Origin of the sequence: Streptomyces sp. ERV7, from assembly GCF_001653515.1 — a bacterium.
Taxonomy (GTDB): Bacteria; Actinomycetota; Actinomycetes; order Streptomycetales; family Streptomycetaceae; genus Streptomyces.
This window is the reverse complement of sequence record NZ_LYOY01000051.1, coordinates 1,348,228-1,460,062: the sequence shown is the minus strand read 5'-3', so window position 1 is coordinate 1,460,062 and position 111,835 is coordinate 1,348,228. Positions and strand designations below refer to the sequence as shown.

Below are 111,835 nucleotides of genomic sequence, written 5' to 3'. Positions count from 1 at the left end.
GTCGAGACCGAGATGGGCGGTGAGGTGACGCAATGAGTCCATGGCTCCGCTCCCTGTGAGTTCGGGGGTGGGACACCCAGACTCTAGGAGTACGGAGAGTGAACGGCAGGCAACTTGTCGATGAACAACGCGGATTGTTGATGGGGGTGCAAGGTATTTGTCCGATACCGCGCGGCAGGTGTCGCGTTCGGCGCTCTTGCCGGACCGGTCCTAGCGGGGATCGAGGAGACCGGAGGTGACGGAGGCGGCTCCGCCGATGGGCGCGCGGTACTTCTCGGTGAGGGAGAGGGTGCGCAGCAGGTCGCCGGGGGTGACGAAGTTCGGCTCGGCCTCGGTGACGCGGATCCTCTCCAAGGCCTGGTGGGGCGTGAGGGGCTCGGCGCCGTCGCTGTCCGCGCCGGCGGCCTGGTGCAGCGCGGTGCCGAACGCCGTCATGGACGCCAGCAGCTCCTCGTCGCTGGGGTCGGTCGGGGCGCCGACGCCGGGAAGGCGCTGGGCGGCGGGGATGCCGTTCGCCTTGCCGACGGCCGCGTTGTACGAGGAGAGCACGGGCGCGAGCGCGGCCTCGGCGCCGACGGGGTCGTACGCCCCCAGTGCGGTGGGCGCCTTCAGCGGGACGCGGGGGAGCGCGGGATGGCCCTCGGCCCACCGCAGAAGCGTCTCCTCCCCGGCGGGTGCCGTGGCCGCGCGCATCCGGAGGTCCAGGGCGTACGGGGGCGCGGGCCGGGCCTCCGTGTGGCAGCGGTAGACGAACTCGGAGCAGATCATCGGTTGTTGGCCGCGCTCGGCCATCGTGTTGAGGACTCCGGCGGCCCGGTCCAGGACGGCGCGCACCATGTGCTTTCCGCCCGGTGGCAGCGGGATGCGCCGGGTGAGGGCCAGTACGGCGAGCAGCACGATCTGCTGGTGGGCGTAGGCGTGGCGGGAGCCCAGATAGCGCTGGGCCACGTCGAGGACGGGGGCCATGTCCGCCGGGTGGGTCAGCGTACGCCCGACGACGAGGTCGTGCTCGTCGAGGGCCTTGGCGTAGGTGAGGGTGTGCAGGCCCTCGCCGACGGCCTCGGCCAGGGTGTCCGGCCCGATCGCGAGCGCGGCGTGGCTGACCTCGGAGCCGTCCAGGAGGCAGATGGCACGGGAGATGTGTCCCGTGCCGCGTGTCAGGACGACGTCACCGGTTCTGAGCTCGGAGGGGAGGGGCATGGGGGGCGTTCCCGTCTGTCGTGTGCGGCTGTGGGCGCAGGTTCGCTGCTGCCATGCCCACCGCCGCCGCGCATCCGACACGTGGTTCGGAGGATCACTCCCCAGAGTGATGAAGTATCGGTCCTGCTCGCCGAATGGGGGCCGACCGACGGCCGGTGGGGCGAGGGTTACCGAGCCCGCGCCATGACCACGAGCCGTTCGACCACCCGTATCAGCTCGGCGGGGCTGCCCGCCGTCTTCAGATCGCTCCGGTACTTCCCGTTGACGAGGAAGGTGGGAACCCGCTGGACGCCGGCTCTGCGCACCTGCGCCTTGGCGGCGGCCAACTGACCCTTCACCCCGAAGGAGTTGAGGACGGACAGATAGCGTGCGCGGTCGACGCCGAGCCGGGCGACGAAGTCCGCCTGTTCGTCGGGATCGGCCAGCCGCCTCCCCTGGTGCTGGACGGCCTCGTACACGGCGTGCATGGTCGCGGTGTCGGCGTGCGCCAGGGCCTCCAGCGCGAAGTGCAGCTGCGCATGGGCGTCCCACGGCCCGCCGAAGGGCACCGGGACGCGGACGAAGGTCACCCCCGTCTGCCTCCCCGCCCAGCGGCGCACGGCCGGCTCCATGGCGTACGAGTGCGGGTCCCCGTACCAGAAGAACTCCCACACCTCGACTGTGCCGGAGGTGGTCCTCGGGGCGGGTGGTGACAGCTCCACATACCGCCCGCCCGTCGGAATCTCATCTGCCATGTGGTGCTCTTCCTCATCTGTGAGCTGCGCCGAGGGCGGTCCGCTTGCGTTGGAGTGCGCTCCAGGTTCTAGTTTCGGTCATATGAACAGCGCACAGAACTCCGGAACCGCATCCTCTGCCTCTTCCGCCGCCGCTGCCACCGGCACCGCCCCCGACACCGACGAGCGCTTCGAGCGCGGTCTCGCCCTGTTGCGGAAGGTCAGCGGCAGCGAGCGCCCCGCCGTGCTCGACAGCCTCGCCGACATCGCCCCCGACCTGGGCCGGATGACGGTCTCCTTCGGTTACGGGGAGCTCCTGGCGAACGACCGGCTCACCCTCCGCCAGCGCGAGGTGGCCACCGTCGCCGCGCTGGCCGCGATGGGGACGGCCGCTCCCCAGCTGCGCTTCCACATCGACGGGGCGCTGAACGTGGGTGTGACCCCGGCCGAGGTCGTGGAGGTGCTCATCCACGCCGCCGTCTACGCCGGGATACCCGCGGCGCTCAACGGCATCGCGGTCGCCCGCGAGGCGTTCCGCGACCGGCCCGGACTCGCCCATGAGCCGGCCGACACCGGCGAGCGCGACCAGCGGTACGAGCGGGGGCTCGCCAAGCTCGCCGAAGTGGACGGCCACGCGGGGGACGCCGTCGTAGCCTCCCTCCAGGACATGGCGCCCGACCTGGGGCGCTACATCATCGAGTTCGCGTTCGGCGACATCTACTCCCGTACCGCCCTCGACCTCAAGTCCCGCGAGCTGGCCACCGTCGCCATGTGCACGGCCCTCGGCACCGCCGCCCCGCAACTGCGCGTGCACATCCACGGCCTGCTCAACGTCGGCGGCACCCGCGAGGAGGTCGTCGAGGTCATCACGCAGATGGCCGGGTACGCCGGATTCCCCGCGGCCCTCAACGGGATCGCCGCCGCGCGCGAGGTCTTCGCGGAGCGGGACCGCTGACCTCGACCGGGGTGAAGCCACCCGCGCGGCGGCCCCGGCCTCGCAGCGGCGAGACCGGGGCGGACGGTGGGTGAGCCGGACCAGGAGCAGGAATCAGTGTCAGGCCTCCGAGAAGGCCACCCGCATACTGCGCTTCAGCGCCTTCCCCGTGACGCCCACGTGCTCCTCGGCGCCCTTGACGAGGACCTTCTCGATCGGCGGCCAGCCCCGCTCCGCCAGCAGAGTGTTGACACGTAACCGGAGCTCCTCCAACTCCGCCTCGGAGGAGGGCACGTCGATGGTCAGCACGGGCAGCTGGCTGTCGCCGTCGGCGCTCTCCACTCCGACGATCGAGCAGTCGACGAGGTCGGGGAAGTGGCGCAGTACCAGCTCCTCCGTCTGGGCGCTGTAGAGGACTCCGTTCGCGGTGGTGATCCGGTCCGTCGTCCGGTCGACGTGGAAGTAGAGGCCGTCCTCACCGCGATAGGCGAGATCGCCGGTGAGCCAGTAGCCCTGGATCCGGTTCTTCTCGCTGAGCAGGCTGTTGTTCCAGTAACCCCCCGTGATCGTGGGCGACTTGAGCGCGAGGCGGCCCACCGTGCCGTGTGCCACGGGCTCGTCGTCCGCGTCGAAGATCTCCACCTCCACCCAGCCGAAGGGCCGGCCGATGCACCGCTGGTAGCGGTCGCTGGTGGGGGTGTGCACCGTACGGAACATGGCGAAGCCGAACTCGGACGAGCCGAAGTTGTCGATGAACAGCGAACCGGGCTGCGGACTCCCGTCCCGGTCGACGTGGTTGCCGCGCGCCACCAGCTTGCGTATGTGCCGCTCGTGGTTGGCGTCGCCGGTGGACATCCAGCGCGCGACCGAGGACAGGTCGTACGCGTCCAGGTCGACGCGGCACAGGTCGACGAAGGTCTTGGGGAAACCCGCGACCAGGTGCGGCCGGAACTCCTGGATGGCCAGGGCGATGTCCTCGGGGCCGCGACGGGTCGCGAGCAGGGTGGTGGCACGCCGGGCGACCGCCGACATCAGTACGGAGATCGCGGACGCGTGGCTCTGCGGCAGGGCGGAGAGGATGCGCGAGCCGAGGTCGGCCCTGATCTGCTGCCTCACCCCGAAGAAGAACCCCTTGTGGTTGAACTGCACGGCCTTCGGGATGCCCGTGGTCCCGGAGGTGTGGGCGATCAGCACCGGGTCGTCGTCCTCGTGGGTGAAGAGCTTGAAGGCGCCCTGGCCGTACGGCTCCTCGGCGTAGTACGCGATCGGCAGCCGGTCCTCGGCGAGCCGCTCGGGGTCGGACACCACGGCGGCCGCGCCCACGTGCTCGATGAACCGCGCCGCGATCTCCGAGGGGAGCGAGCTGTTCACGAACACGGGGATCGCGCCGATCTTCGTCAGCGCGATGTAGTGCACGAGGTAGCGCACGCTCTCCGCCACGAAGACCGCCACCGGGTCCTTGGGGCGGATGCCGTCGGCGTAGTACCCGGCGGCCACCCGGTCGGTGAGCTCGTCGAGCGCCGACAGGGAGAGTCTCTCGTGGGTGACCCCGGTGGGAGCGTGATAGGGCTGGTCGAGTTCGATCACGGTCTCGGTCGTCTCGCTCGCGGCCGCGGCGGCGAGGCGGAAGAAGTTGCCGGCGCCGAGCCCGTCGGTCTCGATCAGGCCGATCGGACCGGTGGCGGAGTCCGTGCGGTTGCTCGTCATGAGTAACGCTCCATCGCTGTGCGGATGTCCTGGGGAATGGGGATCGGGCCGTGTCCGTCGAGCGAGGTGGTCACCAGCACCGCGCGGATCCGGGCGCGTACGTCCTGGCCCGGTGACCCGGCGCACTCGTACCGCAGCTCGAACGACGACTTTCCGATGCGTTCGACGGTGAGCGTGATCTCCAGCTCGTCGCCCAGCCGGCTCGGGGCGAGGAAGTCGCATTCGAGGCGGACGGTGGGAATGCCGATCCGGCGCTCGGCGAACAGCCCGGCGTAGCCGACGTCAAGACCTGTCTCGAACCAGTCCTGGAGCACCTCGTTGATCAGCAGCAGATACTGCGGGTAGAAGACGATGCCCGCCGGATCGCAGTGGTGGAAGAAGACGCGCTTGTGCTGGGTGAAGCCGGTCGGGCCGGGGTCAGGCGGAGGCAGCGTCACCGGCTGCTCCTTCCAGTTCGGCCGACGGGCCCGAGCCGTCGTCGGCCGCGGCGCCGCGCAGTCGGAAGCGCTGGACCTTCCCGGTGCCGGCCCGGGGGAGTGCGTCGCAGAAGGAGATGAGGCGCGGATACTTGTAGGGCGCCATCTCGGTCTTGGAGAACTGCTGGAGTTCCAGGACCAGTGCGCGGGAGGGGGTGTAGCCCTTCGCGAGCACGACATGGGCCTGCACCACCGTGCCGCGCTCGTCGTCGGGGGCGGCGACCGCCGCGCACTCCCGGACGGCCGGATGGGTCAGGAGCGTGGCCTCGACCTCGACCGGCGAGATGTTGTACCCGGCCGACACGATCATGTCGTCGAGGCGGGCGTGATAGTGGAGATAGCCGTCCTTGTCGGCCCAGCAGGCGTCACCGGTGAGGTTCCAGCCGTTGCGTACGTAGTCCACCTGGCGGTCGTCGTCGAGGTAGCGGCAGCCCGTGGGCCCCTTGACGGCCAGCGCGCCGACCTCGCCGTACGGCAGCGGGCGGCCCGCGTCGTCGACGATCGCGGCGAGGTAGCCGGGCACCGGGCGTCCGAGCGCGCCGGGCCGGGTCGCGGCCTCGTCCCCGCGCATCGCGATGAAGATGTGCAGCATCTCGGTGGAGCCGAGCCCGTCGATCAGATCGTGGCCGGTGCGCTGCTTCCACATCTTGCGGGTGACCGGCGGCAGCGGCTCACCCGCCGAGACGCACTCGCGCAGCGAGGACATTCCGTACGGGGCCGGGTCCATGCACATCGCCCGGTACGCGGTCGGGCCGCTGAAGCACACGGTGGCGCGGAACTCGTCGATCGCGCGGGCCAGTTGCTGCGGCGAGGCACGGTCGAGCAGCACGACGGAGGCGCCGATGTGCAGGGGGAAGAGCAGCAGCCCGCCGAGGCCGTAGGTGAACGCCAGCGAGGGGGTGCCGATGAACCGGTCGTCGCCGGTGGCCCGCAGCACGTGCTGGGGGAAGGAGCTGCACACGGCCATCACGTCGCGGTGCGAGTGCACGGTCGCCTTCGGCATCCCCGTGGTGCCCGAGGTGAAGGCGACCAGGCAGGGGTCGGTGGCGGCGGTGTCGACCGGCGCGAACCAGTCGGGGTGCCCGGCCATGGCCCGGTCGAGGTCGGCGTCCGGGTGCGGCTCCGGGGCCTCGTCAGCGGACGCCTCGGCGCGGAAGTACATCGTCCGCAGCCGGCTCCCCTCGGCCCGCGCCGACTCCAGTTCGGCGCCGAGAGCGGACTCGCACAGGGCGTGCGTGATGCGCGCCTTGTCGATCACATACGCGAGCTCCTTGGCGCGCAGCAGCGGCATCGTGGCCACGACCACCCCGCCGGCGCGCACCACCGCGAGCCAGATCGCCACCAGCATCGGGGTGTTGGAGCCCCGCAGCAGCACCCGGTTGCCCGGCACCAGGCCCATGTCCTCGGTGAGCACATGAGCGATGCGCGAGACGGTGGCGAGGAGTTCCGCGTACGTCCAGCGCACCCCGTGCGGTGAGAGCACCGCCAGCCGGCCCGCGCGGTCCGCCGGTCCCGAGGGTCCTTCGAGGAGCTCGGTCGCGCAGTTCAGCCGGGTCGGAAAGCGCAGTGTGGGCAGGTCGAGCAGGGTGTCCGGCTGGAGCGAGGCGGGCGGCAGACGGTCCTGGACGAAGGTGTCGAGGTGCGCGGTGCGGAGCTGCGGCGGTACGGGTGGTGGGGAGGAGGACGAGGAGGAGGACGGTAACGGGGAGGGAAAGGGAGATGGGTTGCTCAACTGCCTGCCCTTCAGGATGACTTCTGGTCGACTGACGCCTCATTCAACGGCCGGCGCCAGGGTGATTGCCTTGACGATGCGTGCACGATGGTGGCCTGATCGTGCACGGACCGCGCGTACCGTCCCCCGTGGCGTGGAGGTGCCGCTACGGGGGAGTGGGGGGCAGGTGGTCGGGAGAGGGGGGCAAGTGCCGTCCCCGCCACGCTAGGGCGCTTCTCCGCGGTAGGTAATCCCGCAGTTTAGGGATTGCAAAATGACGCGGAGGGTGAGGCCGTGGGGAGGGATCTCTGGCTGAAACGCGGCCAGGAACGACGAGTTGGCCGCGGCGAGGGGTTGGCCGGAACGGCACGGAGCCCGGACGGCGATGCCGACCGGGCTCCGTGTCCGTGACCGTGCTGCTCAGTTCGCCTGCCGGGCCGCCCGCCACTCCGGCGCGAGCACCGACCAGATCTCCTCGTCGTGCCGCTTGCCCCGGTAGAGGTAGCTCTCGCGCAGCACCCCGTCCTTCGCCATCCCGAGCCGGCGGGCCACGGCGATACTGGGCTCGTTCTCGACCGAGACCCACCACTCCACCCGGTGGACGCCCCGCTCCTCCACGGCCCAGTCGATGATCACGCGCACGGCCCGGGTCACGAGCCCCCTGCCCACCGCCGACGGCTCCAGCCAGCAACCCGCCTCGGCGGTGCCCTGGGCGGCGTCCAGCTTCCGCAGCAGCACCGCGCCGACCAGGGTGGCGCCGGTCCAGATGCCGAGGAGCCGCCCGGTGTCGGCCGCGGCCTTCTCCGCGTACGCCTGGAGGAACGCCCGGCTCGACGCCAGGTCGGCGACGACGTCGGGCAGACCGTTGTGCCGCCCGATGAACTCCCGCCCCCGGTCCACGTGGGCGAGGAACTCCTCGGCCTGCCACGGCTCGATCGGACGCAGCTCAGCGCCGTCGTCGCCCAGGGATATCGCGTACATCGTCACCCTCCACACGGTCGGAACCAGCGCCCGCGGCGCGGAGCCATGGCGCGAAAGCGATCTTCGCAGGTCCTTCGCAGCGGGTTCCAGCCCTTGGGTGCCGCGCACGGGAGCCATGTACGGACGCCACGCACGGGCGCCATGCACAGGGGCCGCCCGAAATGCGATCTTAGTACGCATATGCGAATCTGGTGTGATTCATCCCCTGTGATTCATCCTCCGAGACGCTTGAAGGAGGCATCGTCGTGGGCAAGAAGCAGACCCGACAGAACCGCGGCGCCCGCACCGGCGGCCACGAACGCAGTGCGACGGCGGAGACGAAGGAGCCGACGAGGTCACCCGCCGCACAGGACGTGGTGCGTCCGGCCCCGCAGGAGGTCTCCCACAAACAGCCCCGGAAGTTCGGGCACAACTGACCCTTTCCGCGCGGCAGGCTCACGAGCCGATGTCCGGGGCGGGCCAGGGCGGCTAGGACGTCCGTCGCAGGCGGGCCGAGAGGTGGTGCTGGAGCGGCTGCCCGACCGCCGCGAGATCGTGGACGAAGGTGAGCGTGTCCTCGTCGGCGAGGGTGTAGCGGCGCCGGGTCGCGGTCACCTCCTTGGCGGTGGGGGTGAGGGCCACCTGGCCGGTGGAGAGGTCGACCGTGTTCTCGCCCGCGTGGCCGACGGCGATCTCCGCGATGCCGGTGGGCTGGGTGATCAGCGCCTCCACCCGTCCGTCGGGCTGGATCCGCCACCAGCCGCTCTCCCGGGCGGAGGGACGCAACGGGGTGTCGTCGGCGCCGAGCAGCCAGGCCCGGGCCTCGTAACGGAGGAACGGGCGGCCGTCGTGGCTGAACGTCACCTCCTGCGCGTAGGCGAAGTCCCCGCTGATCGTCGGGTACTCACCCTGGCCCCGACCGTGCCAGGTGCCGAGGAAGCCGAGCACCGGCGCCAGCAACTCGTGCGGCGCGGGCACGTCGTCGGGCCGCAGGCTGTCGGGGTACGGGTTGTCCAGTACGGGGTCGAACACGGGGTGCGCTCCTGAGGTCGGGGTCGGTGGCCGGGCCGGTACCGGGTGGGTGAAGCCTAGAGCGTCGTCCCCTCGGCGACGGGCTCACCGCCCCGTCACCGACGGACGGCTGTCCCGTTTCGCGTCGCGGTGACCGCCACCGTCGCGTAGCCCATGGTGAAACCGCCGCCCACCGCGTCGATGGCGGCCCCGATGCCCTCCAGCACCTCCGCCAGTCGGTCGGGCGGGAGCCTGGTGAGGACGCCGTGGGTGGGCACCTGCTCCAGCCACGCCTCCCGGCTGTAGGACCACTCCCAGTCGAAGCGCCACTGCTCGGGCTCGCTGAACACACCGGCCCCGCGCATTCCGTCGGCCGCCTTGGTGAACAACGCCCGATACGCGTCCAGGGGTTGCCTGGTCACCGCTTCCAGGTCGAACGGCGAGTCCGGCAGCACCCGCCGGTAGACCGCGGCGAAGGCCTCCGCCACCTCGGGCGGCAGCTGGAACACGTTCCAGAACGCCGCCAGTCGACCCCCGTGCCGCAGCACTCGCGAGGCCTGGGCCGCACCCGCCGCCGGGTCCACCCAGTGCCAGGTCTGTCCGGCGACGACCGCGTCGAACTCCCGCCCGCCGGGATCCCACGCCTCGAACGTCGCCACGTCGACCTCGACCCCGAGCCGACGCGCCACCTCGGCCATACGCGCGTCCGGCTCGACCCCGAGCACCTCGCAGCCGACCGCCTGGAACTGCCGGGCGACGATGCCGGTCCCGCAGCCGACGTCGAGGATGCGGACGTCCGGCGTGCGGGCGGTGATCCGGTCCACGAGGGCGGCGGGGTAGCGCGGTCGCGCCCGGTCGTATCGCTCGGCTTCGGTGCCGAACGACCCGGCTGCTCCCCGCAGTTGATGTGTCTCGGCCTCGGAAGAGCGCCGCGGCTCCGGCGGTAAGGTGGGCATGCGCCCACTATCGCGGGCGTGTGCCCATGCGTCGACCCTGCGCGGGTCCGCCGCCGGAGGAAGTGCGCAAGGGTATGACCAGGGTCCTCGCCACCGTCGTACCGTGACGATACCCACCCCGAGGTCAGACCACCCACCACGAATTGGCCTTGGCGTGGCTCGATCGGCCCTTCTACGGTCCGAGTCATGCGTATGCACGTTGTCGACGCCTTCGCCGACCGTCCGTTCGCCGGGAACCCGGCGGGTGTGTGTCTCCTGCCCGCCGGGGAGTGGCCGGAAGGGTGGATGCGGCAGGTGGCGGCGGAACTGAACCTCTCCGAGACGGCGTTCGCGCGCCCGTCGCCGCCGGGTGCCGACGCCGACTGGGACATCCGCTGGTTCACTCCGCTCGTCGAGTCGCGGCTGTGCGGCCATGCCACATTGGCCACAGCACATGTGCTGCGCACCGAGCGGGGGCTCCTCGGTGCCGTGCGCTTCCGCAGCCGGTACCACGGCGTCCTGGTCACGCACGCCGCCGAACACGGCGGTATCACCTTGGACTTCCCGGCAGCCCGGGCCACGGAAGTGCCCGCCCCGGTGGGGTTGTCCGAGGCGCTGGGGGCCGAGCCCGAGGCGACCTTCCGGTCCGGCGCGCTCGGCGACCTGCTGACCGTGCTGCCGGACGAGTCGGTCGTCCGCACCCTGACTCCCGCCCTCGGCGCCCTGGCCACCCTGACGGACCGTGAGGACCTGCGCGCGGTCATCGTCACGGCCCCGGCGGACGCCATGGCGGGGGACGGTGTGGCACACGACTTCGTCTCCCGCTTCTTCGCCCCGGCCCGGGGCATCCCGGAGGACCCCGTCACGGGCAGTGCCCACACCGTGCTCGCCCCCTACTGGTCGGGCCGCCTGGGCCGCGACCGGCTCACCGGCATCCAAGTGTCCGCCCGCACGGGCCTGGTGCACACGGTGCTGCACGGTGACCGCGTCCACCTGACCGGGAACGCCGTCACCGTCATGCGCGGAGTCCTGGAGCCCGGCGGCCCCGGAGTCCTAGGACCCGCCCACCCCGACCCCGCGCGGATCCACGGGCGTCAGCACTCCGAGCCGGTCCTCGACCGCCTGGGCAGCCGCTAGGCACAGGTCCTCGCGGAAGGGCCGCCCGATGATCTGCACCCCGCAGGGGAGCCCGTCGGTCAGCCCGGTCGGTACGGCCACCGCCGGTACGCCGACGAAGCTGGTCGCCGTGCACAGGCGCATCGCCGAGGTGACGCGGTCCCGGCCCGCCCTGTCGCGCGACTCCAGACCGGGCTCGACCGGCGGCTCGGTGAACGACGGGCCGAGCACGAGCGGGTAGGTGTCCAGGAACTCGGCCCAGGAGCGGCGGAGGTTCATCCACGTACCCATCAGCTTCATGAGCTCGTCCACACCGGTGACCGGCGGGGTCCGCTCCATCGCCATCTCGATGTAACGGTCGCCGCCGTCGCCGAGGAGGGTGCGCACCACGGGCCAGTTCGGGGCGAACTCGGTCATGGTGATCCGGTCGTACGCTTCGAGGGTCTCGTCCAGCCTCGGTACGTCCGGCACTTCGCGCACGTCGTATCCGGCGTCGCGGAGCGCGTCCGCCGCGCTCCGGACGGCCGCCGCGACGGCGGGGTGGACGCCGCGGGCGCCCGGGTCCGCCACGACGGCCACCTTCGCGGCTCCGGGCAGGGGTTCGCCGTACGCGGGTACCGGAACAGCCCGGGGGTCGCGGGGGTCGGTCCCGGCGAGCACCTCGTAGGCCAGGCGCAGGTCGGCCACGTTCCGGGCCAGCGGGCCGTCGGTGACCAGCATCTGGGAGGCCGGGCCCGGGTCCTGCGGACCGAGGATGCGGTGGTCGGCGGGGAAGCGCCCGGGGGTCGGTTTGAGCCCCGCCACTCCGCAGAACTGGGCCGGGACGCGGATCGACCCGCCGGAGTCGTTGCCGAGACCGAGCGCCGCCATCCCCGTGGCGACGGCCACCGCGTCACCCCCGCTGGTGCCACCGGGCGTCCGGCCGGGGTCCCACGGGTTGACCGTGTCGCCGAACAGTTCGCTGCGGGTGTGCATCCCGGCCAGGATCAGGGTGGGCATGTTGCTGTGCCCGATCGGCACGGCGCCGGCGGCACGCAGCCGGGCCACCGGGGGTGCGTCGGCCGGGGCGACCAGTTCACGGAAGCGCGCCACACCGAAGGTGGTCGGCACACCCTCGATCGCGGTGGACTCCTTCACCGTGAACGGTACGCCCGCGAGCGGCCCCAGTACGTCCCCCGCCGCCCGCCTGCGGTCGGTCTCCGCGGCGGCCTCGCGGGCGCGTTCGGCCAGGAGCTGGGTGACCGCGTTCACCCGCGGGTTGACCGCGGCGATGCGCTCCAGATGACTCTCGACCAGCTCGACGGCCGACACCTTCCCGCTCCGTACGGCTGCCGCCTGTGCCGCCGCGGGCCTCCGCCACAACGCGTCCTGCATGGTTCGCACGCTCCCCTACTCGTTCCGATGCGCTCGCATCGGAACCATAACCCGGGTTCCGATGCGAGCGCATCGAATAGAGTGGGCGGAGCGCGACAGCCGCGGTGAGCACGGCAGAGGGAGGCGGACCGGGATGCCCAGGCAGGTGGACCACGAGGGCCGGCGTCGTGTGATCGCCGAGGCGGTGTGCCGACTGGCCGACGAACGCGGCCTGGAGGGCGTGACCCTGCGCGATGTCGCCGCCCGTGCGCAGGTGTCGATGGGCGCGGTGCAGCGCTGCTTCCGCACCAAGGAGGAGATGCTGGTGTTCGCCCTCGGGGCCGTCGGCGAGCGGATCAACGAGCGCGTACGGGCCCGCCTCGTCGCGAGCCCGGCACAGTCGGCCGCGTCCGCGCTGGGCCACGCGGCCACCGAGATCTCCCTGCTGCGGGAAGAACACCGTGCCGAGGCCAGGGTGTGGCTCGCCTTCGTCGCCCAGGCGGCGGTCAGCGAAGCGCTCGCGGGCACACTGAAGGCGAACTACGCGGCCCTGCACGAGGCGTTCGCCCGCCTCATCGCGGAGGCCGACGAGAGCACCACGTATGTGGAGCCCCTCGACGCACAGCACGAAGCCCGCGCGCTGCTGGCCCTGGCCGACGGCCTGACCGCACACGTCCTGATCGGCCACCTCACCGCGCGCCAGGCCCAGGACGTGCTCGACACCCATGTGAGCCGGCTGTGGCAGCGGCCGACCGGCGCCCCCGCCGCGGGCAGCCGAACCGATCCGTGAGGTCCCCCGCGCCGGACAGGGTGGGAAACGCGGTGCCATGGGTCCAAGGCGCCTCTCTGTACGGTGTCTTGGGCAGGGTGCGCCGCACCACGGCCAGAGAGAGGGAGTTGCATGGTGGAAGCGTCACCGCCCCCGGCTGCCGACCGCAGGGTCGGCAGCATGGTCGGACTCTTCTGGATCAGCGGGGACGAGGTATACCTCGGCACACCGCCGACGCCCGAGGGGGCGGGCGTGCTCCTCTCCCCGGCGGGGGTGCGGATCACCGGGGACGCCCCGCGGGAATGGCGCTGGTCGGACGTGATGGACCTCCAGGTCACCGACGCACCGGTCCGCTCCGCACTCACCCGGTGGGCGGCCCGCGCGCTGAGCGTGGCGGCCGCGGCCCTCGACGCGTGGGTTCCTGACGGCCCGCCGGAGATGACGGTCGTCATCACCACGGCGGAGGGGGACCGTGTCGAGACGCCCGTGTTCTCGGGCGCCGCGACCGCCTATACCGAGCGAGAGGTCGATATCTCGCTCGGGTTGCTCGCCCGTTTCACCCGAGGCGAGTCCTCGCCTGCCGTACTGACGCACTGGTGGAACGAAGTCCGGCCCGGCGAAGTCCTGCGGTCCCGCGACCGCGAGGCCGTACTGGAGGGTTGGCTGGCCACGTCACACTGACGGTCCCGAATCGCCCGGTGTGTTGCGGGGGGCGCAGGTCATGTCGAGCGGGCCCGGACCCAGTGTGCCGCGCACCCGTACGTGCAAAGTGGCCTCCGGGTCGGGGACCAGATCCCAGCGGGTGCACACCGTGGCGAGGGCCAGGGTCATCTCGGTGAGGGCGAACTGGTCGCCGATGCACTTGCGGTTGCCGCCCCCGAAGGGCACGTGCGCACCCCGGGGCAGCGCGTCCGCCTCGCCGGTGGCCCAGCGGTCCGGGTCGAAACGCTCGGGATCGGGGAACAGCTCGGCCTGGTGGTGCAGGAGGTACGCGCTGTAGAGGAGGGCGGTGCCCTTGGGCAGGGGGTGTCCGGCGAGGGTGGTGTCGGCGGTGGTGACGCGGGTGAAGAACCAGCCCGCGGGGTACATACGCATCACCTCGTGGATGATGCGCTGGGTATAGGCGAGCCCGTCGAGGTCGGCGGGTGTGGCGGTGCGCCCCGCCAGCGTCGCGTCCACCTCGGCGTGCAGCTGTTCCCGTACCTTCGTGTCCTGGCTGATCAACCACAGGGCGAAGGCGAGAGTGTTGGCGGTGGTCTCGAAACCGGCGCCGATCATCACCATCAGCTGGTCGCGGATGTCCTCGTCGGACATGGGCTCGCCCGTGTCGTCGTCGTGGGCGGCCAGCAGCACCGACACCAGGTCGTGCTCGCCGGGCGCGGCCCGGCGGGCGGCGATGATGTCGTCGATGGCGCGGTGCAGCCGCGTACAGGCGCGGCGGTAGCGCAGGTTGCCCCGGGTGGGCAGGCGGTAGAGCGGTCCCAGCGGCAGCATCACGCGCTGGTAGATGCCGTCGATGACGGTGTGCAGGCTCTCCAGCACCTCGGCCACCGCCGAGTCCTCCGCCTCCGCGGCCAGCACGCTGCGGGTGACGATCCGCAGGGTCAGGGTGGTGAGCGCGGCGGTGACGTCCAGCCGCTGACCGGGCTGCCAGGCGGTGGTCATACGGTCCACCTCCTCGCCCATCACCACCGCGTACCCGTCGATCCGGCCGGGCTGGAAGGCGGGCTGCATCTGACGGCGCTGCCACCGGTGTTCGCGCCAGCCGGCCATGGGCAGACTGCTGCCGAACAGCACGCGCGCCTTGTCGAAGAACGGGCCGCCCTTGTCGAAGGTCCGCGAGTCGGTGAGCATCTGGTGCGCCGCGTCCGGACGGCAGACGACATAGGCCGGCCAGGGGCCCATCCCGATCCGTACCAGGTCCCCGTGGGCCGGCAGCGAGGACAGGAACTCCAGCGGGCGGGCGTGGAGTTGCCAGGCGTGGCCGAGCAGCGGCAGGCCGCCGGGAGCCACACCGGCGCGCGCCGGTGAGGGGGTGGTGGTCACAGCGGGACACCTCCATGAAGGACATGCCGGGCCCTGTGCGCGGCAGGCCGTCGGCTTCCGACTATCCTCCCCAGGCACCCGTACGGGAACCCGGCGCGAAGCAGCCCGGGAGGGCGCGGCAGGGGACCGGCAGCGACCCCTGGCCTGCGGGTGCCGGGCCGCCGTGGAGGTGCGGGAGCAGGAGCACGCATCCACCTGGCAGGTCGACATCAGCGGTTCTCTATCCTCCCGGTATGAAAAATCGTCTGCGCCTACCGCGGCTGCTGGCCGCCGCGCTGATCGGGGCGGTCCTGCCGGCTCTGCTCGGCGCGCCCGCCACGGCGGCCGCGCCGCCGCCCCCCAACACCTCGAAGTCGGCCGGACAGCAGTGGGAGCTGCTCTCGCTCGCCACCGGAAAGTACGTCTCGGTGGAGGCGTCCAGCGGCGATGAACTGCACGCGCGGGCGGGTACGCCGGGTATCACCGAGCAGTTCACCCTGCACACCGACAACGTGGCCAAGGGGGCGACGGTCGCTCTCCGCTCGCAGGCCAACGGTGCCTATGTGGCGGCGGAGTTCGGCGCCGGGGCCGACGGCCGGTACGGGAAGCTGCGCGCCCGTACCGAGGGGCCGCCCGCCGGCTGGGAGAAGCTGGAGCTCGTGCCGCAGCCGCAGGCGGGCGCCGACGTCTACGCCCTGCGCTACCACGACGGCACGCGGGAGCGCTATGTGACGGCCGACGCGGGAGCGACCGGCGACGGGCTGCTCCAGGCCCGTGCCACGGCGGTGGCCTCGTGGGAGCTCTTCCGGCTGCTTGCCGTGCCCGCACCCGCCGACCCGCCACCGCCGCCGGCCGCTTCCCCGCGCGCCATCAAGGCGCTGACCTGGAACGTGTGCGCCGACAACAACAAGAACTGCGGCTTCTACCACACGGCGGCGGGCCCGCTGGCGGAAGAGATCACGGCCCGCGCCAAGGCAGCCGGAAACCCCGATGTGATCCTGCTGGAGGAGTTCTGCGAGAAGCTCGCCAAACCCGTGGAGCTGGCGCTGGAGACAGAGCTCGGCGGCGGCTGGGACGTACGGTTCGCGCCGGTTCAGTACGAGGTGCCCGGGACGAAGGTCAAGGCGCGGAAGAACTGTCAGCCGGACGCGTCGGGAGCGGACCGGGGAGCGTACGGTGTGGCGCTGGCGGTGCCGGAGGAGAACACCTGGTACCGGGCGGTCGAGCTGCCCTCCCCGCCCGGCGTCGAGCAGCGCACCGCGCTGTGCGCCACGGTGGCGTCCTGGGCGGCGCAGGTGTGCGCCGCGCACTTCAGCACCGGCGGCCCCGGCTATGACGACCCCGAGCGCGTATTCCAGCCGCAGCAGGCTCAGGCGCTGCGGCAGGCGGCGTCGCTGCCCGGCTACCGCCCGCTGCTCGGCGGTGATCTGAATGCCGCGCCCTCGACCGGTGTGCCGGCCACGCTGTACTCGGCGTACGAGGAGTGCGACGCCCACTCGGCGACGCCGAACCGGCCGACAGCGGGCAGCAGCAAGATCGACTACCTGTTCGGCGGGGGCACCTGGAGCGGCTGCGGGGTCGCGACGGACACCGGCTCCTCCGACCACCGGGCGGTGTGGGGCACACTCACTCTGTCCTGAGGCGGGGGCGCCCGAGCGGACACCGCCACTACGTAGAAGCCGATCTGCTGCGGCTCCAACAGATCCTGCTGATGCGGGAGTTGGGTCTGGGGCTGCGCGAGATCCGGGCGGTTCTGGACAGCCAGGTCGACCAGGTGGCGGTCCTCCGTGAGCACCACCGGCGGCTGCCGCTTCGCGGAGTTGATGGTGGCCGGCACCCCGGTCGACGATGGTGCGGTGCAGGCCGAAGTCGACGTCCACTACCAGGGCGTCTGCCGCTTCTGGCCCCCGAACGCGGCCGCGTACAAGGGCCTCGGCCGGACGTATGTCGACGACCCGCAGTTCCGGGTGAACTTCGACAGGATCGCCGAGGGGCTCGCGGTCTACCAGCGCGACGCGATGGTCGTCTACGCCGACGCCCGGCTGGACTGACCGGCGGTCGGCGCGCTCGGGGTGCTCCGCGTGGCGGGCCGGGGCACACACCCGGCCCGCCCGCCGTGACGTGTGGCGGAGGAGGCGGGCCGGTCGGGCGTATGGCGTGTCCGCCGTACGGGTGTTGACTGCGGGTGACGGCCCGGAAGGGGTGCGGCGTGGGTGCGTGCGCCCGGACTACTCCCCGTGTGCGCGCAGGAAGCTCTCCAGGCCCGCGAGGTCGTCGGTGTTGATGTGGTCGACGTCGGCGGCGAGCAGTTCGCGCCACAGGGCGTCCCGCTCGGGCCCGGCCAGGTCCGGGGTGGCCCAGAACCGTACGCGCTGGCGGTGGGCGTGGGCCTGGGCCACGATCGCGCGCAGCTTCTGGCGCTCGGCGGCCGGGAACGGCCCGGCGCCGAGCCAGCTGAAGCTCTGCGTCCAGTTGCTGCTGATCAGCGGGATGAAAGCGGCGGTGGCGGCCGTGCCGAGGTCCTCCAGGCGGCCGTCGTAGAAGGCGTGCCGCACCTTCTGCGCCTCCATGGGCACCCGGGCGGCGCGGTCGCCGGAGATGACGGGGGTGACGGCGCCGGTCGTGACGCGGCCGTGCGCGTAGCTGCTCAGCATCCGGCGGTACGGCCGCAGCCGCCGGTCGAGTTCGAGGTAGGCGGCGGCGCCGTCGGTCTTGATGTCGACGAGGAGCTGTACGGGGCGGTGGTAACCCCGGTACACCGAGCCGTGGTTGGCGCGGACGCGGGCCATCAGCGGGTCGAGGTAGAGCTTTTCGAGCGTGCAGGCCGGGTCGAGGTCGGACGGGTCGTGGGCCACCAGGAGCTGCCCGTCGACCAGGAAGATGTCGGCCTCGACACTGGTGAACCCGTGCCCGAGGGCGTCGAAGAGCGGGTGCGGGTGCGCGAAGTCGTTGTGCGCGTGGGTCCGGCGCAGCGGTCTGGGCCCGGCGGGGCGGGCGCAGGGGCGCTCGGCCGCGCCGGCGGCGGGCGCGATGGCGGCGGAGGCGGCGGCCGCGGCGAGGGCGGCGACGGCGCTGCGGCGGGTCGGTCGAGCCATGGGGTGCTCCCGGGGCGGTGGGACGGGCGGACGCGACCGAGTATGCGGGCCCGCCCACGCCGACCGGCAGGCTGCTTCGCAGAGTTGGCCGGTACTTCGCCGCCCGGTCACCCGGTGGCCGGGCGGCGGGGCCGCGCGAGAGGCCTCGTGGCCGGGCGGCGCACGGGAACGGTTGTCGCAGGGACGTTACTGCGACAGCTCGCCCCACTCCGCCGCCCGGTCGCACCACCGCGACAGCAGGGTGCGGTCGTGGCCCACCGCGAGGAGGGACGCGGACGTCTGGGTGCGGTAGCGCTCGACCACCGCCACGAGGGCCGCCGTCGTCGAGGCGTCCAGCATCGCCGTCATCTCGTCGCAGACCAGCAGCCGGGGCCGCAGCACCAGGGCGCGGGCCAGACAGGCGCGCTGGAGCTGGCCGTCGCTGACCTCGTGGGGGCGGCGGTTGAGCAGATCACCGCCGAGGCCGACCAGGTCGGCCAGTTCGTCGACGCGCTCGCGGACCTCGATCTGGCGGCCGGTCGCGCGCAGCGGCTCGGCGACGATCTCCCGCAGCCGCAGCCGGGGGTCGGCGGCGAGCCGGGGCGACTGGAAGACGACTCCCACGGTGGTGCGCAGCGCGCGCGGCGCGCGGTGGCGCCAGTCGGTGACGAGGGCGCCGTCCAGGGTGACCGTGCCGTCGTCGGGGCGATGCAGCAGCGCCGCGACCCGGGCCAGGGTGGACTTGCCGCAGCCGCTGGGGCCGAGCAGACCGACCGCCTCGCCGGGGGCGACGGCCAGGCTCACCCGGCGGACGACCGGGCTGCCGCGCTCGTAACCGGCGGTGATGTTCTTCAGGTCAAGCACGGCCGGGCTCCTCCAGATGGTGACAGGCGACCTGGCCGTCGAACGGCGGCAGGGTGCCGCACTGGCCGGTGGCCCGTTCGCAGCGGGGCGCGAACGCGCAGCCCTCCGGCAGATCGCCCAGCTCGGGCGGCATCCCGGGGATGGGCGCGAACGCCCGCTCCGGGAGCGCGTCGAGCAGGCCTCGAGCATACGGGTGACGGGGTCCGGTCCCGCCGAAATACGAGGTTGCGTCGGCGAGTTCGACGACCCTCCCGGCGTACATCACGGCCACCCGGTCGGCGATCCGCTCGGCCGCCGCCAGATCGTGGGTGATCATCAGCAGCGCCCGGCCGTCGTCGGCGGTGCGGCGCAGTTCGTCGGCCGTGCGGTCCACCAGGTCGCGGTCGAGCCCGGTCGTCGGCTCGTCCGCGAGCAGCAGCGGCGCGTCCCCGACGAGGGCGAGCGCGGTCGCGGCGCGCTGGGCGAGGCCGCCGGACAGCTCGTGCGGATGGCGGTCGAGGTGCCCGGGCGGGAACGCGGCGCGCGCGGCGGCCGCCTCCGTCGCCGCGCGCAGCTCGCGCCGGGGGGTGCGGGTGAGCTCGCGCAGGGTCTCGGCGAGCTGCGCCCGTACGGTGCGCACCGGTGTGAGGTGGGCGGCCGGGCTCTGCGGTACGAGACCGATGCGGCGCCCCCGTACCGTACGGGCGAGTGTGCGTTCGTCGGCGGCGAGCAGGTCGACGGGGTCGCCGCCGCCGTGCAGCACCGCGCTGCCCGCCGTCTCGGCGTTGCCGGGCAGCAGGCCGAGGAGCGCGGAGGCGAGGACGGACTTGCCGCAGCCGCTCTCGCCGACCAGGGCCAGACACTCCCCCGCCGCGAGGTCGAAGGAGACGTCGGTGACGGCGGCGACATGGCGGCCGCCGCGCATCCGGAAGCGTACGGACAGGCCGCGTACCGAGAGGACCGTGGTCACAGCAGCCTTGGTCACAGCATCAGCTCCGATCGGCGGCGCGGGTCCAGGCGTTCGCGCCAGGCGCCGGCCAGGCCCGCGACGGCGAGGGTCGGGACGATGAGCAGCAGGCCGGGGAAGAGGGTCGGCCACCAGTGACCGGCGAGCAGCGAGCCGCGCGCGGACTGCACGAGGTTGCCGAGGCTGGCCTGGTGGCTGGGCAGGCCGAGGCCGAGGAAGGAGAGCGCCGACTCGTGCCACATGGCGTGCGGCACCATGAGGACGGCCGCGAGCCCGGCCTGCGGCAGGACGCCCGGCAGCAGATGACGGGTCGTCACCCGCAGTCGGGAGGCACCGCCGGAGATCGCCGCGTCGATGTAGGGGCGCGAGCGCAGGGAGAGCACCTCGGCGCGCACGATGCGGGCGGTGGACAGCCAGTGCGTCACGGCGACCGAGGCGATCACCGGCCACACGCCGGGGCGGAACATCGCGACCACGAAGATGCCGAGAAGCAGGTGCGGCACCGACGAGAAGACGTCCACGAGCCGCATCACCAGCCGGTCGGTCCAGCCGCCGAGGGCGGCGGCCGCCGCGCCCACGACCGTGCCGACGACGGTGGCCACCAGCGCGGCCACCACACCGACGAGGAGCGAGATCCGCAGCCCGTAGACGCAGCGCAGCAGCAGGTCGCGGCCGACGTCGTCGGTGCCGAACGGGTGCTCCCAGGACGGCGGGAGGAGCTTGTGCGAGAGGTCGACGGCCTGCTGGTCGAGGTGGGCCAGCGGCGGTACGAGGAGGACGGCGAGGACGGCCGCCGCGAGGATCACGGCGGAGGCGCGCACCCTCAGGGTGCGGGTGGAGCGGCGGGTGCGCCCGCGCGGGCGCCACACAGTGGTCGCGGTGTCAGCCATCGAATCCCACCCTCGGGTCGGCGAGGCCGTAGAGCAGGTCGGAGAGCAGGTTGCCAACGAGCACGGCGGCGGTGGCGAGCACGGTCAGCGCGGCGAGCAGCGGGAAGTCCACCGAGGTGGCGGCCTGCACGGTGGCCGCGGCGATGCCGGGCCAGCTGAAGACGGTCTCGACGAGCAGGGCGCCGGTGATGAGTTCGGGCACGCGCGAGCCCACGAGGGTGAGCATCGGCAGCATGCCCGAGCGCAGGGCGTGGCCGAGCAGGACGGTCCGCTCGCTCAGGCCGCGCGCGCGTGCCCCGCGCACCGGGTCCTCCTCCAGGGCGTCGGCGACGCCCTGGCGTACGTACAGGTAGAACCAGGGAAGTTGGGAGATGCCGAGGACGGCGGCGGGCAGCACGAGGTGGCTGGCCACCTGGCCGAAGGAGACCGTGTCGCTCGCCGTGTCGGTCAGCCCGCCGGCGGGCAGCACATCGAGCCTGAGCGCGAAGAACCAGATGGCGAGCAGCCCGAGCCAGAAGGCGGGCGCGGCTTCCAGGGTGTACGCGAGGGAGCTGACGCAGCGGTCGAGCCGGCCGCCCGGGCGGCGCGCGGCGAGCACGCCGAGCGCGGTGCCGAGGAGGATCGCGACCAGGAAGGCGGTGGCGGCGAGCAGCACCGACCAGCCGAGCCGTTCGCCTACGACGTCGGCGACGGGCTGGCGCAGGGTGCTGGAGTCGCCGAGGTCGCCGGTGAGGGCGGCGGTCAGCCACTGCCACCAGCGGGTGACGAGCGGCTGGTCGACGCCGAGATTGGCGCGCAGCTGGTCGAGGTTCTCCTGTGAGGCCGTGAGCCCGGCGGTGCCCGCGTACGCCTTGACCGGGTCGAAGGGGGAGGCCGCGGCCACGGCGAACACGCCGAAGGTCACCACCAGCAGGACGGGGGCGGCGAACAGGGTCCGCCGCCCCGCCATCCGTGCCATCGGCCCCCAGGGGAGGCGGCGGCTCACTTCTTCGGCGTCCAGGTCTCGACGTTCCACCACGGACCGGAGGCGAGGCCGTGGTCGTGCGGCTCGGTCTGGGTGGAGAGGCCGTCCCAGCGGTCGGCCACGACGTAGAGGTGGTCGATGTGGGTGAGGAAGGTGTAGCCGGGGTTCTTCACCAGCTCGCGCTGGATGGTGTCGTACGCGGCCTTGCGCACGGCCGCGTCACCGCTCTTGCGTCCGTCGTCGAGCGCCTTGTCGACGGCCGGGTCGGCGTACCACGCCATGTTGTTGAAGCCGTCGCCGCCGAGGGAGGACTTGAGCAGCGCGTACTGGTCGAAGTCGGGGTCGCCGGGCGAGCCGCCGCCCGCGAGGACCGCCTCGTCCTTCATCTTCGGCTCGATGACCTCCCAGGTGCCGGACCGGGTGGTGATGGCGATGCCCGCCTTCTTGGCGTCGGAGGCGTAGGCGAGGGCGTGGTCCTGGCGGAGCTTGTCGCCGGAGAGGTACCAGAGCGGGAAGGCGGCGCGGACGCCGTCCTTCTCGCGGATGCCGTCGGCGCCGGGCTTCCAGCCGGCCTCGTCGAGGATCTTCTTCGCCCCGGCCAGGTCGTGCCGCCGCTCGGTGCCCTTGGCGAACCAGGGGCTGCCGGTGGGGACCGGCCCGTAGGCGGGCTTGCCGGCGCCGTCGAGGATCTTGTCGACCATCGCCTGGCGGTCCACGGCGAGGTCGAGCGCGCGGCGCACGGCGGTGTCGCCGGTGACCTTGTTGCCGGTGGGCAGGGTCACGTTGCGGTAGTCGTAGGTCTTCGCCGTGTGGATCTTCTTGTGCTTGTCCTTCTCGAAGCCCTGGGCGAGGTTGGGCGGCAGGATCGCGCCGTCGAGGTCGCCGGAGCGCAGCCGGGTGGCGCGCACGTCGTCGTCCTTGATGATCGCCATGGTGAACTTCTTCACCTTGGGCGCGCCGCCCCAGTACGACGGGTTGGCCTCGAACGCGATCTTCTCGCTCCTGGACCACTTGACGAGCTTGTACGGCCCGGTGCCCACGGGAGCGGTGGCGAAGTCGCCGGTGTTGACGTCCTGCTTGCCCGCGATGTGCTCGGGCACGATCGGCAGCACCGTGCGCTGCGCGAAGGGCGCGTAGGGGTACTTGAGCGTGAAGACCACCGTGTCGTCGCCGTCGGCGCGGACCTCCTTGACGGCGTCGAGCTCGCCCTTGGCGGGGTTGTTGGTCTTCGGGTCGAGGATCGTCGAGTACGTGAAGACGACGTCCTTGGCGGTGAACGGCTTCCCGTCGCTGAACGTCACGCCCTTGCGGAGCTTGTACGTGTAGGTCAGCCGGTCGGCGCTCACCTCGGGCAGGGCGACAGCGAGCGCGGGCTTGAGCGCCATCTTCGCGTCGAAGGTCAGCAGCCCGTCGAAGATCTTGGAGTTGCCGTCCTTGCCGTAGCCGAGGAGCGGGCTGAGCGTCTCGGGCTCGTACGCGATGCCGACGACCGCCGAGTCCTTGGCGCCGGTCTCCCGGCCGCCGCCGGGACTCGAACAGGCGGCCGCGGTGAGGGCCAGTGCTCCGGCCAGCGCCGCGGCGCCCGCTCCTCGCATCGCCCTGTGGATCGATCGGGCGACCATGCCCCACACCCCTTATTGAAGATCGACTGTTATTGCGAACTGATCGCAACAGTTCGCAATTTAAACAGCACGCAAAGGGGCGGTCAAAAACGGGACACTCGGCGCAGACTATGCAGGTCCGGGCAGCCCCACGATCTCCGCGACCGACGCGCGGTGCTCACCGGCCGAACCCAGCGCGCCCTGCGCCGACTTGGCCCGCTTGAGGTAGAGGTGCGCGGGGTGCTCCCACGTCATCCCGATGCCGCCGTGCAACTGGACGCACTCCTCGGCCGCGTGCACCGCGACCCGTGAGCAGTACGCCTGCGCGACCGCCACCGCGAGCGGCACGTCCGGGCTCCCGCTCGCCAGCGCGTCGGCCGCGTTGCGCGCGGCGGCCCGAGCCGACACCACCTCCAGCCACAGCTGCGCCATCCGGTGCTTGAGCGCCTGGAAGGAACCGACGGGCCGGTTGAACTGCTTGCGGTCCCGGGTGTACGCGACGGTCTCGGTCAGACACCACTCCGCGACGCCCAGTTGCTCGGAGGCGAGCAGCCCGGCACCGGCGAGCAGACCCCGGCGCACGGCGGCCCGGCCGGTGCCCGCGTCCGCCAGCGGCGTGCCGCGCACCCCGTCGAGGACGACGTCGGCCAGGGGGCGGGTGAGGTCGAGCGGGGTGAGCGGGGTGATCGTCGCCTCGCCGGCCCCGACCGCATAGAGCCCCTGCCCGGTGGGCACGAGCAGCACGTCGGCGGTGTCGGCGTCCGCCACGGTCCGCACGACCCCGTCGAGCCCGCCGCGCAGCCGCAGCGAGTCGGGCCCGTACGAGAACGGCACGGCCAGCGCCGCGGTCCTGCGGCCCGACGCCAACTCGCCGAGGAGCGCGGCGACTTCCGGGACAGTGGTGTCCAGGCCGAGCAGTGTCTCGGTGGCGACGACGGAGCTGGTGAGGTACGGGACCGGGGCGACGCTCCGGCCGACCTCCTCCAGCACCACGGCGGCCTCGCGATGTCCCGCGCCCTGGCCGCCCAGCTTCTCCGGCACAAGGAGACCCGCGAGCCCCATCCCGGCGCCGAGCGCCTGCCACAGCCGGGGGTCGTAGGGGGTGCCGGACTCGGCGCGGGCGAGCGCGGACGGGGTGTCGGTGCGGTCGGCGAGGAGGGAGCGCACGGCGGCCCGGAGGTCTTCCTCGGCCTCCGAGTACAGCAGGTCGGGGGCGGTCTCGGTCATCGGGCCAGGTCCTTCCAGGCGACGTCCTTGTCGTTGCGCGGCTCGGCGGGCAGCCCGAGGACGCGCTCGGCGACGATGTTCAGGAGTACCTCGCTGGTGCCGCCCTCGATGGAGTTGCCCTTCGAGCGCAGATAGCGGTATCCGGCGTCGCGGCCGGTGAAGTCGACGAGTTCGGGCCGGCGCATGGTCCAGTCGGAGTACAACAGCCCCTCCTGCCCGAGGAGTTCGACCTCCAGACCGCTGATCTCCTGGTTGAGCCGGGCGAAGGCGAGCTTCATGCCCGAGCCCTCGGGGCCGGGCTGGCCCGCGACGAGCTGCTGACGCAGCCGCTCCCCGGTGAGGCGGGCGACCTCGGCCTCCACCCAGAGGGTGAGGAGGCGCTGGTGCAGGTCGTGGGTGCGCAGCTCGGGGCGCTCGCGCCAGGTCCTGGCGACCGGCCCGATCATGCCGCCCTCACGGGGCAGGCGCATCCCGCCGATGGAGACCCGCTCGTTCATCAGGGTGGTCTGGGCGACCTTCCAGCCCTCGCCGACCGCGCCGAGGCGGTGGGCGTCGGGGATGCGGACGTCGGTGAGGAAGACCTCGTTGAACTCGGCCTCACCGGTGATCTGGCGCAGCGGGCGCACCTCGACACCGGGGTCGGCCATGTCGCACACGAAGTAGCTGATGCCCTGGTGCTTGGGCAGGTCGGGGTCGGTGCGGGCGATCAGGATGGCCCAGCGGGCGAGATGCGCGCTGGAGGTCCACACCTTCTGCCCGTTGACGACCCAGCTGTCACCCTCGCGCACGGCCCGGGTGCCCAGCGCGGCGAGGTCGGACCCGGCGCCCGGCTCACTGAACAGCTGGCACCACACCTCCTCGCCGACCCACAGCGGCCGCAGGAACCGCCGCTTCTGCTCCTCGGTGCCGTACTTGAGCACGGTCGGCGCGGCCATCCCGAGCCCGATCCCGATCCGGCGCGGGTCGTTGTCGGGCGCGCCCGCCGCCGTCAGCTCGGCGTCGACGACCGGCTGGAGCGAGCGCGGCACCCCGAGCCCGCCGAGGCCCACCGGGTAGTGCACCCAGGCGAGCCCGGCGTCGAAGCGGGCCTTGAGGAAGTCGAGCGCCTCGGTCGTGGCAGGCGGGTGCGCGGCGAGCAACTCCCGGGTACGGGAGCGCAGTTCAGCCGCGTCGGACTGCTGCTCGCTCATCGGCCGGCTCCGTCCGGGAGCACGACCACACGGCCGGTGGTGGTGCCGTCGGCGACCCGCTGGACGGCGGCGGCAGCGTCCTTCATCGCCACCCGCTCGCTGATCAGCGGCTTGACGGCGCCCTTGGCGGCGAGCTCGGTCAGCTGCTCGTGGCAGCGCAGGATCGACGCGGGGTCCTTCTGCGCGTACAGGCCCCAGTGCAGGCCCACGATCGAGTAGTTCTTCACCAGGGCGTGGTTCAGGGCGGGGGCGGGGATGCTGCCGCTGGCGAAGCCGACGACGAGGATGCGGCCCTCGAAGGCGACGCACTTGGCGGACTTGGCGTACGCGTCGCCGCCGACCGGGTCGTAGATCACATCCGCGCCGCGCCCGCCCCCCCATCACCACGTCGTTCCCCGCGAGCACCAGCCGGAGCCGCCCCGCCAGGACGTACAGCCACTCGTACCCCTCGTGGACGCGCGGCTCGGGCGGGCCGCCCGTCCCCCGGTCCACCACCTTGTACGCCTGGAGCCCGCCGGGCTGTCGGGTGAGCGGCACCATGGTCTTGCCGCCGCGCACGATCGGCTTGGCCCGCACCCGGGGGTCCCCGACCGGCGGGGCGCCCACCAGGTCGTCGAGCGGCACCTGATGGGCCCGGGCGATCGGCAGCAGCAGTTCCAGGCTGGGGCGCCGGTTCCCGGACTCCAGGCGGGAGAGCGTGGAGACGGAGATCCCGGTCGCCGCCGACAGATCCCCGAGGGTGGCCCCGCGCTCCTTCCGGATCCGCCGGAGCCGGGGGCCGACCTCGGTCAGTACGTCGTCGAGTGCGCGTTCCTCGTCCATCCGCCCATTGCAGGATCGGCAAGGCGGTTTGTCAATCCGGCCAAGCGGTCCCCGCCGTCGCTACTCCCCCGCGGCGGCCAGCTTCCGGAACTCCCAGTGCGTGATCACCATGTCCTGCTCCTGTCCCGGGGTCAGCCCCGCCAGCCGTACGGATCCCTTCCGCTGCCGCGCGGTGGCCGCCTGCTGATGGGCGAAGACGAACAGCAGACGGGGGAAGGCGGCGAGCAGCCGGTCGAGCAGATCGGTGTCCGGCGGCTGGTACAGCACGATCGTGAACGGCCCCGACTCCGCCTCGTGGCGCGCGAGCAGCCGCCGCAAGGTGTCGTCGTCGTGATCCATACCGAAGCCGATCGCGTCGAGCACACAGGCGCGCACCTCGGCGATCACGCCCTCGACGAAGTCCACCGCGTCGTGCCGGGGAGCGGGTTTCCCGACGAGCCAGGAGTCCGGGTTCTCGCTCGCCCTGCGCACATACATGTCCGCGGTCTCCTTGCGCGTCGACCCCAGCAGCGCCACCCGGTCGCCGGCCCCCTCCCCGACCAGCCGGAGCTGGTCGGCCGCCTTCTTGGGGACGCGGGCGAACGGCACCACCAGGTCCACGATCTCCTGCCGGTGGTCCCGGCTCCTCACCTTGGGCAGCAGGTGCTTGACCGCCTTGCGCATCACACAGCTGTCGCCGACGTTCTCGACCGGCCGCTCCACCAGCAGCCCCTGGGCCACCGCGTAGCGCGAGTGGCCGCGCGCGTAGGCGAAGGTGGCGACGCCCAGGATCTCCGCCGTGTCTTCGAGCGCCGAGTCCGAGAGGTCGGAGATACGCCCCACGAGGAAGTCGGTGACCTCCGGATACGGCAGGGAGCCCTGGCGCTCGATCAGCGGCCGCAGCGTTCTGGCGATCTTCGCCGGGGGCCGGCCTGGCCCGTACTGCTTCCGCCAGTCCACCATGTCCAGACGGCCGAGGTTGAGCTTCCCCAGACCGCTGTCGGGAAGCTGGCGCCGACGCACTCCGGGCAGGGTGACGGGCAGGACCACGAAGGCGTCGTCGGTCGCGGCCCGCTCGGCGTCGGCGACGATCGCCTCCACCATCACGTAGTACGAGTCGAGCGCGTGCGGTGACAGCAGGATGATCATGCCGTGGCAGTTCTTGAGCTCGGTCAGCACCTTGCCGTACCAGGGGTCGCCGCCGTTCAGGATGCCGCTGTCGACGACCGGTTGACAGCCCAGGTCTTCGAGGTGCGCGTGCAGCGCCTGCAGATAGGCGCGACAGTCGCACCCGGACTCGGGGGTGCACTGCGAACTGTGGCTGAGGAAGATGCGGGGGCGTGCCATGGCGCTACTCCCCCAGGCCGCGGGTGCGCGGTATCGGCAGGAGCCGGAACCAGCGGACGGCGCCGGCTTCGACGGTCACGGTGGCGGGGACGTCGTTCGAGCAGGGGGCCACGGTCCCGTCGAACAGGTCGAGCAGCCGTGCGTCGCCCGCACCGTCCAGGTCGTCCGGGGTGACGTCGAACGTCTCCCGGTCCGCCCCGGCGTTGGCGACGCACAGGACGATCTCGTCACCGTGCCACCGCACCAGGGCGAACACCTGTGGCCGCGACAGCTGGAGTTCACGACTTCCGCCCCGGGACAGGGCCAGGTGGTCCCTGCGCAGCTCCAGCATGGCCGCCACCTCCGGGTCATGGCTCTGAAGGAGCGACAGGGGAAGGATGGGGCAGCCCGGGAGGCAGAGCAGCGTGCGTAGCTCCAGCGCCTTCTGCGCGGGCGCCGTGAGGTCGTCGGGCAGGACATAACCCCACTGCGGTCCGGACCTGGCCGTGCTCATGAGCGACTGCGGCCCGATCAGCGCCATACTCGCGCCGGCGAACCCCCCGTACAGGCGCGGCACCACGACATGGCAGGCCGCATCGAGGGATCCGGTACCGCCGAAGTCCCTCACCGCCGTGTCGGATCCCTCGGTGGTGCGCATTCCGATGAGTACGCGATCCTCGTAGCCCTCCAGCAGGTGACGGACCTCGGCGAGTACGTCCACGGTGAGGCCGTGGTCCCCGACCAGACGCAGCCCGTCGACGTCATGGTCCAGCCACTGACGCATGGAGTTGAGGATCCAGCCGACCGGCACAGCGGTGTCCCCCTCCCGTAGGGCCGTCAGATCCATGTCGACAATGACCCGCACCCCGTGGTGGTGGGCGGACATGAGCAGCGACACAAAGCCTCCGAAGTCGCCCAAGGAGTGGGGTATTTCCTCGTCACGCGGAATACTCTCCACGTCACGCCTGACAGCCGGGGTGATCGGTCCGACGGCCAGGCAGGTGACGCCACCCGCCCGGATCGACGCCATCGTCTCCGCCAGGGCGACGAAGGTGACCGGGTCGCGGCCCGCGCGCACCTCGGCGATCACTTCGCCCCGCAGCCACGCGGGCACATCCGCCGGTTCGAACAAGGCCAGGGGGTCGGGTGTGATGACGTACTCGCGACCGTCGTCCGTGGTGAGTTCCACCGGTCCGCCCGTGCCCGAGAGGGCCCACCCGCCGTCGGACAGGGCGAAGACGCGGTCGGCGCAGAACTCCAGGCGCCGTTCGTGGCGTACGGCAGCTCCACTCGTGAGCTCCCACAGCACGAGCCGGGAGTCACCGCCCACGGCCGCGATCCAACGGCCGTCCGCGCTCATGGCCAGGGAGGTGACCTGCCAGGGCGCCGTGTCGTACACCTTCAGTACGTCGCCGCTGTCGCCGACCCACGCTTCGATCCTTCCGGTCGTGCACGCCCAGACCACGTGCGTCCCGTCCGGCGCTCCGGTGACGGCGGTGGCCTCACGGTCCAGGAAATCCCGCGCCGCCCCGTGGTCGAGCATCCTCACCACCCCCCATCCATCGACGACGGCAGCGCACTCCCCGTCGGCCGACAGCCACAGCGCCCGCACCGGGCCGGCCGCACGAACGCGGACATGGCCCATCCCCGGACGCCCGGACAGGAAGAACCGGTCGTCCTGGACGCCCAACTGCCCGAGGCCCGCCGCGTGATCCCCCGGAAAACGCACACGGTCCACGTAGCCGGGCCAGCCGTGGGCGGCGGCCTGTCTCGCCGTGGCCGTCTCGTACTCGATCGCCCTTCCCCCCTCGGTCCAGGCCACGCCCGCTCCGTCCGCGGACAGGCTGAGGGAGCCGCGCCGCGACCCCTCGAAGGTGGCGGGGATCCTGCCGGTCTCGGTGCCGTCCTCGGCATGCAGCACAACCGTGCCGTCCGCCAGCAGTACGGCGTACCGCACGCCCTCCTCCACCGCACCCGAGGCCACCGCCACCTCATCCGCGCTCCCGGCGTGCGCGATCCCCTGGCCCGGCTCACCGCTCACCGACACCCGCTGCACCACGGTGAAAGGCAGATGGACGCTCTGATCCTCCTCCAACTCCAGCCGCACCGGCGGCGATTGCGGCGCGAGCAGGCTCGCCGCCTCGATCCGTGCCGTACGCACCCCCGCCGCCAGCACCGTACGTGCCCCCTCGACCGGCGGGCGGCTGAGCACCAGACCGTCGGAGCGGGCCACCACCCCCACGGGGAGGTCCCGCTGCACCAGCGCACGCGCCGCGGCCGTGGTGCCGGGCGGGCGCGGGAAGTGGTCCACCGGCGGTGCGAGGCCCAGGCGTTCGGAGGACGCCACCTGGATCCGCCAGGCGTCGTCGTACCGGCGCACCCCGCTGGGCAGGCGCGGCACATAGTGCAGCGCCCAGCGCCCGATTTCGTCGCCCGCGTGACCGGCCGCCGTGACCGCGCGCAGCACGCGCCGCAGCTGCTCGCCGATGTGCTCGGGCGTCGACGTGGCCGGGAAGAGATCGGCCCACAGCAGGTCCTCGAACCAGCGGGCGACGGGCTGCGCCCCCAGATGCGCCTCGACCATCAAGTCCCGTACGTCCTGGACGAACGGGAGGGGCCGACGGGCCAGGCGGCGCCGCAGGACGGCCGCCGCGGCCGGGTCGAGCAGCAGGGAGTGCTCGCTCGCCGACTCCACCAGCGGGGAGAACCACAGCTCGGCCTCCAGGCCCGCCGCCGAGCGCGGCAGAAAGCGCAGCCGGACGCGCCGCAGCAGCGGTCGCTCCACTCCGGCGGCGAGCGAGAGGCACTCGGCGAGCCGGACGAGCTGGGGCCGGCTGCGCGCGAGCTGCGGGATGTACTCCTCCATGGCGCGGTCGGCCTGGGACACCAGCCGCGCCCCCGGTGCCTCGACGGGGCTCGTCATGGGCACTCCAGCCATCCGCGCACCCGCGCCGCCGCCTCCCGTGCGTGCCGCAGCGAGACCCGCCGGTCGAGGGGGACGAACGCCACCTTCTTGCGCAGCAGGGCCGGATAGTCGGCGCTGTCGTACGGAGTGAGGCACACGACCGGGCAGCCGGAGTGGGCCACGGTGTGGACGAAGTCGCGCCACTCCTGCGGACCGGCGACGGCCCGACCCGCGAACGGCGGGCGCATCCGGCCGAGGTCGGAGAAGAGGATCACCGGGGTGCCGGGCGGCGGCGGCCTGTACGGGTCGATGGTGAGGGGGTCGTGGCGCACCACCCCGCGTCCCGGCGCGCCCCGGAACCTCAGTACGTCGACCCGGTCGCGTCCCGCGATGCTCCCCACCAGTTCGCGCAGCCATACTGCGTCGTCGCGGAAGGGCGCCATGCCCGGGCCGTGGTCGAGCAGCAGTTGCGCACCGCGCCGGGTGCTGAGGCGCCGCCGTCTCGGCACGGCGCGCAGCGCCTGGCGGCCCACGACGCCGCGCAGCAGCGCCCGCTGGTCGACCTCCCTGCTCTCCACGGGGGTGGCCGCCACCGCGAACATGATTCCCCGGGCCCAGTCCGCCTTCCAGGGCGGTTCGTGGGAGAGCCGGGCGGCGGTGGCGGTGCGCGCCGGCAGCTCCGCGCCGGTGCCCGCACCGTTGGCGCCGTCCGCCTCGGCGGCCTGCCGCGCGGGTCCGCCGATCGCGGTGAGTGAGAAGTCGACCGGTCTAGCGGTCAGCAGGACCGCCCGTTCCGCACCGCCGGGCGCGGGGTCTGCCCGCTCCGGCTCGAAGGGGTGCGACGACTCCGCTCGTGCCGCCCGCTCCACGGTGACGGCCCGGGGAGGCGAGGCGGGTGTGCTGAGCGGGGGCCTCCCCCGCCCGGCACCCGCGCGCTGCCGCCGGGGACCTACGACGACACCGTGGTCCTGGTCACCGGCGGCGGCTCCGGTCTCGGGAAGGCGATGGCCGCCGAATTCGCCCGTCTGGGGGCGGATCTGGTGCTCGTGGGGCGCGGTGAGGAGCGGCTGAAGGCGGCCCGGGAGGAGCTGGCGGAGCTGGGTGGCCGCGTGGTCGTGGCCATGTGCGACGTCCGCGAGCCGGAGGAGGTCGGCGCGGCCTTCGACCTGGCCGAACGGGAGGTCGGCCTGCCCGGCGTGCTCGTCAACAGCGCAGCCGCCAACTTCCCTTCCCCCGCCGAGGACTTGTCGCCCAACGCCTGGCGCGCGGTCGTGGACATCACGCTGACCGGCACCTGGTTCACGACGCGTGAGTTCGGCCGCCGCCACCTCGCGGGCGGGACGACCGGGTCCGTGATCAACGTGGGGGCGTCGTACGCCTGGACGGGCGGCCCCGGATATGCCCATTCGGCGGCGGCCAAGGCCGGGGTGCGCAATCTGGTGGAGACGCTCGCGGTGGAGTGGGGTCCCTACGGCATCCAGGTCAACGGGCTTGTGCCGGGACTCTTCCCGCACCCGGACATGCCCGAGGCCATCCGGTCGGGGCTTGAGGAGGCGGCGGCCCGCGGCGAACTCGGCGCCCGGCAGCCCGCGTTACGGGTGGGAGAGCCTCGGGAGCTCGGCTGGGCGGCGACCTTCCTCGCCTCCCCGTACGCCCGTTTCATCAGCGGCCACACCTTGGTGGTCGACGGCGCGAACTGGCAGCGCCGTACGGTGGTGGCCGCGCCGGTGACGCCCGTACGCGAGCAGCTGGGGCGGGAGCGGTTCGAGGGGTGAGCCCCCACGCGTGTCACTTCCCGTCGAACGTCGGCGGGCGGCGGGCCGCCTTCGCCGCGTACCCCTCGCGGGCGTCCTCCGAGGTGAGGGTGAGGGCGGCGGACATGGCCGTACGGTCGAGGGCCTCGGCGAGCCCCGCGTCGGCGAACGCGTCGATGTTCCGCTTCACCGCCCGCACGGCGAGCGGGGCGTTGGCCGCGATCTCGTCGGCCAGCGCTCGGGCTTCCGCCTCCAGCTCCGCTGCGGGAACCACCTGTTGGACCAGGCCGAGCCGCGCCGCGGTGGGTGCGTCGATACGGCGGCCGGTGAGGGCCAGGAGCTTGGCCCAGCCCGCGCCCGCGTCCCGGGCGATCCGCAGGTCGCCGCCCGCGTCCACGGCGACGCCGATCCCCGTCTCGGGCAGCGCGAACACCGCGTCCCGCGCGGCGACCCTGATGTCGGCCATCAGCGCGAGCTCGAAGCCGAAGCCCAGGCAGTAGCCCTGGACGGCGGCGACCACGGGCTGCGGCAGCCGGGCGAACGCGGCGAAGCGCTCGTGGACCCAGCGGATGCCCTCGTAGTAGCGGTGGGTGCGCTCGGCCGGGGAGCGGCCGGCGAGAGCGCCGCCGGGTGCGGTGACGTCGATCCCGGCGCAGAAGGCCCGGCCCTCGGCGCGCAGCAGTACGGCGCGGATCTCGTCGTCGAAGCGGATCCGGTCGGCGAGGAGGCCGAGCTGACGGCTGGACTCCCAGCTCCAGCCGTTCAGCTTCTCGGGACGGCAGAGGGTGAGGACGCCGAGCCCCCGCCCGGTGACCTCCAGGCGTATCCGCTCCTCACCGTCCCGGACTTCCCGATCGAGGGTGTCGATCACCGCTGCCCCCATTTCCCGTACCGTGAAAGGTAACTGACGGTACGTCAGAATAGTGGGAGCCGGGTGTGAGCGGGAGGATCCCGCTCGGCCCTGCGGTTCCTCCCCTACCGGGGGAACAGCTCGAACGTCACCGCCGGGCGGCCCCCGAACCGGGCGGCCGCGCGCTCGGCGTTGGCGGTCAGGAAGGTGCGGCAGTACGTCTCGGGCTCCTCCTCGGTGAGGCCCTCGATGTAACTGCGGTGCTCCATCAGTGAGTCCACCGACCGTTCGAGACCGGCGCTCGCGTCGACGGCGTGGGTCGGGGAGTCGGAGCCCGCCACGGCCACCCACCGCACCCCGTTCCAGGGCTGGAGGCCCTGCTCGGTGAGCTCGGGGAAGATCCAGCGGTTGCCCGCGTCCCCGGCGGCGTCGAGCGTGGCCCGGCCGACGGCCCGGTGGTCGGGCGTGTTCCAGATGACGCCGCCCCAGGTGTCCCGGTGGTTGAGCGTGATGACCAGTTCGGGGCGGTGGCGGCGGATGGCGGCCGCGATGTCCCGGCGCAGGCCGGTCCCGTACTCGATCACCCCGTCCATGTGGTCCAGGAACTCCACCGCCGAGACGCCGACGACGGCCGCGCTCGCGCGCTGCTCCTGCTCGCGCAGCGGGCCGCACTTGGCGGGCTCGATGCCGTCGATGCCCGCCTCGCCACGGCTGGCGAGCAGATAGGTGACCTCACGGCCCGCGTCGGTCCATCCGGCGATCGCGGCGGCGCAGCCGTACTCCAGGTCGTCGGGGTGGGCGACGACCGCGAGGGCGCGCTGCCAGTCGTCGGGCATCTCTTCCAACTGTTCCAACTGCTGTGTCATGGCCGCAGCTTACGAGGCCGGACGGACACCGCGGCGCCGCGTCCCCATCCGCCGGCGGCTACGCCTCACCCCGTACGAGGGCGAGCAGGCGGTCCAGTACGCGCTCGCCGCCCGCCCGTACGCCGTCGTGCTCGTACTCGTCGGTGACCCAGGTGCGCAGTCCCCGGACGGCGCGTGCGGTGGCCAGCGAGTGCGCGGTGTCGACGTACATGTCGTCGTGGTAGACGGCGGCCGCCACCGGCACCTCGTTGGCGGCTAGCGCGGCCGGGTCGTACAGCGGCGTCCAGTCGGTGCGGGCGGCCAGCAGATCGGCGGTCTCGCGCAGTCGGCGCAGCGCGGGGTCGGTCTCGAAGTGCCAGGGGTGCACGGATTCACCGGTGAAGAGGACGGGGCCGTCGCCGGCCAGGGCCTTCTCGGCCGAGAACCGGGGGAACTCGGTGCGGACCCGGTCGGCCGACCAGTCGGTGGGGCGGGTGTCCTGGGCGTAGATCGCCTCGTGGAGGACGGCGTAGAGGGGGTGCCCGGCGAAGGAGAGGGCCGTGTGCACGGACTCCTGGAATGCGTCGGAGAGCGCGGGGCCGGCGGCTGTGCGTACGAAGGCGTCTTCGAGGAGGTAGTGCAGCTGGTGGGCGCCGTCACCGGCGCCGAGGAGGATGCCGAGCGACTGGAAGGCCGCCGGGGTCAGTACGTATCCGCTGGTCAGGACGGTGCGTTCGGTGGCGAGGAAGTCGGTGACGCGGCGCACCCGCTCGATGTCCTGCGGATAGCGGGCGTAGTACGCGGCGTTCTTGCGCTCGATGCGGGGGAAGGCGGCCCGGTACACGTCGTCCGCGTGGGCGTCCAGGGAGGGCAGTCCGCCGGTGATCAGGACGGCGGCGAGGCCCTCGGGCGCGGTGGAGAGGTAGTGGGTGGCGCAGAAGCCGCCGAAGCTCTGGCCGAGGACGGTCCAGGGCGCACCGCCGGTGAGCCGGCGGCGGATCAGCTCGCAGTCCTTGACGATGGAGTCCGCGCGGAAGTGGGCGAGGTAGTCGGCCTGTTCGTGGGGGCCGCCGCGCAGCGGGAGCGTCTGGCGGTTGGCCGGGGTGGACAGGCCGGTGCCGCGCTGGTCGAGCAGGAGCACCCGGAAGTCGCGCAGGGCGCGCCCGAGCCAGGCTTGGCGCCCGATGAACCGCCGGGCGCCGAAGCCGGGCCCGCCCTCCAGATAGAGCAGCCAGGGCAGCCGCTCCCGCTCGGCCGCACGACCCGCGGCGACGACCTCGCGCGCGTAGAGCTCGATCTGCTCACCGTCGGGGCGGGCATGGTCGAGCGGCACGGCGAACCGGTGGTCGACGAGGACGGTTCCGGGCTGGCGGTAGGCGGGCGCGGTGGTCAAGGGTGCGGGCTCCTGATCTCGGTCTTACGTCCGGCTCGGCCCAGTGGATCACACCGGCCGGGCCGCGCACGTCCCCGCCCGCCGCCATCCGGACGGCCGGGAGCGCACTCCCCCGGCGGCGGTCCGTGTGCGTACGGGCAGCGGGGCTCCTAGCGTGGATCCATGATCAGGTTCGAGCGGGTCAGCAAGGTGTATCCGGACGGCACGAGCGCCGTCGACGGCCTGTCCTTCGAGGTCCACGAGGGGGAACTGGTCACCTTGGTGGGTCCTTCGGGCTGCGGCAAGACCACGACCATGATGATGGTGAACCGCCTGATCGAGCCGACGTCCGGCCGGATCCTGGTGGACGGCGAGGACATCGCCTCGCTCGACCCCGTGAAACTGCGCCGCCGGATCGGCTATGTCATCCAGCAGGTGGGCCTGTTCCCGCACCGCACGGTCCTGGACAACACGGCGACCGTCCCGGCGCTGGTCGGCTGGAAGAGGGCCAAGGCGCGGGCGCGGGCGGCGGAGCTCCTGGATCTGGTGGGCCTCGACCCGAAGGTCTTCGGCTCCCGCTACCCGGCCCAGCTCTCCGGCGGCCAGCGCCAGCGCGTCGGGGTCGCGCGGGCGCTGGCGGCGGATCCGCCGGTGCTGCTGATGGACGAGCCGTTCGGCGCGGTGGACCCGGTGGTGCGCGAGCGGCTCCAGAACGAGTTCCTGAGCCTCCAGGCGACCGTGCGCAAGACCGTTCTGCTGGTCACGCACGACATCGAGGAGGCGGTGCGGATGGGTGACCGGATGGCGGTGTACGGAGAGGGCCGCATCGAGCAGTTCGACACTCCGGCGGCGGTTCTGGGCGCCCCGGCGACCCCGTATGTGGCCCAGTTCGTGGGCGCGGACCGGGGTCTGAAGCGTCTGTCGGTCACCACGGTCGAGGAGGCCGACCTGGAGCAGCCGCCGCTCGCCCGGCTCGACGAGGTGGCCGAGGTGGCCGCCGCGCGGCTGCGCGAGGCCGGGGCGCGCTGGGCGGTGGTCCTCAACACCTCGGGCGAGCTGCACGGCTGGGTCTCCACCGAAGAGCTCTCGCTGTCGGGCACCCCGGCCACGGTGGCGGATCTGGCCCGCCGTATGGAGGCCTGGGTTCCGGTGGGGGCGCCGCTGAAGCAGGCGTTCAGCGAGATGCTCCAGTACGACGCGGGCTGGGTGGCGGTCCTGGACGGCTCCCACTTCGCGGGCGTCCTGACCCCGGCGAAGCTCCACGAGGCACTGCGCAGGTCGGTGGACGCGGATGCGCAGGGGGTGGGGCGGGACGAGGTGGAGTTCGATTCGGTGGCGGACGCGTAGGGAGGGGCGTCACCGTGGCTACCCGGCGCGCAGCGCCTCGACCGCGATGCGGGCCGTCGTGCCGATGACCGCGTCGGCCGGGGGCAGGGTGGCGGCGGTGGCGGCGGCGCGGGTGAAGACCGCGACGGCGTAGCGACCGCCGTCGGGGTACTCGATGACGCCGACCTCGTTGCGCAGGGTCGGCAGGCTGCCCGTCTTGCCCGCGACGTGGACGTCGTCGAAGGGGAAGCCGGAGGCCATCCGGTGGGGCCACACCTGGAGCCCCAGCAGCCGGCGGATCGCGGCGCCGTGCTCGGGCGCGCAGGCCTCGTCCCGCCACACGGCGGCGAGCAGCCGGGTCATGTCGCGGGGCGTGCTGCGGTTGGTGCGGGCGGGGTCGAGTGCGCGGAGCCGGGCGATGACGTACGGGTCGGCGAGCGCCTGGGCGCCGCCGGGACCCGCGTCCTCCTTGATGGTGGCGAGGAGTTCGCGGAAGGTGTGGACGGCGTAGGTGTGGGTGAGGCCGAGCCGGGCCGTGGTGGCGTTGACGGCGTCGAGGCCGACGCGGGCGAGGAGCAGTTCGGCGGCCGTGTTGTCGCTGACGGCCATCATCAGATAGGCCGCGTCACGCAGCGACATCCGTACGGGATCGAGCATCGCGGCGACGCCGGTTGGCCCCAACTCCCGTTCCTCCAGGGGCACTTCGATCTGCTCGGTGAGGTCCACCCGCCCCGCCGCCGCCTCTTCGTGGAGCGCGACGAGCACACAGAGCTTGTGCACGCTCGCGGTGACCACGGCGTGGTCACCGCCCACGCCGGTCTCGGCGCCGGAGTCGATGTCGAGGGCGTGCAGCCAACCGGTGACACCGGCCTCGTCGAAGGCCTCGCGGATGCGGGCGAGGGCGGTGGTCACAGCCAGTACTCCGCGGCCGGGCGCAGATGGAGCGGGCGCGGGGGCAGTTCGGTGCTCACGGCCGAAGTCTGGCGCAACGCGCGCGTGGCCGCCTCGGCGAACGTGCTCACCGCCGTGTCGCCACGCCCGCGCGGCCACGCCACCGACAGCCGCCACGACAGCGGCGCACCGGCGAGCGGCCGCCAGACGAGCTCCGGGTCCCGGCCGGCGGTGTGGGCCGGGTGGGCGTCCCTGGGGCTGAAGGCGACGGCGTTGGCCGAGAGGATCAGCCCGCGGATGAAGCTGGCGCCCTGGCCGTGCCGTACCGCCGGGGGCGTGTAGCCGTTGCGCGCACAGGTGGTCAGGACGTCGTCGTGGAGCGCGGGCGCGGCGGCGCGGTGGAAGAGGATCAGGCCGTACGGGGAGAGCGCGGCCAGCGGGACCGCCTCCAGCGCGGCCTCCGGGGCGTCGCGCGGCAGCAGGACGCCCACTTCCCGGCGGAGCACCGGGCCCAGTTCGAGGCCGGAGACGTCGCAGGGGTGGTGGATGAGCCCGGCGTCCAGGTCGTGCGAGGCGAACTGGGCCAGCTGCTGGCTGGTGGTCAGCTCGCGCAGTTCCAGCTCCACGCCCGCGTGCCGCTCCTGGAAGTGCGCCAGGATCGCGGCGACGGCCTCACCCGAGATGTCCGGCGGCAGCGCGGCGCGCAGCAGCCCGCTCTCGCCGTCGCGGATACGGCGCGCGGTGGCCATCAGCGCCTCGGAGCGGGCGAGCAGCTCCCGGGCCTCCTCCAGGAGCAGGGTCCCGGCCTTGGTGATGGTCACCTGGCGGCTGGTGCGCTCGAAGAGCCGCACGCCGAGCTCGCGCTCCAGGCGCTGGATGCGCTGCGACAGCGGCGGCTGAGCCATGCCGAGCCGCTCCGCGGCCCGACCGAAATGTGACTCTTCTGCAACAGCCGCAAAGCATTCCAGATGCCGGATCAAGTCCACGACCAGCGACGATATCGCAATTTTATCGATCAAGGACTGATAGTGAACTTGGACATACAGCACAGACTGCTGCTCTCCTCGTGCCATGTCAGCCGCCGGCCCACGGCCGGCACCCGCCCACGGCCTCAACCGGAGTGTGATGAACCGGCCCCTGCGACGTACCGCCGTCTTCTGCGGGGTGCTCACGCTCGCCCTGCTCATACGGGCGACCTGGGTGCAGTTCGCGCAGAGCGACACGCTCGCCCACCACCCCAACAACCGCCGGGTGCAGATCGAGACGTTCTCCCAGCCGCGCGGCAACATCATCGTGGGCGGCTCACCGATCACCGCCTCGGTGGCAACCTCCGGCTCGGACCTCAAGTACAAGCGCGTCTACAAGGACGGCCCGATGTACGCGCCCGTCACGGGCTATCTCTCCCAGGCGCAGGGCGCCACGTTCCTGGAGGGCGTCCACGGCGACGTGCTCAGCGGCAAGGACAGCAGACTGCTCGCGGGCCCCCTCGACACGCTGACCGGCGTGAAGGCGCGCGGCGGCGACGTCATCACCACCATCGACCCCAAGGCGCAGAAGGCCGCGTACAAGGGGCTGACGGACCTGAACGCGAAGGGCGCGGTGGTCGCGCTCGACCCGCGTACGGGCCGGATCCTCGCGATGGCGAGCACGCCCTCGTACGACCCCTCGGTCTTCGCGGGCATCTCGCGCAAGGAGGGCGAGGTGTTCAAGAAGCTCGACCAGGACAAGAGCAAGCCGCTGAGCAACCGGGCGATACGCGAGACCTATCCGCCCGGCTCCACCTTCAAGATCCTCACGGCGGCGGCCGCCCTTGAGCACGGCACGGTCACCGACATCAACGCGCCCTCCGGCGCCCGTGCCCCGTACCGGCTGCCGCTCAGCACGACGGTGATCGGCAACGTCGTCCCCGACTCCCAGTGCGACAAGGTCTCGATGAAGACCGGCCTCCAGTGGTCCTGCAACAACGTGTTCCTCGACGCCGCGCTGAAGACCGGCAAGGACCACATGCGCGAGACGGCCGAGAAGTTCGGCTTCAACAAGGAGCAGTTCACGCCCGTACGCGCGGTGGCGAGCGGCTACCCCGAGAAGCTGGACAAGCCGCAGACCGCGCTGACCGGTATGGGCCAGGGCAGCGTCACCAGCACCCCGTTGCAGATGGCCATGGTCACGGCCGGGCTCGCCAACGACGGCAAGGTGATGAAGCCGTACCTGGTCGAGGAGCTGCGCGGCCCCGATCTGGCACCGCTCGCGAAGTCCCGGCCCGAGGTGCTGAGCCAGGCCGTCTCCGGGGCCACCGCGAAGAAGGTCCAGGAAATGATGGAGTTCACGGTCACCGACGGCTCGGGCAGCAAGGTGCGGATCGACGGCGTCACGGTCGGCGGCAAGCCCGGCACCGCGCAGCACGGCGCCAACGTGCGCGACGAGCGCCCGTACGCCTGGTTCGTGGCGTACGCCAAGCAGAGCGACGGCACCTCGCCGGTCGCGGTGGCGGTGCTCGTCGACCCCGAGGACATGGACATCTCGCGTGACGCCATCGCGGGCGGACGGCTGGGGGCACCGATAGCGAAGGCGGTCATGCGGGCAGTGCTGAAGAAGTAGCGCCACCCCTGGGTGGCGGTGGTGCGACGGCGGTTCAGACGGTTCATCGGATCGGACGAGGAGAGAGCGGTGGCGGGCGAGTCCCCCGACGAGGGCAACAAGCCGAAGACGGACGCGGAGGTCGTGGAGGTCGCGGAGGAGGCGAGCGGGGCCGGGACGAGCGGTATCGAGGCGGGCGCCGCCGAGCCAGGCGGTTCGGGCGGCCCGGGCGGCCCGGGCACCTCCGAGGTGGCCCACGAGTCGGCCTCCGAGCGCACGAGCGAGTTCGTGGCGCTCAAGCCGGTCGACGTGCCGGCCCTCAAGCCACCGCGCCCGGTGACGCCCGGCCCCGCGTCCGGCGCCCCGCGCACGCCCGAGGAGCCCGAACCGGTCCCGTCGACCCCCGACGCCGAACCGCCCGCCGCCGTGCCCGCACCGGCTCCCCTCCCGCCCCTGGAACTGCTCGCGGAGCTGACCAACACCCCGAAACCGCCGGAGACCCGGACCCGTACCCTCACGCGCCGCTTCAAGATCTGGGTGCCGGTCCTCCTGCTCCTGGCCCTCGTCTTCGTGATCGTGCAGGCGGTCCGCCCCCTGCCGGCCCCGTCCCTGAAGCTGGGCGCGGACACGTCCTCGTACACCTTCGACGGGCGCTTCACCCTTCCGTGGCCGGCGAAGGGCCAGGGAGCCGTCCAGGTCCAGGGCTCGGGGAGCCTCGGCACGTTCGGGGAGCAGCGGCCGGTGCCGACGGCGAGTGTCGCCAAGGTGATGACGGCGTACGTGATCCTCAAGGGGCATCCGCTCAAGAAGGACGAGGCGGGGCCGACGATCGGGGTCGACGAGAAGGCCGTACGGGAAGGACAGTCCAAGGACGAGTCGCGGATCGAGGGGCTGACGGCCGGGGCGAGCTTCAGCCAGCAGGACATGCTGAAGATGCTGATGATCCCCTCGGGCAACAACATCGCCCGCCTGCTGGCGCGTTGGGACACGGGAACAGCTGACGAGTCCGCGTTCGTGGCGAAGATGAACGAGGCCGCCAGGGCGCTCGGCATGAAGGACACCACGTACACCGACCCGAGCGGTCTGGACGCGGGGACCGTGAGCACCGCCGTCGACCAGCTCAGGCTGGCCGAGGCGGTCATGCGCTTCGACGCCTTCCGCCCGATCGTGGCGCTGCCCAACGCCACGATCAAGGGTCTGCCCCAGCCGATCAACAACAACAACGACGACCTGCTGCTGGCCGGGCTGAGCATCAAGGGCATCAAGACGGGGTCCAACACGGCGGCGGGCGGTGCGCTGATGTGGGCCGCGTACAAGACGGTCGACGACCGGACGCCGCTGCTCCTCGGCACGCTGCTGGACCAGCGCGTGGACGGCCCGGACCCCAATGGCGGCAACAGCCTCACGCTGGTGAAGGAGAACAGCAAGAAGGTCGTCGCGGCGGTCCGTGACGCTCTGACCTCGGCCGTCGCCGTGAAGAAGGGCCAGGTGGCCGGGTACGTGGACGACGGCCTCGGCGGCCGTACGCCGCTGGTGGCCACCCAGGACCTGAAGCCGATCGGCGTACCGGGCCAGCGCCTGCCCCTGCGGGTCACCGAGGCGGGCAAGCCCGTACCCCACTCGGCCGGAGCCGGGGCGGTGGTGGCCGTGCTGACGGTCGGCACCGGCCCCGACGCCCCGAAGGTCCCGCTCGCCCTTCAGAGGCCTCTCCACAAGCCGTCCTTCTGGGCGAAGCTGACGCGGCTGGGGTGATCTCGGGGGCCGGTGGGCGTGGCGGCCGTGGCGGGCGTACGCGATCGGGGGCAGGCTGGAGGGCGGAGAGCGCCGACACGGGTCCCGACCGGAGGGAACGACCATGATCACCCCAGCCGATGTCCGTGAGTGGCGCAACCAGGCCGTGATCGACCCGAAAGGGAGCAGGATCGGGGTGCTCGAAGCGGTGTACGTGGACACGCGCACCGACGAGCCCGCCATGGCCACGGTCCTGACCGGCCTGCCGACCCGTCGCCGCCTGGTCTTCGTCCCGCTCGACGAGGCGGTCCTGGGCCCGAACTACGTCCAGGTGCCCTATCCCCGAGGACTGGTGCGGCAGGCCCCGTCCATCGGGACGGACGACGTGCTGCCCGCCGAGCAGGAAGAGGCGATCTTCCTGCACTACGACATGGAGTACCGACAGGGCGCGACCGGCGAGCGCCGGCTGGCACGCCGGTGATCCCGCTGGCCGCCCGGCCTCCACAGAAGCCCGATCTCCACGGAAGAAGGAGTTGGCCACCCCATGGCGCTGTTCCTGTTCCTCATCCTCGTGGCCGTCGTCCTGGGACTGATCGGCGCGGTCGCGGACGGCCTGGGCTATCTGCTGGCCATCGGCGTCATCGTCCTGGTCGCCGACGTCGTCTTCTTCGGCATGCGCTGGTCGCGGCGCGGTCGGCGGCGACCGCTGAGGTGAGGCCCGGCGGCCGAGCCGCCCGGCCGGGACGGCCGTGCTACGACCGGTTGACCCGCCCCGCCACCGCGTGGCCGATCATCAGGTAGACCACGGCGGGCAGGCCGTAGTTGAGGATCGTGCGCCAGTCGTCCGACTCGACGTTGAACATGTCGCGCGACCAGCCCGAGAGCCAGTTCGCCGCGTGGTGGACCCACGACACCAGGTCGTTCGCGGTATTGGCGTCCAAGAGGAAGAAGGCGATCCACAGGATCAGGATCACCGCGGTGATGTCCGCGACGATAAGGATGATCGTCGCGGCCGGGTTTCCGCCATAGCGTCTGGACATGCCCACCGGGTTGCCGGGACAGTCAAGTTGAAACCAGCCGCGCGTACGCCTGATGTAATGGGCTGTACTGTCCGTGCGGGACCACAGAGATGTGTGGGCTGCGGGTTGGGAGCGGGGACGCGTGAGGGAAGTACTGCTGTCACTGACACCTGACGAGGAGTCGGACGCGGAGGACACCGACCGGCTGATGCGCCGACTGCGCGCGGAATTGCGCGAGTTGGACGTCGACGTACTGCGTCCGGTGCCCGCCTCGGAGCTCCCGGCGGGTGCCAAGGGCGGCGACCCGGTCACGGTCGGGGCCATCGTGGTGGCCCTGAGCGCGTCCGGCGGGGTGTTCACCGTGCTCATCGACACCCTGCGGGACTGGCTCGGCCGGCAGTCGGCCCGGCACCGCATCTCGGTGACGATCGACGGCGACACGATCGAGCTGGAGCACGCGACCGCCGAAGAGCGGCGGGAGTTGATCGACGGCTTCGTACGCCGCCACAAGGCGGGCGAGTAGCGGTGGGCCGACGGCTGGCCCTTCTGGTCGCGACGTACGAGTACCAGGACGCGGGTCTGCGCGGACTCACCGCGCCCGCCCACGACGCCGAGGCCCTCGCGGGCGTGCTGCGGGACCCGGACATCGCGGGGTTCGAGGTCACCACGCTGATCAACGAGCCCCACTACCGGGCCGGTGAGGCCATCGGCGACCTGTTCCGCGACCGGCGGCGCGACGATCTGACGCTGCTGTACTTCACCGGGCACGGCCTCAAGGACGACGAGGGCCGGCTGCATCTGGCGATGAGCAACACCCGCCGCGACAACCTGGCGTTCACCTCGCTGCCCGCCGAGCAGATCGACCGGGCCATGACCGGCTGCGTATCCCGGCAGCAGGTGCTGATCCTCGACTGCTGCTACAGCGGCGCCTTCCCGGCCGGCCGCCTCGCCAAGGGCGACGCCGACATGCACACCCTGGAACGCTTCCGGGGCCGGGGCCGCAGTGTCCTGACCGCCTCCGACGCCACCCAGTACTCCTTCGAGGGCGACCAGGTGCACGGTCTGGCCCCGCAGTCGGTGTTCACCCGCCATCTCGTGACCGGTCTGCGCGACGGCAGCGCGGATCTCGACGGCGACGGGGACATCACCCTGGACGAGCTGTACGCGTACGTCCACGACAAGGTCGTCGAGGAGATGCCGCAGCAGCGCCCGAAGAAGCAGGAGGACGTCGAGGGCCGTATCGTCATCGCCCGCAACGTCAACTGGCGGCTGCCCGAACACCTTCGGCACGCGCTCGCCAGTCCGGTCGCCGCGGACCGGCTGGGCGCGATCGAAGGCCTCGCCCACCGCCACCAGGTCGGCAACGCGTCCGTACGGGAGCAGATCGCGGCGGAGATGCGGCGCTTGCTGGACGATGACAGCCGCGCTGTGTCGACTGCGGCGGCCGCGCGATTCGGCCCCCTGCTCGGCACGGGCGGTTCGGGGCCCACGGCCTCCGAAGCGGGCTCCTCGGCACCCGTGGCGCTGCGGTCACCGAACCGCCCGACGGCCACGATCAAGTGGACCTTCCCCACCGAGGCAGCCGTGCACGCCGCCCTCGCGGTCATCAACCGGCTCGTCTACGTCGGCAACAGCTACGGGCGGGTGCACGCGGTGGAGACGGCCACCGGGCGGAGTCGCTGGCGGTTCGAGGCCGGGAGCCCCGTGCGCACGGTGCTGGCCGTGACCGAGGGAGCCGTGGCCGTCGTCGCGAGCCCGTGCCTCCACATGCTCGATGCCCACACCGGCGGCGAACGCTGGCAGTTCAGGGCGCGTTCGAGGGCGAGCCTGGTCCTTGCGACGGACGGAGGGGCGGTCTACCTCGCCTATGCGAACAGCGTGGTCGCCCTGAACCTCGCTACGGGCGACAAGATATGGACGTTCTGCCCCCGGATAGCGCACTTCCGCTGGCTGGCGGCGGCGGGCGGGCTGGTGTGGACCGCCACCGACCGTGCGGTGTACGGCGTCAACGCGACGACCGGGAAGCGGAAATGGCGCACCGCGGTCACGACCCCGGTCTCGTCCCGGTCCGCCCTGTCCGGCTGGGTCCTGTACGTCGGCAGCGGCGATGGGCACCTGTACGCGATCGACGCCCTGACCGGACAGCTCAGATGGCGCACCCCCACGGGCGGAGGCATCACCACCTCGCCGGCCGTGGCCGACGGCTTGGTCTGCGTCAGCACCGACGCGGGCGTGCTGTGCGGCATCGACGCGGCGACGGGCGAGATCCGCTGGAAGTCCGCCAGGCACATGCTGACGCAGTCACCACCCATCGTGGCCAACGGCACGGTGTACGTCGGCAGCGCGGACGGCCACCTGTACGCCCTGTCCGCCGACACCGGGGCCGAGCGGTGGGGGGTCTCCACCACTCTCGGGATCCAGCCGCCCCCGCTCACGTACGGCGGCGTCGTGTACGTCGCCGATGCGAGCGGCCGACTGTACGCGGTCGAGACTCGCGGCGAGCCGTAGGGCCCGCTACACCCCCTTCACCCCGTCGACGCGCTCGCGGAGCAGATCCGCGTGCCCGTTGTGCCGGGCGTACTCCTCGATCATGTGGATCAGGATCCACCGCAGGGAGACGCCCGGGTCGCCCAGGACCGCCGCGTTCTCCTCGGAGAGCGTGCCGGAGTCGTCGAGGGACGCGTCGGCCATCAGCTCGCGGCCCCTGGCGATCTCCGCGCGCCACAGGGCCAGCGCCTCGTCGATCCCCCGGTCCGGGTCGAGCGTGAACCCGGCGTCGCCCTCCTTGCCGAACAGGAACGGTATGTCCTGGGCGGCGAACACCCGCTGGAACCAGTTCCGTTCGATCTCCGCCATGTGCTGGACGAGGCCGAGCAGCGTCATGGCGGACGGCTCGACCGAGGCCACCCGCACCTGGCGGTCGTCCAGACCCGCGCACTTCAGCGCGAGCGTGGCCCGCTGGAAGTCCAGCCAGCCCTCCAGCATGGCCCGTTCGTCCGCGTGCGGCGGCGGAATGGGCCGCCCGTCAGGTGCCGTACGTCTCTGTGTCGTTCCCATGTGGACCACCTTCGCACGGGCCACTGACAACGGGGAGGGCGTGCTGGATCGGGCGGCACTCATCCCGCCTCGGGCGGCCCTACTCCCCCACCACACCCTCCAGTTCCCCCAGCAGTTCGCTCACTGGGGGCCGCTGCTTCCGCTCGGGTGCCAGCAGCATGCGCAGCAGGGCGTCCCGCAGGCCCGGCAGCTCGTCCAGGCCGCCACCACTCTGGAACTCGGCCACGACGTGGTCGAACTTGCGTCGGCCGGTGAGGCAGCGGGCGGTCAGCAGGGCCAGGCGGTACCGGTCGACATAGGTGTCGGCGTCCGACGTGCTGGGCGTGAGCGGATCCTCCCAGCCCGGCTGCTGTACGTTCGGGCCGACGCGGAGAGTGCATCCGTCGACGTCGATGACGTACGCGGTGTGGTCAGCCACGCACCAGAACGCGTTCGAGTACGACCAGTCCGAGTACACCAGGTCGTGCTTTTCGAGGACGGCGGCGACCCTGGTGACGCTCAGGCATACGGCGGCACGGTCGCGCAGGCTCTGGGGCGGGATGCCACGGCGTTCCAGCACCTCGTTCGCGTTGGCCAGCCAGTCGATCTCCAGATAGCCGTGCTGGGGCCGGCCCGAGGGCGCGGTACGGGCGAAGACGAACTTCTCGGGCGCCCTGGGCAGCAGGCATCCCACCACCGCGTCGCCCTCGGTCGCCGCCGCCAACGGCCAGCAGCTGCCGTCTCTCAGCACGGCGCGGTCGGCCGCGTCCATCGTGTCCGGGAGCGCCACCAGGGTGCGCAGCCGCTCCGCGCGCTCGTGTGGCGCGGGCGTACGGAAGATCTTCAGCACCACGTCGGCGCGCCCGGGCACCTCGAAGACCCCGCCACGGCCGGAGGCTCCCTGCGGCGAGTGTGCGGCGGACGCCGTCCCGCGGACGGGCTGGGGGACCACGCCGGGGTCGTTCAATCCAGGTCCTCCGTAGAGATGGACTTCGCGGGGGCGTCCGGGATGGACAGCGTCATCCGCCGGGCCACGGCCGAGGAGACCATGGAATTCAGCATCGACCCCACCGCCCTGACCAGTTCCTCGCCCGGCACCGGCACCGGTTCGTTCAGATCGGCCCGGAACGCCGCGAACGTGGCGGTCCGCTTCACGAACTCGTACGCCTCAGGAGTGAACCCGTAGCCCATGATGTGCGGACGCGCCCGATGCGCGGGGTCGATGAGCCGTCTGAACTCCGCGTGCCAGCCGTTGTCCCCCTGTGCGGGGCCGCCGTTGCTCAGGAGCAGCACCAGCGGTCTGCGGACGGCCCATCCCTGTTCGCCGAGGACGGCGATGTCCGCGGTCATCCGCTCGCGCAGCAGCGCGAAGGAGGCCGCGTAGTCGACGGCGCCGAGGCAGGTCACCTTCGGCATCCGGATCAGGTCGTTGAGATCGGTCAGTTCGACCACGACATAGGGCTCGCGGGAGAACGCCACGACACAGACGTGGGCCAGCTCCGAGATGCGCGGTGCGAAGGCCAGTTGGTCCAGGAGCGCGCCCAGCACATGGTCGAACTGCGCCTCCCGCCTTCCGGACGGTCCCGGCGCGTCCACCACGATATAGACGGGCATACAGAGCTGCCGGGCCACTGGCTGGTACGTGTGCTCCGAAGGGGGCGCGGGCGCGAGTTCCGGCGCGCGCATGAACTCGGGAGCCTCGGTCGGCGCCGCCGCGCCGAGCCACAGCGAGTGGAACCGCTCGATCTGCGCGTCGGAATCCGCCGACGGGACGGCGTGGGCCGCCAGTACGCGGACGACGCCGGCCCACTTGATCCAGCCCACCAGCGTGGCGCCACGGAGCATCGTGCGGAACGTGGTGTGGCTGACGGTCTCGGTGCACTTGGGGTCGCCCCGCACCCAGGCCTCCACCAGTCGGGCCGGCGGCAGCCCGGCGGCCTGGTGCAGCCCGTGCAGCTCTACGGTCAGCGTCCGCTGCGGGCCGTGCGGCAGCACGTCCGGTCCGGGTAACTCGCTTCCGGGCAAGGGCGCCTCCCCAGGACGGAATCGCTGCAGGGCGTCGATCGGACCGGAATTATGTCAGGCTTCGCGCCGTCTTGGCAGGCAGAGCAAAGTTCCGTCACTTTCCGTCACTTTCCGATTCCTCCCACCGCTTTCCTTCGACACTGAGGCGCACGCCGTCCACCGGACGGCGTCGCTCGGCTCAGGACACATCACGGGAGGGGCCTCGGATGCCCGGCATGGAGACGTACAGCAGAGAGATGTGGCGCACGGTCCGGCTGGCCATCACCAGCACCGGAATGACCGTACGGCTGTGCGCCATCATCCTGGTCGCCACCGCGGTCCCGTGGCTGATCACACACTGGTGAACGGGGCCGGGGCAGGTGCCCGCGCGGGCGCGCGGGACCGCTCACGCCCGCTCCTTCGCCGACCTCGCCCCCAACTCCCGCAGCCACCCGACCACTTCGCCGTGGCCCGCGCGGACGGCCGCGTCCAGCGGGGTCAGCTCGTCGTAGCCGACCCAGTCGATGTCGCCGCCCCGGTCGCGCAGATACGCGGCCGTCGGCTGCCGGCCTCCGTGGCAGGCGCACCACAGCGCCTCGGTGGTCTCGATGGCGGGAGGCGGCGGGGCGCCGGGGGCGAAGTAGGCGGCGACCCGGTCGAGTTCGCCGAGGCCGGCCGCCTGCCACAGTGTCGTACGGGCACCGCGTTCGAGCAGTCGGCGGGCGGCCCGCCACTGGCCGAAGGCGACCGCGTCCGCGATCGCGGTGCCGCCCGCGATGACCGAGCCGTCGACCTCGATGTCGGCGCCCAGGTCGAGCAGCACGTCCAGGACGGCGACGTCGTCGCAGCTGGCGGCCCAGTGGAGCGGGGTCTCGGCGTGCGGGCCGGTGAACCGCGCCCCCACGTCCGCACCCGCCGCGACGAGCGCGGCCACGACCGCGGGACCGTTCGGGAAGTGGCCGGGCCAGTCCGTGGCCACGTGCAGCAGGGTGCGGTTCACCAGCTCGTCGCCGAGGCGCGCCGCCGCGAGTCCGGGGTGTGCGGCGAGGAGCCTCTGGAGGCCCGGGAGGTCCCCGGCACGGATCGCCGCCGCCACGTCGACGGCCAGCGGTTCGTGCGCGCCGATCAGCAGCGTGGTCATGGTGGCACCGGCCCCTTCCGCCGAGGAGTCACAGGTTCTGGAGGTGTGCGGCGAGGCGTGCCGTACACATGCGCGTACAGCGCCATCCTATTCCTCGATGGCCCCACCCACAGCGCGCAGATGCTCACGGAACGTGAGCGCGGGGTTGCCGCGGCGCCCGTCGAGGTAGCGGGCGAACTGCACCTGCTCGCGCAGGGAGTTGCCCTCGCGGATGCGGTCCGCCTGGCGGCGCTCGGTGTCCCGGATCGTCTCCGCGACGGTGAGGAGTTCGGCCACCCGGTCGGCGGGGACGAAGAGCACCCCGTCGTCGTCCCCGAGCACCACGTCCTCGCGGCTCACGGTCCACTCCCCCACCGCGGCCGTCTCCAGGGCGTCCTTGGGGCGGCCGTCCAGCCGCTGCGGCCCGGCCGGGGTCGCGCCCATGCTGAAGACGGGCAGCCCGATCGCCCGGATGTCGGCCGTGTCGCGGTGCAGGCCCCAGATGACCACGCCGGAGAGACCGGCGTCCTTCGCCTCCAGGACGGCGAGGTCCCCGACGCAGGCCTCGTCGAGCCGTCCGCCGTTGTCGACGACCAGGACGTCGCCGGGCGCGGCCTCCTCGTACGCCTCCAGGAAGATGTCGACACTGCCGACGTGTCGCGCCGGCGCCACCCGTCCGGCCACGCGTCCGCCGTCGACCACGGGGCGCAGTACGGACGGCGCGCACCGCACGGGCACGCGCGCGCGGAGGCAGGCGTCCGCCAGGTGCGCGGTGGTCAGTGTGGCGAACCGGCTGTGGAGCTCGTCGTGATCCATACCCTCGTGTCCCTCTCGCCCGTTCATGCGCTTGCTTCCTCGACCCCATTGTCGGGGTAGGACCGGGACCGCCCCGGGGTCGACCCGGGGGTGAATTCCTCAAGTCCCTTACTGGCGTGAATGTGGACGTGAAAAATCGGCGGGGCGGTCCGGCTGGAGCGGCCCCCTCCGGCGGCGCTCCGCTGCCATGATGGGCCCATGCCCCAGCTGGTCCCTGCCGTTGTCCCGGCAGGCCGCCTCGGCCGGTCCGACCAACCGTCCCTCGCGGTATCCGCCGGTCTGTTCCTGCGGCCCTGGGAACTCGACGACGCCCCGTTCGTTTACCAGGCGTACCAGGATCCGGCGATCCAGCACTGGACGCGGCGGCGCGCGGACTGCGAGATCGAGACCCGGGGGTGGATCGCGCGCTGGCGCCAGGGCTGGCGTGCGGAAACGGACGCGCACTGGGCGGTGGCGCGCGCCTCGGACGGCGCGCTGGTCGGGTGGGTCGCGCTGTGCTGCCTGGACCTGGCGGTGGGCCGCTCCGAGTGTCGGTACTGGATCCTGCCCTCGGTCCGCGGTCAGGGAGTGGCGCCCGCGGCGGTCGCCGCGCTGGCCTCGTGGGCGCTGGACACGGTGGGGCTGCACCGGATCGAGATCGCCCACCCGATGGCGAACCACGCGGCCTGCCAGGTCGCCCTGAAGTCGGGTTTCACTCCGGAGAGCACACGCCGCAGCGCCCAGTTGCACGCGGACGGCTGGCACGACATGCACGTCCACGTGTGTGTACAGGAAGGCGCCGACGACCTGGAGGACACGGCGCCACCGGACCGCGCGACCGGGCGTGTCCAGCGGCGGCTGCACCGGCGCGGCAAGGACCGGCTGCGCGACCGCATTCAGGGCCGCAACAGGCCCTTCGACACCAAGTAGTCTTTGGCCACGTCCTTCGGCAGCCGCCGCCAGCTGTCCACCTGCTGGTTGAGACTCGCCAGGTCCGCGGTCGTCAGTACGGTGTTGAGCGCGCCCAGCGCGCGCGTGACGCCCTCGCTCCCCGCCCGCGACCGGTTGACGACGGGCACGATGTAGTCGGCGTTCTGGAGATGGCGGTCGTCGGCGAGGAGCACCAGCCCGAAGGCGTCCAGGGTCGCGTCCGTCGTCGTGGTGAGGACCATCTGGTCCTGCCCGTTCTGCACGGCCTGTTTGGACTGGGTGGTGCCTACGCCCTTGGGGTCGACGGCCGTGATGTCGATGCCGTACGTCTTCTTCAACCCCGGTTCACAGTAGGGCCGCTGCACGCACTCGTCCCCCGCGGCGAGCCGTACGGGCAGCTTCGCCGCACCCAGATCGCTGAGCGTCTTGAGTTTGTGCTCCCGGGCGTACGCGGCGGTCACGGCGAAGGCGTTCTGGTCGACTGCCTTGCCGGGGTCGAGGACGGTGAGGCCGCGTGGGGCGGCGAGGGTGCGCAGGGCACTCATGGTGGTGGCGAGGTCGGGCGAGCCGACGGCCGGTGCGTCGGGCCCGTTGGCCTTGGCGTTGAGCCAGTCGGCGAAGGTGGCGGCGTACTCGGGCACGACGTCGATCTGCCCGGCTTCCAGGGCGGGTTCGTACAGCTCGCGGTTGGTGACCGAGAGGATCTTGGTGCGGTAGCCGGCGTGGTTGAGGAGCAGGGCGTACATCTGGGCGAGGAGATCGCTCTCGGTGAATCCGGCGGTGCCGATGGTGAGGTGTTTGCTGTCGCCGGGGGGTGCGGTGACGGTGCCTTGGTTTTCGAGGGTGGGGCCGGTGGTGCAGGCGGTGACGGCGAGTAGTGCGCCCACCAGGGTGAGCCGGGCTTTCATGCGGTCCCGCCCCTCGACCAGGCGGGGGCGGGCCGCTGGGCGGCCCGCGAGTCCGAAGACCTGCCACTGCCCGTGCGCCACCCGTGCGTACGGTGATCTCGGCGGCCTTCGAGGGGAGGGCCGGCGGAGCGGGCGGACACGCACTCGGACACGCGTGCCACCGGCGCTGCCGATCCTCCGCACCCTTCGCCTTCGCTTCTCGGCGAATTCCGGTTCCTCGCGACCAACCGCCCGGGATCCCCACCGCGACTCGCGAAGGAGAGTCCCGTGCACCCCATGGGCATCCGCACGACCACCGGCCGCGCCCACAAGGCACCCGCCGACTCCCGGGTCACCCTCGCGCACATCATGAGCGAGCACGACACCAATCTGTACGGCACGATCCACGGCGGCGTCGTCATGAAGCTGATCGACGACGCGGCCGCGGCCGCCGCGGGCCGCCACGCGGACGGCCCCGCCGTCACCGTCTCGGTGAACCGCATGGCGTTCCTGTCCCCCGTCCGCGCGGGCGACCTGCTCACGGTGCACGCCGAGTTGGAACGCGCCGGCCGCACCTCGATGGACGTCGCCGTCCACGTCACGGCCGAACGCTGGAACGCCTCCGGCCCCACGACGGAGGTCGCCACGGCCCAGCTGACGTTCGTGGCGATCGACGCGGACGGGAGCCCGAGGGGCGTGCCGGAGCTGACTTCCACGGCCTGATACCAGCCGACGAGACGGTGCGAGGGTGGCGGGGCAGCGTTCCGCCCGCCGCCCCCGCACCGCAGGAAGCCGTTACGAACCGGCGATGTCCAGCGTTCCGGACACGCGCAGGGACGGGCCCTGGCCGTCCGCGGGGGCGGCCGTCAGGGACCAGGTGTAGCCGCCGGTGGGCGCGGTGCCGTTCGTGGTCGTGCCGTCCCAGGAGACGGGCACGGTGCCGCGTGTGGCGGTGCCGGTCCAGGTGCGGACGACGGTGCCGGTGTCCCGGCCGCGCAGGGTCAGCTTCCAGGAGGCGGCGGGCTTGGAGAGCCACCACCGGGGCTGCCAGACAGCGCCGTCGCCGGTCCGGAAGGCCGCCGGGACCGAGCTGTCGGCCACGGTCAGCGGCGAGACGGTCCGCTGCACCGCGGTGACGTGGACGGTGTCGTCCTTGTCGACGAAGGCGATCTTGCCCGCGTGCCGGTCGGCCGTCCAGGTCACGCCGCGGCTGTCGGTCGCGGAGGTGTCCTTGACGCCGCTGACCAGGCCGAGGTCCGTGGTGGTGCCGTCCTCGTTCAGGCCGGTGAGGCGCACGGTGTCGCCCGCCGCACGCTGGGCGAGGAAGCCGTCGCCCAGCAGCACGTCATGGGCCAGTGCCGGGTACGCGACGTCGGCCGTCGCATCGTACACCCCCGCCCGGTCCTGGCTGGTGCAACTCCAGTAGATGAGCTTGCCGTTGGTCTGCAGGTCGTCGGGAACGCAGCCCGCCTGGAGGGCGATGGCACCGCGCTGCTCGCCGGTACGCAGATCGGTGGCGATCAGCGTGCCGGAGCTGTTCGGCTGCGCGGTCCAGAGCGTGGAGTGGTCCAGGGTGGCGGCCGGTGCGGCCTGCTCTTGGACGATCTTGTCGTGGGCGGTGTCGACGACGTAGTTCCTGCCGTCGGCGCCGGGCGCCCGGTAGAGCAGGTACTGCGGGGAGACGTCCACGATGCGGCCGCCCGCGGCGGGCAGCGGCAGACGGTGGCCGGGCTTGGCGGGGTCGTCCCCGGTGACCAGGACGTCGTTGCCGGTGTCGGGGTCCGCGACCAGCCGGGCCAGGCCCTCGTCGCCGCCGTCCGCGAACCGCCCCGGCGCGGCGGCGTCGAAGACCGGCAGATCCGCTCCGGCGGCCGGGTCGAGGCCGGTGCCGACGTCCTTTCCGTACAGGCGCACCGCGTCGGGCAGCGCGTCGGCGAACCGGACGGTTCCCCGGTCCAGACCGAGCGCCCGCACCGAGCCGTCCGCCTTCTTGGCCGGCTTCAGCACACGCAGCGGCAGGTCGAAGACGAGTCCGCTGCCGTCCACGGTGAACAGGTGGATGGCGCGGGTGCCGTCGGCGGTCCTGCCGAGCGCGGTGAGCATGCTGTCGGAGCGCTCCAGTCCCTGTTCGAACTCGGTGAGGAGCACCCGGGGAGACTCCGCGCCGTCGATCGGCGTCAGGTTCAGAGCGCCCTTGGCCCCCTCGCTCCACAGCACGTTCCGGCCCACGACATACGAGGTGACCTCGCTGTCGGCGGACTTCAGCGGCAGTTCGAGGACCTTCGGCGGGCCGCCGGGCGTGGTGCGCGAGAGCACCCGCACGCCCTGCCCGCCCTGGCGGGTGAACCAGGTGATCACATCGCGGGTGATACGGAAGCTGCTCGCCTCGCCCGTGACCGGCAGCGCGCTGACGGCGCCGGAGATGCCGTTGAGGACGCCGTAGCCGTAGGTCGAGCCGACGCGGTAGCGGATGACCAGGGAGGTGGACTCGCCGCCGTACAGCACCGGTTCGGCCTCGGCGGTGGCGCCCGCCGGCAGCCGTACCGCGACGTCGTACGGTGTGCTCGCGCCGCTGGGCCGCAGCACGCGCAGATCGTGTCCGCCGTCTTCCGTCGCCCGGGTGGCGAGGACGAAGCCTCCGGACATCCGAGGGTGGGAGTATCCCTGCGGCAGGGTCAGGTCCGTCCTGGTGTTCTTCTCGACGTTGACCAGAGTGATGGTGGTGGTGCCGTCCACCGTGGTGGCGTACGCCGCCCGGTCGTACTCGTCGTGCTGCGTGAAGATCGCTGCACGGGGTACGCCGTCCAGGGCGGTCACCGGGACGGTCTGGCGGTTGTAGGTGTTGGTCCACAGATAGCTCGCCGATCCCTCCTCCTGGTGCAGCACCCCGTTGTTGCTGGTCGAGAGGAGTGTGTCGGCGAGGTCGGCGTAGGCGTCCGGCGCCGGTATGAGGACCCCGGAGGGGTCGGCGGCCTGAGCGGTCGCGGGTGCCGTCAGGACGGCGCTCGATGCGAGTGCGAGAACACCTAAGGCGAGAGCCGCTCCGCGTCTGCCGCGTCTCGGGTGTTTTCTCGGGTGCTTCCTCGGGACGAACATGGTCTACCCCCTCGTTGACGGACGGCGGCGGCAGGGATGGTGCCGGACACCGTCGCGTACAAGCCAGATGATCTTGCGATCTCCGGCAAGAATAGGATCAAGTCGTCGCTTGTCGGCAAGTTTTCAACAACTTGCAAGTGTGGGTGGGGCGGTGGTGGACGGTACGTGCGGATCCTGTTCGGCCGGGGATGTGTGCCGGCCGGCCGAACAGGCCCTGGCTTCCCCTCAGAGCGGTCGGGTCTGCGCCCAGTCGTAGAGGTGGCGTGCGCTGTCACCCAGGCGGGTGGCGTAGAGCGTGGGTGTGGGACCGCCCGCGAGTTCGTCGGTGGTACTGGTGACGCCGACGACGGTTCCGGTTCCGGTTCGGGGGTCGAACCGGGCGAAGTGGGGGCCGCCGCTCGCCCCGCTCGACATGTCGCACGACTCACCCCACAGAAGGGGCGCCTCGGGGCCGGGCCTGGCCGGCCCCGCGCAGTGGATCATGCGTGATCCGGCGTGTTTGGCCGTGGGGTCGTTGAGGCGGGCCTTCGGATACCCGAAGGCATGAATGAACTCGCCCTGGACGGGCTTGGTGAAGGCGATCTTCTGGCTGCCCGTGACATCCGCGATCCTCCGCCCCTCGGCCGAGGGGTTGGCGACGAGGATTCCCGTGTCGTAGCCGGCGACGGCGATGTCCGCCGATGTCGTCCCGCCCGGATCGGTGTTCCAGCGGGAGGAAGTGGCCGCGCTCTTCACGGTGAAGCCGCCCAGCGGCTTCGTTCCGTTGCGATAGCCGGGCACGAAATAGAGGTTGTGGTTCCAGGTGCCGTCGGCGGCGGGAGCCCCGACACTCCTCAGACAGTGCGCCGCTGTGATGACGGTGCTGCGGTTCGCGCTGCGGACGACCGTCGCGGTGCAACTGCCGTCGTAGCCGTCGGCGAAGGTGAAGAAGAGCCGCCCGACACTCGTGCCCACCGCGCCCCCGTACCTCCAAGTGGCCCCGGAATCAGGGGTGTCGGCGGGCAGCGGAAGCGGATCGTCGGGCGTGTTGTCGTCCTCGGGTACGGGGGTGATCTCGGGGACCAGGGCACCCGCCAGCTTCATACGTGCCGGGGTCCAGTAGGCGTCGACCTGGCGGCGCTCCTGTTGCGTGGTGGCACCGGAATGCGTGCTGATGGACTCCGGTTCCGCGGCGAGGGCGGCGCTGCCCGGCGACAGCAGGGCGGCCATGGTGGCAGCCAGCAGAAGGGCTGACGTGGTGGCGATCTTGTGCGGGAACGACCGATACAGCGACCGGTATTTGGCTGACATTGCCGCCTTTCCTGATGCTTCGCGTACGGAGACTGACGGGACTGCGGGGAACGTCCCTTGCCCTGTACGACGTGCGACCAGGCGCGAGGTTGCGGCTCCGGAGAAGACGCCACCCCCGACATCACACCGCGTCGGATTCCGAAGCCAGCGGGACCTCGCCCGCGGTCTTGCTGAAGCCGAGGGCCTCGACGATGCGGCCGTCCACCACACGCATGACGTTGACGCCGCTCACCCAGTCGTGGGGGCCGTCCCCGAAGCGGTAGTTCCACAGGATCGTGGCGCGCTCGCCCGCCACGATCACCTCCTGCGGCAGGAACTGCGAGCCTCGGTCCTCGACAAGCACGGTCCACCACTGCGTACAGGCTTCACGCCCGACGACCCGCTCCCCGCGCGGCGCGGGCTGGACGCTCTCCATGACGCACTCCTCGGCGATGAGGTCGAGCAGGAGATCGGCCTCGTGGTCGGTGAACGCACGGTTGAAGAGCTCGATGACGTCGGCGGTGCCGCGTACGGACATGAATCCTCCCCGGAAGCAGTAGACCAATCGGTCTACATATATAGATAGACCGGTTGTTCTACCGAGTCAAGGGCTGGCACAATCACGGCATGACCACCTCCGCCAAGCCCGGCCCCCGTGAGCGACTGCTGCTCGCCGCCCAGGAGTTGACCTACACCCAGGGCGTCGGCGTCGGCGTGGACGCACTGCTCAAGGCGGCGGGCGTCGCCCGGCGTTCGCTGTACGAGCACTTCGGCGGCAAGGACGGCCTCATCGCGGAGATGCTGCGGCGCAGCACCGCCGAGGACGAGGAGCGGTACCGCGCGACGATGGCCGACGCGGGTGACGAGCCCCGGGTCCGGCTCCTCGCGGTGGTCGACCGGCTCGGCCGCATCGCGTCCGAGCCCGACTTCCACGGCTGCCGCTACCTCGCCGCCGACCTCGCGCTCTCCGACCCGGAGCACCCCGGACACGAGGTCACCCGGGCCTACCGGCGCGTCCTCCACGGCCTCTTCACCGACGAGTTCGCCGCCCTCGGGCACGCGCGGCCGGAGTTCGCCGCCGACCAGCTGCTCCTCCTCGTCGACGGACTGCTCGCCGCCGGTGCGACCCGCCCCGGGAGTCGGCCCGCCGCCGCGTCCCGCGAGCTCGCCGAGCACATCATCGACTCCGGGCTCCGCGACTGAGCCACCACCGCGTACGGCGCTGCCCGGCAGGCCCTACTCCTCGCGCTCCTGCGGCACAGGGGCTACCGGGCACCGCTCACCCTCGACGGACCCCGCCCACCTCCGGCAGCAGCGCGACCAACTGACGTGTGTGGCCGGGCAGTTCGCCGTCCGCGAGGCCGACGACGATGCCCCTGAGCGACAGGGGCTGATCGACCAGGAGTTTGTCGTTCGACAGGAGCAGGGCGGGTACCGGTGTGTCGAGTTCGGCTTCGCTCAGCACCGGCCCGCCGAGCGCGCACAGGGCGTCCGCCTGGAGGCCGATACGGTGGCGCAGCCCGGTGTTGCCACCGGCGCGCTCGATGGTGCGCTCGATGGTCCAGAGGTCGAGCGCGACACGGTTGTCATACGTCGTGTGCACCCCCGCCGTGACGGACGAGACGGCGGCGATGGTGGCGGCGCCGACCAGGGAGACATGGGCCAGGATCTGGTCGGCGTTCCACTCTCCGGCAGGTGGAACGGCCACCGCTCCCTCCGCCTCGGCCACCGCGGCAGCGGCCTCCAGCAACGTGCGGTAGGCGTCCCGCAGGGTCGTGGTGTCCATGGTTGCGCACCTTCTCTTTCTGCGTACGTGTACGGAGTGCGTACGGGAGAGGTCGTGGCCACCGCCGCCCTCACACCTGCGGACGGGACATCTCCCAGGGCGCCTGCGGCAGGACCTCACCGGTTTCGAGGAGGGACTTGAGGTTCGCCAGGACGGCGGGCCAGCCGTGCGAAATACCGTTGAGCATCTCCACGTTGGGGAGGTTCTCGTGGGTGACGGTGAGCCGGACGATGTCCTTGTGCGGTTCAACGAGGAAGGTGACGACCGACGGGTCCCGCGTCGCCGCGGCGTCGGGAGTGTCCTCGAAGGTGACGACCAACCGCGTGGGCGGCTCGGCCGCGATGACCCGGCCGACGACGTCGACCACGTCCGACCCGTCGACGCGCCGGTGCTCCCAGGCGGAGCCCGGCCGCCAGTCCGAAACGTTGGCGTGCGCCCAGTAGCGCGCCGTCAGATCCGCGTCCGTCAGGGCCTCCCACACCTGCTCCGCACCGGCGCGGATGTAGGTGACGTATACGTAGCTCGGCACGGACATGGTTTCGCCAGTCATGGCGTACTCCTCTGCCTTGTTCCGGATGACGCTGATCGCTTGCGGACGGGGTTCATCGAACGCCGACGTGCCGGGCCGCCGACTGGCACACACACCTGCCCAGCGGCTCGCACGCTCATTATGCAGGCATTTACTTGCCTATTGTCAATGGTGGCCGGTGACGCCACGCAACCTGATCAACCGGCCGCCCCTGGAGGGGCGTTACGGCGAAGCCGCTCCCCCTCTATGAAATTTGCCATTCAAGATCTTGATGTTTGTTCATCCCCATGCCAGATTCGGCGCAGCACCACCTGGATCAACGCTGGATCAACGGCGGAGTTCGTCCCGACACGCCGGAACAGCTGCGGGGAGAGGTCACCGACATGCCCGTACAACACGCCCCCGGGGACCGCCTCGCGATGGAGAGGCGGACCATCGAGGCCGTCCCGGACGGCGAGCGGCACGGCACACCGCGCAGCCAGTTCACGCTGTGGTTCGGCGCCAACATGCAGATCACCGCGATCGTCGACGGCGCCCTGTCGGTCGTCTTCGGTGCCGACGCGCTCTGGGCGATACCCGCGCTGCTGATCGGCAACGTACTCGGCGGCGTCGTCATGGCGCTGCACTCCGCGCAGGGGCCGCGGCTCGGCGTACCGCAGATGATCTCCAGTCGCGCGCAGTTCGGCGTCTACGGCGCGGTCCTGCCACTGCTGTTGGTGATCCTGATGTATCTCGGTTTCGCCGCGACCGGCAGTGTGCTGGCCGGACAGGCGGTGTCGGAGATGCTGCACATCGGCACCGACGCCGGGATCCTCGTCTTCGGAGCACTGACCGCCGTGGTCGCCGTCACCGGCTACCGCCTCATCCACCTCGCGGGCCGCATCGCGACCGTCGTCGGCTCACTCGGCCTCGGCTATCTGCTGGTGCGGCTGTTCACGCAGTACGACGTCGGCGCGCACGTCGGCAACAAGGGGTTCGAGGCGGCGACCTTCCTGCTCGCCGTGGGCCTCGGGGCCGGTTGGCAGCTGACCTTCGGCCCGTATGTCGCCGACTACTCGCGCTATCTGCCCCGCGACACCAGCACGCGCGCGACGTTCTGGTCCACCTTCGCCGGCTCCGTCGTCGGATCCCAGTGGGCCATGACGCTGGGCGCGCTCACCGCGGCCGTCGCGGGCAAGGCGTTCCTGCCCGACCAGGTCGGCTTCCTCGGCGATCTGGCGGGCCCGGCGTTCCTCGCGTTCCTCATCTACCTGGTGATCGTGGTCGGCAAGCTGACCGTCAACTGCCTGAACGCGTATGGCGGTTTCATGTCGATCCTGACCACCGTCACCGCCTTCGACCGCCGCTCAGGCATCTCGGCCGCCGTACGCGCCGCCTACATCGTCGGCTTCATCACGGTGTCCATGGTCATCGCGCTCGCCGCCAGCGACGACTTCCTGACCAACTTCAAGAACTTCGTCCTCCTGCTCCTGACCGTGTTCACCCCGTGGAGCGCGATCAACCTGGTCGACTACTACCTGATCTCCCGCGAACGCGTCGACATACCGGCCCTGTACGACCCGGACGGCCGCTACGGGCGCTGGAACGTCACCGCGCTGACCTGCTACGTCGTGGGCGTCGCCGTACAGATCCCGTTCCTGGCCACCAAGCTGTACACCGGCGCGATCACCAAGAAGCTCGACGGCGCCGACATCTCGTGGATCGTCGCGCTGGTGGTCACCTCGGGCGTGTACTGGCTCTGGGCGCGGCGCACCGCCAACCCGCCCGCCGAGACCATCCACCCGACCGTGACCGAGGACGGCGAACGGTCGGCGACGGAGCCGGTCGGCTGACGCGGCGTCACCCCGTCGGCACGACATCCGCCCACAGGGCGGCGGCGTCGGCCGAGAGCGGTGCGACCGCTCCGGCCGAGGCCTCGTCGTCTCCGTCCCACCACACGCCCTGACCGGGCATCAGAACACGTCCTCGTACGCCGTCCTGCCAGCGGCCGCTCAGCACATAGAGCACCCCTGCGTGCCCCGCGCGCGGCACGACCGGGCCCGCGACCCGGTCCACCCCGACCGTCCAACGGCCGCGCCGCACCATGAGGTTGAGCACCCGGCAGGCCCCTCCCGGCAGTTCGGCGGCCAGCGCGAGGTCACCGGAAAACCCGAACGGCTCCCCCGCACGCACCAACAGTTGGTCGAACACACCGGGGCACATCAGCCGCACCCCGTCTCCGGTCAGCAGGGTGAGCGTCCGCTCCACACCCGGAAACGCCGAGAACGCCCCGTCCCGTTCAATATCGGCGACACTCGCCCGCCACCCGAACGCCTCGGCACCCTCGGGCCGCGAGACGATCTCCCTGGTCGCCCCACCACCGTTGCGCCAGCGGCCCGCCGGCAGTGTTTCTATGTCGAAGTGGTGCATGGGTGGGCTCCTGGGGTGCATGACGTTCGGGCACGGGCACCTCGTGCCCGACCTGGTGGCCATGCTACGCGTCGATCGTCTGCTGTACGGGGGCCTGGAAGGGCATCTCAGGGTGCGGTAACGGTCAGCGTCGCCTTCTGCTCGCCGTCGTCGCTCAGAACAATCCTGTAGGACGCGTACGTACGGTCGGTGTCGACGGAGGCTTTGATCTTGGCCGTGCCGTCGGCGTCCGTCGTGCTGCTGCTGCGGATCAGCACCGTCTCGGCGCCGGACGCGTCCCTGCCGGTGACGCTCACCACCAGGACCGCGCCCCGACCGGCGTCGGTCGCGGACGCGGACGCTGTGAGGCTGTGCTTCCCGCCGGATCCGGCACTCTGCAGGGCGACCTGGTACGCCGGAGTCGCCACCAGGGCCGCGACCACGGCGGCCACACCGGCCGCCAGGACCCCGCCGCACAGGAGCCATCCCGCCACGGCGACCCGCCTCGCCTTGCCGAGCTCCTCCTCGTACCAGGCCTCGACGTCCTTCAAGTTTTCCAGATTGACCTCGCGGCTGCGCAGTACGAGCGTCCACAGGGCCAGCAGGACCGCGCCCAGCGACAGGGCGAACGCGAACACCGCGAGACCGAGGAGCTCCGGGCGGTGCGTGAGCCGGGTGATGGACACCAGACCGGCCGCGGAGAGCGCGGTGCCCAGTACCGTGATGGACGTCAGGACGAATTTCGCGTTGTCCGCGATCCTGCCCAGTGTGTGCTCGGGTTCGAGTGCGTCGGCGGCGCGCTGCCAACGCCGCGTCTCGGGCGACACCACGTCGTGCGGCGGTGTCCTCGTGTCGTTCATGACGCGACGACCCCTTTGAACTCGTGGTCGTGCGCGTCCTCGCCCGAACCGGTGCCGGGACACCGCACCACAACGGTGAACGGCTGGTTCTTCCGCTTGCCGCCGCGCCGCCGGAGGGAGAAGCCGAAGTTCACTACCCGCACGGGGTCGTTGGACAGCTGCTCGATGACCTGGTCCGTCAGATCAATTCTGTGCAGGGTGCACGGGTAGGTCTCCGGCGTGAGGTTGCCTTCCACGTCTTCCCTCCATTCCGGTGTGGCCGGCCCGTCGCGCGCCAGCATCCAACGGACCACGTCCAGGTGCTCGGAATCGACCCTCCGGAAGCTGCGCTGGGTCTGTACTACGTCCAGGTCGTGCTCGGCCACGTGCAGCAGGAACCTCCTCCGCCCGGCGTGCCCGACGCCGCGCACGGCCACGACGACCTCGGCGTAGGCGTCCATGGCACGCTCGACCGGCTCCATGCCGAGCAGCGCGAGCGCCAGGTCGAACTGGACGGGACTGAAGGGCTCTTCGAGGAGCAGGGCCTGGCCGAATTCGCGGGCGGCCTGCTCGCACGAGTCGACGCGGAGATGGCACCAGCCCTTCTGGGCCAGCTCGGTCGCGTTCTCTCCGGGGAGCTCCAGCAGGACCTTGTCGAAGAGTCGCCGGGCTTCCTCGGGATCTCCTTCCTGGAGCCGGAGGTCGGCCAGTCCGATCAGCGCCCAGGCGTCCGCCTCGCTCTCGGCCGCCTGCTGGAAACTCCGGGCCGCGTCCTCCCGCCGTCCCACCATTTCCAGGATCCAGCCGCGCAGTATCCACGGCCAGCCGTTGGACGGTTCCAGCTCCAGAGCGGCGTCGAAGGCCCCTACCGCCCGGTCGAGTTCGTCGGTGTCCATGAGCACGGCTCCCTTGAGTACCCATGCCCAGGCGTACGCACCGTTCCGGAACAGTGCCTCGTCGAAGCACGCGAGCGCCGCGTCGTAGTCCTTCAGCAGGTACTCGGTGGCACCGAGGTTTCCCCGGAGCCACGCATCGGCGGGCCACCGGTCGATGCCCCGGGTGAGCACCTCCCGCGACTCGGTGAGCCGGCCCTCCTCCCGGAGCAGTTCCCCCAGTTCGGCATGGGCGAAGCTGGGGCTGTCAGCGGTCGCCGTGGCATCGCGCAGGGTCTTCTCGGCATCCCTGTCGCCGGTGGCACGCAGCACCTGTCCCATCGTTCCCAGGAGCCAGCCGCTGTCCGGGCGCAGCACGAGAACGCGTTCCAGATGGCGGCGGGCCTCGTCGTTGCGGCCTGCTCCCCGCAGTGCTTCGCCCAGCCAGAGATGTACTTCCACCACCGTGTCGTCGTCCTGGGCCTCCCCTTCGGCGGCCTCGTCGAGTCGCCGTGCGGCCGTCTCCAGAGGGGTCAGCGCCTTTTCATGGTCTCCACGGAGAACGGCGATGTGCCCCTGTGTCATCAGGAGCCGGGGGTCCTCCCCGTGGATCCGCAGTCCCTCAAGGACGAGGCGGTCCGCCTCGTCGAGCTGGTCCTGGTCGACGAGCAGTTCCGTAAGCCGCCGTCTGACGTCGAGCGAGTCCGGGACCAGGTTCAGGCATTGCCGGAGCGGCCGCGCGGCCTCCTCGGCCCGCCCGAGCCGGATCAGCGCCTCACCCTGTGCATGCAGGGACATGGAGTTGGTGGGATCCAGTACGGACGCGTCCAGCGCCGCATCGAGAGCCTCCTGGAACCGTTGAAGGTGTACCAGGATCAGCGCGCGGCGCCCCAGCAGGGCCGCGTTGCCCGGCAGGAGGAGCAGAGCGTGCTCCGCCTCGGTCAGGGCCCGTTCGAACTCGCCCATGCCGACAACCATGTCGATCACGTCGAGCCGGTCGTCGGGAGTGGCCGCGTTTTCGGCGAGGAGTTCGCTCAGGATCTCCACCGCGTCCTCCCGGCGGTCCAGGGAGCGCAGGATCAGCGCCTTCAGTCTGCGCAGTTCGACCGTGGGCAGCTCGGCGAGCAATTCCTCCACGGCTGTGAGAGCCTCCTGCGCCTGCCCCGCGGAAAGCAGTGTGCGGGCCCGAGCGGTGCGCAGCTCCGGGAGCGCGCCGGAGCGCGCCAAACAGTCCTCCAACAGGTGGAGCGCCTCGTCGGTCCGGCCCAGCGAGCCGAGGAGCTGCGCCGTGTACGTGCACGCCTCGACGGATTCCGGATGGCGATCCAGCGCACGCTCGACGGACGCGAGTGCCTCCTCGAACCGTCCGAGGTCGGACAGGGCATAGCTGCGGCCGAGCATCGCGCCGATGTGGCCGGGGTCCAGGCCGAGGGCCAGGTCGAAGCATCTGCGCGCCTCGCCGGGCGCTCCCCCGGCTCCGTACCACATGCCGGCCTGGGCAAACGCGTCGGCCGCCTTGTCCGTCGGGCCGGCCTCGGCCAGGCTGCGGGCGAGCCGCTCGGCGATCGCGGGGTCTTCCGCCCCGGCGTCGAGCGCGAGGTTCAGCAGTCTGTCCGCCTCGGCCGGTTGGGACCGTCCGCTCAGCAGGTCGGCGATCGCCAGGACCACCTTCGCGGGTACGAAGGCGTCCAGTTCGAGGGCCAGGGCGACGAACGGCTCCGCCTCCTCCAGCATGCCCAGTTCCCCGAGCGCCGTGCCGTAGTCGGCGAGTTCGTCACGCCGCAGCTCCGCTCCGGCAGCCACCGCGCTGTTGAAGATTTCCACCGCGTCCTCGAACCGGGCGAGGCCCTCCGACAGGGACGCCATCAGCTCGGCACGCCCCAGGGTGGTCAGTGCGGACGCGTGGATCAGTTCGAGGCGCTGCCGGTCCTCGGTGTCCTCGGCCGCCGCTCGCCCAGCGACGATCTCGGCCACCAGCCGCGCGGCGATCGCCGCGCAGTCCTCCGCCCTGTCGAATCTGAGTGCCTCCCGAACTGTCGCCAGTTCCGAGGACAGCTGACCCACCAGAGTCCCCTTGAAGCCCCACGGGCTGGCCGTAGTCACTTCAACCACTCCTCGGCGGGCGGGACTCGCCGCCTACGGGTCCCGGCTCTCCCCGGCCCGGGGTATGCAGATCGATGATTTCCTGGCAGAGATCACGGGTCGCACGGGCTCCTTCCCGCGCCCAGCCGGGCTGCTGGAGCCGTACGTACCAGGCTGCGTTGAGCGCGTCCCGAAGACGATGCGTCGGCCGTACATCGCCGGGGCGGGGAACCTCCACGCCCTCCGTCAGCTGATCGATCCATTTGCCGCCCCATCCCGTCGCGGTGGTCCAGTCCTGCGCGGTGTAGTCGGAGCCCGGATGGAAGACCTTCTTGAGTTTGTCGAAGACCGCCATGGGATCCAGGGTCAGCGATCCAAGCGGGTCGGCTGCCTCGGCTGGGGCGTGCGGCAGCGACGCGATCGCCTGCTCCCAGCACCTCGCCAGTTCCTGGCCGAGGTGCGCGTGGATCAGACGATGGGTGTCGAGGGCTTCGATGATTCCCATGACCATGTCGGCACGCTGGCGCACCAACGCGCGCGACTCCAGAGTCGGCGCGACCACATCGAGCCTCAGCAGCATGAGCGCACAGGCATAGGCGGGCCCGTGCGTGAACGTGGCGAAAGCGTCCGCGAGGAGCATACGGACTCGCTGCTCGACGGCTTCCAGTGCGACATCCGGGCCGGCCGCGAGGTGCGCGTGCAGATCACTCGCGGTCTTCCGGGCGAAATCGTTGGCCTGAACGGATTCGGCGATCGCCACCCGACCGAATTCGTGAACGACGAGTGGCAGGGCCCAGACATCCCATTCGGGGTAGCGGATATGGGCGATGCGGCGCGAATCCAGCGGCGGCACGCGATCCGGGGAAGGGATGACGAGCGTCGGGATCATTCCCACGCTGATGGCGCACTCCTTGAGCAACGCATCCGCGAACACACAGATCCGCTCGTCCAACTCCTTCTCACGGAAGACCAGACCGCCCAGCAGCTCCAGGCATTCGCGGAAGACCTCCCCGCTCAGCCCCTCGATCTCGGAGTACTCCTGCCAGGCCTCGCTCGGATCAAGGCTGCCCTCGGCGACCTTCTCGATGAGGACCTCCAGCCGCTCCAGGCCGTTCGCCGAGTTGCTGCGGATGTCGTCGAACGCCTTGATCCAAGGCTCGGTCTTCAGTTCGAGTTGCACGAACCTCGCTTCCATGGCGGAGGCGGCGTTCGCCCGCCTCAGATCGCGGCGGAGCGAGGCGATACGTTCATCCAGAACCGAGAGGACCATCAGGGGACCTCCTGCGAAACGCTGAACTCCGCCAGGCTCCTCGCCTGTCGCGCGATCCGGAGCCGGGCCCCGGCATCGGCGCTACGGATACGGGCCAGCCAGCCGGCGTTGACGATGTCGCACATCCGGTACGCCACGTCCGGAGTGCTCCTGCGGCCCACCAGCTCTTCCCGGTCCTCGTCAACGAGGCGCGGTGCCAGCTCCAGTACCGTCCACCAACCGTCGTAACGAGCCTGCATGAGGTGTCCCGACATGAATGTCAGGCAGGCGTCTATCCAACTGCCGAAGGGTTCCGTCAGCCCCTCCTCGTCCTCGGTTCCCGCCTCGGCTGTGCCCGAACTCCACACTGCACGCATGGCGTTGATGGCATGGTCGTAGCGGTGGTCCTGGTTCAGCCGGTCCAACACCGTCCCGATGGCCGCGATCCGGAGGTTGGGGGCGGGATGCGTCTCGGTGCCGTGCCGGGCCACCGCCGGGTCGAACCGGTCGAACGCACAGGCCAGGCCGTAGGCCGGACCCAGGACATAGCTCGCGAAGGTGTCGGCGAACAGCTCGTGCAGCCAGGGCCAATGCGCGTCGGGTGACTCCTTCCGCGCATCGTCGAGCAGGTCCTCCAGCGGGTGGACGGTTCGCACGCCTCCGTCGACCGTCACGGCGGGACCGGCGAAGTGTCCGTACTCGTGCGCGACCACCGGGAGGTCCCAGAACGACCGGCCCGGGAAACGGACCCGGATCACCCGTGTGGAGCGCGCATAGATCTCCTCGGTGCCCAGCACGGTGAACGAGTCCCACGCGACCGGGGTCCTGCCGCCGATCTCGTCCAGCAGAACATCGGCCAGTACGCAGTACCCCTCGTCGAGGCGCGCGGCGCGCAGGGCCGCACCTTCCACCAAGGAGAGGGTCTCCTCGAAGAGTTCGTCGAGTTCGAGCTGGAGTCGATAGAGCTTCGCCCACAGCGCCGCCGGCGCCACGCCGTCGTCGATCTCGGTGAGCAGCTCACGGGCTTCGGCGCCCCGCAGGTGGAACGCCGTCGTCAAACGCGTCGCGACGCGCCCGCGCAGCTCCGGCCCGATCTCCTGGCCACTCGTCCTGGCCGCGCCGATCTGGCCGATCAGCGTTTCGACGCGGGTCCGCAGGAGCTCTCCCGACAAGTCCGATGAGACTCCTCCGAGCATGTCGCCGTCACCTCGCAGGTTGGCCTATGCCCTACCTCCATTGTGGGCAGCATTGGACGATTTGTCCCGGCCGACGGATTCTTGAAAGGGGTATTACCGCAGCCACGCCCTGGTCGGGCAGGCCCGTACGCGCCCACTCGCCTTCGCGCCCCCAGCACTCGGACGCCGGCTCAGCGCACCCTCCCCCGAGCCTTCAACCCCACCGCCGGCAACTCCGGCGCCGCCAGCCGCCCCCCGTCGTACCCCTTCACCTCACCGAACCGCGCCCCCGACATCCACTCCTCCCGCGCCTCCTCGATGTCCGCCTGCGAGCGCCCGATGAAGTTCCACCACATCACGATCTCCTCCTCGAACGGCTCGCCGCCCAGGAGCATCAGGCCCGCGTCGGAGGGGGCGTGCAGGGGGAGTTCGGTGCGGCCGCAGCCGAGGTAGAGCATGGAGCCGGGGAGGACCGGGACGCCGTCCACCCGGGCCTCGCCGGACATTCCCAGGACCGCGTACTCGAAGTCGGGGTCCAGGGGGAGGGACAGGTCCGCGCCCGCCGTGAGGGACAAGTCGGCGCCGACCAGCGGGGTGTAGATCGTTCCCGGCGACGCCGCGCCGTCGAGCTCGCCCAGGATCACCGTGGACTTCAGGCCCGGCGCGGTGACGGTCGGCAGGTCCGCGTGGTGCTGGAAGTGCGGCTCGGTGTGGCGGTGGGCGTCGGGCAGGGCGACCCAGAGCTGGGCGCCGTGCAGCAGGCGGGCGTGCGGGCGGGGGCTCTCCTCGGAGTGGCTGATCGCCCGCCCCGAGGTCATCAGGCCCAGTTCGCGCGGGCGGACGGTCTGCAGACTGCCGAGGCTGTCGCGGTGCAGCACCTCGCCCTCGTGCAGCCAGCTCACCGTCTGCAGCCCCATGTGCGGGTGCGGCGGCACCTGCATACCGGGCTCGTCGGCGATGTCGTCCGGGCCGTAGTGGTCGACGAAGGCCCAGGCGCCGACCATACGGCGGCCGAGGTTCGGCAGCAGCCGGCGGACCTCGGTGGACTCGCCGAGCTTGACGGTGCGCGGGGAAAGGAGCTCCCGCACCGGCTCGGCGACGACGAAGCCGCGGCCGCCGCACACGGAGAGTGTGGCTTGACGATCGAGATTGCTCATGGCGGTCAACCTATTCCTGTCGGGGCACCCGGTGGCAGCCTCCCACGCGCGCCCACCCCGCAAGGTAATGGAATTTTCAACGAGGGCCTCGCGTTGCCGCACTCGTATCGGAGTCGCAAGTGCCGGGCATTCCCCCGCGCCGCACAGGAAGGACGTCTCGTGGTCGACAGCTACTACGAGTTCGGGACCACCGCCGAGCGCTGGGACCGCGCCCAGCAGTTCTTCGAGGCGAAGGAGTACGTCACGGCCGTACGCATCCTGGGCGGCATCGTCGACGAGGTGCCCGAGCAGGTCGCCCCGAGGCTGCTGCTCGCCCGCGCCTACTACCACTCCGCCCAGCTCAAGAAGGCCGAGGCCGAGCTGCGGGCCGTCCTGGAGCGCGACCCCGTCGAGCAGTACGCCACGCTCATGCTCGGCCGCACCCTGGAGCGCCAGGGACGGCCCGAGGACGCGGCTCGCTATCTGCGGCTCGCCGCCGCGTTCGACGGGGATGTCGCGGCACGGCCGTGACCTGCGGCCTTGGCACTTTGACCGGCCTTTGAACGGCGCGTGGCACACTGGCCGCCGATCCGCCGAAGGAGTTCCGCGCCGTGCCCATGATCCGCAACCTCCGCAGGGCGGTCCGCCGTGCCTACCGCCGCACGGTGGACCTCAGCCACCCGGCCCGCTCGCCGCTCGGCAGCGCCGTGGTGAACTGCGTGGTCTACCGGGACGGGGTGCGCCAGCCCGGCGACTGCCCGGTGGAGGAGGCCGTACGGCGGGTGCGCAAGTCCGGGGAGGGGTTCGTGTGGGTCGGTCTGCACGAGCCCAGCGCCGAGGAGTTCGCCGGGATCGCCGAGCTGTTCGAGCTGCATCCGCTGGCCGTCGAGGACGCGGTACGCGCCCGTCAGCGCCCGCAGATCCAGCCGTACGACGACGTGCTCTTCGCCGTCTTCAAGACCGTCTGCTATGTCGAGCACGAGGAGCTGACCGCGACCAGCGAGGTCGTCGAGACCGGTGAGCTGATGATCTTCACCGGGCCCGACTTCGTGGTCACCGTGCGGCACGGCAAGCACGGCTCGCTCGGTCCGCTGCGCGAGGCGCTGGAGGACACTCCCGACCAGCTCGCCAAGGGCCCGGCGGCGGTGCTGCACGCCATAGCGGACCACGTCGTCGACGACTACCTCGTCGTCATCGACGCCATGCAGGTCGACGTGGACGCCGTCGAGACCGCCGTGTTCAGCGACACCGCGGGGCGCGGCGACGCGGGCCGCATCTATCAGCTCAAGCGCGAAGTCCTGGAGTTCAAGCGGGCGGTGACCCCGTTGTTCCGGCCGCTCCAGGCCCTCGCCTCCGCGCCGATGCCGCTCATCGGCCCGGACACCCAGCCGTACTTCCGTGACGTCTTCGACCATCTGGCCCGGGTCAACGAGCAGATCGGCTCGTTCGACGCGCTGCTCGACTCGATCCTCCAGGCCCATCTGGCGCAGGTGACGGTGGCCCAGAACGAGGACATGCGCAAGATCACGGCCTGGGCGGCGATCGTCGCGGTGCCGACGATGGTGTGCGGGGTCTACGGCATGAACTTCGACCACATGCCGGAGCTGCACTGGAAGTACGGATATCCGTTGGCGCTCGCCCTCATGACGGTCGCCTGCTTCGCCATCCACCGGGGGTTCCGCCGCAACGGCTGGCTCTGACCGGAGGGTTGGCGGGCCGCGGTTACCCTCCGTAGAAGCGGGCGTTCCGACTCCGCCACCGATTTTCGGCCAACTCGACTACAGGCATCACCGAAGCGGTCACGCTGTGCCACATTGCTCGGCATGAAGACCAACAGCGTGTTCTGCACCATCATCCCGCCCCATGTCCTCGACAAGCTCGCGCAGTCCGAGGACCCCCGCGCGTACGAGCCGGCGCGCCGCACCCTGGAGCACGACGCGCTCCTGCGCACCCGCCGCCGGATCACCACCGTGCGTGGCATGGTCCCCCCGACGGGCACGCCGTCCGACAAGCCCACCCGCACGATCTACGACGCCCGGAGGCAGGAGACGCTGCCCGGGTCGAAGGTGCACTCCGAGAGCGACACGCCGTCCAAGGACGCGACCGTCAACCGGGCGCACGCCGGGCTGGGTGCCACTTTCGAGCTGTATCTCAAGGCGTACGGCCGGCACTCCATCGACGACTCGGGGCTGCCGCTGGACGCGACCGTGCACTACGGCGAGCAGTACGGCAACGCCTTCTGGAACGGCGAGCAGATGGTGTTCGGCGACGGGGACGGCGAGCTCTTCCTCGACTTCACCATCCCGGTCGACGTCATCGGCCACGAACTCACCCACGGCGTCACGCAGTACACCGCCAACCTGGAGTACTTCGGGCAGTCGGGCGCGCTCAACGAGTCGTTCTCGGACGTCTTCGGCTCGCTCATCAAGCAGTACGCGCTCGGGCAGTCCGCCGACCAGGCCGACTGGCTGATCGGCGCCGGGCTGCTCGGCCCGGGCATCGACGGCGAGGCGCTGCGGTCGATGAAGGCGCCGGGCACGGCGTACGACGACCCGCAGCTCGGCAAGGACCCGCAGCCCGCCACGATGGACGACTTCGTGCGCACCAGCCGGGACAACGGCGGGGTGCACATCAACTCGGGCATCCCCAACCACGCGTTCTACCTGGCGGCCACGGCGCTGGGCGGCAACGCCTGGGAGCGGGCCGGGAAGATCTGGTACTCCACGCTGACCGGCGGGGAGCTGACGAGCGACGCCGACTTCGCCGACTTCGGCCGGCTCACGGTCGCCACCGCCCGCACCCTGTTCGGCGACGGCGACGAGCTCGAGGCCGTCATCAAGGCGTGGAGCCAGGTCGGGGTGCCGATCGCCTGAGACGGTCCGGGACCGGTCAGGGAATCGGGATCTCCAGCTCCGGCCGGTCCCACATCACCGCGGGCGGGTTCGCGCGGGCCGTGCCGGTCCGCAGCGCGCCCACGCTGCGGTAGAAGCCCTCGGCGGGCGGGTGCGAGACCACCCGGACGCGGTCGAGGCCCGCGTCCCTGGCCCGGCCGGTCATGTGCGCGATGAGCAGGCGCCCGATGCCGAGGCCCTGGGCGTCGTCGGCGACGAACATCAGGTCCAGCTCGGGCGGGGCCAGCAGCAGGGCGTAGAAGCCGAGCAGCCGTTCGTCGGCGCCCACCGCCGCGTACACCTCGTGGGTCTCGATGTAGTCGGGACCCACCCGGTAGCCCTCGACCATGGGGGCGTACGGGCCCTCGTACGCGCGCGAGGACCGTACGAGCCGGGTGAGGCGCTTGGCGTCGCGCGCGGCCGCGCGCCGGATCCGCACGCCCTCGCCACCCTTGCCCGTAATGTGTGAGGTCATGTGGTGAGTATTACCGATGGGCGGCGGTGCGGGCGAACCGGGGCGGTCGCTCCGGCTCCTTGGCCAGCCTGCGCAGCACCGCCCCGCAGCCGCGGGCGTACAGCCGCTGGGCGACCGGGACCAGCGGACCGGCGAGGCGGGTGTACCAGCTCGCGGGGTGACTGAAGGCGGTGACGGTGAACCAGACCTGCCCGCTGCCGTCGAGCTCCACGACGAAGGACTCCTCGCCGCACTCCGGGTGCCCCGGGAGCGTTCCGTAGGCGAAGCCGATCCGGTGCGGCTCGTCATCGGCCCACACCACCCGGCACGGCGCCGAGACGCTCACCGGGCCGACGCCGACCGCGAGGCTCCCGGGGACGCCGGGCTCGGCGCGCTCGGCCGGCGAGCGCACCCCGACCCCGAGGGCGCGGTGCATGCGCCACTCGACGACAGCGGCTCCGGCGCGGCGCAGGGTGTCCGGTCCGTGGCCGATCCGCGTGCTGTGGTGGAGATGGTGGTAGCCGGCGGGCAGACGGTGCAGCCTGGTGCCGCCGACCTCCGGATAGGTGAAGACGGGGACGCTCATGCGCTCACCCACCCCTCGTTCTGAACGCGTTCAGATGCAGGGCGAGCCTATCCCGTATTGAACGCGTTCAACAAGGCGGGGGCCGGAGCGGACGACAGGTACGCGCAACGGCGTACGGCGCTGTGCGCGCCGGGGACCGGCGTACCGTAAGTATCGAGCCGTGCGGGGGCGCACGGCGCCCGTGCGGCGGATGCTGGCTGTGCCCGGTGTGCACCCTGAGGAGGCCGTCGTGGGAATGCTCGTGATCGAAGGTACGTACCGGGTCACCGGTGCCCGCCCGGACGGCGACTCCGTCCGCTTCTACCCGTCCGACCCCGCCCAGTGGGACCTCGTGCCGGGGCCGCACCGCGTCCAGCGCAACCGGAGCGGCGGCGCCCAGCTGCGGCTCGACGGCATCGACACCCTGGAGACGCACTACATCCCGGCGCACGGCCGCGAGACGCACCAGCCGCCGCCGTTCGCGGACGAGGCGGCCGACGCCCTCACCACCTGGCTCGGCTTCACCGGCGTCGAGCGCGACGCCCACGGCACGGTCACCGCCTCCACACCCGACCGGGCCCCCGGCTTCGTCCTCACCCGGGGCGCCGACCTGCACGGGCGCTGTGTGGCGCTGGCCGGGCGGGGCGCGGCACCCGGGCCCAGCGGGCAGCAGCACTTCGTGGACGCGGCGCTGCTCCAGCAGACCGCCAACTTCGCCCAGTTGGCTGACGGCCTCGCCTATCCGACGTACTACACCAAGCTGTTCGTCGAGCTGCGCGCGGCGATGACGGCCGCGGTGCAGGAGGCGCGGACGGCCGCCAACGGGCTGTGGCCCGTGGACCTGACCGCGAGCGGCGCGAAGATCGACGGTCTGGTCTCGCTCACCGACAGCGCGGTCGTGCTGCCGAAGCTGTTCCGACGGCTGGCGGACTATCTGGTCCTGGGCGCCGGAGACCCCTCGCTCGCCGGGTTCAAGGCGTTCCTCGACCAGCGCCCCGATCGCGTACTGATCGCGTCGAAGGGGCAGTTCACCACGCTGTCGACGGTGGTGGAGGTCGCCGACCAGACCGTCCGGATGACCGAGCCCCCGGAGAACCTGGTCTTCGAGGAGCGCTGACGGCGGCCTCCACGCACCCGCCTACTGGTCGCGGTACGTCTCCAGGAGGCGCAGCCACACCTCGCTGATCGTCGGGTACGCCGGGACGGCGTGCCACAGCCGTGCGATCGGGACCTCGGCGGCGATCGCGACCGTGGCGGAGTGGATGAGCTCGCCCACGCCGGGGCCGACGAAGGTGACGCCGAGCAGGACCTCGCGGTCCAGGTCGACGACCATCCGGGCGCGGCCCCGGTAGCCGTCCGCGAACAGACCGGCGCCCGCGACCCCGCCCAGGTCGTAGTCGACGGCCCGGACGCGGTGTCCGGCCGCCTCCGCCTCGGCCAGGGTCAGTCCCGCCGAAGCCGCCTCGGGGTCGGTGAAGACGACCTGCGGGACGGCGGCGCGGTCGGCGGTGGCCGCGTGGGCGCCCCAGGGGTCGGTCTCCAGGAGCGGGACCTTCGCCGCGCGCGCGGCGATCGCGGCGCCCGCGATCCTCGCCTGGTACTTGCCCTGGTGGGTCAGCAGCGCCCGGTGGTTGACGTCCCCCACCGCGTACAGCCAGTCGCTCCCGGCCACCCGGCAGGAGTCGTCGACCGGCAGCCAGGAGCCGGGCTCCATGCCGACGGTGTCCAGGCCGATGTCATCGGTGCGCGGGGCCCGGCCGGTGGCGAAGAGGATCTCGTCGGCCTCGATGCGGCCGCCGTCGTCCAGGACGACGGTGACGGGGCCGGTGCTGCCCTCCCGTACGACCTCGGCCACGGACACCCGGGTACGGACGGAGGCGCCCGCCTCCTTCAGGGCCTCGGCGACCAGCTCGCCCGCGAACGGCTCCATCTTCGGCAACAGCCCGTCGCCGCGCACCAGGACCGTCACCTGTGCGCCGAACGCCTGCCAGGCCGTCGCCATCTCGACGCCGACCACTCCCCCGCCGACGACCACCAGCCGGCCCGGCACCTGCTGGGCGCTGGTGGCCTCGCGGCTGGTCCAGGGCCGGGCGTCGGCGATGCCGGGCAGGTCGGGCAGGACGGCGCGGCTGCCGGTGCAGACGGCCACCGCGTGCCGGGCCGTCAGCACGTGGTGCTCGCCCTCGGGGCTGGTGACGCTGACCTTGCGGGTGCCGTAGAGACGTCCGTGGCCCCGGTAGAGGTGGGCGCCGATGCTCTCCAGCCAGCGCACCTGGCCGTCGTCCTGCCAGTGCGAGACGTACTCGTCGCGGTGCGCGAGCACGGCCGGCACGTCCAGCGGGCCCGTCACGCTGTCGCGCAGGCCGGGCACCTTGCGCGCGTCCGAGCGTGCGATCACCGGCCGCAGCAGCGCCTTGCTGGGCATGCACGCCCAGTACGAGCACTCACCCCCGACGAGTTCGCTCTCCACCACGGCGGCGCTCAGCCCCGCCGCCCGCACCCGGTCGGCGACGTTCTCGCCCACCGGTCCCGCTCCCAGCACCACTACGTCGTATTCCAGGGCTTCCGTCATGGGCACAGTCTGGTGCGAGGAGTACCTCGGAGCCACAGGGGCAGCCGTGAGTCAGCGGAAAACACACGGAATACGACGACGGCGGCCGCCGTTGTGCGAAACGGCTTCACGGTGAGGCCAGGAAGAGGGAGTGCGTGATGGCGACTGTGGAGCTGACCAAGGAGAACTTCGACGACGTCGTGTCGGACAACGACTTCGTCCTGATCGACTTCTGGGCTTCCTGGTGCGGTCCCTGCCGGCAGTTCGGCCCGGTCTACGAGGCGTCTTCCGAGCGCCATGACGACCTGGTCTTCGCCAAGGTCGACACCGAGGCCCAGCAGGAGCTGGCGGCGGCGTTCGAGATCCGTTCGATCCCCACCCTGATGATCGTGCGCGACAACGTGGCCATCTTCTCGCAGCCCGGCGCGCTGCCGGAGGCCGCTCTGGAGGACGTGATCAAGCAGGCGCGCGCCCTCGACATGGACGAGGTCCGCAAGTCGGTCGCGGAAGCCGACAACAAGGCGAAGTGAGGCGGGCGGGGCGGGCCTCCGCGCCGCCCCGGTCTCACCCCAGCTGCCAGGCGATCAGCGACAGGGACACCATCGACAGGAGTGTCGAGAGCAGCACGGTGTCCCTGGGCAGCTCCGTGTCCAGGGAGTACTCGGACGCGAAGATGAAGGCGTTCTGCGCGGTCGGCAGCCCGGCGCACAGCACCACAGCGAACAGCGCGTGCCCGTCGAGCCCGAAGAGCCAGCGTCCCAGCGCGTAGGCGAGCAGGGGCTGCGCGGCGACCTTCAGCCCCACCAGGATCATCCGCTCGGCCCGGCCGTCGGCGTCGGTCCGGGCGCGCGCGTTCAGCGACATGCCGAGCGCGAAGAGCGCCGACGGGACGGCGCCGCCGCCCAGGATCTGGAGCGGCGAGACCACCTCCGCGGGCAGCCGCAGCCCGCTACCCGCGACCACGAGCCCCAGGGCGGACGCACCGATCACCGGGTTGCGGAAGGGGAGTTGGAGGATCCGCGTCCATCGCTCGCGCCCGGCCCGCCGTACGTCGAGCTCGATGAGGACCAGGATCAGCGGCGTGATGAAGAGCATCTGGAAGAGCGCCGCGGCGACGATGAACGAGGTGTCGTGCAGGACGTGCACGGCGACCGGGATGCCCAGGTTCGCGGAGTTCACATAGGACGCGGCCATCGCGCCTATCGCCTGCTCGCCACGCTTGCGCCGGAACATCCAGCGGCTGACGAGCAGCCCGGCCGCGAACACCGTGACCAGGCTGGCGGCGAACACCGCCACGCCCGGCCGGGCCAGATCGCCCGGGTGCGAGCGCGACATCGTCAGGAACAGCAGCGACGGCATCGCGAAGGTGAACGCGAACCGCCCCAGCACGTGCTGCGCCTGGTCGCCGAGCACATGGAAGCGCCCGGCGCCCCAGCCGCAGGCGGTGAGTGCCCAGATGGGCAGGAAGCCACTGATCACGGAGTGCACCGCGTCAGGGTATGCCGTGTGTCGCACACGGGAACGGGCAGTCGCCCCCGGGGCGGTACCGCTAGAAGCCGTGGCCCGTCGGCTCCCGCCGTACCGTCGTCCAGCGCATCTCCGTGAACGCCTCCAGGTTCGCCGCGCCGCCGAAGCGCGCGCCGGTTCCGGATGCCGCCACTCCGCCGAAGGGCGCGACCGCCTCGTCGTTGACCGTCTGGTCGTTGATGTGGGCGATGCCGGTCGGGATGCGGTCCGCGAGCTCCAGGCCGAGTGCGGTGTCACGGGTGACGATGCCGAGGGAGAGCCCGTACGGGCCGTCGGCGGCCAGCGCGGCCGCCTCGTCGAGGGTGCGGAACGGCCGTACGGGCGCGACCGGCCCGAAGACCTCCTCCGCGTACGCCGGGGTGTGGTCGTCGACGTCCGCGAGGACGGTCGGCCGGTAGAACAGCTCCCGGTGGGTGCCGCCCGCCGCGAGCCGGGCGCCGCTCGCGGTACTGGCCTCCACCAGAGCGTGGATCTTGGCGAGTTGGGTGCGGTCGACGAGCGGGCCGAGATGGACCCGCTCGCGGTACGGGTCGCCCACGGCCAGCGCGTCGGCCCTGGCGGCGAGCCGCTCCACGTACTCCTCGTACAGCGAGGCGTGGACCAGGTGACGGCCGGTGGTCATACAGATCTGGCCCTGGTGGAAGAAGGAGCCCCAGGAGGCCTGGGCCACCGCGCCCTCGATGTCGGCGTCCTCCAGGACGACCAGCGCGGAGTTCCCGCCGAGCTCCAGGTGGGCGCGCTTGAGCAGACGTCCGGCGGCCTCGCCGACCCGGCGTCCGGCGGCGGTCGAGCCGGTGAAGGAGATCACCGGGACGCCGGGGTCCGCGACCAGGGCCTGACCCGCCTCGGCGCCGCCCGGCAGGACGTGCAGCAGTCCCTCGGGCAGCCCGGCCTCCTCGAAGACCGCGGCGAGCGAGAGGCCGCCGCAGACGGCGGTGCGCGGGTCGGGCTTGAGGAGTACGGCGTTGCCGAGCGCGAGGGCGGGCGCGACCGAGCGGATCGAGAGGATGAGCGGGGCGTTGAAGGGGGCGATGACGCCGGTCACCCCGACCGGGACGCGCCGGGTGAAGCTGAGTCTCGGCTCCTCGCTCGGCAGCACCTCGCCCAGCGGGCGGGAGGCGAGCGCCGCCGCCTCGTAGCACTCCTGGGCGGCCACATGCAGCTCGAAGTCGGCCTTGCCGGGTATCGAGCCGGACTCCCGTACGAGCCATTCGCGCAGTTCGTCGGCGTACTCGGTGAACAGATCGCCCGCGCGGCGCAGTACGGCCGCGCGGGCGAAGTGCGGGGAGCGGGCCCAGCCGGGCTGGGCCGCGCGGCCCGCCGCGACCGCCGCCGCGATGTCGTCGGCGGTGGCCAGGGTGAGCGCGCCCAGGCCTTCTCCGGTGGCGGGTTCGGTGACCTCGTACTCACCCCCCGACAGCGTCCGCGCCTGCCAGGTCTTGGGGTCGAGCAGGGGCATGAAGGATCTCCAGTCTCACGCGTGATCGAGGGGCAGCCATGATCGCGGGGAAGTCCCGTGCGGCATCCTAGGGCCTGCCCGGCGGATCCGGTCCGGTCCCCCGGGGGAAACGTCTCTCCCGTGCCACAGCTGACTCACCGGCAGCTCCTCGTACGCATAGGGCAGTTGATCCGGAGGACTCCGGTCCGCTCCCGTACCCGGCTGGTGCGCCCCTAGCGCTCCAGGACCAGCGCGAGCCCCTGGCCGACGCCGATGCACAGCGCGGCGAGTCCCACGCCCGATCCCGCGGCGGCCAGTTGGTGGGCGACCGCCCCGGCGAGCCGGGCGCCCGAGGCGCCGAGCGGGTGGCCGAGTGCGATGGCGCCGCCGCGCGGGTTGACCACGGCCGGGTCCAGCTCCGGCCACTCGGCCAGGCACCCCAACGACTGTGCGGCGAACGCCTCGTTGAGCTCGAAGACGCTCAGGTCCCCGAGCCCCTTGCCCGCCTTGGCCAGCGCCGTGCGCACCGCCTCGACCGGGCCGAGGCCGAAGAGCTGCGGCTCGATCCCGGTGACCGCGGAGGTACGGATCCGGGCGAGCGGCTCGCGGCCGGTGGCGCGCAGCCCCTCCTCGTCGACGAGGAGCAGGGCCGCGGCCCCGTCGTTGAGCGGCGAGGAGTTGCCCGCGGTCACCGAACCGCCCTCACGGAAGGCGGGCTTGAGCCGGGCGAGCGCCTCCATGGAGGACTCGCGGATGCACTCGTCACGGGCGAGGTCGACGCCCTCGTACGGAACGACCTCGTCCGCGTACCGGCCCTTCGCCCAGGCCTCGGCGGCCTTGCGGTGGCTGTCGAGGGCGAACGCGTCCTGCTGCTCGCGGGTCAACGCGTGCCGTTCCGCGATCAGTTCGGCACCCTCGCCGAGCGCGACCGTCCACTCGGCGGGCATCTTCGGGTTGGTCATCCGCCATCCGAGCGTGGTCGACCACAGCTGCTGGTGGCCGGCCGGGAAGGCGCGCTCGGGCTTCTGCATCACCCACGGGGCACGCGACATCGACTCCACCCCGCCCGCGACCGCGATGTGCGCGTCGCCGACCGCGATGGCACGGGCGGCCTGGATGACGGCTTCCAGGCCCGAGCCGCACAGGCGGTTGACGGTGACACCGGGGACGGACACCGGCAGTCCGGCGAGCAGGACGGCCATCCGGGCCACATCGCGGTTGTCCTCACCGGCGCCGTTGGCGTCGCCGAAGTAGACGTCGTCGATCCGGGCCGGGTCGAGCTGCGGGGAGCGGCCGACGAGCGACTTCACCACGTGTGCGGCCAGGTCGTCGGGCCGCACCGAGGAGAGCGCGCCCCCGAACCTGCCGATGGGGGTGCGCACGGCGTCGACGATGTACACGTCCCGGATGCTCATCGGTTCTCTCCCGCTGCTCGGTCGGCCGTGCCCGCGTGGTGCGCGACGCCTTCGGTCCGACGCACTCTGTTCGCCCAGTGAACTTTGGTTCACAATCAATGCCGAGTCTCGGCCCGCCCCGGCGCGCTGTCAACGGCCCTTGGAGGACCCGTGTCCGAAGACCTGTCGGTCGGCCCGCTGGAGCGCGGGCTCGCGGTGCTGCGCGCGCTCTCCGCGCGCGACCTGGACCGGGGCGCGCTCGTACGGTCCACCGGGCTCGCCCGGGCGACGGTCGACCGGGTGGTGGCGACCCTGGACCGGCTCGGCCTGGTCCGCACCGACGGCCGGGAAGTGGCGCTCGCGCCGCCCCTGATGGCGCTGTCCGGCGCCTATCTGCGCGGCAGCGGCATCCCCGCGGCGCTCGGGCCGCTGGTGGGACGGCTCGCGGACGGGCTGGACGAGTCCGTCTCGGTGGCCGTGCCCGACGGGTCGGGCGTCCGTGTCATCCTCCAGGCCGCCGCCCACCGCCGCAGGATGTCGCTCGCCTTCCGCATCGGTGACCTGCTGCCCGCCGACCGCTGCGCACCCGGCGCGCTCTTCGCCGACAACGCGCCGGAGTGGGCGCTCGACGAGGAGCTGATCGAGCCGGGGCTGATCGCGGTGGCGGTGCCCGTACGGAACGCGGCGGGCACGACCGTGTGCGCGGTGAGCGTGGCGAGCCACACCAGCAGGCACACGCCCCAGTCCCTGCGGGAGGCGGCGCTGCCCCGGCTGCTGGAGGCACGGGACGCGATGGAGGCGGCGCTCGCGGGGCGCCGGGCGGCTGAGGAGGCGGACCGGGTGGCGGGCGCCCTGGTCGAGGCGTCCGCCGGGCTCAAGCAGGAGCTCGGGCCCGGGTTTCTGCAGTCCCTGGCCCGTGGGCTCGCGGTGCTCTGCGCGCTGGGCGCGGACCGGGGCGAAGGGCTGACGCTCACGGCCGTCTCCGAGGCGACGGGCCTGGCGAGGGCCACCGTACGGCGCTCGCTCCTCACCCTCGCGCATCTGGGGTACGTGGAGTGCGCCGGGCCCGGCGGGCGCCACTTCCGGCTGCTGCCCCGGGTCCTCGAACTGGGCTGTGCCCGGCTCTCGGCGCTGGGGCCCGCCGAGGTCGCCCAGCCGCATCTGGCGCGGCTGGTGGCCAGCACCGGCGAGTCGGCATCGATGGCGGTGCTCGACGGGGCCGACATCCGCTATGTGGCGCGCGTCCCGACCGTACGGATCATGAGCATCGACATCACGGTGGGGACGCGGTTCCCGGCGTACGCCACATCGATGGGGCGGGTGCTGCTCGCCGGTCTCGCGCCGGGGGAACGACCGCCGCTGCCCGACGGGCTGCCCGCCCTCACCCCGAACACGGTGACCTCCGCGGCCGAGCTGGCCCGGATCGTGGAGGGGTGCGCGGCCGACGGGTACGCGCTGGTGGCCGAGGAGTTGGAGGAGGGGCTGCGCTCGCTGGCCGTGCCGGTGCGCGATGCGGACGGGCGGGTGGTGGCGGCGGTGAACGTGGCCCAGCACGCGGGGCGTGGGAGCCCCGAGGAGATGCTGCGGACGCTGCTGCCGGAGCTGCGGGCCGCGGGCGCGGGGATCTCCGCGGATCTGGCGGTGCTGGGTGTGCCGGGCGCTTTGGGGGTGCCCGGTCACTCTTCGGGGGCGATGAGCGCGGTGAGGCCGTAGTCGAGTTCGGCGCCGTCCACGAGGAGGGCCTCGACGGCGCGGGTGCGGGGGTCGACGTCGGCGACGATGCCGTGGCCGGCGTAGCGGGGGTAGCCCGTCTCGCCGGTCTCGCCGGTCGCCTCCACGAGGGCGGAGCGGACGGCGCTGTCGGCTACGGAGGCGGTGCCGCGGGTTTCCACATGGGAGGGGACGATGAGGATGACGAAGCGGGAGGGGTGCATGGACCGCCGACCGCTCGGGCATCCGGCTGCGCCTCGACGACGAGCAGGCCGAGTTCTCCTGGGACGAGCTGAGCGCCGTCGAGTACGCGAGCTCACGCTGGACCCGGCGGTTCACGATCACGGTGCATCTGCCCCGGCCCCGCTGGTTCCGTACCGACGTCCAGGCCGAGGACCGGGCGGCTCTGGCCCTGTGGTCCGAGCAGCTCGAAGAAGTGCTGAACGCGTACTTCGAGGAGTAGGACCAACCGCCCCCGAGGCGCACGCCCGACGCCTGCACCGCGCCGAGTCGCCGACCCGCGACCTCGGCGCGGACGTCGTGGTGCCCGGTGGCTTGATCCGCACTGCTCGGCCGTCATCTCCTCCACCGGGCAAGGCAGACTCAAGCGGAAGCTGACATGAACAACGCAGGAGCGGGGGGCGTTCCCGAGGAGCTCCCCCGACGCCGTCGGCACATGGCTCGACATGTGCTTCGAGACGCCACCCGGTGTCCCGCTCCTGACGCAAGCCGCACAGCACCCGCTGCGAAGGACCGGCGTATCCCGGGCACGGGGCCGAGGGGGAGAGACATGCTCGCACTGTCGTGGGTCAGACCGGTCTTGGCACCGGACTCACCAGCCGTCGCGCGGAAACACCCGTCAGCGGTCGCTCGGGACGGTGGGCGATGACGACCCTCGACGAACGAGGCCGGGAACACCACGAGGAACCCGGCCTCCCCACCGGTGCGGCCCTCGCGCTGGACCAACCCGCCGCACGCATACCGCTGTCCACTGGTTCCAAGGCCGCGAACCTGGCGCGCGCCGCGGCCGCCGGGCTGCCGGTCCTGCCCGGCTTCGTCATCCCGCACGGCGCCGGTGACGACGTCCGGGCCCTGCGCCACGCCTGGCGCGAGCTCTCCCACGACGGCACGGCTCCCCTGGTCGTACGCTCCTCCTCCCCTCAGGAGGACACCCAGGAGTCCTCCCTGGCGGGGCAGTTCGCCTCCGTGCTCGACGTCCGCGACTGGCCCGCCTTCCGCGCGGCGGTGCGCACGGTCCTCGACTCCGCGGACCGCCCCGACGGCACCCGGGCCCCGATGGCCGTCCTCGTCCAGCCCATGCTCGACGCACGCGTGGGCGGTGTGCTCTTCGGCGCCGACCCCGTGGAGGGCCGCCTCGACCGGATGCTGGTCAGCGCCGTACGCGGCGGACCCGACACCCTGGTCAGCGGCGAACAGGACGGCACCGGCTACCACTTGACGCGCTCCGGCCGACTGCTGCGCCCCACACCCCCGCACACCGCCGACGAGCGGCTGCTGACCCGTACCGAGCTGTACCGCCTCGCCCGCCTCGCGCGGCGGGTCGAGAGGATCTTCGGCGGACCGCAGGACATGGAGTTCGGCTTCGACGGCACAGGGCGCCTGTGGCTGTTCCAGGCCCGTCCCATCACGGCCATGACCGCGCGGCCCGCACGCGGCGCACGGCTGCTCGGCCCCGGCCCCGTCGCCGAAACCCTCCCCGGCACCCTGCAACCGCTGGAGGAGGACCTGTGGGTGGCGCCGATGGCCCGGGGGCTCTCCTCCGCGCTCGACATCGGCGGCAGCGCACCGCGCCGACTGCTGCGCACCCACCCCGTGGTGACCACCGTCGCCGGACGCGCCGCGGCGGACCTGCGGCTGCTGGGCGCCGTGCCGCCCCGCCACCGTCTGCTGGCCAGGGTCAACCCGCTGCCGGGTGCCCGCCGTCTGGCGGCCGCGTGGCGCACCGGGCGGCTGACCCGCGCCCTGCCCGACCTCGCCCTCGACCTCACCGCGGACATCGACCGCCGACTGGCCGAGACCCCAACGCCGGCCGGCCTCTCCCGCGCCGACCTGGCCGACCTGCTGCGCTGGACCCGCTCCGCCCTGGCGGCCCTGCACGCGCAGGAGGCGCTGGCGGGCGCGTTACTGCGCGAGAGCGACACCCGTACGGCCGCGAGCGCGGCACTCGCCGCACTGGCCGCATGCCGGGGCAGGGGGCTCACCGACGCCGAGACCGTGGCGGCCGCACCGGTGGTCCTGGCCCTCACCCCACCGCAGCTCACCGGCCCGCTGCGGCTGCCGTCGACCGGAGACGACCGTGACGGACCCCCGGGCACGGCGACGGATACGCGTCACCCCGCCCTGCCGACCCGTGAGGCACTGCGGCTGCGCATCCGCTGGATCCACCAACTGCAGATCCACCTCGTCCACGACGCCGCACGCCGTCTCACCCTGTCGCACCGCGCGGTCGCCCTGCTGCGCTGGCACGAGGTGCTGAGCACACTCGACGGCGACCCCCTGCCCGCCGACGTCGCACAGCGGCGCCCCCGCCCCGACGGCCCGCCGCTGCCCGACGCCTTCCGCCTGGCGGACGACTCGGCGGTGGTCGCCGAACGCCCGCGCAAGGGAGGCGCCCCGGCCCAGGGCGTCTCCGGCGGCCGCGCCACCGGAACCGCATGGGACGGCCTGGGCGAACGCCCCGAGGACGCCGTCCTGGTCGTCCGCACCCTCGACCCGGCCCTCGCCCCCCTGCTGCCGCAGGTGACCGCTCTGGTCGCACAGACCGGCAGCCCCCTGTCCCATCTGGCCGTCCTGGCACGGGAGTTCAAGGTTCCGGCCGTGGTCGGCGCCGCCGACGCCGTGCGGCGCTTCGCCCCCGGAACCCGTCTGGCCGTCGACGGCACCAGTGGCGACATACGTCTGGAAGAAACCCGTACCCGAGAGGCGGCGGACCGGTGAAGCGACTGGCACACCTCTTCGCGGGCGCGGCCGGACTCGGCGCGGGCACCTATGTCGTCATCTACCTCTACCGCTGGCAGTGGCAGCGCGCGATCATGTGCGGTGTTCTGCTGATCGTCGCCGAGGTGCTGCTGCTCGGCCTGATCGTCCTGGGGCGTCTGAGCCGTATCGAGCAGCGCATCAACGAGGGCGACCGGCGCCACGCCGACGTCCTGGCCCGTCTGGAGCAACCCCGCACGGAGGATCCCGCCGCACGCTTCCGGTGGCTGGACGACATCCGCGTGGAGCGCACCCATGTCTTCGTCCCGGTCCTGATGGCCGCGGGCGCCGTGCTCTCGGGGCTCGCGCGGCTCGTCCAGAAGATCGCGCAGAGCACGGTCCGGCCCGCCGCCGACCGCCAGATGGCAGGCCGTCTCGCGGTCCTCGCCGCACCGCCGCTGGGCACCGACCTCGACGCGCTGCCCCCGACGGGCCCGGACCGGCGCCGCACCCGCCACCGGATCACCGGGTTCGTCGCCGGGACCACCGCCCTGGCCGCACTCGTTCTCGGCCTCGGCGAACTCACCGAGACCCGCCCCGAGGAGCGCGCCCCGGACACCGTGGCGACTTCCGTGGTGGTGCGCCTCGCCACCCGAGGTGTTTCCGGCCAGGAGTACCGGGCGCTGCTGGCCCACGAGATCTGGAACCGCTGCCGCCACTCCACCGCCGTCCCGCTGTACGACGCCACGCTCGGCAGCCTCGGCGACGGCCTCTACGCGGGCGTCGTCCACCCCGCCCTCGCCGACCACGACCGGATGCGGCTGCGGGGCTGCCTTGAGGACACGGCGACCGACCGCGCGTACTTCAAGGTCGTCGGCATGGACCAGACCAGGAAGGACTGACGCGGAAGGGGCGGCCGCAGGGGCCGAAGTGAGCCGTAAGGCGGCGGGAGACGGTGGGCGCGGGCCGGGAGGGTATCCGCACGGGAGGAAGTACGGTTCCCCTCCCCGTCAGGAGGCCACCTGTGGCTACCGCTTCGACACCCCGCCGTCGGCCGCCCCCGGACTACGGGACGGTCCGTCCGAAGCGCTCGGTGTGGGCGGGGGTGCTGATCGGGGTCGGGATCGCCGCGTTCGTCGACGAGACGGTGTTCCATCAACTCCTGCACTGGCACCACTTCTACGACAAGTCCACCCCGGGCGCGGGCCTGGTATCCGACGGCCTGTTCCACGCCTTCGGCTGGTTCGCCGTCGTCATCGGCCTGGTGCTGGTGGCGGATCTGCGCCGGCGCGGTGCGCTGACCGGCCGGGGCCTGACCGGCGGGATCCTGCTGGGCGCGGGTTTCTTCCAGCTCTACGACGGAACCGTCCAGCACAAGCTCCTCAAGCTGCACCAGATCCGCTACCACGTCGACCTGGTCCCCTACGACTGGACGTGGAACGTACTGGCCGTCGTCTTCCTGATCGTCGGTACGGTGATGGTGAGGCGCTCCCGTCCGCGTGAAGTGCACGCGCCGGAGGCGGTGGTGGGCCGGGAGCCGGGCTGATGACACCCATGCCGGGGCAGGCCATGGGTGTTCCCGCCGGGGTGGCCGCCGTTCTCGCCCTGAGCGCGGGGGTGGCCTACCTCCTGGCAGCGCGGCGGCTGCGGCGCCGGGGAGACACCTGGCCCTGGTCGTGGGACGCCTCCTTCACCGCGGGCCAGGCGGGTCTGGTCGCGGTGGCGCTGGCGCCCATGCCGGGCGGGGAGTTCACCGGCCATATGGTCCGGCACCTGGTCATCGGCATGGCCGCCCCGCTGCTGCTGGTGTGGGGGCGCCCGGTGACCCTGGTCCTGCGCGCCCTTCCCGCAGGGCCCGCCCGGCGCGGCCTGCGGGCCGTGCTCCGGTCCCGACCGGTCGGCGCGCTGGTGCTGCCGCCGGTGGCCGCGGTGCTCGACGTGGGCGGGCTGTGGCTGCTGTACCGCACCGGGCTGTTCGCCCACCTCCACGGCCGGCCCTGGCCGCACGCGGCCGTGTACACCCACGTCCTGGCCGCCGGCCTGCTGTTCGCCTTCGCCCTCTGCCGGCTCGACCCCGTACGCCACCGCTACGGACTGCCACTGCGCGCCGCCACCCTCATCGCCGCCGCCACCGCCCACTCGGTGCTGGCCAAGACCCTCTACGGCAGTTCCCCGCCCGGTACCGCGTTCACCGGCCACGACCTGGCCCGCGCCGCCGAGGTGATGTACTACGGCGGCGACCTGGTGGAGGTCGCCCTGGCCGCCGTCCTGGCCCGCCAGTGGTACACCGCCACCGGCCGCCGCCCCGTCCCGCGCGATCTCCCCGCCTGCTGAGGGCGTCCACCCGCACCGGAAGGGGCACACTGTGCGGGTGGACGACTATCCCCCGGTGCACCGGGAACCCGCACCCGAAGCGTACGGACGCCTGCTCGTGCGCGGCACCGGCCTCGAAGCCGCCCGCTGGCTCACCGAACGGGCCCCGGGGCACGGGGACTTCGGGACGGTGGCGGGCGTCGCCGCGCCCGGGTTCGCCGCGTACGCCCGGGTGCTGCATCCCGCGTCCCTGGAGGAGCGGCCGGTGCGATGGGCGGCCGTGGCCGCCGCGTACGGACGCGCGGTGGCGCCGCACACGAACTGGCACGAGGCGATCGGGACGGACCGCGACTACCACAACGCCGGCGAGTACGGCCTGGCCGGTGTCTGGGACGAGCACCCGGCCGAGGGCCCGACTCCGCCCGCCGTCGCCCAGGCCCTCATCCCGGTCCTGGCCCGGCACACCCGGACCGCGCACACCTGCTGGTTCGGGCTGTGGTGCGGGTACGGCCGGTGGGACTTCGACGGCGTCCCCTGCTTCGAGACCCCCGGCCGGGACGAGGTGCTGCTCTCCGGGACACTGGCCGACGCCGTCTCGCCGGTGGCCCTGGACGAGTTCGCCGAACTGCCCGACCTGTGGTGGCCCGAGGACCGTGCGTGGTGCCTGGGCGGCGATGTGGACCTGGTCAGCACCTACGTCGGCGGGACCCGCGAGCTGATCGCCGAACTGCTGGCCGCTCCGGGTCTGGAGACGCACCCGGTGGCCCCGGACGACCCGGTCGGCTGACCCCGCCGCCGCACTCACCCCCGGCGGGCGCCTCACGCCCGCCGGGCGGCCGTGAACACCCTCTCGAAGGCCCTCAGCGTCGCCCGGTCCGCGGTGCGGTCCAGGACCGCGAAGACCACCTCGTCGAAGTGGCGCGCGAACCGGCCCTCGCCGGTGAGGTGGGCGTGGAAGGCGCCCGCCACCCCCGCCGGGTCGTTGCGGAAGACACCGCAGCCCCAGGCGCCGAGCACCAGCCGCCGGTGGCCGCGGACGGCCGCGGTCTCCAGGACGCGCTCCGCGCGCCGCGCGAGGGCCTCGGGGATCCGGTCCACGGCCTCCGGGGTGCGCTGCCGGATCACTCCCGCGTTGGGCGCGGGCGAGGTCAGGAAACCCACCCGGAACGGCTCGTCCAGGAGCCGCCCCCGGTCGTCCCGGAAGACCGGGACGCCGGGCGAGTGGATCACCCGGTCGGTGTAGAAGACATCGCGGTCGGCGCGGTGGTGCTCGTAGAATCCGGGCGCGCGCAGCAGGGTCGGGTAGAGCGCGGAGGAGCGGCAGAGCGCCTCCTCCTGGGCCTGCGCCCCGTTCAGGAAGCCGCCGCCGGGGTTGCGCGCGGAGGCGAAGTTCAGCACGGCCACCTCGCCGGGGCCCTCCCCCACCAGCCGCCGGGCCGCCTCCAGGCTGCTCTCGCCGGTCACCGCGCATACGCTGGAGCGGTCGGCATCGGGCGTCACCGGCACCGGGCCGGGGCCGAAGATCCGGGTTCCGTCGACGGCCGCCGCCAGCCAGGCGGCGATCGAGACCGTGGCACCGGCGGGCGTCTCGTACGCACCGGCTTCGGTGATCGCCACGGTGTGGCGCGCGAGGTCGCGCAGTCGTGCACTCATATCTAGCATCGTTGACGCCGGGACAACACTCCCGCAACATACTTTCCGTCCGGATGGGCACTCTTGTGCGAGAAGACGGCAGTGGCTTAGGTGGGACAGTGCACCGAAAAAGCCCCCGAGTTGGGGAAGCGACCATGCTGACCAGACAGTTCACAGAAACGGAAGCAGACGATCTGCTTCGATGTATCTGCTTCAAAACGGGCCCGCCTCGCGCTGTCGGGGTAGAAGTGGAGTGGCTCGTCCATGATCTGCACGACCCGCACCTCCCCGTTCGGCACCACCGACTCGCCGCCGCCTACGCCTCGTTAAGAGCGCTTCCCCTGCGGTCGGCACTCACCGTCGAACCCGGCGGCCAGCTGGAGCTCAGCTCGCTTCCCGCCGGTTCCCTCATGGAGTGCGTCGACTCCGTGGCGGCCGATCTGACGGCCGTACGGGCCGCGCTGCACGCCAGGGACCTCACACTCACCGGGCTCGGCCAGGAGCCGTGGCAGCCGCCGCGCCGCTTTCTGCACGACCCCCGGTACGACGCCATGGAAGCCCACTTCGACCGGACCGGCCCGGCCGGACGGGCCATGATGTGCGCGTCGGCCTCCGTCCAGGTCTGCCTCGACGCCGGGTACGAGGAGCCGGGCCCGCTCGGCTTCGGCCGCCGCTGGCGACTGGCCCACCTCCTCGGCGCGGTCCTGGTGGCCGCGTTCGCCAACTCCCCCGTCCAGGAGGGCGAAAGCACCGGCTGGCGCTCCTCCCGGCAGGCGATGTGGACCGACATCGACCCGGTACGGGCCCTCGCGCCCCCGCTGGACGCCGAGCCCCGGGCGGCCTGGGCGGCGCACGTCCTGGACACGCCCGTGATGTGCGTCCGGTCCGACGGCGACGCCCCGTGGGACGCGCCCGAGGGGCTCACCTTCCGGGAGTGGCTGCGCACCGGCGAGCCGCGCCGGGCCACCCGCGAGGACCTCGACTACCACCTGACCACGCTCTTCCCGCCGGTGCGGCCGCGCGGGCACCTGGAGCTGCGCATGATCGACGCGCAGCCCGGCGAGGACGGCTGGATCGTCCCGCTCGCCGTGACCACCGCGCTCTTCGACGACCAGGAGGCGGCCGAGACCGCCTACCGTGCCGTCAAGTCCCTCGCGGAGAGGGCCGGTTCGCCACCCGCGCCGCGCAACCCGCTCTGGGCCGACGCGGCCCGCTCGGGGCTCACCGACCCCGAGCTGCGGGAGGCGGCCCAGACCTGCTTCGCCGCCGCGCTGGAGGCACTGCCCCGGCTCGGCGCCACCACCGAGGTCCAGCGGGCGGTCGCCGCCTTCACGGACCGCCATGTCGCACAGGGCCTCTCGCCCGCGGACACCTCGCCCGCCCCCGGGAAGGACACCTCCTCATGACCGGCCCCGAACCCACCGGAGCGGCCACCGACCCGGAGGCGCTGCGCCTGCGCGCCCTGGACGCGCTCACCGCCGCGCGGGCGCGCACCGCCACCCTCACCTCCTGCGTCGACGACCACGACCTCACCGCCCAGCACTCCCCCCTGATGTCGCCCCTGGTCTGGGACCTGGCGCACATCGGCAACCAGGAGGAGCAGTGGCTGCTGCGGGCCGTCGCCGGGCGGGACGCGATGCGCCCGGAGATCGACTCGCTGTACGACGCCTTCGAGCACCCCCGCGCCAGCCGGCCCTCGCTGCCGCTGCTCTCCCCCGCCGAGGCGCGCCGCTACGCCGCCGAGGTGCGCGGCCGGGCACTCGACGTCCTGGAGTCCACCCCGCTGGAGGGCGGCCCCCGCCTGGTCGACGCGGGCTTCGCCTTCGGGATGATCGCCCAGCACGAACAGCAGCACGACGAGACCATGCTGATCACCCATCAGCTCCGCAAGGGACCGGCGGCGCTCTCCACCCCCGAGCCGCCGCGCGGCTCCACCGCGGACCTGCCCGACGAAGTCCTCGTCCCCGGCGGCCCGTTCACCATGGGAACCTCGGCCGAGCCGTGGGCCCTGGACAACGAGCGCCCCGCCCACCACCGCATCGTCCCCGCTTTCCACCTGGACACCACCCCGGTGACCTGCGGCGCGTATCTCCGCTTCATCGAGGACGGCGGCTACACCGACGAGCGCTGGTGGGAGCCCAAGGGCTGGGCGATGGTGCGGCAGCACGAGCTGACCGCCCCGCTGTTCTGGCGCCGCGAGGGCGGCCAGTGGCTGCGCCGCCGGTTCGGGGTGACCGAGCCCGTACCGCTGGACGAGCCGGTGCTCCACGTCAGCTGGTACGAGGCGGACGCGTACGCCCGCTGGGCCGGGCGGCGGCTGCCCACCGAGGCGGAGTGGGAGAAGGCGGCCCGGCACGACCCGGCCTCCGGCCGCTCCCGGCGCTACCCGTGGGGCGACGCCGACCCCACCTCCGAGCACGCCAACCTGGGCCAGCGCCATCTGCGCCCCGCCCCCGCCGGGGCCTATCCGGCGGGCGACTCCCCGCTGGGCGTACGGCAGTTGATCGGCGACGTGTGGGAGTGGACGTCCAGCGACTTCATGCCCTACCCGGGCTTCGTCGCCTTCCCCTACCGCGAGTATTCGGAGGTGTTCTTCGGGCCCGACCACAAGGTGCTGCGCGGCGGTTCGTTCGCCGTGGACCAGGTGGCCTGCCGGGGCACCTTCCGCAACTGGGACCTGCCGGTGCGCCGCCAGATCTTCGCCGGGTTCCGGACCGCGAGGGATGCCTGATGTGCCGTCATATCGCGTTCCTGGGAACGCCGTCGACGCTCGGCGAGCTGCTGGTGAGCCCGCCGCACGCGCTGTACCGGCAGTCCTGGGCGCCGCGCCGGCAGCGGTACGGGACGGTCAACGCCGACGGCTTCGGCGTCGGCTGGTACGCCGAGGGCGACCCGGTGCCGGGCCGCTACCGCCGGCCGGGGCCGATCTGGGCCGACCCGTCGTTCGCGGACCTGGCCCGGGTGGTGCGCACCGGCGCGCTGCTGGCGGCGGTCCGGGACGCCACCGAGCCGGGCGCGGACGGCGAGGCGGCCGCGGCCCCCTTCGCCGCCGGGCCCTGGCTGTTCAGCCACAACGGGGCGGTGGGCGGCTGGCCCGGCTCGCTCGCCCCGCTGGCCGCCGCGCTGCCGCCGGAGGAGTTGCTGCGCCTTGAGGCCCGCTGCGACTCCGCGCTGGTGTGGGCGCTGCTGCTGCACCGGCTGCGGGCGGGCGACGAGATGGGCCGGGCGCTCGCCGAGACGGTCGCCGAGGTCGCCGGGGCGGCCCCGGACTCACGGCTGAACCTGCTGCTCACCGACGGCGCGACGATCGCCGCCACGGCCTGGGGCGACACCCTCTGGTATCTGGCCCGGCCGGGCGAGCGCACGGTCGTCGCCTCGGAGCCCTACGACGACGATCCGCACTGGTACGAGGTCCCCGACCGCACCCTGCTGGCCGCGACCCGTACCGACCTCGTACTGACCCCCCTCAAGGAGCCTTCCTCGTGCACCAGTCCCACCCGTTCCAGCTGACCCGCACTCTGCCCGAGGACGCCACCGGGGCCGCGCTGCGCGCCGACGTGCTGCACGGGCTGACGGGTACGCCCAAGACCCTGCCGCCCAAGTGGTTCTACGACGCCCGGGGCAGCGAGCTGTTCGAGGAGATCACCCGGCTCGACGACTACTACCCGACGCGCGCCGAGCGGGAGATCCTCGACCGTCGGGCCGCCGAGATCGCGGCCGCCTCGGGCGCCCGCACCCTGGTCGAGCTGGGCTCGGGCTCCTCGGAGAAGACCCGGCTGCTGCTCGACGCGCTGCCGGACCCGCTCACCTACATCCCGGTGGACGTCAGCGAGAGCGCCCTGACCGGGGCCGCCACCGCGCTGATCGAGGAGCGGCCGAAGCTCGACGTGCACGCGCTCATCGCCGACTTCACCCGGCCGCTCGCCCTGCCCGCCACCCCGGGACCCCGGCTGGTGGTCTTCCTCGGCGGCACCATCGGCAATCTGCTCCCCGCCGAGCGTGCGGAGTTCCTGGCCTCGGTCGCCGCCGTGATGGAGCCCGGCGACAGCCTGCTGCTCGGCACCGACCTGGTGAAGGAGGAGTCGGTCCTGGTGCGGGCGTACGACGACCGCGAGGGGGTGACGGCCGAGTTCAACAAGAACGTACTGGCCGTCATCGACCGTGAGCTCGGGGCGGACTTCGGCCTCGACGACTTCACGCACGTGGCGCGCTGGGACGCCGAGCACGAGTGGATCGAGATGCGGCTGCGGGCCCGCGCCGACCTCACCGTGAAGATCCCCGATCTGGACCTCGTGGTCCGCTTCGAGGAGGGCGAGGAGCTGCGGACCGAGATCTCGGCGAAGTTCCGCCGCGAGGGCGTACGGGCGGAGCTCGCGGCCGCCGGGCTGACGGCCACCCACTGGTGGACCGACGCCGACGGCCGGTTCGCCCTGTCCCTCGCGGTCCTCGGCGGTGAGGGCGCCGTCACGGGAACAGCAGCGAGCTGATCCGCGAGGAGGCCGACTTGGCCGCCGTCTTCGGGTCCGCGCCCGTGAGCACGGCGCTCATGTACGGCTTGATGGGGTTGTCGGCCTCGACGGCGGCCCACTGCGGCGAGTTGGGCGTGGCCCTGCCCCGGGCCGCGCCCTGCGCCATCGCGGCCGTGCCCGCCTGGTTCTCCACGGCGGCCGCGAGCGCGGGCTTGTTCGGTACATAGCTCATGGTGGCGGCGAGGTCCTGCTGCCACTTCTCCCCGGCGAGCGCCTTGACCACCTCCACGGCCTCGGTGTGGTGCGCGGACCGCTTGGGCACGATCAGGTCCGAGCCGCCGGTGAAGACCGCGCCGGGGCTGGCCGCGGTCTTGCCGGGGATGGGGAAGTAGCCGAGCTTGTCCGCGAGGGCGGGGTTGGCCTTCTGGATGGCCTTGGCGGTGCCCGGGACGGCGATGATCTGGGCGACCTTGCCCCGGGCGAAGACCTCGGCCTGCGGGGGCGTTGCCTCGTCGGCGTTCTTGGGGCCGTCGCCGAGCGCCTGGAGCCGGCGGTAGAAGTCCATGCCGCGCAGCGCGGCGGGGGTGGCGAGGGTGCCGGTCCACTCCCCCGCGCTCTCCTGGGCGAGTTCGCCGCCCTCGTCCCAGACGAACCCGGCGAGGGTGTACCAGTCCTGCCCGGCGAGGTAGACGCCCTGGGTGGCGCCGGTGTTCAGCTTCTCCGTGTCGCTCAGCCACTCGGCGCGGGTCCTGGGGGCCTTGGTGATGCCCGCCGCCTCGAACAGGTCCTTGTTGTAGATGACGACGCGGTTCGCCGCGTACCAGGGGATGCCGTACTGCACCCCGTCGACCTTGCCGGGTTCCGCCAGGCCCGGCAGCCAGTCCTTGCTGCCCCAGTCGCGCAGCGACTCCAGGGTGAGGTCGAGCAGCCCGCCGCTCGCCGCGTACTGGGAGACCTGGGTGTTGCCGACCTCGATGACGTCGGGCGCCTCGCCCGTCCTGAGGGCGGCGGTCACCTTCTGGCCGACGCCGGTCCACTCCTGGATCCGTACGTCCAGCTCGACCGAGCGGTGCTCCTTCTCGAACTCCTCGGTGAACCGTCTGACGAACTCGTCGGAGGCGCTGTCCTTCATCAGCCAGACGGTGACGGTGGTGGTGGAGTCCCCGCCCACGCCCGGCAGCGCGCCGCAGCCGCCGAGCGCGAGGGCCGTGACGAGCACGACGGGGGCATGGAGGAAGCGGTTCTTCACGGAGGTCACCTTCTGCGTCATGGCACGGGCAGTCATGACCCGACGTGGGGAAAGCGCAGACGGCTCTTCTGGGGGAAAGCGCGGTTGGCTAGTTCGGGTGCGGCCGATTTTGGTCTGTACCAATGGACCGGTCAAGCCCCGTTACGGAACCGAGGCCGCACCCGTCCCCCGTCCGACGCCTCGCGAACCGGCGCGAGGTGGGGCACGGTGGAGGGACGCGACGAAGAGGAGTGCACCTCCATGTCCAACCACACGTACCGCGTGACCGAGATCGTCGGCACCTCCCCCGAGGGCGTCGACCAGGCCATCCGCAACGGCGTCGCCCGCGCCGCGCAGACCTTGCGCAATCTCGACTGGTTCGAGGTGACCCAAGTACGCGGCCAGATCGCCGACGGGCAGATCGAGCACTACCAGGTGGGCCTGAAGGTCGGCTTCCGGCTGGACGACGACCAGGAGGTGTGACGGCCGGGGCGGCGGGGTCCGGCGGACCCCGCCCGCTCAGGTCCGCCCCTCCCGCTCCTGCGCGTCCCGCATCGCCTCGGACGGGGCCGTCCACCGGGCCCGTACGACCCGGAAGCCCGCCCGTTCGGCGGCGTCGCACACCAGCTCGTCGTCGTCGACCAGCATCCGCACCTCGCGCCGGGCGCCGAGGCGGCGCAGAAGCTCCAGCTTGGTGGTCCGGGCGGGCCTGCGGTCGGCGTTGGGCCGCATATGGAGCGCCCCCTCGGGCAGACCCTGGGCGGCCAGCCACACCAGGGTGTCCCGGCGGCAGCGCTCCGGCCTGCCGGTGAGGTAGACGACCTCGCACTCCTCGGCGGCCGTCAGACACAGCGCGATGCCCTCCGCCAGCGGCGGATCGGCCGGGGCGGCGGCGAAGAAGGCCTTCCAGTCGCGCCTGGCGCCCTCCAGGAAGTGCTGGCGATGACCGCTGTCCGCGAGCGTGCCGTCCAGGTCGAATACGGCCAGTGGCCTGCTGTTCTCCGTCATGCGTCCAGCCTAGGGAATCCTGGCGCCGCACAGACGTTGAAGCCTGTGTGAGCTCAGTGATCGCGTCGACGCGCTTCTCCGTCCTGGACCGTTCCCGTATCCGCGCGGGCCACCACGGCCCGCAGGCGCTGCGGGACACCGTGGCCTTCGCGAAGGAGGCGGAACGGCTCGGCTACCACCGCTTCTGGGTCTCCGAGCACCACAGCGTGCCGGGGGTCGCGGGCTCCGCGCCGACCGTGCTCGCCGCCGCCGTCGCCGGTGCGACCTCCGTGATCCGGGTCGGCACGGGCGGGGTGATGCTCCCCAACCACCAACCGCTCGTGGTCGCCGAGCAGTTCGGCGTACTGGAGTCGCTGTTCCCCGGCCGGATCGACATGGGCCTGGGCCGCTCGGTCGGGTTCACGGACGGGATCCGCAAGGCGCTGGGCCGCGACAAGGAGGACGCCGACGCGTTCCCGGGGCAGCTGGCCGAGCTCCTGGGCTACTTCGACGGTACGCAGACGGCCCATCCGCAGGTGCACGCGCGCCCCGCCGAAGGCCTGCGCGTCCCCGCGTTCGTCCTCGCCACCGGCCAGGGCGCCCTGCTGGCCGCCGAGGCCGGGCTGCCGCTGGTCATCGCCAATGTGCGCGGCGAGGACGCGATGCTGCGGGTCATCGACGACTACCGCGAGGCCTTCCGCCCCTCGGCCTGGAGCGAGCACCCGTATGTGGTGCTCTCCGGCACGGTCGCGGTGGCCGGCACGACCGAGGAGGCCCACCGCATCCTGCTCCCCGAGGCGTGGTCCACGGCGTACTCGCGCACCCGGGGCGCCTTCCCGCCGCTCTCCCCCGCCGAGGAGATCGCCGCGGTGACGATGACGGAGCGCGAACGGACGCTGTACGAGGAGGCCCTGCGCGGCCAGATCCACGGCACCGAGGACGAGGTCGCGGACGCCCTGGAGAAGCTGCTCGCGCGCAGCGCGGCCGACGAGTACCTGGTCACCACGAGTACGTACGACCGCACGGCCATGCGGGACTCCTACCGTCGGCTCGCCCGGCTCGCGGGCCTGACCAGCGAGGCCGCCTAGAATTTCCGGTATGCGAAACCCCGCGCGACCCGACAGCGACCCGGGCGACCGCGCCCACGATCCCTACGTCCGGGTCAGGGGCGCCCGCGAGCACAATCTGCGCGGGGTCGACGTGGACATCCCCCGGGACGCGCTGGCGGTCTTCACCGGGGTGTCCGGCTCGGGCAAGTCCTCGCTCGCCTTCGGGACGATCTACGCGGAGGCCCAGCGGCGCTACTTCGAGTCGGTGGCGCCGTACGCCCGGCGGCTGATCCACCAGGTGGGCGCGCCGAAGGTCGCGGAGATCTCGGGGCTGCCGCCCGCCGTCTCGCTGGAGCAGCGGCGCTCCTCGCCGACCTCGCGCTCCTCGGTCGGCACGGTCACCACGCTCTCCAACTCGCTGCGCATGCTGTTCTCCCGCGCGGGCACCTACCCGCCGGGCGCCGAGCGCCTGGACTCGGACGCGTTCTCGCCCAACACGGCCGCCGGCGCCTGCCCCGAGTGCCACGGCCTGGGCCGCGTCCACCGCACCAGCGAGGAGCTGCTCGTCCCCGACCCGTCGCTCTCGATCCGCGAGGGCGCGATCGCGGCCTGGCCGGGTGCCTGGCAGGGCAAGAACCTGCGCGACGTCCTCGACACGCTCGGATACGACGTCGACCGCCCCTGGCGCGAGCTCGACCCGGCCGACCGCAGGTGGATCCTGTTCACCGACGAGCAGCCGGTGGTCACCGTGCACCCGGTGCGCGAGGCGGGCCGCATCCAACGCCCGTACCAGGGCACGTACATGAGCGCCCACCGCTATGTGATGAAGACGTTCGCCGAGAGCAGGAGCCCGACGCTGCGGACCAAGGCCGAGCGCTTCCTCACCGCCGCCGACTGCCCGGTCTGCGGCGGCAGCCGGCTGCGGCCGGAGGCCCTCGCGGTCACCTTCGCAGGACGTACCGTCGCGGAGCTGGCCGCGCTCCCCCTCGACTCCCTCGCCGAGGTGCTGCGTTCGGCCGACGGCGGGCCCCCGGCCGAGGTCCTGACGGCCGACCTGCTGAGCCGGATCGGCCCCGTCACCGAGCTCGGCCTCGGCTATCTCAGCCTGGACCGGACCGCGCCCACCCTCTCCGCCGGGGAGTTGCAGCGGCTGCGGCTCGCCACCCAGCTGCGGTCGGGACTCTTCGGGGTGGTGTACGTGCTGGACGAGCCGTCGGCGGGACTGCACCCGGCCGACACGGAAGCCCTGCTCACGGTCCTCGACCGGCTCAAGGCGGCCGGGAACTCGGTGTTCGTCGTCGAGCACCACCTCGATGTGGTGCGGCACGCCGACTGGCTGGTGGACGTGGGTCCGCACGCCGGTGTGCACGGCGGTCAGGTGCTGCACAGCGGGCCGCCGCGGGCGCTGGCCGAGGTGGCCGGGTCGCAGACCCGCCGCTTCCTCTTCGACACCGCGCCCGCGCCGGTGCGCGAGGTGCGCGCGCCTTCGGGATGGCTGAAGGTCGGCCCGGTGACCCGGCACAATCTGCGCGGCCTGACGGCCGGGCTGCCGCTGGGCGTCTTCACCGCGGTGACGGGTGTCTCGGGCTCGGGGAAGTCCACGCTGATGGGCGAGGTCACCGAGGAACTGCCCGGTGTGGGACGGCTGGTGACGGTCGATCAGAAGCCGATCGGACGCACCCCCCGGTCCAACCTCGCCACGTACACCGGCCTCTTCGACGTCGTGCGGAAACTCTTCACCGCCACCGAGGAGGCGCGGGCGCGCGGCTACAGGGCGGGCCGGTTCTCGTTCAACGTGCCCGGCGGGCGCTGCGAGACCTGCCAGGGCGAGGGGTCCGTCTCGGTGGAGCTGCTGTTCCTGCCGAGTACGTACGCGCCCTGCCCGGACTGCCACGGCGCCCGGTACAACCCCGAGACGCTGGAGGTCACCCACCGGGGCCGCACCATCGCCGAGGTGCTCGACCTGACGGTGGAGGCGGCGGCGGAGTTCTTCGCCGACACCCCGGCCGCCGCCCGGAGCCTGACCGCGCTGCTCGACGTGGGCCTGGGCTATCTGCGCCTCGGGCAGCCCGCCACCGAGCTCTCCGGCGGCGAGGCCCAGCGCATCAAGCTGGCGTCCGAGCTCCAGCGGGTGCGGCGTGAGCACACGCTGTACCTGCTGGACGAGCCGACGACGGGTCTGCACCCGGCCGATGTCGAGGTGCTGCTGCGGCAGTTGCACGGGCTGGTCGACGCGGGGCACTCGGTGGTGGTCGTCGAGCACGACATGACGGTGGTGGCGGGCGCGGACTGGGTGGTCGACCTCGGGCCCGGCGGCGGCGACGCGGGCGGCAGGATCGTGGCGGCGGGCCCGCCGCGCGAGGTCGCCTCGGCCGGGGTGGGGCGCACCGCTCCCTATCTGGCGAAGGCGTTCGGAGACCGACGCCGGAGCGCGGAGCGGCGCGATCAGTAGCAGAACCTCACCGGACAACAAGCTGACGGTCCGTCAATTCATGGCGGATCCCCGGCTGTTCGACCCGTAAAAGCGGACTTACTCTCAAGTTCACCAGGGTTCGACGTCACCCGAGTTCCTCCTCGCACCCCCACCCCATCGAAGTCATTCGAACGAGGAGCCCCCCATGGCACTTCGCACCTTGCGGACCCCGGCGGCCCTGCTCGCCGCCGCGGCCGCGCTCACCCTCGGCGCCACCACCGCCGCCGGCGCCCTCTCCGCCGGGTCCACCACGGTGACCCCGGCCGGCCACTCCTTCGCCGCCAAGCTCAGCGGCAAGGCCACCTTCACGGCCGGTTCCACCACCATGACCTGCACGGTCTCCGCGTCGGTCCCCAACGGCACGGCCACCAACAAGGTCCCCGCCGCCCCCGGCAACCACAACGCCGCGGGACCCGTCTCCGCCCCCAGCAACCCGCCGACCTTCAGCGGCTGCACCACCAGCATCTTCGGCGTCGGTGTGACGGTCACCAGCAACGCCACCAACGGCCAGTGGAGCATCTCGGCCCAGTACGGGTCGCCCATCTCGGCCGCGCTCACCATGCCCAAGGGCGGGGTCGTCATCAAGACGAGCGGCCTGGCCAGCTGTACGCTCACCACCTCGCCCACCGGCCCCACCAGCGTCAACGGCACCTGGACCAACGGCGCCCCGTCCAGACTCGCCATCGCGAACGCACCCGTGGCGGCCACCGGTACGGGTGGGTTCCTCTGTCCGACCGGCAATCAGACGGCGACCTTCTCCGCCGCCTACGACGTCACGGACACCACCGACGCGGCCCAGCAGATCACCGTGACGAGCTGAGCCGTACGGCGCAGGCGTGTGCCCCGGACCAGGGTCCGGGGCACACCCACCGCGTCCCGCCTCAGCGGCCGACCTTCCTCGCCTTCCGGGTCGCGCGCAGCCACTCCTTGTTCATCGCCGCGATCGACGGCAGCGGGATGCCCTTGGGGCAGGCCGTGGCGCACTCACCGGTGAGGGTGCAGCCGCCGAAGCCCTCCGCGTCCATCTGGCCGACCATGTCGAGCACCCGGGTCTCGCGCTCGGGCGCACCCTGCGGCAGCACGTTCAGATGGTTGACCTTGGCCGAGGTGAAGAGCATCGCCGAGCCGTTGGGACAGGCCGCCACGCAGGCGCCGCAGCCGATGCACTCGGCGTGCTCGAAGGCGGAGTCCGCGTCGGGCTTGGGCACCGGCGTGGCATGCGCCTCGGGCGCGGCTCCCGTCGGGGCGCTGATGTAGCCGCCCGCCTGGATGATGCGGTCGAAGGCCGACCGGTCCACCACGAGGTCCTTGACGACCGGGAAGGCCGAGGCCCGCCACGGCTCGACGTCGATGGTGTCGCCGTCCTTGAACGCCCTCATGTGCAGCTGGCAGGTGGTGGTGCGCTCGGGCCCGTGCGCGTCGCCGTTGATGACCAGACTGCACGCGCCGCAGATGCCCTCGCGGCAGTCGTGGTCGAAGGCGACCGGGTCCTCTCCGTCGAGGATGAGCTCCTCGTTGAGCGTGTCGAGCATCTCCAGGAAGGACATGTCGGCCGAGATGCCGTCCACTTCGTAGGTGGACATCGCTCCGTCGGCGTCGGCGTTCCGCTGCCGCCAGACGCGCAGGGTGAGCTTCATGCGTAGCTCCGCTGGGTGGGGTGGACGTACTCGAAGACGAGGTCTTCCTTGTGCAGGACGGGGGCGGCGCCGGTTTTCCCGAACTCCCAGGCGGCGGCGTACGAGAACTCCTCGTCGCGCCGGGCCGCCTCGCCGTCCGGGGTCTGGGACTCCTCGCGGAAGTGGCCGCCGCAGGACTCGGCGCGGTGCAGCGCGTCGAGGCACATCAGCTCGGCGAGCTCCAGGTAGTCGACGATGCGGTTGGCCTTCTCCAGGGACTGGTTGAACTCCTCGCCGGTGCCCGGGACCTTGATGCGGCGCCAGAACTCGTCGCGGATCTGCGGGATCCGCTCCAGCGCCTTGCGCAGCCCCTCCTCGGTGCGGGCCATTCCGCAGTGCTCCCACATCAGTTCACCGATCTCGCGGTGGAAGGAGTCGGGGGTGCGGTCGCCGTTCACGGCGAGCAGCAGGTTGAGCCGGTCCTCGGTCTCGGCGACCGCCTCCGCGACCGCCGGGTGCTCGGCGGTGACCGGCTCCTGGTGCGGGTTGCGCGCCAGATAGTCGTTGATGGTGGAGGGGAGCACGAAGTAGCCGTCGGCCAGGCCCTGCATCAGGGCCGAGGCGCCGAGCCGGTTGGCGCCGTGGTCGGAGAAGTTGGCCTCGCCGATCGCGAAGAGCCCCGGGACGGTGGTCTGGAGGTCGTAGTCGACCCACAGCCCGCCCATCGTGTAGTGCACGGCCGGATAGATCCGCATCGGCACCTCGTACGGGTTCTCCGCGGTGATCCGCTCGTACATCTCGAAGAGGTTGCCGTACTGCTCCTCGACCTTGTCGCGCCCCATCCGCGCGATGGCGTCCGCGAAGTCGAGGTAGACGCCCTGGCCGCCGGGGCCGACCCCGCGGCCCTCGTCGCAGACGTTCTTGGCGGCGCGCGAGGCGATGTCACGCGGGACCAGGTTGCCGAAGGAGGGGTAGATCCGCTCCAGGTAGTAGTCGCGCTCGTCCTCGGGGATCTCGGCGGCGGGCCGGGTGTCGCCCTTGGCCTTCGGCACCCAGATCCGGCCGTCGTTGCGCAGCGACTCGCTCATCAGGGTGAGCTTGGACTGGTGCTCGCCGGTGCGCGGGATGCAGGTGGGGTGGATCTGGGTGAAGCACGGGTTGGCGAAGTAGGCACCGCGCCGGTGGGCCCGCCACACCGCGGTGGCGTTGGAGTTCATGGCGTTGGTGGAGAGGTAGAAGACATTGCCGTAGCCGCCGCTGGCGAGCACCACCGCGTCCGCGAAGTAGGTGTCGATCCGGCCGGTGACCAGGTCGCGGGCGACGATGCCGCGCGCCCGCCCGTCCACCACGACCAGGTCCAGCATCTCGGTCCGGGCGTGCAGCTCCACGTTCCCGGCGGCGATCTGGCGCGACAGCGCCTGGTAGGCGCCGAGCAGCAGCTGCTGGCCGGTCTGGCCGCGTGCGTAGAAGGTGCGGGAGACCTGGACGCCGCCGAAGGAGCGGGTGTCGAGGAGTCCGCCGTACTCGCGCGCGAAGGGCACGCCCTGGGCCACGCACTGGTCGATGATCTCCACGGAGATCTGCGCCAGACGGTGGACGTTGGACTCGCGGGCCCTGAAGTCACCGCCCTTGACGGTGTCGTAGAAGAGGCGGTGGATGGAGTCGCCGTCGTTGCGGTAGTTCTTGGCGGCGTTGATACCGCCCTGCGCGGCGATGGAGTGGGCGCGGCGCGGGGAGTCCTGGAAGCAGAACTGGACGACGTGGTAGCCCTGTTCGGCCAGGGTCGCGCCGGCCGAGCCGCCCGCGAGTCCGGTGCCGACGACGATCACGGTGTGCTTGCGGCGGTTGGCCGGGTTGACCAGTTTCGCCTCGAAGCGGCGGGTGTCCCAGCGCTCGGCGACGGGCCCGGCGGGCGCCTTGGTGTCGGCGATCGGCTCGCCGAGCGTGTAGCGCGTGTAGTCGTTGGACAAGGTCATTCAGCTCACCACTCCGGTCATGACGGCGACGGGGACGGCGATGAAGCCGGCGGTCAGCACCAGCGCGAGGACGTTGGCCAGGGTCTTGAGGATCCGGTCGCGGGCCGCGCTGCCCGCGCCGAGGGTCTGGGCCGCGCTCCAGAAGCCGTGCTGGACGTGCAGGCCGAGGGCGAGCATCGCCACGATGTAGATGACGTTCCCGTACCAGGTGGAGAAGGTGTCGATCACGTTCTGGTAAGGGTGCCCGGACTGGAAGCCGCCGGGGTGCACGGTCCCGGTGGTCAGGTCGAGGACGTGCCAGACGATGAAGAGTCCGAGGATGATCCCGCCCCAGCGCATGGTGCGGGTGGCGTAGCTCGCGCGCGGCCGCTTGTGCACGTACTTGCTGGGGCGGGCCCTGATGTCGCGCCGGCTCAGCTGGTACGCGGAGACCGCGTGCGCGACGACGGCCGCGACCAGCACCACCCGGATGATCCAGAGCGCCCACTCGTAGTGCAGGAACGGCTCGCCGACGGTGCGCAGCCAGTGCGCGTACCCGTTGAAGTCGCCCGCCCCGAAGAAGATCTTGAGGTTGCCGAACATGTGGACGGCCAGATAGGTCAGCATGATCAGACCGCTGACGGCCATGACCGTCTTCTTGCCGACGGTGGAGTCCCACACGGTGCGCGTCAAGGACGGTTTTCGGTCCGTCCGCGTTGCCAGAGCCATGTCATAGACGCTAGGGCCGGAGGTCCCGAGAGGTCCAAGACATGAATACGCTCATTTCCATAGCCATGGCCTATCGTGTTCCCATGCAGTTCCAGCAGCTCCTGTACTTCGTGGCCGTCGCGGAGACCCGCCACTTCACCCGCGCCGCCGAGCAGGTCCATGTCGCGCAGCCCTCGCTCTCCCAGCAGATCAGGGCGCTGGAGAAGGAGCTGGGCGCCGAGCTGTTCAGCCGCGCCCGGGGCAACATCGCGCTCACCGACGCGGGCGAGGCACTGCTGCCGCTGGCCCGCCGCATCCTGGCCGACGCGGACACCGCCCGGATCGAGGTGCAGGAGCTGGCCCAGCTCCGCCGCGGCCGGGTGCGGCTCGGCGCCACCCCGAGCCTGTGCACCGGCCTGCTGCCGGACGTGCTGCGCGCCTTCCACGACCGCCACCCGGGCATCCAGCTCCTGATCGAGGAGGGCGGCTCGCACGACCTCGTACGGGAGCTGGCGCGCGGCGCGCTCGACCTCGCCCTGGTGGTGCTCCCGCTGCCGCCCGGCTCCCCCGCGCTGACCAGCGTCGAGCTCTTCCACGAGGACCTGGTGGTGGTCTCGGCCGCCGCCGAACCCGCCCCCGGCACCGACGGGCGGGTCCACGTCCGCGATCTGCGCGAGGCGCCGCTCGTCATGTTCCGGCACGGCTACGACCTGCGCGAGCTCACCGTCGCGGCCTGCCGCGCCGAGGGCTTCGAGCCGGCCTTCACGGTGGAGGGCGGCGAGATGGACGCGGTGCTCGGCTTCGTACGGGCCGGGCTCGGCATCGCGGTGGTGCCGAGCATGGTGGCCGCGCGGGCGGGCCGCGACCTGCGGGTCACCCCGCTGGCCCGCCCGGGCCTGCGCCGCACGATCGCGCTCGCCCACCGCAGTGACGTGGACCCGCCGCGCGCCGCACGGGAGTTGCAGCGGGTCCTGCTGAGCATCGGTACGGGTCAGACGGCGTCCGTGAGGGCCAGCGAGTGAATGCGGTCCGGGGCGCCCGGGCGGGCGTAGTACCAGCCCTGGGCCGTGTCGCAGCCCAGCTCGCGCAGCTGCTCGGCCTGCGCCCCGGTCTCCACGCCCTCGACGGTCACGGCCAGTTGCAGACTGTGGGCGAGTGACACGATCCCCTCGACGATCTTGATGTCGACCGGGTCGGCCGGGTGCTGCTGCATGGACTGGGTGAACGAGCGGTCCAGCTTCAGCACGCTCACCGGGAGCCGGCGCAGGTTCGCCAGGTTGGAGTAGCCGGTGCCGAAGTCGTCCAGGGCGATGTCCACGCCCATGTCCGCGAGCTGGCGCAGCGGCTTGAGCAGGTCGTCGTCCGCGCCGATCAGCGCGGACTCGGTGACCTCCAGGCACAGGGCGCCCGGCTCCAGGCCGGAGCGCTCCAGGACCTCCACCGTGTCGGCCACCAGACCGGGGTGGTGCAGCTGCGTCGGCGAGAGGTTCACATTGATCCGCAGCGGACCGCCCGCCCGCGAACCCGGGTGGCGCTCCTGCCAGAACCGCGCCTGGCGTACGGACTCCGCCATCACCCAGCGCCCCAGCGGCACGATCAGACCGGTGTGCTCGGCGAGCGGGATGAACCGGTCAGGGCCCAGCACGCCGTGCTGCGGATGCGACCAGCGCACCAGCGCCTCCGCCCCGTGCACACTGCCGTCGCCCAGGTGCACCAGCGGCTGGTACTCGATGAAGAACTCACCGCGCTCCAGCGCGGCCGGCAGCGCGTTGGTCAGCCCGTGCCGGGTGATCGCCCGGGCGTCGGCCTCCGGGTCGGCCCGCTCGAAGCGGTTGCCGCCCGCGGCCTTGGCCCGGTACATCGTGATGTCGGCGCTGCGCAGCACCTCTGCGGCGCCGCGCTCGCCCGCCGGGCCCTCGACCACGCCGATCGAGCCGCGCACGGTGAGCTCGCGGCCCTCCAGGCGGATCGGGGCGGAGAGCACGTTGAGGATGCGGGAGGCCAGTTCGTCGACCTCGCGCAGGGTGTCGGTGCCGGTGGTCAGGGCCACGAACTCGTCGCCGCCGAGCCGCGCCACCATCTCGCCGGGCCCGGTCGCACAGCTCTGCAGCCGGTCGGCGACCTCCACCAGGAGCCGGTCGCCCGCCGAGTGGCCCAGGCTGTCGTTGACCGCCTTGAAGCCGTCGAGGTCGAGGTAGCAGAGCCCGAAGCGCTTGCCCCCGGCCGCCGCGAGCGCCTTGTCGAGGCGCTCGAAGAACAGGGTGCGGTTGGGCAGCCCGGTCAGGGCGTCGTGGGTGGCCTCGTAGCGCAGCCGCAGGTTCAGCAGCCGCCGCTCGGTGGTGTCCTCAAGGAGGGCCAGCTGGTACTGCGGGCGGCCCTCGGCGTCACGCAGCAGCGAGACCGTCAGATTGGTCCACAGGACGGTGCCGTCGCCCCGGTAGTACGGCTTCTCGATCCGGTAGTGGTCGCGCTCGCCCCGGACCAGCTCCTCGTAGAGCTTCCAGACCTGCGGCGCGTCCTCGGGGTGCACCCACTCGCTGACGTTGCGGCTGCGGATCTGCCCCTCGACGCCGCCGAACATCCGGGTGAGGGTCTCGTTGACCTCCAGGACGCGGCCTTCGAGGTCGGCGATGCCGATGCCGACGGCCGCGCCCTCGAAGATCGCGCGGAACCGGGCCTCGGTGGTGTGCAGGGCCTCCTCGGCGGCGCTGCGCGCGGAGAGCGCGGAGCGGGCGATGGCCTCCTGCTCGCTCAGGGTGCGTTCGCGCAGCGCCTGGGCGAACCCGGCGGCCAGCGCGTGCTGGAGGCGGGCGCACCGGGCCCGTGCCTCCTCGGCCCGCAGTCCGCCGCCCGTACCGCAGTACAGGACGAGGTAGGAGTCGACCACGCCGAGGGTGCGGCTGAGCGCGTCCGGGTCGGTGCAGTGGGCGCCGACCAGGGCGGCGCCGATCTCGTGCGCGGGCGCCGGGTCGAAGTGGCGGCCGTGCAGCGCCTCGATGAGCCGGCGGGCCAGCGGCAGCAGATGGCGCTCGAACTCGGGTCGGGTCAGCGAGGTGGCGGTCACCGGGAAGATCGCCCGGCTCCAGATCGTGGCGAACCGTCTGAGCCTGGACTCCGGGCCGTCGGGATCGACGGGCTGCCCGTCCGCCTGGATCGGGGTGCTCACGCTATGTGTCCCACGCCGGCGAACCCCGAGAAGGCATAGGGGTCTTCCTGCTCCGGCGAGTTCTCCGGGCGCCACATCGGCATCTGCACCAGACCGGGCGCGACCATCTCGAACCCGTCGAAGAAGGTGGCTATCTCCTCGCTGGTGCGCATGACCAGCGGGTTGCGGATGGTGCGGTAGACGCCCACCGCGCCGCCGGCCCGGTCCTCGCTGAGCGGGATGCCCTCGTACGCGGCGTGGGTGAGGATCAGCAGGCTGCCGGGGGCCAGCGCGTCGCGCAGCGCGGCGACCGCTGCGCGCGGGTCGTCCGCGTCCTCCACGAAGTGCAGGACCGCGACCAGGAGCAGGGCGACCGGCCGCTCCAGGTCGAGCAGCCGGCCGACCTCGGGGCTGCTGAGGATGTCCTGCGGCTTGCGCAGATCGGCGGCGACCACGCCCGCCCGCTCGTTGCCCTCCAGGACGGCCCTGCTGTGCGCGACGGCGACCGGGTCGTGGTCGACGTAGACGACCCGCGCCTCGGGGGCGCCGCTCTGGGCGACCTCGTGGACGTTGCCGAACGTCGGGATGCCCGAGCCGATGTCCAGGAACTGCGTGACCCCCTGGTCCAGGGCGAAGCGGACCGCCCGCCGCATGAACGCCCGGTTCGCCTGCATCACCTTGGGCAGCCCCGGAATGAACTCCATGGCCTTGCGCGCGGCTTCCCGGTCCACCTCGAAGTTGTGCGAACCGCCCAGGTAGTAGTCGTAGATGCGGGACACACTCGGCACCGAGATGTCGATGCCCGTAGGGGCCCAGGCAGGACGCTCCATCTATGTCTCCAACAACTCGCCGCGGGGGGTGTGATGGCCATGTGCATGGTCAGTGTTCGAGCTGAGGCTACTGATCGTCAGCCAGGAGGGCGAGTAAAAACGGAAAATGCCGATCCGTTATTGGTCACACACCCATGCGGTCACATCCCCGGGGCGCACGTCGAACCCGCCACCGCGCGGGGGACACGGTGACGGGCCGACGGCCTTGGGAGGGCGATTACTTGGTGGTAGCGATCAGCTTCCCCTCGGGCGACACGGCCCACCAGGTGCCGCCCACGCCCTGGCCGTTGGTGTCACCGGGCTTGCTGTCGCCGGCGTAGGTGTAGATCGGCCAGCAGTTGACGGACTGCTGCTTGATGCCGTCGGGCCGGTCGAAGGTGACGAAGCCCTTCTGGATGATGCCCTCGGTGTCCTTCTTCTCCACCGGCGCGACCACCGGCCACTTCTTCAGGCAGTCCCCGGTGCAGGCCGACTTCATGGGCCAGGCGGAGTCCTTCTTGAACCGGTAGACGGTCATCCCGCGGGAATCAACGATGATCTTGCCGAGCTTGGCGTCGTCGCGGACCGAGAGACCCGGCAGGCTCGGCTTCTCCGCCCCGGCCTCGGAGCTGTCCGCGGAGGGCGCCGCCTTCTTGCCGTCGGGGGCCGAGGCGTGCCAGGTGCCGCCCACGCCCTGTCCCATCGCGTCGCCGGCCTTGGTGTCCTTGGTGTACCGGTACATCGGCCAGCCGGCGATCGTCAGCTGCTTGGTGCCGTCGGCGCGGGCCACCTCGCCGATGAGGCTCGCGTCGGTGCCGGGGGCCGCGACGGCGCTGCCCGCGGGCACCGCCGGCCACAGCTTCGCGCAGTCGCCGTCGCAATTCGACTTGGGCGGACTCGCGGTGTCCTTGTCGAAGCGGTAGAGCGTGAACCCGGCGCTGTCGGTCACCACCTTGCCCAGCTCCTTGCTGTCCCACACGGCCAGCTGCCCGGCCGACTTGGCGGCCGTCTGGGAGGCCGCTCCGTTCGCCGAGCCGTAGCCGCCGTCCCCGTATCCGTAGCCGGTGTCGCTGCCGGCGGCCTGGGCGGCGTTGCCGACCGGCTGGCCCTTGGGCGAGGCACTTCCCTTGTCCTGGCCGCACGCCGTCGCCGTGAGTGCCAGTACTGCCGCCGCCGTCACCGCGAGCGAGGCGTTGCGCCAGGTTGCCATGTCAACTCCCGTTGATTCTCTTCTTGTTGTGGCGCCTGGGTGCGCCTTTCATGGCCCTAGGTACGCGCGGCAGCCCCCCGAGCGTTCAAAAGCCTGCGAAAGAATTTTCCTCTCCGGGACCGCGGGCGGCCAGATCCGCCGGACAGACCCTAGGGCGACCCCCATCGGGGCCGCCCCGCGGAACAGCCGTGAACCGCCGGTCGCCCCGAGTCCTGGCCAGGACTCGGGGCGACCGGCGGTTCGGCTCTGTCCGGGAGGTTCGGCCGGTCAGATCCGCCCGCCGGCTGTGCGGCGGCGCCGTGCCACGAACACGACACCGCCGATGGCGGCAAGCGCCACCAGGGACCCGCCGACGGCCATCTCGGTCTGGGTCGGACCGGCGGCGCCGCCGAGCCCGCCCATCGCGCCGCGGCCGGGGAGCACCGTGAAGCTGCGCGTCTCGGTCCTGGGGTTGTCGTTGCAGCGGACCGACAGGTTGTACGACCCGGGCGTGATGTGGTCATGGATTCTGGCGGTCGCGAAACCGGTGTCCCCGCCCGACAGGGACGTGGGGGAAAAGGCGTTGGACGTCACGATGCCGCCGTGGCCGCAGCCGTTGGCCGTGATCGTCAGCGTGGAGCCCGGGTGCACCGCGCTCGGGTTGACGGTGACGTTGCTCGGGCCGAAGTTGGCGGCGGCGAGCGGGGCCGAGAGCCCCACCGCCGCGAAGGCGGCCACGGCCACCGGGAGAGCGCGTGCAGCACGCATGGTTGAACCTCCGAGGGAGGGCGCCCCAAAGCCGTGCTCCGGGAAATTCGACGAGTACGCCTCCCATGACGAACCCTCACCGCACCCTCTTCACCTCGCATGTCGGCGCTGGTCCACCCTGGTGAGCCGACACGCCGGGGGACGGGCGGCCGATCTGACGGACCCGCAGGTCACAGACCGTCAGAACTTTTATCGGACCATGACACGGATGGGTCACCGCCGGGTGCCGCCCCCGGCTCACCGCCGCCCGGGCCGCCGTCCGGCCACCACCCGTTCGCCCCTCCCTGATCGCCGGAGTGCGCTCATCCACTTACCGTGCCTACAGGTGGCACGGAGGGCTTTGGAGGGAGCGAGATGGGGCAGGAAGAGGGCGGCTCGGAGCATCGGAGGCGGTCGCCGTGGGGGGCGCTGGCCCTGGTGATGCTCACCGGTCTGGCGCTGGTGCGCAACGGCGCCGACGTCACGATGGGCCCCCCGCAGCCCGCGGCGGCCGCCGCGCTGGCGGGCAGGTCGGAGGTGTTCGTTCCCACCACCTCGCTGGCCCCGGTCGAGCCGCTGGCGTACGCGCCGGCCTCCCGGGTGAAGATCGACGCGATCAAGGTCGACGCCCCGGTCATCGAGGTCGGCATCGACCAGGACGGCTGGGTACAGGCGCCGCCGCCGGACGACCCCAACCTGGCGGGCTGGTACCAGAACGCGATCGCCCCGGGCCAGCGCGGCACCGCCGTCATGGTCGGCCACGTCGACACCATGCGGGGCCCCGCCGTCTTCTACGGCCTGGGCTCGCTCAAGAAGGGCAACCACGTCGAGGTGACCCGCTACGACGGGCATGTGGCCGTCTTCGAGGTGTACGGCGTCGAGGTCTACGACAAGAACCACTTCCCGGGTGCCCGGGTGTACGGCGACACCGGGCACCCGGAGCTGCGGGTGATCACCTGCGGCGGCGGCTTCACCCGGGCCAGGGGCTACGACGGCAACGTGGTCGTCTACGCCCGTATGGTGGCCACCCGCTGAACCGCCCGCGGCCCGCCCGCCCTCAGCGCCGCTTGGGCGGTACCCGCAGGTGGTAGCCCGAGGTCAGCAGCCGGGGCAGATAGGTGCGCAGCGCGGCCACGCTCTGCGTGCGGTCGCCCCCGGCGTCGTGCGAGAGCACCACGACGCCCGGGGCCGCGCCGTCCCGGACCCGGCGCACGATCGTCTCGGTGCCGGGCGTCGTCCAGTCGAGGGTGTCCAGGGTCCAGCCCATCGGCTCCATGCCCAGTTCGGCGCCGATCTGGAAGGAGTTGCGGTTCCAGGCGCCGTAGGGGGCGCGGAACCACTGCGGCCGCTCGCCCAGCACCTCCTCGACCACCTCGCTGGTACGGGTCATCTCCTCGCGTACCGCCTCCCGCGCCATCTTGATGAGCAGCGGGTGGGTCCAGGAGTGGTTGCCGATCACATGCCCGTCGTCGTGCATCTCGCGCAGCAGGTCGCGGTTGTCGGTGGCCATCTCACCGCAGACGAAGAACATCGCGCGCACGTCGTACTCGCGCAGGGTCCGCAGGATCTCCGGCGTGTAGCGCGGGTCGGGGCCGTCGTCGAAGGTCAGCACCATGGTCTGCGGGCCGAGTTCGGGCATGCTCAGAAACGGCCGGCGCCGCACCGGCGGCAGCGCGGTGCGGTACTGCGGCGGGGCCTGCGCGGTCATCGGCTCCAGCCGGTACGCGGTGGACTTCAGCCGGGGCGCGGCGGCCTGCGGGCCCGCGACGGGGCCGGCGGGCCCGCTCTTCGGAACGCCGGTGTCCTCGGCGGTCAGCATCCGCAGGGCGGCCGCGGCTCCCAGACAGGCGCCGAAGCGCAGGAGCGTACGCCGCCCGGGGAGCATCTGATCCTTTTTCATGACCCATGGCTCGCACGGCACACGGTCCAAACGGCTGAAGCGCACCGCCCGCGCGGCCGAAAACACCCGTTGGGGTGTACTCGGTCGAACCGTTGCCGCGGTCCGTGGCTCAGTGGCGGCGCACCAGCGGGAACGGCAGTGTCTCACGGATCGTCAGGCCCGTGAGGAACATGACGAGCCGGTCCACGCCGATGCCGAGTCCGCCGGTGGGCGGCATGGCGTACTCCAGCGCGTCCAGGAACTCCTCGTCGAGCTCCATCGCCTCCGGGTCGCCGCCCGCCGCGAGGAGCGACTGCGCGGTGAGCCGTCGCCGCTGCTCCACCGGGTCGGTCAACTCCGAGTAGGCGGTGCCCAGTTCGGTGCCGAAGGCGACCAGGTCCCAGCGCTCGGCGAGCCGGGGGTCGCGGCGGTGCTGGCGGGTGAGCGGGGAGACATCGGTGGGGAAGTCCTTGTAGAAGGTGGGCAGCTGCGTCTTCTCCTCGACCAGCCGTTCGTACATCTCCAGGACCACGTCGCCCCGGGAGTTCTCCGGCGTGTGCGGGACTCCGGCCCGGTCGCACAGCCTGCGCAGCGCCCGCTCGTCGGTGTCGGCGTCGACCTGCTCGCCCAGCGCCTCGGAGAGCGCCCCGTACAGCGTCTTGACCGGCCAGGGGCCCGAGATGTCGTGCTGCACGAGCCGTCCGTCGGGACCGGCCTTGTGTGCCACCGGCGCGCCGAAGGCGGCGGTCGCCGCGCCCTGGATGAGCTCGCGGGTCAGATCGAGCATCACGTCGTAGTCGGCGAAGGCCTGGTAGGCCTCCAGCATCGTGAACTCGGGGTTGTGCTTGTACGAGACGCCCTCGTTGCGGAAGGTACGGCCCATCTCGAAGACCTTCTCGACCCCGCCGACGCACAGCCGCTTCAGATACAGCTCGGGGGCGATCCGCAGATACAGGTCCAGGTCGTAGGCGTTGATGTGGGTGGTGAACGGGCGGGCGTTGGCGCCGCCGTGGATCTGCTGGAGCATCGGTGTCTCGACCTCCAGATAGCCGCGCTCCAGCAGGCCCTGGCGCAGCGCCTGGACGGCGGTGGAACGGGCCCGTACGACGTCGCGGGCCTCGGGCCGGGCCACCAGGTCGAGGTAGCGGCGGCGCACCCGGGCCTCGGGGTCGGCCAGGCCGAGCCGTTTGTCGGGCAGCGGGCGCAGACACTTCCCGGTCATCTGCCAGCCGGTGACGAAGAGTGAGTACTCGCCCTTGGCCGTGGTGCCGGTGGTGCCCGTGGCGCTGATGTGGTCGCCGAGGTCGACATCGCGGGTGAAGCGGTCGAGCACCTCCGCGCCCGTACCGTCCCGGGTGAAGGCGAGCTGGAGGTCGCCCGACCAGTCGCGCAGCACGGCGAAGACGACCCCGCCGAAGTCGCGTACGGCGAGCACCCGCCCGGCCACCGTGGCGGCCGTTCCCGCCCCGGCGGCGCGCAGCTCCGCCAGGGTGTGGGTGCGCGTCGGAATGACCACGGGATACGGTTCGGCGCCCTCGGCGCGCAGCCGCTCCAGCTTGCGGTGGCGCACCCGCACCTGCTCGGGCAGCCGCCGCTCCCCCGCCCCCTCGGCGCCCGGCCCGGCCAGTCCGAGCGCCTCGATGGACGGCAGGCCCTCGGTGGTGACCGGGCTGGTCACGCCCCTGGGGTGCCCCTTGCCCCACAGCTTGCGCAGGCTGGGTACGGAGACGAAGCCCTCGGCGATGCCGGAGGCGAGGCCCACGCGGGCGAGCGAGCCCGCGTCCCCGTAGCAGAGGAAGCGCGGGAACCACTGGGGCTGGTACTTCACGTTCGAGCGGTACAGCGCCTCCAGCTGCCACCACTTGGAGAAGAACAGCAGCAGCCTGCGCCACAGCCGCAGCACCGGGCCCGCG

General features: G+C 72.1%; 105 protein-coding genes and 3 pseudogenes (2 of these 108 running past the window's edge). 42 read left to right on the top strand and 66 right to left on the bottom strand.

The features are described 5' to 3' along the window. The 3 genes from A8W25_RS29435 to A8W25_RS29425 all read right to left on the bottom strand — a co-directional run. Positions 1–42, bottom strand: the 5' portion of a protein-coding gene (locus A8W25_RS29435) for a DUF4956 domain-containing protein (RefSeq protein ID WP_067167051.1). Its footprint begins 591 nt before the window's first position; 42 of the gene's 633 nt are visible here — the first part of the coding sequence; it begins with the start codon at positions 40–42; its stop codon lies off the left edge, out of view. Between the two features lie 168 nt (positions 43–210). Beyond that, positions 211–1,200, bottom strand: coding sequence for a hypothetical protein (locus A8W25_RS29430; RefSeq protein WP_067167048.1), 990 nt, complete (start codon positions 1,198–1,200; stop codon positions 211–213). Between the two features lie 167 nt (positions 1,201–1,367). Next, complete coding sequence (locus A8W25_RS29425) at positions 1,368–1,934, bottom strand: thiol:disulfide interchange protein DsbA/DsbL (protein ID WP_079126474.1); 567 nt, start codon at positions 1,932–1,934, stop codon at positions 1,368–1,370. Between the two features lie 82 nt (positions 1,935–2,016). Here A8W25_RS29425 and A8W25_RS29420 point away from each other — a divergent pair, with 82 nt between their 5' ends. Then, the gene (locus tag A8W25_RS29420; protein WP_079126473.1) at positions 2,017–2,868 is read left to right on the top strand and encodes a carboxymuconolactone decarboxylase family protein; all 852 of its coding nucleotides are present in this window, start codon (positions 2,017–2,019) and stop codon (positions 2,866–2,868) included. 99 nt (positions 2,869–2,967) lie between these two features. On the opposite strand, the gene A8W25_RS29415 is transcribed toward A8W25_RS29420, so the two are convergent. The 4 genes from A8W25_RS29415 to A8W25_RS29400 form a co-directional block, all read right to left on the bottom strand. Next, positions 2,968–4,554 carry a class I adenylate-forming enzyme family protein gene (locus A8W25_RS29415; RefSeq protein ID WP_067167044.1) on the bottom strand — a complete coding sequence of 529 codons (1,587 nt, stop codon included), beginning with the start codon at positions 4,552–4,554 and terminating at the stop codon, positions 2,968–2,970. Further along, entirely contained in the window at positions 4,551–4,991 is a 441-nt protein-coding gene (locus A8W25_RS29410; protein WP_199831857.1) for an acyl-CoA thioesterase, read from the bottom strand. Before A8W25_RS29410 ends, A8W25_RS29415 begins: the two co-directional genes overlap by 4 nt. Then, the gene (locus tag A8W25_RS29405) at positions 4,972–6,762 is read right to left on the bottom strand and encodes an AMP-binding protein (RefSeq protein WP_067167042.1); all 1,791 of its coding nucleotides are present in this window, start codon (positions 6,760–6,762) and stop codon (positions 4,972–4,974) included. Before A8W25_RS29405 ends, A8W25_RS29410 begins: the two co-directional genes overlap by 20 nt. A gap of 399 nt (positions 6,763–7,161) precedes the next feature. Further along, entirely contained in the window at positions 7,162–7,722 is a 561-nt protein-coding gene (locus A8W25_RS29400; RefSeq protein ID WP_067167040.1) for a GNAT family N-acetyltransferase, read from the bottom strand. A gap of 245 nt (positions 7,723–7,967) precedes the next feature. Between A8W25_RS29400 and A8W25_RS34590 the strand changes: the two genes are divergently transcribed. After that, positions 7,968–8,138, top strand: coding sequence for a hypothetical protein (locus A8W25_RS34590; RefSeq protein WP_199831856.1), 171 nt, complete (start codon positions 7,968–7,970; stop codon positions 8,136–8,138). 52 nt (positions 8,139–8,190) lie between these two features. Here the strand turns inward: A8W25_RS34590 and A8W25_RS29395 are convergent, their stop codons facing one another. Next, positions 8,191–8,733, bottom strand: coding sequence for an FABP family protein (locus A8W25_RS29395; protein WP_067167038.1), 543 nt, complete (start codon positions 8,731–8,733; stop codon positions 8,191–8,193). A gap of 95 nt (positions 8,734–8,828) precedes the next feature. After that, positions 8,829–9,668: a class I SAM-dependent methyltransferase gene (locus A8W25_RS29390; RefSeq protein ID WP_067167035.1), complete on the bottom strand. Its 840-nt coding sequence runs from the start codon at positions 9,666–9,668 to the stop codon at positions 8,829–8,831. A 186-nt stretch (positions 9,669–9,854) separates the two neighbouring features. Here A8W25_RS29390 and A8W25_RS29385 point away from each other — a divergent pair, with 186 nt between their 5' ends. Beyond that, on the top strand, positions 9,855–10,784 hold the full coding sequence (locus tag A8W25_RS29385; RefSeq protein WP_079126472.1) for a PhzF family phenazine biosynthesis protein: 930 nt from the start codon (positions 9,855–9,857) through the stop codon (positions 10,782–10,784). On the opposite strand, the gene A8W25_RS29380 is transcribed toward A8W25_RS29385, so the two are convergent. Beyond that, the gene (locus A8W25_RS29380) at positions 10,701–12,137 is read right to left on the bottom strand and encodes an amidase (protein WP_067167031.1); all 1,437 of its coding nucleotides are present in this window, start codon (positions 12,135–12,137) and stop codon (positions 10,701–10,703) included. The genes A8W25_RS29385 and A8W25_RS29380 overlap by 84 nt on opposite strands. Positions 12,138–12,270: 133 nt before the next feature. On the opposite strand from A8W25_RS29380, the gene A8W25_RS29375 reads away from it, so the two are divergent. Continuing rightward, entirely contained in the window at positions 12,271–12,906 is a 636-nt protein-coding gene (locus A8W25_RS29375; RefSeq protein ID WP_067167028.1) for a TetR/AcrR family transcriptional regulator, read from the top strand. Positions 12,907–13,065: 159 nt separating this feature from the next. After that, the gene (locus tag A8W25_RS29370) at positions 13,066–13,566 is read left to right on the top strand and encodes a hypothetical protein (RefSeq protein WP_067167385.1); all 501 of its coding nucleotides are present in this window, start codon (positions 13,066–13,068) and stop codon (positions 13,564–13,566) included. Here the strand turns inward: A8W25_RS29370 and A8W25_RS29365 are convergent. After that, positions 13,558–14,931 carry a cytochrome P450 gene (locus tag A8W25_RS29365; protein ID WP_067167027.1) on the bottom strand — a complete coding sequence of 458 codons (1,374 nt, stop codon included), beginning with the start codon at positions 14,929–14,931 and terminating at the stop codon, positions 13,558–13,560. The two genes, A8W25_RS29370 and A8W25_RS29365, sit on opposite strands and share 9 nt — an antisense overlap. 233 nt (positions 14,932–15,164) lie before the next feature. Here A8W25_RS29365 and A8W25_RS29360 point away from each other — a divergent pair, with 233 nt between their 5' ends. The 3 genes and pseudogenes from A8W25_RS29360 (at position 15,165) to A8W25_RS33060 (ending at position 16,961) form a co-directional block, all read left to right on the top strand. Next, the gene (locus tag A8W25_RS29360) at positions 15,165–16,550 is read left to right on the top strand and encodes an endonuclease/exonuclease/phosphatase family protein (protein ID WP_067167024.1); all 1,386 of its coding nucleotides are present in this window, start codon (positions 15,165–15,167) and stop codon (positions 16,548–16,550) included. After that, a pseudogene (locus A8W25_RS35280) lies at positions 16,526–16,618 on the top strand (hypothetical protein); the annotation flags it as partial. The gene A8W25_RS29360 and the pseudogene A8W25_RS35280, both read left to right, overlap by 25 nt. A gap of 79 nt (positions 16,619–16,697) precedes the next feature. Continuing rightward, on the top strand, positions 16,698–16,961 hold the full coding sequence (locus A8W25_RS33060; RefSeq protein WP_067167022.1) for a TipAS antibiotic-recognition domain-containing protein: 264 nt from the start codon (positions 16,698–16,700) through the stop codon (positions 16,959–16,961). Positions 16,962–17,138: 177 nt separating this feature from the next. Here the strand turns inward: A8W25_RS33060 and A8W25_RS29350 are convergent, their stop codons facing one another. The 13 genes and pseudogenes from A8W25_RS29350 to A8W25_RS33715 all read right to left on the bottom strand — a co-directional run bounded on the left by A8W25_RS29350 (position 17,139) and on the right by A8W25_RS33715 (position 31,567). Then, entirely contained in the window at positions 17,139–18,005 is an 867-nt protein-coding gene (locus A8W25_RS29350; RefSeq protein ID WP_067153929.1) for a phosphatidylinositol-specific phospholipase C/glycerophosphodiester phosphodiesterase family protein, read from the bottom strand. 186 nt (positions 18,006–18,191) lie between these two features. Beyond that, positions 18,192–18,848, bottom strand: coding sequence for an ABC transporter ATP-binding protein (locus A8W25_RS29345; protein WP_067167019.1), 657 nt, complete (start codon positions 18,846–18,848; stop codon positions 18,192–18,194). Then, positions 18,841–19,752 carry an ABC transporter ATP-binding protein gene (locus tag A8W25_RS29340; protein ID WP_067167383.1) on the bottom strand — a complete coding sequence of 304 codons (912 nt, stop codon included), beginning with the start codon at positions 19,750–19,752 and terminating at the stop codon, positions 18,841–18,843. The genes A8W25_RS29345 and A8W25_RS29340 overlap by 8 nt, the downstream gene beginning before the upstream one ends. Positions 19,753–19,808: 56 nt before the next feature. Next, positions 19,809–20,684 (bottom strand): ABC transporter permease, encoded by an 876-nt coding sequence (locus A8W25_RS29335; RefSeq protein ID WP_067167016.1) that lies wholly within the window; start codon positions 20,682–20,684, stop codon positions 19,809–19,811. Then, positions 20,677–21,642, bottom strand: coding sequence for an ABC transporter permease (locus A8W25_RS29330; protein ID WP_067167014.1), 966 nt, complete (start codon positions 21,640–21,642; stop codon positions 20,677–20,679). The genes A8W25_RS29335 and A8W25_RS29330 overlap by 8 nt, the downstream gene beginning before the upstream one ends. Positions 21,643–21,665: 23 nt before the next feature. Next, positions 21,666–23,270: an ABC transporter substrate-binding protein gene (locus A8W25_RS29325; protein WP_067167012.1), complete on the bottom strand. Its 1,605-nt coding sequence runs from the start codon at positions 23,268–23,270 to the stop codon at positions 21,666–21,668. A 108-nt stretch (positions 23,271–23,378) separates the two neighbouring features. After that, on the bottom strand, positions 23,379–24,476 hold the full coding sequence (locus A8W25_RS29320) for an acyl-CoA dehydrogenase family protein (RefSeq protein ID WP_067167010.1): 1,098 nt from the start codon (positions 24,474–24,476) through the stop codon (positions 23,379–23,381). Continuing rightward, a complete protein-coding gene (locus A8W25_RS29315; protein ID WP_067167008.1) occupies positions 24,473–25,666 on the bottom strand; it encodes an acyl-CoA dehydrogenase family protein in 1,194 nt (397 codons plus the stop codon). The genes A8W25_RS29320 and A8W25_RS29315 overlap by 4 nt, the downstream gene beginning before the upstream one ends. Then, positions 25,663–26,040 (bottom strand): annotated as a pseudogene (locus A8W25_RS29310) (zinc-binding dehydrogenase); the annotation flags it as partial. The pseudogene A8W25_RS29310 and the gene A8W25_RS29315, both read right to left, overlap by 4 nt. Positions 26,041–26,275: 235 nt before the next feature. Then, positions 26,276–26,488 (bottom strand): annotated as a pseudogene (locus A8W25_RS35855) (helix-turn-helix domain-containing protein); the annotation flags it as partial. A 60-nt stretch (positions 26,489–26,548) separates the two neighbouring features. Beyond that, positions 26,549–27,814, bottom strand: a complete 1,266-nt coding sequence (locus tag A8W25_RS29305) for a toll/interleukin-1 receptor domain-containing protein (protein WP_067167006.1) — start codon at positions 27,812–27,814, stop codon at positions 26,549–26,551. A gap of 4 nt (positions 27,815–27,818) precedes the next feature. Next, complete coding sequence (locus tag A8W25_RS29300; RefSeq protein WP_067167004.1) at positions 27,819–30,716, bottom strand: hypothetical protein; 2,898 nt, start codon at positions 30,714–30,716, stop codon at positions 27,819–27,821. Then, positions 30,713–31,567: a hypothetical protein gene (locus tag A8W25_RS33715; protein WP_158942770.1), complete on the bottom strand. Its 855-nt coding sequence runs from the start codon at positions 31,565–31,567 to the stop codon at positions 30,713–30,715. Before A8W25_RS33715 ends, A8W25_RS29300 begins: the two co-directional genes overlap by 4 nt. 93 nt (positions 31,568–31,660) lie before the next feature. On the opposite strand from A8W25_RS33715, the gene A8W25_RS29290 reads away from it, so the two are divergent. Next, a complete protein-coding gene (locus A8W25_RS29290) occupies positions 31,661–32,473 on the top strand; it encodes an SDR family oxidoreductase (protein ID WP_234386611.1) in 813 nt (270 codons plus the stop codon). Between the two features lie 13 nt (positions 32,474–32,486). On the opposite strand, the gene A8W25_RS29285 is transcribed toward A8W25_RS29290, so the two are convergent. From A8W25_RS29285 to A8W25_RS29275, 3 genes are all read right to left on the bottom strand, one after another. Continuing rightward, positions 32,487–33,335 carry an enoyl-CoA hydratase/isomerase family protein gene (locus tag A8W25_RS29285; protein WP_234386610.1) on the bottom strand — a complete coding sequence of 283 codons (849 nt, stop codon included), beginning with the start codon at positions 33,333–33,335 and terminating at the stop codon, positions 32,487–32,489. A gap of 92 nt (positions 33,336–33,427) precedes the next feature. Beyond that, positions 33,428–34,168 carry a PIG-L deacetylase family protein gene (locus A8W25_RS29280; protein WP_067166997.1) on the bottom strand — a complete coding sequence of 247 codons (741 nt, stop codon included), beginning with the start codon at positions 34,166–34,168 and terminating at the stop codon, positions 33,428–33,430. Positions 34,169–34,226: 58 nt separating this feature from the next. Then, positions 34,227–35,540, bottom strand: a complete 1,314-nt coding sequence (locus A8W25_RS29275) for an alpha/beta fold hydrolase (RefSeq protein WP_067166994.1) — start codon at positions 35,538–35,540, stop codon at positions 34,227–34,229. A 162-nt stretch (positions 35,541–35,702) separates the two neighbouring features. Between A8W25_RS29275 and A8W25_RS29270 the strand changes: the two genes are divergently transcribed. Then, positions 35,703–36,866: an ABC transporter ATP-binding protein gene (locus A8W25_RS29270; protein WP_067166992.1), complete on the top strand. Its 1,164-nt coding sequence runs from the start codon at positions 35,703–35,705 to the stop codon at positions 36,864–36,866. 18 nt (positions 36,867–36,884) lie between these two features. On the opposite strand, the gene A8W25_RS29265 is transcribed toward A8W25_RS29270, so the two are convergent. Together A8W25_RS29265 and A8W25_RS29260 are read right to left on the bottom strand one after the other, a co-directional pair. After that, the gene (locus A8W25_RS29265; RefSeq protein ID WP_107470815.1) at positions 36,885–37,757 is read right to left on the bottom strand and encodes a serine hydrolase; all 873 of its coding nucleotides are present in this window, start codon (positions 37,755–37,757) and stop codon (positions 36,885–36,887) included. Continuing rightward, positions 37,754–38,722, bottom strand: coding sequence for a LysR family transcriptional regulator (locus A8W25_RS29260; RefSeq protein ID WP_107470814.1), 969 nt, complete (start codon positions 38,720–38,722; stop codon positions 37,754–37,756). The genes A8W25_RS29265 and A8W25_RS29260 overlap by 4 nt, the downstream gene beginning before the upstream one ends. 139 nt (positions 38,723–38,861) lie before the next feature. Here A8W25_RS29260 and A8W25_RS29255 point away from each other — a divergent pair, with 139 nt between their 5' ends. The 4 genes from A8W25_RS29255 (at position 38,862) to A8W25_RS34585 (ending at position 42,759) form a co-directional block, all read left to right on the top strand. Further along, positions 38,862–40,334: a peptidoglycan D,D-transpeptidase FtsI family protein gene (locus A8W25_RS29255; protein ID WP_067166986.1), complete on the top strand. Its 1,473-nt coding sequence runs from the start codon at positions 38,862–38,864 to the stop codon at positions 40,332–40,334. Positions 40,335–40,403: 69 nt separating this feature from the next. After that, positions 40,404–42,065, top strand: coding sequence for a D-alanyl-D-alanine carboxypeptidase family protein (locus A8W25_RS29250; protein WP_234386609.1), 1,662 nt, complete (start codon positions 40,404–40,406; stop codon positions 42,063–42,065). A 103-nt stretch (positions 42,066–42,168) separates the two neighbouring features. Next, a complete protein-coding gene (locus A8W25_RS29245; protein WP_067166984.1) occupies positions 42,169–42,525 on the top strand; it encodes a PRC-barrel domain-containing protein in 357 nt (118 codons plus the stop codon). A gap of 63 nt (positions 42,526–42,588) precedes the next feature. Then, on the top strand, positions 42,589–42,759 hold the full coding sequence (locus A8W25_RS34585) for a hypothetical protein (protein ID WP_199831855.1): 171 nt from the start codon (positions 42,589–42,591) through the stop codon (positions 42,757–42,759). Positions 42,760–42,796: 37 nt separating this feature from the next. Here the strand turns inward: A8W25_RS34585 and A8W25_RS29240 are convergent, their stop codons facing one another. Continuing rightward, complete coding sequence (locus A8W25_RS29240; protein ID WP_067166982.1) at positions 42,797–43,084, bottom strand: hypothetical protein; 288 nt, start codon at positions 43,082–43,084, stop codon at positions 42,797–42,799. Positions 43,085–43,205: 121 nt separating this feature from the next. Between A8W25_RS29240 and A8W25_RS29235 the strand changes: the two genes are divergently transcribed. Continuing rightward, the gene (locus tag A8W25_RS29235; protein ID WP_067166979.1) at positions 43,206–43,586 is read left to right on the top strand and encodes an effector-associated constant component EACC1; all 381 of its coding nucleotides are present in this window, start codon (positions 43,206–43,208) and stop codon (positions 43,584–43,586) included. A gap of 2 nt (positions 43,587–43,588) precedes the next feature. Further along, positions 43,589–45,571: a caspase, EACC1-associated type gene (locus A8W25_RS29230; RefSeq protein WP_067166977.1), complete on the top strand. Its 1,983-nt coding sequence runs from the start codon at positions 43,589–43,591 to the stop codon at positions 45,569–45,571. Positions 45,572–45,577: 6 nt separating this feature from the next. Here A8W25_RS29230 and A8W25_RS29225 read toward each other — a convergent pair whose 3' ends face one another. The 3 genes from A8W25_RS29225 to A8W25_RS29215 all read right to left on the bottom strand — a co-directional run bounded on the left by A8W25_RS29225 (position 45,578) and on the right by A8W25_RS29215 (position 48,124). Then, a complete protein-coding gene (locus A8W25_RS29225; RefSeq protein ID WP_107470813.1) occupies positions 45,578–46,120 on the bottom strand; it encodes a DinB family protein in 543 nt (180 codons plus the stop codon). 79 nt (positions 46,121–46,199) lie between these two features. Next, positions 46,200–47,066 (bottom strand): hypothetical protein, encoded by an 867-nt coding sequence (locus A8W25_RS29220; protein ID WP_067166972.1) that lies wholly within the window; start codon positions 47,064–47,066, stop codon positions 46,200–46,202. Next, positions 47,063–48,124 carry a vWA domain-containing protein gene (locus tag A8W25_RS29215; RefSeq protein WP_158942768.1) on the bottom strand — a complete coding sequence of 354 codons (1,062 nt, stop codon included), beginning with the start codon at positions 48,122–48,124 and terminating at the stop codon, positions 47,063–47,065. The genes A8W25_RS29220 and A8W25_RS29215 overlap by 4 nt, the downstream gene beginning before the upstream one ends. A gap of 215 nt (positions 48,125–48,339) precedes the next feature. Here A8W25_RS29215 and A8W25_RS35495 point away from each other — a divergent pair, with 215 nt between their 5' ends. Further along, positions 48,340–48,468 (top strand): hypothetical protein, encoded by a 129-nt coding sequence (locus A8W25_RS35495; protein ID WP_267890397.1) that lies wholly within the window; start codon positions 48,340–48,342, stop codon positions 48,466–48,468. A 41-nt stretch (positions 48,469–48,509) separates the two neighbouring features. Here the strand turns inward: A8W25_RS35495 and A8W25_RS29210 are convergent, their stop codons facing one another. Together A8W25_RS29210 and A8W25_RS29205 are read right to left on the bottom strand one after the other, a co-directional pair. Then, positions 48,510–49,244, bottom strand: coding sequence for an ankyrin repeat domain-containing protein (locus tag A8W25_RS29210; RefSeq protein WP_067166967.1), 735 nt, complete (start codon positions 49,242–49,244; stop codon positions 48,510–48,512). A gap of 87 nt (positions 49,245–49,331) precedes the next feature. Continuing rightward, positions 49,332–50,039, bottom strand: a complete 708-nt coding sequence (locus A8W25_RS29205; RefSeq protein WP_067166965.1) for an RraA family protein — start codon at positions 50,037–50,039, stop codon at positions 49,332–49,334. A gap of 198 nt (positions 50,040–50,237) precedes the next feature. Here A8W25_RS29205 and A8W25_RS29200 point away from each other — a divergent pair, with 198 nt between their 5' ends. Beyond that, positions 50,238–50,948, top strand: coding sequence for a GNAT family N-acetyltransferase (locus tag A8W25_RS29200; protein WP_067166963.1), 711 nt, complete (start codon positions 50,238–50,240; stop codon positions 50,946–50,948). Here A8W25_RS29200 and A8W25_RS29195 read toward each other — a convergent pair. After that, entirely contained in the window at positions 50,915–51,856 is a 942-nt protein-coding gene (locus A8W25_RS29195; protein WP_067167377.1) for an ABC transporter substrate-binding protein, read from the bottom strand. The two genes, A8W25_RS29200 and A8W25_RS29195, sit on opposite strands and share 34 nt — an antisense overlap. Before the next feature lie 276 nt (positions 51,857–52,132). Between A8W25_RS29195 and A8W25_RS29190 the strand changes: the two genes are divergently transcribed. Then, positions 52,133–52,558 (top strand): acyl-CoA thioesterase, encoded by a 426-nt coding sequence (locus A8W25_RS29190; protein ID WP_067154218.1) that lies wholly within the window; start codon positions 52,133–52,135, stop codon positions 52,556–52,558. 72 nt (positions 52,559–52,630) lie between these two features. On the opposite strand, the gene A8W25_RS29185 is transcribed toward A8W25_RS29190, so the two are convergent. The 3 genes from A8W25_RS29185 to A8W25_RS29175 form a co-directional block, all read right to left on the bottom strand. Next, entirely contained in the window at positions 52,631–54,931 is a 2,301-nt protein-coding gene (locus A8W25_RS29185; RefSeq protein WP_067166961.1) for a FlgD immunoglobulin-like domain containing protein, read from the bottom strand. Between the two features lie 225 nt (positions 54,932–55,156). Then, entirely contained in the window at positions 55,157–56,221 is a 1,065-nt protein-coding gene (locus A8W25_RS29180; protein ID WP_079126467.1) for a trypsin-like serine peptidase, read from the bottom strand. A 121-nt stretch (positions 56,222–56,342) separates the two neighbouring features. Beyond that, complete coding sequence (locus tag A8W25_RS29175) at positions 56,343–56,738, bottom strand: nuclear transport factor 2 family protein (protein ID WP_067166959.1); 396 nt, start codon at positions 56,736–56,738, stop codon at positions 56,343–56,345. Between the two features lie 89 nt (positions 56,739–56,827). On the opposite strand from A8W25_RS29175, the gene A8W25_RS29170 reads away from it, so the two are divergent. After that, positions 56,828–57,403 carry a TetR/AcrR family transcriptional regulator gene (locus A8W25_RS29170; protein ID WP_067167373.1) on the top strand — a complete coding sequence of 192 codons (576 nt, stop codon included), beginning with the start codon at positions 56,828–56,830 and terminating at the stop codon, positions 57,401–57,403. A 76-nt stretch (positions 57,404–57,479) separates the two neighbouring features. Here A8W25_RS29170 and A8W25_RS29165 read toward each other — a convergent pair whose 3' ends face one another. Next, positions 57,480–57,986 (bottom strand): hypothetical protein, encoded by a 507-nt coding sequence (locus A8W25_RS29165; protein ID WP_067166957.1) that lies wholly within the window; start codon positions 57,984–57,986, stop codon positions 57,480–57,482. 70 nt (positions 57,987–58,056) lie between these two features. Beyond that, positions 58,057–58,536: an SRPBCC family protein gene (locus A8W25_RS29160; protein WP_079126466.1), complete on the bottom strand. Its 480-nt coding sequence runs from the start codon at positions 58,534–58,536 to the stop codon at positions 58,057–58,059. 362 nt (positions 58,537–58,898) lie between these two features. On the opposite strand from A8W25_RS29160, the gene A8W25_RS29155 reads away from it, so the two are divergent. Then, positions 58,899–60,347: a purine-cytosine permease family protein gene (locus tag A8W25_RS29155; protein ID WP_067166955.1), complete on the top strand. Its 1,449-nt coding sequence runs from the start codon at positions 58,899–58,901 to the stop codon at positions 60,345–60,347. 7 nt (positions 60,348–60,354) lie between these two features. Here A8W25_RS29155 and A8W25_RS29150 read toward each other — a convergent pair whose 3' ends face one another. From A8W25_RS29150 to A8W25_RS29125, 6 genes are all read right to left on the bottom strand, one after another. Further along, positions 60,355–60,924, bottom strand: a complete 570-nt coding sequence (locus tag A8W25_RS29150; RefSeq protein ID WP_067166953.1) for a HutD family protein — start codon at positions 60,922–60,924, stop codon at positions 60,355–60,357. Between the two features lie 107 nt (positions 60,925–61,031). Then, positions 61,032–61,763, bottom strand: coding sequence for a hypothetical protein (locus A8W25_RS29145; protein ID WP_067166950.1), 732 nt, complete (start codon positions 61,761–61,763; stop codon positions 61,032–61,034). Further along, positions 61,760–64,717, bottom strand: a complete 2,958-nt coding sequence (locus A8W25_RS29140) for a tetratricopeptide repeat protein (protein ID WP_067166948.1) — start codon at positions 64,715–64,717, stop codon at positions 61,760–61,762. Before A8W25_RS29140 ends, A8W25_RS29145 begins: the two co-directional genes overlap by 4 nt. 1 nt (position 64,718) lies before the next feature. Then, on the bottom strand, positions 64,719–65,966 hold the full coding sequence (locus tag A8W25_RS29135; RefSeq protein WP_067166945.1) for a hypothetical protein: 1,248 nt from the start codon (positions 65,964–65,966) through the stop codon (positions 64,719–64,721). After that, positions 65,966–67,117, bottom strand: a complete 1,152-nt coding sequence (locus A8W25_RS29130) for a hypothetical protein (RefSeq protein WP_067166943.1) — start codon at positions 67,115–67,117, stop codon at positions 65,966–65,968. The genes A8W25_RS29135 and A8W25_RS29130 overlap by 1 nt, the downstream gene beginning before the upstream one ends. 194 nt (positions 67,118–67,311) lie before the next feature. Continuing rightward, positions 67,312–68,277, bottom strand: coding sequence for a pirin family protein (locus A8W25_RS29125; RefSeq protein WP_067166941.1), 966 nt, complete (start codon positions 68,275–68,277; stop codon positions 67,312–67,314). Between the two features lie 159 nt (positions 68,278–68,436). Here A8W25_RS29125 and A8W25_RS29120 point away from each other — a divergent pair, with 159 nt between their 5' ends. The 3 genes from A8W25_RS29120 to A8W25_RS29110 all read left to right on the top strand — a co-directional run bounded on the left by A8W25_RS29120 (position 68,437) and on the right by A8W25_RS29110 (position 71,129). Continuing rightward, positions 68,437–68,787, top strand: coding sequence for a tetratricopeptide repeat protein (locus A8W25_RS29120; protein ID WP_067166938.1), 351 nt, complete (start codon positions 68,437–68,439; stop codon positions 68,785–68,787). 86 nt (positions 68,788–68,873) lie between these two features. Beyond that, positions 68,874–69,956 (top strand): magnesium and cobalt transport protein CorA, encoded by a 1,083-nt coding sequence (locus tag A8W25_RS29115; RefSeq protein WP_067166936.1) that lies wholly within the window; start codon positions 68,874–68,876, stop codon positions 69,954–69,956. Positions 69,957–70,079: 123 nt separating this feature from the next. Further along, on the top strand, positions 70,080–71,129 hold the full coding sequence (locus tag A8W25_RS29110; protein ID WP_067166934.1) for a M4 family metallopeptidase: 1,050 nt from the start codon (positions 70,080–70,082) through the stop codon (positions 71,127–71,129). Positions 71,130–71,145: 16 nt separating this feature from the next. Here the strand turns inward: A8W25_RS29110 and A8W25_RS29105 are convergent, their stop codons facing one another. Together A8W25_RS29105 and A8W25_RS29100 are read right to left on the bottom strand one after the other, a co-directional pair. Further along, positions 71,146–71,622 (bottom strand): GNAT family N-acetyltransferase, encoded by a 477-nt coding sequence (locus A8W25_RS29105; RefSeq protein ID WP_067166932.1) that lies wholly within the window; start codon positions 71,620–71,622, stop codon positions 71,146–71,148. A gap of 10 nt (positions 71,623–71,632) precedes the next feature. Then, positions 71,633–72,187 carry a DUF1990 family protein gene (locus tag A8W25_RS29100; RefSeq protein ID WP_067166931.1) on the bottom strand — a complete coding sequence of 185 codons (555 nt, stop codon included), beginning with the start codon at positions 72,185–72,187 and terminating at the stop codon, positions 71,633–71,635. Positions 72,188–72,422: 235 nt separating this feature from the next. Here A8W25_RS29100 and A8W25_RS29095 point away from each other — a divergent pair, with 235 nt between their 5' ends. Then, entirely contained in the window at positions 72,423–73,283 is an 861-nt protein-coding gene (locus tag A8W25_RS29095; protein WP_324616373.1) for a nuclease, read from the top strand. 21 nt (positions 73,284–73,304) lie between these two features. Here A8W25_RS29095 and A8W25_RS29090 read toward each other — a convergent pair whose 3' ends face one another. Next, positions 73,305–74,738: a dihydrolipoyl dehydrogenase family protein gene (locus A8W25_RS29090; protein ID WP_067166926.1), complete on the bottom strand. Its 1,434-nt coding sequence runs from the start codon at positions 74,736–74,738 to the stop codon at positions 73,305–73,307. 137 nt (positions 74,739–74,875) lie between these two features. On the opposite strand from A8W25_RS29090, the gene trxA reads away from it, so the two are divergent. Continuing rightward, on the top strand, positions 74,876–75,247 hold the full coding sequence (gene trxA / locus A8W25_RS29085; protein ID WP_067166924.1) for a thioredoxin: 372 nt from the start codon (positions 74,876–74,878) through the stop codon (positions 75,245–75,247). Positions 75,248–75,281: 34 nt separating this feature from the next. On the opposite strand, the gene A8W25_RS29080 is transcribed toward trxA, so the two are convergent. From A8W25_RS29080 to A8W25_RS29070, 3 genes are all read right to left on the bottom strand, one after another. Continuing rightward, complete coding sequence (locus A8W25_RS29080) at positions 75,282–76,205, bottom strand: AEC family transporter (protein ID WP_234386608.1); 924 nt, start codon at positions 76,203–76,205, stop codon at positions 75,282–75,284. Between the two features lie 61 nt (positions 76,206–76,266). Then, on the bottom strand, positions 76,267–77,703 hold the full coding sequence (locus tag A8W25_RS29075) for a benzaldehyde dehydrogenase (RefSeq protein WP_067166922.1): 1,437 nt from the start codon (positions 77,701–77,703) through the stop codon (positions 76,267–76,269). Positions 77,704–77,915: 212 nt separating this feature from the next. Next, positions 77,916–79,097 (bottom strand): thiolase family protein, encoded by a 1,182-nt coding sequence (locus tag A8W25_RS29070; protein WP_067166919.1) that lies wholly within the window; start codon positions 79,095–79,097, stop codon positions 77,916–77,918. Between the two features lie 150 nt (positions 79,098–79,247). Here A8W25_RS29070 and A8W25_RS29065 point away from each other — a divergent pair, with 150 nt between their 5' ends. Further along, positions 79,248–80,789 (top strand): IclR family transcriptional regulator domain-containing protein, encoded by a 1,542-nt coding sequence (locus tag A8W25_RS29065; protein ID WP_067166917.1) that lies wholly within the window; start codon positions 79,248–79,250, stop codon positions 80,787–80,789. Here A8W25_RS29065 and A8W25_RS29060 read toward each other — a convergent pair. After that, positions 80,753–81,010, bottom strand: coding sequence for a hypothetical protein (locus tag A8W25_RS29060; RefSeq protein ID WP_067166914.1), 258 nt, complete (start codon positions 81,008–81,010; stop codon positions 80,753–80,755). The genes A8W25_RS29065 and A8W25_RS29060 overlap by 37 nt on opposite strands. 661 nt (positions 81,011–81,671) lie before the next feature. Here A8W25_RS29060 and A8W25_RS29055 point away from each other — a divergent pair. The 5 genes from A8W25_RS29055 to A8W25_RS29035 all read left to right on the top strand — a co-directional run bounded on the left by A8W25_RS29055 (position 81,672) and on the right by A8W25_RS29035 (position 86,823). After that, the gene (locus tag A8W25_RS29055) at positions 81,672–83,744 is read left to right on the top strand and encodes a PEP/pyruvate-binding domain-containing protein (RefSeq protein ID WP_067166913.1); all 2,073 of its coding nucleotides are present in this window, start codon (positions 81,672–81,674) and stop codon (positions 83,742–83,744) included. After that, a complete protein-coding gene (locus A8W25_RS29050) occupies positions 83,741–84,625 on the top strand; it encodes a hypothetical protein (RefSeq protein WP_067166910.1) in 885 nt (294 codons plus the stop codon). Before A8W25_RS29055 ends, A8W25_RS29050 begins: the two co-directional genes overlap by 4 nt. Before the next feature lie 122 nt (positions 84,626–84,747). Next, the gene (locus tag A8W25_RS29045) at positions 84,748–85,269 is read left to right on the top strand and encodes a DUF2243 domain-containing protein (RefSeq protein ID WP_079126464.1); all 522 of its coding nucleotides are present in this window, start codon (positions 84,748–84,750) and stop codon (positions 85,267–85,269) included. Next, positions 85,269–86,057 carry a cytochrome c oxidase assembly protein gene (locus A8W25_RS29040; RefSeq protein WP_067166905.1) on the top strand — a complete coding sequence of 263 codons (789 nt, stop codon included), beginning with the start codon at positions 85,269–85,271 and terminating at the stop codon, positions 86,055–86,057. Before A8W25_RS29045 ends, A8W25_RS29040 begins: the two co-directional genes overlap by 1 nt. Before the next feature lie 37 nt (positions 86,058–86,094). Then, positions 86,095–86,823 (top strand): hypothetical protein, encoded by a 729-nt coding sequence (locus A8W25_RS29035; RefSeq protein WP_234386607.1) that lies wholly within the window; start codon positions 86,095–86,097, stop codon positions 86,821–86,823. Between the two features lie 32 nt (positions 86,824–86,855). Here A8W25_RS29035 and A8W25_RS29030 read toward each other — a convergent pair whose 3' ends face one another. Then, positions 86,856–87,689, bottom strand: coding sequence for a TIGR02452 family protein (locus A8W25_RS29030; RefSeq protein ID WP_067166899.1), 834 nt, complete (start codon positions 87,687–87,689; stop codon positions 86,856–86,858). 134 nt (positions 87,690–87,823) lie between these two features. Between A8W25_RS29030 and egtA the strand changes: the two genes are divergently transcribed. The 4 genes from egtA to egtD are packed head-to-tail and all read left to right on the top strand — an operon-like array spanning position 87,824 to position 92,155. After that, positions 87,824–89,074, top strand: coding sequence for an ergothioneine biosynthesis glutamate--cysteine ligase EgtA (egtA, locus tag A8W25_RS29025; protein ID WP_067166898.1), 1,251 nt, complete (start codon positions 87,824–87,826; stop codon positions 89,072–89,074). Next, positions 89,071–90,399 (top strand): ergothioneine biosynthesis protein EgtB, encoded by a 1,329-nt coding sequence (gene egtB, locus A8W25_RS29020; RefSeq protein WP_067166895.1) that lies wholly within the window; start codon positions 89,071–89,073, stop codon positions 90,397–90,399. The genes egtA and egtB overlap by 4 nt, the downstream gene beginning before the upstream one ends. Next, positions 90,399–91,178 carry an ergothioneine biosynthesis protein EgtC gene (gene egtC / locus A8W25_RS33710; protein ID WP_067166892.1) on the top strand — a complete coding sequence of 260 codons (780 nt, stop codon included), beginning with the start codon at positions 90,399–90,401 and terminating at the stop codon, positions 91,176–91,178. The genes egtB and egtC overlap by 1 nt, the downstream gene beginning before the upstream one ends. After that, on the top strand, positions 91,151–92,155 hold the full coding sequence (gene egtD / locus A8W25_RS29010; RefSeq protein WP_067166891.1) for an L-histidine N(alpha)-methyltransferase: 1,005 nt from the start codon (positions 91,151–91,153) through the stop codon (positions 92,153–92,155). Before egtC ends, egtD begins: the two co-directional genes overlap by 28 nt. On the opposite strand, the gene A8W25_RS29005 is transcribed toward egtD, so the two are convergent. After that, positions 92,133–93,386, bottom strand: a complete 1,254-nt coding sequence (locus tag A8W25_RS29005; protein ID WP_067167370.1) for an extracellular solute-binding protein — start codon at positions 93,384–93,386, stop codon at positions 92,133–92,135. The two genes, egtD and A8W25_RS29005, sit on opposite strands and share 23 nt — an antisense overlap. A 240-nt stretch (positions 93,387–93,626) precedes the next feature. Between A8W25_RS29005 and A8W25_RS29000 the strand changes: the two genes are divergently transcribed. After that, positions 93,627–93,848, top strand: coding sequence for a dodecin (locus A8W25_RS29000; RefSeq protein ID WP_067166888.1), 222 nt, complete (start codon positions 93,627–93,629; stop codon positions 93,846–93,848). A gap of 36 nt (positions 93,849–93,884) precedes the next feature. Here A8W25_RS29000 and A8W25_RS28995 read toward each other — a convergent pair whose 3' ends face one another. Next, entirely contained in the window at positions 93,885–94,373 is a 489-nt protein-coding gene (locus A8W25_RS28995) for a hypothetical protein (protein ID WP_067166886.1), read from the bottom strand. Between the two features lie 47 nt (positions 94,374–94,420). Here A8W25_RS28995 and A8W25_RS28990 point away from each other — a divergent pair, with 47 nt between their 5' ends. The 3 genes from A8W25_RS28990 (at position 94,421) to A8W25_RS28980 (ending at position 98,694) form a co-directional block, all read left to right on the top strand. Next, positions 94,421–95,440 (top strand): LLM class flavin-dependent oxidoreductase, encoded by a 1,020-nt coding sequence (locus A8W25_RS28990; RefSeq protein WP_067166884.1) that lies wholly within the window; start codon positions 94,421–94,423, stop codon positions 95,438–95,440. Positions 95,441–95,450: 10 nt separating this feature from the next. Further along, the gene (locus A8W25_RS28985; protein ID WP_067166882.1) at positions 95,451–97,853 is read left to right on the top strand and encodes an ATP-binding cassette domain-containing protein; all 2,403 of its coding nucleotides are present in this window, start codon (positions 95,451–95,453) and stop codon (positions 97,851–97,853) included. A gap of 166 nt (positions 97,854–98,019) precedes the next feature. Further along, a complete protein-coding gene (locus A8W25_RS28980; protein WP_067166879.1) occupies positions 98,020–98,694 on the top strand; it encodes a hypothetical protein in 675 nt (224 codons plus the stop codon). Positions 98,695–98,755: 61 nt separating this feature from the next. On the opposite strand, the gene A8W25_RS28975 is transcribed toward A8W25_RS28980, so the two are convergent. The 3 genes from A8W25_RS28975 to A8W25_RS28965 are packed head-to-tail and all read right to left on the bottom strand — an operon-like array spanning position 98,756 to position 102,174. After that, the gene (locus A8W25_RS28975) at positions 98,756–99,511 is read right to left on the bottom strand and encodes a succinate dehydrogenase/fumarate reductase iron-sulfur subunit (RefSeq protein WP_067166876.1); all 756 of its coding nucleotides are present in this window, start codon (positions 99,509–99,511) and stop codon (positions 98,756–98,758) included. Further along, on the bottom strand, positions 99,508–101,466 hold the full coding sequence (locus tag A8W25_RS28970; RefSeq protein ID WP_067166874.1) for a fumarate reductase/succinate dehydrogenase flavoprotein subunit: 1,959 nt from the start codon (positions 101,464–101,466) through the stop codon (positions 99,508–99,510). The genes A8W25_RS28975 and A8W25_RS28970 overlap by 4 nt, the downstream gene beginning before the upstream one ends. Further along, entirely contained in the window at positions 101,467–102,174 is a 708-nt protein-coding gene (locus tag A8W25_RS28965; RefSeq protein WP_079126462.1) for a succinate dehydrogenase, read from the bottom strand. It lies immediately after the preceding gene. Positions 102,175–102,257: 83 nt separating this feature from the next. Here A8W25_RS28965 and A8W25_RS28960 point away from each other — a divergent pair, with 83 nt between their 5' ends. Continuing rightward, positions 102,258–103,175, top strand: a complete 918-nt coding sequence (locus A8W25_RS28960) for a LysR family transcriptional regulator (protein ID WP_067167368.1) — start codon at positions 102,258–102,260, stop codon at positions 103,173–103,175. On the opposite strand, the gene A8W25_RS28955 is transcribed toward A8W25_RS28960, so the two are convergent. From A8W25_RS28955 to A8W25_RS28940, 4 genes are all read right to left on the bottom strand, one after another. Continuing rightward, positions 103,145–105,319 carry a putative bifunctional diguanylate cyclase/phosphodiesterase gene (locus tag A8W25_RS28955; protein WP_067166869.1) on the bottom strand — a complete coding sequence of 725 codons (2,175 nt, stop codon included), beginning with the start codon at positions 105,317–105,319 and terminating at the stop codon, positions 103,145–103,147. The two genes, A8W25_RS28960 and A8W25_RS28955, sit on opposite strands and share 31 nt — an antisense overlap. Continuing rightward, positions 105,316–106,128 carry an SAM-dependent methyltransferase gene (locus A8W25_RS28950; protein WP_067166867.1) on the bottom strand — a complete coding sequence of 271 codons (813 nt, stop codon included), beginning with the start codon at positions 106,126–106,128 and terminating at the stop codon, positions 105,316–105,318. Before A8W25_RS28950 ends, A8W25_RS28955 begins: the two co-directional genes overlap by 4 nt. Positions 106,129–106,345: 217 nt before the next feature. Further along, a complete protein-coding gene (locus A8W25_RS28945; RefSeq protein WP_067166864.1) occupies positions 106,346–107,317 on the bottom strand; it encodes an SCO0930 family lipoprotein in 972 nt (323 codons plus the stop codon). Between the two features lie 267 nt (positions 107,318–107,584). Then, on the bottom strand, positions 107,585–108,064 hold the full coding sequence (locus tag A8W25_RS28940; RefSeq protein WP_067166861.1) for a hypothetical protein: 480 nt from the start codon (positions 108,062–108,064) through the stop codon (positions 107,585–107,587). Between the two features lie 354 nt (positions 108,065–108,418). Between A8W25_RS28940 and A8W25_RS28935 the strand changes: the two genes are divergently transcribed. Continuing rightward, a complete protein-coding gene (locus A8W25_RS28935; RefSeq protein ID WP_067166859.1) occupies positions 108,419–109,078 on the top strand; it encodes a class F sortase in 660 nt (219 codons plus the stop codon). 22 nt (positions 109,079–109,100) lie between these two features. Here the strand turns inward: A8W25_RS28935 and A8W25_RS28930 are convergent, their stop codons facing one another. Both A8W25_RS28930 and lysX read right to left on the bottom strand, forming a co-directional pair. Next, a complete protein-coding gene (locus tag A8W25_RS28930; protein WP_067166856.1) occupies positions 109,101–109,943 on the bottom strand; it encodes a polysaccharide deacetylase family protein in 843 nt (280 codons plus the stop codon). A gap of 109 nt (positions 109,944–110,052) precedes the next feature. Continuing rightward, positions 110,053–111,835, bottom strand: the 3' portion of a protein-coding gene (gene lysX, locus A8W25_RS28925; RefSeq protein WP_067166854.1) for a bifunctional lysylphosphatidylglycerol synthetase/lysine--tRNA ligase LysX. 1,505 nt of this gene lie beyond the right edge of the window; the window shows 1,783 of its 3,288 coding nt (coding positions 1,506–3,288); its start codon lies beyond the right edge, outside the window; the stop codon is at positions 110,053–110,055.

Bases quoted from the DNA above. Each gene is read 5' to 3' on its own strand.
- A8W25_RS29430 (WP_067167048.1), bottom strand. From the start codon at position 1,200: ATGCCCCTCCCCTCCGAGCTCAGAACCGGTGACGTCGTCCTGACACGC.
- A8W25_RS29425 (WP_079126474.1), bottom strand. From the start codon at position 1,934: ATGGCAGATGAGATTCCGACGGGCGGGCGGTATGTGGAGCTGTCACCA.
- A8W25_RS29420 (WP_079126473.1), top strand. From the start codon at position 2,017: ATGAACAGCGCACAGAACTCCGGAACCGCATCCTCTGCCTCTTCCGCC.
- A8W25_RS29415 (WP_067167044.1), bottom strand. From the start codon at position 4,554: ATGACGAGCAACCGCACGGACTCCGCCACCGGTCCGATCGGCCTGATC.
- A8W25_RS29400 (WP_067167040.1), bottom strand. From the start codon at position 7,722: ATGTACGCGATATCCCTGGGCGACGACGGCGCTGAGCTGCGTCCGATC.
- A8W25_RS29390 (WP_067167035.1), bottom strand. From the start codon at position 9,668: ATGCCCACCTTACCGCCGGAGCCGCGGCGCTCTTCCGAGGCCGAGACA.
- A8W25_RS29385 (WP_079126472.1), top strand. From the start codon at position 9,855: ATGCGTATGCACGTTGTCGACGCCTTCGCCGACCGTCCGTTCGCCGGG.
- A8W25_RS29380 (WP_067167031.1), bottom strand. From the start codon at position 12,137: ATGCAGGACGCGTTGTGGCGGAGGCCCGCGGCGGCACAGGCGGCAGCC.
- A8W25_RS29375 (WP_067167028.1), top strand. From the start codon at position 12,271: ATGCCCAGGCAGGTGGACCACGAGGGCCGGCGTCGTGTGATCGCCGAG.
- A8W25_RS29370 (WP_067167385.1), top strand. From the start codon at position 13,066: ATGGTCGGACTCTTCTGGATCAGCGGGGACGAGGTATACCTCGGCACA.
- A8W25_RS29360 (WP_067167024.1), top strand. From the start codon at position 15,165: ATGAAAAATCGTCTGCGCCTACCGCGGCTGCTGGCCGCCGCGCTGATC.
- A8W25_RS29350 (WP_067153929.1), bottom strand. From the start codon at position 18,005: ATGGCTCGACCGACCCGCCGCAGCGCCGTCGCCGCCCTCGCCGCGGCC.
- A8W25_RS29340 (WP_067167383.1), bottom strand. From the start codon at position 19,752: ATGCGCGGCGGCCGCCATGTCGCCGCCGTCACCGACGTCTCCTTCGAC.
- A8W25_RS29335 (WP_067167016.1), bottom strand. From the start codon at position 20,684: ATGGCTGACACCGCGACCACTGTGTGGCGCCCGCGCGGGCGCACCCGC.
- A8W25_RS29330 (WP_067167014.1), bottom strand. From the start codon at position 21,642: ATGGCACGGATGGCGGGGCGGCGGACCCTGTTCGCCGCCCCCGTCCTG.
- A8W25_RS29325 (WP_067167012.1), bottom strand. From the start codon at position 23,270: ATGGTCGCCCGATCGATCCACAGGGCGATGCGAGGAGCGGGCGCCGCG.
- A8W25_RS29320 (WP_067167010.1), bottom strand. From the start codon at position 24,476: ATGACCGAGACCGCCCCCGACCTGCTGTACTCGGAGGCCGAGGAAGAC.
- A8W25_RS29315 (WP_067167008.1), bottom strand. From the start codon at position 25,666: ATGAGCGAGCAGCAGTCCGACGCGGCTGAACTGCGCTCCCGTACCCGG.
- A8W25_RS29305 (WP_067167006.1), bottom strand. From the start codon at position 27,814: ATGGCACGCCCCCGCATCTTCCTCAGCCACAGTTCGCAGTGCACCCCC.
- A8W25_RS29300 (WP_067167004.1), bottom strand. From the start codon at position 30,716: ATGACGAGCCCCGTCGAGGCACCGGGGGCGCGGCTGGTGTCCCAGGCC.
- A8W25_RS29285 (WP_234386610.1), bottom strand. From the start codon at position 33,335: ATGGGGGCAGCGGTGATCGACACCCTCGATCGGGAAGTCCGGGACGGT.
- A8W25_RS29280 (WP_067166997.1), bottom strand. From the start codon at position 34,168: ATGACACAGCAGTTGGAACAGTTGGAAGAGATGCCCGACGACTGGCAG.
- A8W25_RS29270 (WP_067166992.1), top strand. From the start codon at position 35,703: ATGATCAGGTTCGAGCGGGTCAGCAAGGTGTATCCGGACGGCACGAGC.
- A8W25_RS29255 (WP_067166986.1), top strand. From the start codon at position 38,862: ATGAACCGGCCCCTGCGACGTACCGCCGTCTTCTGCGGGGTGCTCACG.
- A8W25_RS29245 (WP_067166984.1), top strand. From the start codon at position 42,169: ATGATCACCCCAGCCGATGTCCGTGAGTGGCGCAACCAGGCCGTGATC.
- A8W25_RS34585 (WP_199831855.1), top strand. From the start codon at position 42,589: ATGGCGCTGTTCCTGTTCCTCATCCTCGTGGCCGTCGTCCTGGGACTG.
- A8W25_RS29240 (WP_067166982.1), bottom strand. From the start codon at position 43,084: ATGTCCAGACGCTATGGCGGAAACCCGGCCGCGACGATCATCCTTATC.
- A8W25_RS29225 (WP_107470813.1), bottom strand. From the start codon at position 46,120: ATGGGAACGACACAGAGACGTACGGCACCTGACGGGCGGCCCATTCCG.
- A8W25_RS35495 (WP_267890397.1), top strand. From the start codon at position 48,340: ATGGAGACGTACAGCAGAGAGATGTGGCGCACGGTCCGGCTGGCCATC.
- A8W25_RS29210 (WP_067166967.1), bottom strand. From the start codon at position 49,244: ATGACCACGCTGCTGATCGGCGCGCACGAACCGCTGGCCGTCGACGTG.
- A8W25_RS29205 (WP_067166965.1), bottom strand. From the start codon at position 50,039: ATGGATCACGACGAGCTCCACAGCCGGTTCGCCACACTGACCACCGCG.
- A8W25_RS29200 (WP_067166963.1), top strand. From the start codon at position 50,238: ATGCCCCAGCTGGTCCCTGCCGTTGTCCCGGCAGGCCGCCTCGGCCGG.
- A8W25_RS29195 (WP_067167377.1), bottom strand. From the start codon at position 51,856: ATGAAAGCCCGGCTCACCCTGGTGGGCGCACTACTCGCCGTCACCGCC.
- A8W25_RS29190 (WP_067154218.1), top strand. From the start codon at position 52,133: ATGGGCATCCGCACGACCACCGGCCGCGCCCACAAGGCACCCGCCGAC.
- A8W25_RS29185 (WP_067166961.1), bottom strand. From the start codon at position 54,931: ATGTTCGTCCCGAGGAAGCACCCGAGAAAACACCCGAGACGCGGCAGA.
- A8W25_RS29180 (WP_079126467.1), bottom strand. From the start codon at position 56,221: ATGTCAGCCAAATACCGGTCGCTGTATCGGTCGTTCCCGCACAAGATC.
- A8W25_RS29175 (WP_067166959.1), bottom strand. From the start codon at position 56,738: ATGTCCGTACGCGGCACCGCCGACGTCATCGAGCTCTTCAACCGTGCG.
- A8W25_RS29170 (WP_067167373.1), top strand. From the start codon at position 56,828: ATGACCACCTCCGCCAAGCCCGGCCCCCGTGAGCGACTGCTGCTCGCC.
- A8W25_RS29165 (WP_067166957.1), bottom strand. From the start codon at position 57,986: ATGGACACCACGACCCTGCGGGACGCCTACCGCACGTTGCTGGAGGCC.
- A8W25_RS29160 (WP_079126466.1), bottom strand. From the start codon at position 58,536: ATGACTGGCGAAACCATGTCCGTGCCGAGCTACGTATACGTCACCTAC.
- A8W25_RS29155 (WP_067166955.1), top strand. From the start codon at position 58,899: ATGCCCGTACAACACGCCCCCGGGGACCGCCTCGCGATGGAGAGGCGG.
- A8W25_RS29150 (WP_067166953.1), bottom strand. From the start codon at position 60,924: ATGCACCACTTCGACATAGAAACACTGCCGGCGGGCCGCTGGCGCAAC.
- A8W25_RS29145 (WP_067166950.1), bottom strand. From the start codon at position 61,763: ATGAACGACACGAGGACACCGCCGCACGACGTGGTGTCGCCCGAGACG.
- A8W25_RS29135 (WP_067166945.1), bottom strand. From the start codon at position 65,966: ATGGTCCTCTCGGTTCTGGATGAACGTATCGCCTCGCTCCGCCGCGAT.
- A8W25_RS29125 (WP_067166941.1), bottom strand. From the start codon at position 68,277: ATGAGCAATCTCGATCGTCAAGCCACACTCTCCGTGTGCGGCGGCCGC.
- A8W25_RS29115 (WP_067166936.1), top strand. From the start codon at position 68,874: ATGATCCGCAACCTCCGCAGGGCGGTCCGCCGTGCCTACCGCCGCACG.
- A8W25_RS29110 (WP_067166934.1), top strand. From the start codon at position 70,080: ATGAAGACCAACAGCGTGTTCTGCACCATCATCCCGCCCCATGTCCTC.
- A8W25_RS29105 (WP_067166932.1), bottom strand. From the start codon at position 71,622: ATGACCTCACACATTACGGGCAAGGGTGGCGAGGGCGTGCGGATCCGG.
- A8W25_RS29100 (WP_067166931.1), bottom strand. From the start codon at position 72,187: ATGAGCGTCCCCGTCTTCACCTATCCGGAGGTCGGCGGCACCAGGCTG.
- A8W25_RS29095 (WP_324616373.1), top strand. From the start codon at position 72,423: ATGCTCGTGATCGAAGGTACGTACCGGGTCACCGGTGCCCGCCCGGAC.
- A8W25_RS29090 (WP_067166926.1), bottom strand. From the start codon at position 74,738: ATGACGGAAGCCCTGGAATACGACGTAGTGGTGCTGGGAGCGGGACCG.
- trxA (WP_067166924.1), top strand. From the start codon at position 74,876: ATGGCGACTGTGGAGCTGACCAAGGAGAACTTCGACGACGTCGTGTCG.
- A8W25_RS29075 (WP_067166922.1), bottom strand. From the start codon at position 77,703: ATGCCCCTGCTCGACCCCAAGACCTGGCAGGCGCGGACGCTGTCGGGG.
- A8W25_RS29070 (WP_067166919.1), bottom strand. From the start codon at position 79,097: ATGAGCATCCGGGACGTGTACATCGTCGACGCCGTGCGCACCCCCATC.
- A8W25_RS29060 (WP_067166914.1), bottom strand. From the start codon at position 81,010: ATGCACCCCTCCCGCTTCGTCATCCTCATCGTCCCCTCCCATGTGGAA.
- A8W25_RS29055 (WP_067166913.1), top strand. From the start codon at position 81,672: ATGACGACCCTCGACGAACGAGGCCGGGAACACCACGAGGAACCCGGC.
- A8W25_RS29040 (WP_067166905.1), top strand. From the start codon at position 85,269: ATGACACCCATGCCGGGGCAGGCCATGGGTGTTCCCGCCGGGGTGGCC.
- A8W25_RS29030 (WP_067166899.1), bottom strand. From the start codon at position 87,689: ATGAGTGCACGACTGCGCGACCTCGCGCGCCACACCGTGGCGATCACC.
- egtA (WP_067166898.1), top strand. From the start codon at position 87,824: ATGCTGACCAGACAGTTCACAGAAACGGAAGCAGACGATCTGCTTCGA.
- egtB (WP_067166895.1), top strand. From the start codon at position 89,071: ATGACCGGCCCCGAACCCACCGGAGCGGCCACCGACCCGGAGGCGCTG.
- egtC (WP_067166892.1), top strand. From the start codon at position 90,399: ATGTGCCGTCATATCGCGTTCCTGGGAACGCCGTCGACGCTCGGCGAG.
- A8W25_RS29000 (WP_067166888.1), top strand. From the start codon at position 93,627: ATGTCCAACCACACGTACCGCGTGACCGAGATCGTCGGCACCTCCCCC.
- A8W25_RS28995 (WP_067166886.1), bottom strand. From the start codon at position 94,373: ATGACGGAGAACAGCAGGCCACTGGCCGTATTCGACCTGGACGGCACG.
- A8W25_RS28985 (WP_067166882.1), top strand. From the start codon at position 95,451: ATGCGAAACCCCGCGCGACCCGACAGCGACCCGGGCGACCGCGCCCAC.
- A8W25_RS28980 (WP_067166879.1), top strand. From the start codon at position 98,020: ATGGCACTTCGCACCTTGCGGACCCCGGCGGCCCTGCTCGCCGCCGCG.
- A8W25_RS28975 (WP_067166876.1), bottom strand. From the start codon at position 99,511: ATGAAGCTCACCCTGCGCGTCTGGCGGCAGCGGAACGCCGACGCCGAC.
- A8W25_RS28970 (WP_067166874.1), bottom strand. From the start codon at position 101,466: ATGACCTTGTCCAACGACTACACGCGCTACACGCTCGGCGAGCCGATC.
- A8W25_RS28965 (WP_079126462.1), bottom strand. From the start codon at position 102,174: ATGGCTCTGGCAACGCGGACGGACCGAAAACCGTCCTTGACGCGCACC.
- A8W25_RS28960 (WP_067167368.1), top strand. From the start codon at position 102,258: ATGCAGTTCCAGCAGCTCCTGTACTTCGTGGCCGTCGCGGAGACCCGC.
- A8W25_RS28950 (WP_067166867.1), bottom strand. From the start codon at position 106,128: ATGGAGCGTCCTGCCTGGGCCCCTACGGGCATCGACATCTCGGTGCCG.
- A8W25_RS28945 (WP_067166864.1), bottom strand. From the start codon at position 107,317: ATGGCAACCTGGCGCAACGCCTCGCTCGCGGTGACGGCGGCGGCAGTA.
- A8W25_RS28940 (WP_067166861.1), bottom strand. From the start codon at position 108,064: ATGCGTGCTGCACGCGCTCTCCCGGTGGCCGTGGCCGCCTTCGCGGCG.
- A8W25_RS28935 (WP_067166859.1), top strand. From the start codon at position 108,419: ATGGGGCAGGAAGAGGGCGGCTCGGAGCATCGGAGGCGGTCGCCGTGG.
- A8W25_RS28930 (WP_067166856.1), bottom strand. From the start codon at position 109,943: ATGAAAAAGGATCAGATGCTCCCCGGGCGGCGTACGCTCCTGCGCTTC.